This window comes from Pedobacter frigoris (assembly GCF_005116445.1).
GTDB lineage: Bacteria > Bacteroidota > Bacteroidia > Sphingobacteriales > Sphingobacteriaceae > Pedobacter > Pedobacter frigoris.
In genome coordinates this window covers 1-115,343 of sequence record NZ_SWBQ01000006.1, presented here as the reverse complement: position 1 = coordinate 115,343, position 115,343 = coordinate 1, and the positions used below count along the sequence as shown (strand labels likewise).

Annotated in this window: 90 protein-coding genes, 1 tRNA gene, 1 rRNA gene and 1 pseudogene (1 of these 93 running past the window's edge); 61 read left to right on the top strand and 32 right to left on the bottom strand. The window is 40.8% G+C overall.

The features are described 5' to 3' along the window. Positions 1–320 carry the 5' portion of an SRPBCC family protein gene (locus tag FA047_RS18385; protein ID WP_136837560.1) on the bottom strand. The gene continues 133 nt to the left of window position 1, outside the view, so the window shows 320 of its 453 coding nt (coding positions 1–320); its start codon is at positions 318–320; its stop codon lies off the left edge, out of view. A gap of 253 nt (positions 321–573) precedes the next feature. Here FA047_RS18385 and FA047_RS18380 point away from each other — a divergent pair, with 253 nt between their 5' ends. Further along, positions 574–2,889 carry a patatin-like phospholipase family protein gene (locus FA047_RS18380; protein WP_136837559.1) on the top strand — a complete coding sequence of 772 codons (2,316 nt, stop codon included), beginning with the start codon at positions 574–576 and terminating at the stop codon, positions 2,887–2,889. Then, positions 2,886–3,422: a hypothetical protein gene (locus tag FA047_RS18375; protein ID WP_136837558.1), complete on the top strand. Its 537-nt coding sequence runs from the start codon at positions 2,886–2,888 to the stop codon at positions 3,420–3,422. The genes FA047_RS18380 and FA047_RS18375 overlap by 4 nt, the downstream gene beginning before the upstream one ends. Here the strand turns inward: FA047_RS18375 and tamL are convergent. After that, on the bottom strand, positions 3,419–5,809 hold the full coding sequence (gene tamL / locus FA047_RS18370; protein ID WP_136837557.1) for a translocation and assembly module lipoprotein TamL: 2,391 nt from the start codon (positions 5,807–5,809) through the stop codon (positions 3,419–3,421). The genes FA047_RS18375 and tamL overlap by 4 nt on opposite strands. Here tamL and FA047_RS18365 point away from each other — a divergent pair. From FA047_RS18365 to FA047_RS18355, 3 genes are all read left to right on the top strand, one after another. After that, the gene (locus tag FA047_RS18365) at positions 5,800–6,549 is read left to right on the top strand and encodes a TrmH family RNA methyltransferase (protein ID WP_136837556.1); all 750 of its coding nucleotides are present in this window, start codon (positions 5,800–5,802) and stop codon (positions 6,547–6,549) included. The two genes, tamL and FA047_RS18365, sit on opposite strands and share 10 nt — an antisense overlap. Positions 6,550–6,598: 49 nt before the next feature. Then, positions 6,599–6,672 (top strand) — tRNA-Cys (locus tag FA047_RS18360). Positions 6,673–6,698: 26 nt separating this feature from the next. Further along, entirely contained in the window at positions 6,699–6,875 is a 177-nt protein-coding gene (locus FA047_RS18355; RefSeq protein ID WP_136837555.1) for a spore protein, read from the top strand. A gap of 292 nt (positions 6,876–7,167) precedes the next feature. Here FA047_RS18355 and FA047_RS18350 read toward each other — a convergent pair whose 3' ends face one another. Beyond that, positions 7,168–8,205 (bottom strand): quinone-dependent dihydroorotate dehydrogenase, encoded by a 1,038-nt coding sequence (locus FA047_RS18350; RefSeq protein ID WP_136837554.1) that lies wholly within the window; start codon positions 8,203–8,205, stop codon positions 7,168–7,170. An 89-nt stretch (positions 8,206–8,294) separates the two neighbouring features. Between FA047_RS18350 and FA047_RS18345 the strand changes: the two genes are divergently transcribed. The 4 genes from FA047_RS18345 to FA047_RS18330 are packed head-to-tail and all read left to right on the top strand — an operon-like array spanning position 8,295 to position 13,463. Continuing rightward, a complete protein-coding gene (locus FA047_RS18345; RefSeq protein WP_136837553.1) occupies positions 8,295–10,214 on the top strand; it encodes an ABC-F family ATP-binding cassette domain-containing protein in 1,920 nt (639 codons plus the stop codon). After that, complete coding sequence (locus FA047_RS18340; protein ID WP_136837552.1) at positions 10,211–11,485, top strand: type IX secretion system plug protein; 1,275 nt, start codon at positions 10,211–10,213, stop codon at positions 11,483–11,485. Before FA047_RS18345 ends, FA047_RS18340 begins: the two co-directional genes overlap by 4 nt. 21 nt (positions 11,486–11,506) lie before the next feature. Further along, complete coding sequence (locus tag FA047_RS18335; RefSeq protein ID WP_136837551.1) at positions 11,507–12,898, top strand: phosphatase PAP2 family protein; 1,392 nt, start codon at positions 11,507–11,509, stop codon at positions 12,896–12,898. Positions 12,899–12,941: 43 nt separating this feature from the next. After that, a complete protein-coding gene (locus FA047_RS18330; protein ID WP_136837550.1) occupies positions 12,942–13,463 on the top strand; it encodes an acyl-CoA thioesterase in 522 nt (173 codons plus the stop codon). Here FA047_RS18330 and FA047_RS18325 read toward each other — a convergent pair. Both FA047_RS18325 and FA047_RS18320 read right to left on the bottom strand, forming a co-directional pair. Then, positions 13,460–13,927: a hypothetical protein gene (locus tag FA047_RS18325; protein ID WP_136837549.1), complete on the bottom strand. Its 468-nt coding sequence runs from the start codon at positions 13,925–13,927 to the stop codon at positions 13,460–13,462. The genes FA047_RS18330 and FA047_RS18325 overlap by 4 nt on opposite strands. A 27-nt stretch (positions 13,928–13,954) precedes the next feature. After that, a complete protein-coding gene (locus FA047_RS18320; RefSeq protein WP_136837548.1) occupies positions 13,955–14,359 on the bottom strand; it encodes an EVE domain-containing protein in 405 nt (134 codons plus the stop codon). Between the two features lie 162 nt (positions 14,360–14,521). Here FA047_RS18320 and FA047_RS18315 point away from each other — a divergent pair, with 162 nt between their 5' ends. From FA047_RS18315 to FA047_RS18290, 6 genes are all read left to right on the top strand, one after another. Continuing rightward, a complete protein-coding gene (locus tag FA047_RS18315; protein ID WP_136837547.1) occupies positions 14,522–15,109 on the top strand; it encodes an RNA polymerase sigma factor in 588 nt (195 codons plus the stop codon). A gap of 61 nt (positions 15,110–15,170) precedes the next feature. After that, positions 15,171–16,376 carry a FecR family protein gene (locus FA047_RS18310; protein WP_136837546.1) on the top strand — a complete coding sequence of 402 codons (1,206 nt, stop codon included), beginning with the start codon at positions 15,171–15,173 and terminating at the stop codon, positions 16,374–16,376. A 173-nt stretch (positions 16,377–16,549) separates the two neighbouring features. After that, positions 16,550–19,972 carry a TonB-dependent receptor gene (locus FA047_RS18305; RefSeq protein ID WP_169304456.1) on the top strand — a complete coding sequence of 1,141 codons (3,423 nt, stop codon included), beginning with the start codon at positions 16,550–16,552 and terminating at the stop codon, positions 19,970–19,972. 22 nt (positions 19,973–19,994) lie between these two features. Then, complete coding sequence (locus tag FA047_RS18300; RefSeq protein ID WP_136837545.1) at positions 19,995–21,863, top strand: RagB/SusD family nutrient uptake outer membrane protein; 1,869 nt, start codon at positions 19,995–19,997, stop codon at positions 21,861–21,863. A 35-nt stretch (positions 21,864–21,898) separates the two neighbouring features. Further along, complete coding sequence (locus FA047_RS18295) at positions 21,899–23,200, top strand: IPT/TIG domain-containing protein (RefSeq protein ID WP_136837544.1); 1,302 nt, start codon at positions 21,899–21,901, stop codon at positions 23,198–23,200. Positions 23,201–23,278: 78 nt separating this feature from the next. Continuing rightward, entirely contained in the window at positions 23,279–24,847 is a 1,569-nt protein-coding gene (locus FA047_RS18290) for a right-handed parallel beta-helix repeat-containing protein (RefSeq protein WP_169304455.1), read from the top strand. A 54-nt stretch (positions 24,848–24,901) separates the two neighbouring features. On the opposite strand, the gene FA047_RS18285 is transcribed toward FA047_RS18290, so the two are convergent. Continuing rightward, positions 24,902–27,445 (bottom strand): zinc-dependent metalloprotease, encoded by a 2,544-nt coding sequence (locus FA047_RS18285; RefSeq protein WP_136837542.1) that lies wholly within the window; start codon positions 27,443–27,445, stop codon positions 24,902–24,904. 80 nt (positions 27,446–27,525) lie between these two features. Next, complete coding sequence (gene holA / locus FA047_RS18280; RefSeq protein WP_136837541.1) at positions 27,526–28,551, bottom strand: DNA polymerase III subunit delta; 1,026 nt, start codon at positions 28,549–28,551, stop codon at positions 27,526–27,528. A gap of 46 nt (positions 28,552–28,597) precedes the next feature. Here holA and FA047_RS18275 point away from each other — a divergent pair, with 46 nt between their 5' ends. Both FA047_RS18275 and FA047_RS18270 read left to right on the top strand, forming a co-directional pair. After that, a complete protein-coding gene (locus FA047_RS18275; protein ID WP_136837540.1) occupies positions 28,598–29,059 on the top strand; it encodes a type I restriction enzyme HsdR N-terminal domain-containing protein in 462 nt (153 codons plus the stop codon). A gap of 46 nt (positions 29,060–29,105) precedes the next feature. Further along, a complete protein-coding gene (locus FA047_RS18270; RefSeq protein WP_136837539.1) occupies positions 29,106–29,567 on the top strand; it encodes a DUF4268 domain-containing protein in 462 nt (153 codons plus the stop codon). A gap of 41 nt (positions 29,568–29,608) precedes the next feature. On the opposite strand, the gene FA047_RS18265 is transcribed toward FA047_RS18270, so the two are convergent. After that, positions 29,609–32,305, bottom strand: coding sequence for a valine--tRNA ligase (locus tag FA047_RS18265; RefSeq protein ID WP_136837538.1), 2,697 nt, complete (start codon positions 32,303–32,305; stop codon positions 29,609–29,611). A 349-nt stretch (positions 32,306–32,654) separates the two neighbouring features. Beyond that, positions 32,655–34,820, bottom strand: coding sequence for a S9 family peptidase (locus FA047_RS18260; protein ID WP_136837537.1), 2,166 nt, complete (start codon positions 34,818–34,820; stop codon positions 32,655–32,657). Positions 34,821–34,925: 105 nt separating this feature from the next. Between FA047_RS18260 and FA047_RS18255 the strand changes: the two genes are divergently transcribed. Then, the gene (locus tag FA047_RS18255; protein ID WP_136837536.1) at positions 34,926–35,807 is read left to right on the top strand and encodes a DMT family transporter; all 882 of its coding nucleotides are present in this window, start codon (positions 34,926–34,928) and stop codon (positions 35,805–35,807) included. 365 nt (positions 35,808–36,172) lie between these two features. Here FA047_RS18255 and FA047_RS18250 read toward each other — a convergent pair whose 3' ends face one another. Further along, positions 36,173–36,871 (bottom strand): TetR/AcrR family transcriptional regulator, encoded by a 699-nt coding sequence (locus tag FA047_RS18250; RefSeq protein ID WP_136837535.1) that lies wholly within the window; start codon positions 36,869–36,871, stop codon positions 36,173–36,175. 101 nt (positions 36,872–36,972) lie between these two features. Here FA047_RS18250 and FA047_RS18245 point away from each other — a divergent pair, with 101 nt between their 5' ends. From FA047_RS18245 to mazG, 7 genes are all read left to right on the top strand, one after another. Continuing rightward, positions 36,973–37,179, top strand: coding sequence for a hypothetical protein (locus FA047_RS18245; protein ID WP_136837534.1), 207 nt, complete (start codon positions 36,973–36,975; stop codon positions 37,177–37,179). Positions 37,180–37,263: 84 nt separating this feature from the next. After that, positions 37,264–39,294, top strand: coding sequence for a M13 family metallopeptidase (locus tag FA047_RS18240; RefSeq protein WP_394347599.1), 2,031 nt, complete (start codon positions 37,264–37,266; stop codon positions 39,292–39,294). 63 nt (positions 39,295–39,357) lie between these two features. Beyond that, positions 39,358–40,032: a tRNA (5-methylaminomethyl-2-thiouridine)(34)-methyltransferase MnmD gene (gene mnmD / locus FA047_RS18235; RefSeq protein WP_136837533.1), complete on the top strand. Its 675-nt coding sequence runs from the start codon at positions 39,358–39,360 to the stop codon at positions 40,030–40,032. 34 nt (positions 40,033–40,066) lie between these two features. Continuing rightward, positions 40,067–41,020, top strand: coding sequence for an aldo/keto reductase (locus tag FA047_RS18230; RefSeq protein ID WP_136837532.1), 954 nt, complete (start codon positions 40,067–40,069; stop codon positions 41,018–41,020). Between the two features lie 75 nt (positions 41,021–41,095). Continuing rightward, positions 41,096–42,208: an AI-2E family transporter gene (locus FA047_RS18225; protein WP_136837531.1), complete on the top strand. Its 1,113-nt coding sequence runs from the start codon at positions 41,096–41,098 to the stop codon at positions 42,206–42,208. 6 nt (positions 42,209–42,214) lie between these two features. Further along, complete coding sequence (locus tag FA047_RS18220; protein WP_136837530.1) at positions 42,215–42,514, top strand: hypothetical protein; 300 nt, start codon at positions 42,215–42,217, stop codon at positions 42,512–42,514. Between the two features lie 4 nt (positions 42,515–42,518). Further along, complete coding sequence (gene mazG / locus FA047_RS18215; RefSeq protein WP_136837529.1) at positions 42,519–43,325, top strand: nucleoside triphosphate pyrophosphohydrolase; 807 nt, start codon at positions 42,519–42,521, stop codon at positions 43,323–43,325. Positions 43,326–43,337: 12 nt separating this feature from the next. Here the strand turns inward: mazG and FA047_RS18210 are convergent, their stop codons facing one another. Continuing rightward, a complete protein-coding gene (locus FA047_RS18210) occupies positions 43,338–44,630 on the bottom strand; it encodes a DEAD/DEAH box helicase (protein ID WP_136837528.1) in 1,293 nt (430 codons plus the stop codon). 292 nt (positions 44,631–44,922) lie between these two features. Between FA047_RS18210 and FA047_RS18205 the strand changes: the two genes are divergently transcribed. Next, a complete protein-coding gene (locus FA047_RS18205; protein ID WP_225872784.1) occupies positions 44,923–45,675 on the top strand; it encodes a murein L,D-transpeptidase catalytic domain family protein in 753 nt (250 codons plus the stop codon). 20 nt (positions 45,676–45,695) lie between these two features. Here the strand turns inward: FA047_RS18205 and FA047_RS18200 are convergent, their stop codons facing one another. Then, positions 45,696–47,246 (bottom strand): L,D-transpeptidase family protein, encoded by a 1,551-nt coding sequence (locus FA047_RS18200; RefSeq protein ID WP_225872783.1) that lies wholly within the window; start codon positions 47,244–47,246, stop codon positions 45,696–45,698. A 55-nt stretch (positions 47,247–47,301) separates the two neighbouring features. Further along, positions 47,302–47,967: a DUF6266 family protein gene (locus tag FA047_RS18195; protein WP_136837527.1), complete on the bottom strand. Its 666-nt coding sequence runs from the start codon at positions 47,965–47,967 to the stop codon at positions 47,302–47,304. Positions 47,968–48,303: 336 nt separating this feature from the next. Between FA047_RS18195 and FA047_RS18190 the strand changes: the two genes are divergently transcribed. The 3 genes from FA047_RS18190 (at position 48,304) to FA047_RS18180 (ending at position 54,045) form a co-directional block, all read left to right on the top strand. Beyond that, entirely contained in the window at positions 48,304–49,254 is a 951-nt protein-coding gene (locus FA047_RS18190) for a hypothetical protein (RefSeq protein WP_136837526.1), read from the top strand. Positions 49,255–49,351: 97 nt separating this feature from the next. Continuing rightward, positions 49,352–51,514: a GH92 family glycosyl hydrolase gene (locus tag FA047_RS18185; protein WP_136837525.1), complete on the top strand. Its 2,163-nt coding sequence runs from the start codon at positions 49,352–49,354 to the stop codon at positions 51,512–51,514. A gap of 122 nt (positions 51,515–51,636) precedes the next feature. Then, positions 51,637–54,045 (top strand): alpha/beta hydrolase family protein, encoded by a 2,409-nt coding sequence (locus FA047_RS18180; RefSeq protein ID WP_136837524.1) that lies wholly within the window; start codon positions 51,637–51,639, stop codon positions 54,043–54,045. Here the strand turns inward: FA047_RS18180 and FA047_RS18175 are convergent, their stop codons facing one another. Beyond that, on the bottom strand, positions 54,046–55,266 hold the full coding sequence (locus FA047_RS18175) for an ABC transporter permease (RefSeq protein ID WP_136837523.1): 1,221 nt from the start codon (positions 55,264–55,266) through the stop codon (positions 54,046–54,048). It lies immediately after the preceding gene. An 81-nt stretch (positions 55,267–55,347) separates the two neighbouring features. Here FA047_RS18175 and FA047_RS18170 point away from each other — a divergent pair, with 81 nt between their 5' ends. Further along, the gene (locus tag FA047_RS18170) at positions 55,348–56,622 is read left to right on the top strand and encodes an exo-beta-N-acetylmuramidase NamZ family protein (protein ID WP_136837522.1); all 1,275 of its coding nucleotides are present in this window, start codon (positions 55,348–55,350) and stop codon (positions 56,620–56,622) included. Between the two features lie 77 nt (positions 56,623–56,699). Further along, entirely contained in the window at positions 56,700–56,912 is a 213-nt protein-coding gene (locus tag FA047_RS18165) for a hypothetical protein (RefSeq protein ID WP_136837521.1), read from the top strand. A 30-nt stretch (positions 56,913–56,942) separates the two neighbouring features. On the opposite strand, the gene FA047_RS18160 is transcribed toward FA047_RS18165, so the two are convergent. Continuing rightward, positions 56,943–57,989: a DNA topoisomerase IB gene (locus tag FA047_RS18160; RefSeq protein WP_136837520.1), complete on the bottom strand. Its 1,047-nt coding sequence runs from the start codon at positions 57,987–57,989 to the stop codon at positions 56,943–56,945. 78 nt (positions 57,990–58,067) lie between these two features. Between FA047_RS18160 and fmt the strand changes: the two genes are divergently transcribed. Further along, entirely contained in the window at positions 58,068–58,976 is a 909-nt protein-coding gene (gene fmt / locus FA047_RS18155) for a methionyl-tRNA formyltransferase (protein ID WP_136837519.1), read from the top strand. Positions 58,977–58,993: 17 nt separating this feature from the next. Here fmt and FA047_RS18150 read toward each other — a convergent pair. The 3 genes and pseudogenes from FA047_RS18150 to FA047_RS18140 all read right to left on the bottom strand — a co-directional run bounded on the left by FA047_RS18150 (position 58,994) and on the right by FA047_RS18140 (position 61,889). Continuing rightward, positions 58,994–59,976, bottom strand: a pseudogene (locus FA047_RS18150) (2-hydroxyacid dehydrogenase). A gap of 41 nt (positions 59,977–60,017) precedes the next feature. Continuing rightward, entirely contained in the window at positions 60,018–60,857 is an 840-nt protein-coding gene (locus FA047_RS18145; protein WP_136837518.1) for an aminotransferase class IV, read from the bottom strand. Continuing rightward, positions 60,858–61,889 carry an RluA family pseudouridine synthase gene (locus FA047_RS18140; protein ID WP_136837517.1) on the bottom strand — a complete coding sequence of 344 codons (1,032 nt, stop codon included), beginning with the start codon at positions 61,887–61,889 and terminating at the stop codon, positions 60,858–60,860. It abuts the gene before it with no gap. Between the two features lie 319 nt (positions 61,890–62,208). On the opposite strand from FA047_RS18140, the gene FA047_RS18135 reads away from it, so the two are divergent. Together FA047_RS18135 and lat are read left to right on the top strand one after the other, a co-directional pair. Next, positions 62,209–63,078 carry a 1-aminocyclopropane-1-carboxylate deaminase/D-cysteine desulfhydrase gene (locus FA047_RS18135; protein WP_136837516.1) on the top strand — a complete coding sequence of 290 codons (870 nt, stop codon included), beginning with the start codon at positions 62,209–62,211 and terminating at the stop codon, positions 63,076–63,078. 31 nt (positions 63,079–63,109) lie between these two features. Then, the gene (lat, locus tag FA047_RS18130; protein ID WP_136837515.1) at positions 63,110–64,441 is read left to right on the top strand and encodes an L-lysine 6-transaminase; all 1,332 of its coding nucleotides are present in this window, start codon (positions 63,110–63,112) and stop codon (positions 64,439–64,441) included. A 4-nt stretch (positions 64,442–64,445) separates the two neighbouring features. Here lat and FA047_RS18125 read toward each other — a convergent pair whose 3' ends face one another. From FA047_RS18125 to FA047_RS18110, 4 genes are all read right to left on the bottom strand, one after another. Further along, positions 64,446–65,807: an acyl-CoA dehydrogenase family protein gene (locus FA047_RS18125; protein WP_136837514.1), complete on the bottom strand. Its 1,362-nt coding sequence runs from the start codon at positions 65,805–65,807 to the stop codon at positions 64,446–64,448. A gap of 66 nt (positions 65,808–65,873) precedes the next feature. Beyond that, positions 65,874–66,590 (bottom strand): bacillithiol biosynthesis deacetylase BshB1, encoded by a 717-nt coding sequence (bshB1, locus tag FA047_RS18120; protein ID WP_136837513.1) that lies wholly within the window; start codon positions 66,588–66,590, stop codon positions 65,874–65,876. 30 nt (positions 66,591–66,620) lie between these two features. Continuing rightward, positions 66,621–67,094 (bottom strand): glutathione peroxidase, encoded by a 474-nt coding sequence (locus FA047_RS18115; RefSeq protein WP_136837512.1) that lies wholly within the window; start codon positions 67,092–67,094, stop codon positions 66,621–66,623. Positions 67,095–67,098: 4 nt separating this feature from the next. Then, positions 67,099–67,731 (bottom strand): DUF4294 domain-containing protein, encoded by a 633-nt coding sequence (locus tag FA047_RS18110; protein WP_136837511.1) that lies wholly within the window; start codon positions 67,729–67,731, stop codon positions 67,099–67,101. Between the two features lie 228 nt (positions 67,732–67,959). Here FA047_RS18110 and FA047_RS18105 point away from each other — a divergent pair, with 228 nt between their 5' ends. The 4 genes from FA047_RS18105 to FA047_RS18090 all read left to right on the top strand — a co-directional run bounded on the left by FA047_RS18105 (position 67,960) and on the right by FA047_RS18090 (position 73,395). Continuing rightward, complete coding sequence (locus FA047_RS18105) at positions 67,960–70,167, top strand: RelA/SpoT family protein (protein ID WP_136837510.1); 2,208 nt, start codon at positions 67,960–67,962, stop codon at positions 70,165–70,167. A 64-nt stretch (positions 70,168–70,231) separates the two neighbouring features. Next, entirely contained in the window at positions 70,232–70,723 is a 492-nt protein-coding gene (locus FA047_RS18100) for a Fur family transcriptional regulator (RefSeq protein WP_136837509.1), read from the top strand. Positions 70,724–70,763: 40 nt separating this feature from the next. Then, a complete protein-coding gene (locus FA047_RS18095) occupies positions 70,764–72,041 on the top strand; it encodes an adenylosuccinate synthase (RefSeq protein ID WP_136837508.1) in 1,278 nt (425 codons plus the stop codon). Positions 72,042–72,138: 97 nt separating this feature from the next. Beyond that, a complete protein-coding gene (locus tag FA047_RS18090; RefSeq protein ID WP_136837507.1) occupies positions 72,139–73,395 on the top strand; it encodes an anthranilate synthase component I family protein in 1,257 nt (418 codons plus the stop codon). A 46-nt stretch (positions 73,396–73,441) separates the two neighbouring features. On the opposite strand, the gene FA047_RS18085 is transcribed toward FA047_RS18090, so the two are convergent. Genes FA047_RS18085 through FA047_RS18070 form a run of 4 tightly spaced genes read right to left on the bottom strand, consistent with a single transcriptional unit; the run spans position 73,442 to position 76,206 of the window. Then, positions 73,442–74,248: a M48 family metallopeptidase gene (locus FA047_RS18085; protein WP_136837506.1), complete on the bottom strand. Its 807-nt coding sequence runs from the start codon at positions 74,246–74,248 to the stop codon at positions 73,442–73,444. Positions 74,249–74,284: 36 nt separating this feature from the next. Then, positions 74,285–74,929, bottom strand: a complete 645-nt coding sequence (gene plsY / locus FA047_RS18080; RefSeq protein ID WP_136837505.1) for a glycerol-3-phosphate 1-O-acyltransferase PlsY — start codon at positions 74,927–74,929, stop codon at positions 74,285–74,287. 3 nt (positions 74,930–74,932) lie between these two features. Then, entirely contained in the window at positions 74,933–75,775 is an 843-nt protein-coding gene (gene nadC / locus FA047_RS18075) for a carboxylating nicotinate-nucleotide diphosphorylase (RefSeq protein ID WP_136837504.1), read from the bottom strand. A 35-nt stretch (positions 75,776–75,810) separates the two neighbouring features. After that, on the bottom strand, positions 75,811–76,206 hold the full coding sequence (locus FA047_RS18070) for a DUF4783 domain-containing protein (RefSeq protein WP_136837503.1): 396 nt from the start codon (positions 76,204–76,206) through the stop codon (positions 75,811–75,813). Positions 76,207–76,349: 143 nt separating this feature from the next. Here FA047_RS18070 and gpmI point away from each other — a divergent pair, with 143 nt between their 5' ends. Both gpmI and FA047_RS18060 read left to right on the top strand, forming a co-directional pair. Then, a complete protein-coding gene (gene gpmI / locus FA047_RS18065) occupies positions 76,350–77,870 on the top strand; it encodes a 2,3-bisphosphoglycerate-independent phosphoglycerate mutase (protein WP_136837502.1) in 1,521 nt (506 codons plus the stop codon). Then, the gene (locus FA047_RS18060) at positions 77,871–78,404 is read left to right on the top strand and encodes a hypothetical protein (RefSeq protein ID WP_136837501.1); all 534 of its coding nucleotides are present in this window, start codon (positions 77,871–77,873) and stop codon (positions 78,402–78,404) included. It abuts the gene before it with no gap. Positions 78,405–78,407: 3 nt separating this feature from the next. Here FA047_RS18060 and FA047_RS18055 read toward each other — a convergent pair whose 3' ends face one another. Then, a complete protein-coding gene (locus FA047_RS18055) occupies positions 78,408–79,028 on the bottom strand; it encodes a tetratricopeptide repeat protein (protein WP_136837500.1) in 621 nt (206 codons plus the stop codon). A gap of 315 nt (positions 79,029–79,343) precedes the next feature. Here FA047_RS18055 and lon point away from each other — a divergent pair, with 315 nt between their 5' ends. From lon to FA047_RS18040, 3 genes are read left to right on the top strand one after another with little or no spacing between them, the layout of a single operon-like run. Further along, a complete protein-coding gene (gene lon / locus FA047_RS18050) occupies positions 79,344–81,815 on the top strand; it encodes an endopeptidase La (protein ID WP_136837499.1) in 2,472 nt (823 codons plus the stop codon). 46 nt (positions 81,816–81,861) lie between these two features. Next, the gene (locus tag FA047_RS18045) at positions 81,862–82,362 is read left to right on the top strand and encodes a hypothetical protein (protein WP_136837498.1); all 501 of its coding nucleotides are present in this window, start codon (positions 81,862–81,864) and stop codon (positions 82,360–82,362) included. 49 nt (positions 82,363–82,411) lie between these two features. Continuing rightward, positions 82,412–83,365: a lipid A deacylase LpxR family protein gene (locus FA047_RS18040; protein ID WP_136837497.1), complete on the top strand. Its 954-nt coding sequence runs from the start codon at positions 82,412–82,414 to the stop codon at positions 83,363–83,365. Here FA047_RS18040 and arfB read toward each other — a convergent pair. Then, on the bottom strand, positions 83,362–83,772 hold the full coding sequence (arfB, locus tag FA047_RS18035; RefSeq protein WP_136837496.1) for an alternative ribosome rescue aminoacyl-tRNA hydrolase ArfB: 411 nt from the start codon (positions 83,770–83,772) through the stop codon (positions 83,362–83,364). The genes FA047_RS18040 and arfB overlap by 4 nt on opposite strands. Before the next feature lie 81 nt (positions 83,773–83,853). Between arfB and cmk the strand changes: the two genes are divergently transcribed. The 5 genes from cmk (at position 83,854) to FA047_RS18010 (ending at position 91,118) form a co-directional block, all read left to right on the top strand. Then, positions 83,854–84,534, top strand: a complete 681-nt coding sequence (cmk, locus tag FA047_RS18030) for a (d)CMP kinase (RefSeq protein ID WP_136837495.1) — start codon at positions 83,854–83,856, stop codon at positions 84,532–84,534. Between the two features lie 157 nt (positions 84,535–84,691). Next, a complete protein-coding gene (locus FA047_RS18025; protein ID WP_136837494.1) occupies positions 84,692–85,282 on the top strand; it encodes a TetR/AcrR family transcriptional regulator in 591 nt (196 codons plus the stop codon). Between the two features lie 20 nt (positions 85,283–85,302). Then, the gene (locus tag FA047_RS18020) at positions 85,303–86,475 is read left to right on the top strand and encodes an efflux RND transporter periplasmic adaptor subunit (protein WP_136837493.1); all 1,173 of its coding nucleotides are present in this window, start codon (positions 85,303–85,305) and stop codon (positions 86,473–86,475) included. Positions 86,476–86,519: 44 nt separating this feature from the next. After that, a complete protein-coding gene (locus tag FA047_RS18015) occupies positions 86,520–89,696 on the top strand; it encodes an efflux RND transporter permease subunit (RefSeq protein ID WP_136837492.1) in 3,177 nt (1,058 codons plus the stop codon). Positions 89,697–89,708: 12 nt separating this feature from the next. After that, on the top strand, positions 89,709–91,118 hold the full coding sequence (locus FA047_RS18010; protein WP_136837491.1) for an efflux transporter outer membrane subunit: 1,410 nt from the start codon (positions 89,709–89,711) through the stop codon (positions 91,116–91,118). Positions 91,119–91,301: 183 nt separating this feature from the next. Here the strand turns inward: FA047_RS18010 and FA047_RS18005 are convergent, their stop codons facing one another. Beyond that, positions 91,302–92,147 carry a sigma-70 family RNA polymerase sigma factor gene (locus FA047_RS18005; protein ID WP_136837490.1) on the bottom strand — a complete coding sequence of 282 codons (846 nt, stop codon included), beginning with the start codon at positions 92,145–92,147 and terminating at the stop codon, positions 91,302–91,304. A gap of 293 nt (positions 92,148–92,440) precedes the next feature. Beyond that, positions 92,441–93,472: a LacI family DNA-binding transcriptional regulator gene (locus FA047_RS18000; RefSeq protein ID WP_136837489.1), complete on the bottom strand. Its 1,032-nt coding sequence runs from the start codon at positions 93,470–93,472 to the stop codon at positions 92,441–92,443. A gap of 315 nt (positions 93,473–93,787) precedes the next feature. On the opposite strand from FA047_RS18000, the gene rpsA reads away from it, so the two are divergent. The 13 genes from rpsA (at position 93,788) to FA047_RS17935 (ending at position 113,802) form a co-directional block, all read left to right on the top strand. Next, positions 93,788–95,719, top strand: a complete 1,932-nt coding sequence (gene rpsA, locus FA047_RS17995) for a 30S ribosomal protein S1 (RefSeq protein WP_136837488.1) — start codon at positions 93,788–93,790, stop codon at positions 95,717–95,719. A 125-nt stretch (positions 95,720–95,844) separates the two neighbouring features. Continuing rightward, positions 95,845–97,443: a beta-N-acetylhexosaminidase gene (locus FA047_RS17990; protein ID WP_136837487.1), complete on the top strand. Its 1,599-nt coding sequence runs from the start codon at positions 95,845–95,847 to the stop codon at positions 97,441–97,443. 113 nt (positions 97,444–97,556) lie between these two features. Next, a complete protein-coding gene (gene pyrR, locus FA047_RS17985) occupies positions 97,557–98,105 on the top strand; it encodes a bifunctional pyr operon transcriptional regulator/uracil phosphoribosyltransferase PyrR (RefSeq protein WP_136837486.1) in 549 nt (182 codons plus the stop codon). Position 98,106: 1 nt separating this feature from the next. After that, a complete protein-coding gene (locus tag FA047_RS17980) occupies positions 98,107–99,039 on the top strand; it encodes an aspartate carbamoyltransferase catalytic subunit (protein WP_136837485.1) in 933 nt (310 codons plus the stop codon). Positions 99,040–99,170: 131 nt separating this feature from the next. Next, positions 99,171–102,188, top strand: coding sequence for a tetratricopeptide repeat protein (locus FA047_RS17975; RefSeq protein ID WP_136837484.1), 3,018 nt, complete (start codon positions 99,171–99,173; stop codon positions 102,186–102,188). An 11-nt stretch (positions 102,189–102,199) separates the two neighbouring features. Further along, on the top strand, positions 102,200–103,903 hold the full coding sequence (locus FA047_RS17970; RefSeq protein WP_136837483.1) for a TonB-dependent receptor: 1,704 nt from the start codon (positions 102,200–102,202) through the stop codon (positions 103,901–103,903). 54 nt (positions 103,904–103,957) lie between these two features. After that, the gene (locus FA047_RS17965; protein WP_136837482.1) at positions 103,958–105,250 is read left to right on the top strand and encodes an HU domain-containing protein; all 1,293 of its coding nucleotides are present in this window, start codon (positions 103,958–103,960) and stop codon (positions 105,248–105,250) included. 6 nt (positions 105,251–105,256) lie between these two features. Then, on the top strand, positions 105,257–105,967 hold the full coding sequence (locus FA047_RS17960) for a MotA/TolQ/ExbB proton channel family protein (RefSeq protein ID WP_136837481.1): 711 nt from the start codon (positions 105,257–105,259) through the stop codon (positions 105,965–105,967). Continuing rightward, positions 105,967–106,368 carry an ExbD/TolR family protein gene (locus tag FA047_RS17955; protein WP_136837480.1) on the top strand — a complete coding sequence of 134 codons (402 nt, stop codon included), beginning with the start codon at positions 105,967–105,969 and terminating at the stop codon, positions 106,366–106,368. Before FA047_RS17960 ends, FA047_RS17955 begins: the two co-directional genes overlap by 1 nt. Continuing rightward, positions 106,368–107,183 carry an energy transducer TonB gene (locus tag FA047_RS17950; RefSeq protein ID WP_136837479.1) on the top strand — a complete coding sequence of 272 codons (816 nt, stop codon included), beginning with the start codon at positions 106,368–106,370 and terminating at the stop codon, positions 107,181–107,183. Before FA047_RS17955 ends, FA047_RS17950 begins: the two co-directional genes overlap by 1 nt. A gap of 40 nt (positions 107,184–107,223) precedes the next feature. Then, positions 107,224–108,510: a bifunctional folylpolyglutamate synthase/dihydrofolate synthase gene (locus FA047_RS17945; protein WP_136837478.1), complete on the top strand. Its 1,287-nt coding sequence runs from the start codon at positions 107,224–107,226 to the stop codon at positions 108,508–108,510. Positions 108,511–108,583: 73 nt separating this feature from the next. Continuing rightward, positions 108,584–110,254, top strand: coding sequence for an alkaline phosphatase PafA (pafA, locus tag FA047_RS17940; RefSeq protein WP_136837477.1), 1,671 nt, complete (start codon positions 108,584–108,586; stop codon positions 110,252–110,254). Between the two features lie 155 nt (positions 110,255–110,409). After that, on the top strand, positions 110,410–113,802 hold the full coding sequence (locus tag FA047_RS17935) for a methylmalonyl-CoA mutase family protein (protein WP_136837476.1): 3,393 nt from the start codon (positions 110,410–110,412) through the stop codon (positions 113,800–113,802). Positions 113,803–113,880: 78 nt separating this feature from the next. On the opposite strand, the gene FA047_RS17930 is transcribed toward FA047_RS17935, so the two are convergent. Then, complete coding sequence (locus FA047_RS17930; protein ID WP_136837475.1) at positions 113,881–114,861, bottom strand: acyl-ACP desaturase; 981 nt, start codon at positions 114,859–114,861, stop codon at positions 113,881–113,883. A gap of 250 nt (positions 114,862–115,111) precedes the next feature. Continuing rightward, positions 115,112–115,223: ribosomal RNA gene (gene rrf, locus FA047_RS17925) — 5S ribosomal RNA — on the bottom strand. Between the last annotated feature and the right edge of the window lie 120 nt (positions 115,224–115,343).

Below are 115,343 nucleotides of genomic sequence, written 5' to 3'. Positions count from 1 at the left end.
ACAACTGTTGTACCATTTTCTCTTACTTCCAGCTGCCAGGTGACTACCGACTCCAGGTTGATCTTTCCTTCACCCGGGCCACAGTTCCAGGAGTAAACTAATTTTTTTAATGGTTCAATCTCCAACACTTTGCAATGAAAGATACCGTCTAAATTCAGATTCGCTTTTGCGCCGGTTCGGAACTGGAACTCATGACCTACTATAGGTAGAAAATCATTTTTCATGAGCCATTGCGCCATCAATTCAGAATTGGTCAGGTATTCCCAAACCATATCAATGGGGTGCGCGAAGAAATACTGGTGTTTAATAATTTTTGCCATAATGAGTAACTTTTGGGTTACTCAAATATATAGGTAACCCATGAGTTACGCAAATTTATTTGAAAATATATTTAAAGTCGATCAGTGCGCCCTATGTCTGGCCTTGCAAAACTTCATTGGTGCTTGATTTTCTATTCCTGCGGCATCAACAAGATGAGGATAAATGTGAGCGGAAAAGCGGGTGAAATTGCAAGCAGAGTTTCTGTGCGGGACAGGATGACGTAGCTACAGAAAAAAACCTTAATTTTAAGTTATGAAACTCCTTAAAATACTGACCCTGTTTTTACTTGCATGCCCTGCCATTGAGGGCTATGCGCAAAAAGTAGGACTGGTATTGAGCGGAGGAGGGGCTAAAGGACTTGCCCATATCGGAATTCTAAAGGCTCTGGAAGAAAATCACATTCCGATAGACTATATAACGGGGACCTCCATGGGTGGTATAGTAGGCGCCATGTATGCCTCAGGATATTCACCGGCCCAAATTGAAAAGATTGCACTAAGCATAGATTTTCAGGATTGGGTAAGCGGCAGGTACAAGAGCGACTATAGTTTCTTCTTCCAGAAGAAAAGTATCAACTCATCAATCCTAACCGCCAAACTGTCCATAGACACAAACCTGCGGCTCAATTTTCGCTCAAATCTTGTCAATGACATACCTCTAAATTTTGCTTTGCTGGAACTTTTTTCGCAAGCCTCCGCCATTTCTAAAGATAATTTCGACAACCTTTTTGTCCCCTATCGCTGTATGGTTTCCGATGTTTTATCTCAAACCAGCATCACAGTGAGTAAAGGCAGTCTTGCCGAAGCAGTTAGAGCAACCATGACTGTCCCCCTTATTTACCGACCCATTAAGCTGGACGAAAAGTATGTATTTGACGGAGGTCTATACAATAATTTTCCTGCAGATGTCATGAAAAAAGATTTCAATCCAGATGTCATCATCGGTTCAAACGTTTCTTCCAAAAACTATAATGAATACCCTAAAAATGATGAAAGGCTAATGAACCGTCTTATGGTTTTCATGTTCCTTTCAAAATCAGATTCTACACTTATAGGCGAAAACGGGATCTACATACAGCCCGATCTTCGTGGCTATTCTGTTGCTAATTTTAATCCGGTAGCTGCGCTCATTAAACAGGGATATGATGCTACGATTGCGGAAATGTCTCAGATCAAGCAAAAAATCCATAAACGCGTCAGCATCCCTGAAGTCATGCTGCGAAGGAATAGCTTCAACAATAAAAAGCGAGACCTCGTATTTAGCAGCGTAACTGTTACCGGAGTAAATACACAGCAAAAAAGATACATTGAACGTCTTTTTAAAAGTGATCAGGCTACCTTCAACCTCAACGACATCAAGCAAGGCTATTATAAACTCGTAGCCGATGAAACGTTCGAAACCGTTTACCCTAAAATCGCTTATAATCCTTTAAGTGACAGCTATAACTTTGAAATTATAGCTAAACCACAGAAAAGCTTTAAGGTAGATTTCGGAGGAAATATTGCAACAAGGCCAATCAGCAATGTATTTCTGGGCGTCCAATACAATTACCTCAACAGAAAATCATATACCTTCGGCACCAACTTATACTCCGGACGTTTTTATGAGTCCCTGCAGCTTAGCGGCCGCATAGACTACCCTTCTCGCTTACCCTTATTCCTGGCAGCCGAAATGACTTACAACCACTTCGATTATTATAAAACAAGCTCCATATTTATAGAAAACCCACACCCTACTTATATTGAGCAAGCTGATAGGAAAATAGATTTAAAAGTAGGATTCCCGTTGAACCGCAATACCAGAGTGACGCTCAATACCTCATTTATTAACAACAATGACAGATATAGTCCAAATGATCAGTTTACCATAGGCGACATACTGGATAAGACAGTCTTTAATGGTTCCAGATCTACTTTTGCTTTCGAGCAATACACCTTTAACCGAAAACAATACGCCAATAGAGGCAGAGACTTTCTGTTGAGCTTCAATTACTTTGCAGGCCGGGAAAATTATACAGCAGGCAATATCACCGGAAATCAACTGACATTGAATAAAGCCCAAACCACCAGAACATACCGGCAATGGATCAACCTTAAAATAAGCGACGAAAATTATTTCTTTACTACCCCAAAATACGCATTAGGATACCTTGCAGAAGGTGTATATTCCAACCAGCCCTTGTTTTCAAATTATCACTCAACCTTGCTTGTCGCCCCGGCATTTTATCCTTTGCAAGACAGCAGATCCGTATTTCTTGAAAATTTCAGAGCAACCAGCTACCTGGCCGGAGGTATCAAAAATGTATATACCGTCAAAAGGAACCTTGACCTGAGAGCAGAGGGATATGTGTTTTTACCTTATCAAAAATTTGAGAGGCAGGGCTTTCAGGGCATAGGCACGATGAAGCCGCTTACCCGATGGCAATACGCTGCAACAGCAGGCATAGTATACCATAGCCCGGTTGGTCCTGTAAGCCTCAGTTATAATATATACGATGATCCGATAAAAAGAAACGGCATTTTGTTACATTTGGGGTATCTGATTTACAACAAACGATCTATAGAATGAAACGAATATATCTGCTGATCTTGCTTTCCATATGCTGCACTTCCTCATATGCGCAAAATTCTAAGACCAATATCAATAATTTTCTTGTTAAAGAAAGCCTGCTTAAGAACAGTAAACTGGCGATCATAGCAGCAGATTCGACGGAGAACCCGCTAGAACAGATCAATGGAATCTATACCTTTACAGTAAGTGGATTCTCTCAAACACTCACCTTTAACGACGGGGTAGCCATACTCCCAATGAAACTGGAGAAATCAGCATTTGTATACATCAAACATGAAAATGATCAGGGGACACACAGTAAACTGCTCTACGTATATAAAAAGGATGGCACTTTAAGTCCCTATGCCATCAGCAGCGTATGGCTGGTATTATTTCCTGCAGCAATTATATTGCTGGCATTTACATTCCGAAAGTTTATCATAGCAGCTGTAGTAATTATGCTGGTATTCATCTACTTCAATCATAGTAACGGATTAAACCTGTCTACCTTTTTTGAAAGTATATTCGACGGTTTAAAAAATCTGTTTTAGAAAGGCATTCCTATACCAAAATTATATTGAACAAACCTGTACCTGTCAGGGCTATTTTTAAGGTAATATTCATCCTTAAATGTTTTCCCGCCACCCAGGAATTTGCTGATCACCCATTGCTCTGAGCCCCGGAACTGAGGATCTTTAAGCTTCAATCCGATGTCAAACCTGAACACAAAATACTGAACATCATACCTGAATCCCATACCAGTTCCTAAGGCGATCTGACTACCAAGCTTATCCAGCTTAAAATAGGTCTCCTCAAATCCGTCACTACTGGCTATATTCCAAACGTTACCGGCATCCAAAAAAAACGCACCTTTCAATTTTGCACCAAAGAATTTATTGAGCAGTTTATACCGGTACTCCAAATTACTTTCAATATGTATATCCGCCAATTGATCAAGACCATATAATGCTTTACGCACTGCCTCATCGGGGAGCCTTTCTCCTCTATTGTAATTTCCCGGCCCCAGTGTCCTTGCCTGCCATGCCCTTACACCACTTGATCCGCCCGCAGCAAATAGTTTCTCGAACTGCATATAACTTGAATTCCCATATGCATAGCCAACGCCTGCATTTATCCTGGCCACAAATTGCTTTTCACCACCTAAATTTTTATACCACCTTAAGTCAACTTCCGGTCTTACATATTGATTAAATGGTAATCCAAGTATTTTGGCATCCTTACCATTTTCTGCTCCTTTACTTCCCCCCAGTTTCGAAACAAGCTGTAAAAGATTCCCAGCCATATCCAAACTTCCTCTAAAGTAGATGAAATCACTGTTTCCCACGAGCTTGTCAGCATTAAGAGAATACGAATATTTAATACCGAGCGTAAGGTCTTTTCTAATCAATTGAGACAGCGTATATACATCGAGCAGGCCACTCGGAACATTCGTTGAATTACTATCAATAAGTAATCCGCCAAAACGATATTCGAAATTCAAAGGCGTAACGGTATGAAATTTTGATTTGGACTCCACAAATTCATAAGTGAGCGAGGTCTGCAATAGGCGTCGTTCAAAAATATCTTTTTGCAGAGCGTACGTATAGCTGCTGGAGAAAATCGTATGCGGCATCCCCCCTTTTCTGCTGGGTCTTGCTGTGATTAAAGGCAGCATCAGCCTGGGAACGGTAAGGTTCGCACTAATTGAGAAGTCGCGCTGATAAATGTCATTAAAAAAACCTCTGCCCTGGCCTATCCTCGATTGCAAGCCGCCCTTCACCTGAAAATCAAATCGTTCCGCTCCTCTGAAAAGATTGTTATTTGTATACGTATTACTCAAGGTAAAACCAACAGTTCCCGCATTAAACGGAACTTCTCCTTCTACCCTGTTACTCATGATCTTTTGAGGGATCAGCTGGATCACAGGCAATACTTTATTGGAGCTATCCTGTGCTTTATTGTATTCTATCTTAACATTTTTAAACACATTGAGTTCATACATCCGATCGTAGGTAAGGTTCTCATTCCTGATGTCATACATTTCAGATTCACGAAGGAAGTTATACCTCACAATTGGATTGCGTCTAAACTTTTTTGAAAGATCCGTATATCTCAAACCCCGAAATACTTTATCATTCATATTCAGGCTGTCCGGGAAGCCATCGGCATCAGGTGCAATGATCAGATTGGTCTCTCCAAGTGTAAACTGCTGGTGGGCCGACTTATTCAATGGATTATCAATAAATAAGGTAACATTCGCTTTGCTGGCATTCAGGTTAGAATCCACATCATATTTTACATACGGACGCGCGAACTCAAAATAACCATTTTCTTTCATCACCTGATAGATCTGATCCCTTTCATAGCCCAGCGAATCATCGTCATACCTCATACCTTCTTTCAAATGCGTGAAAGCTGCCTTTTTGGACAAATACAAATCCCTGACACTAGGATCAGCTATTTCATATTTGATTTTATTGACAGTAAAAACCGGCCCCGGGTCTACTTTAAAATGAAGATCAGCCCTTTGGTTCTTCACCTTGATATCTGATTTTACTTTCGCCTTAAAATACCCTTTACTGTTTAGGAATTTTTCAATCTGAGTTCTTGAAATCTCTACGAGTGCACTATCCAGGATTGGAGGAGGTGTCCCCAGGGGCTTAATGTCACTGGTTTTATATTTACCATTCTTAGTATTAAACACGTTATATATCAATACATTAATACCTATTGTAGAAGTAGGCCTGATGTCTTTCTGGATGTAGTTGTATGCTTCCTCTTCAAAAGCTTTATCAATACTGTCTATGTCTACATGTTTAACGATCGACTGGTAGTCTTCAATATATTTTGTTGATGAACATCCTGTGACAAAAACAATAATAAATAGTAATATTGCACCAAACTGGACACTGCTTTTATAATTATAGTATGCTTTCAAAATCTCAGATAAGTTTTATAAAATCGTTACATCAAAAAAAGTACCGTAAAGAAAATGGGATATTTATCATCGAAGGTATAAAATCTATTGTAGAATTTATCCAGTCATCTTATCAAATCCACAGCATTTATTATCTGGCTCAATACCAGTCTTTACTACCAAGTCTGCCTGCAAATATAAAGTTATTTGAAGTAAACAACGCTGAACTGGATAAGATTAGTACATTACAAACACCGCAGGGAATTATTGCGCTGGTACATATCCCTAAAAGCGCTGTCCTGGATTTAAACGCTTTAAAAGGTTCATTTTCATTGGTACTGGATGGCATCCAGGATCCGGGAAATCTGGGCACTATCATTCGTACTGCTGACTGGTTTGGATTTAAAAATGTAATTTGCTCAAATAACACGGTTGAGGTTTATAACCCAAAAACAGTGCAGGCAACGATGGGTTCACTAAGCAGGGTAAATACTTTTTACCTGGATCTGCAGGAACTTTTAAGCCAGACAAAACTACCCATATTTGGTGCGGTACTTAATGGAAACAGCATGTATAAAACCAATTGGGGCAATGAAGGGTTGGTGATATTAGGCAACGAAGGTCAGGGAATCAGTAATGAAGTCATGAATTTAATTACCAATCCGGTAACCATTCCGAGGGTTGGAGGCGCTGAGTCATTGAATGTTGCCATCTCAGCAGCGATATTATGTGCAGATATTAATAGAAATTTGCAGAAATAAATTGGATCATAATATATAATTGTTATTTTTGCAGCCTGAATTTTAACAGGGTCGAGTGGCCGAGTGGCTAGGCAGAGGTCTGCAAAACCTCCTACAGCGGTTCGAATCCGCTCTCGACCTCCAGATTTTTATAAATTAAAGAAATAGACATGGCAGTTACCAGATTAAAAAGAAAAGACAGAAGAAATAAAACATTCGCAAAGTTAGATGTGAAAAACTTGAAACTTGCTACTAACATTGAACTAGGTAGCCGTTCAAGACAGTCTACCAAAGATCAATTGGCTAAAAACAATGCAATTTTAGCTCAACTTACTGCAAAAGCATAAGTTAAGATCTCTTAAAAAAATTAAACACCTCTGCAAGCAGAGGTGTTTTTTTATGCCTTAAATTTGCCTGTATTGAATCGTGCCAGATTCACTCCTGACTGCAGATAACATCGAACCTCCTTTATACTGAGTGCACCATGAGTGCACTATGAGTGCACGGTGAGTGCACCTTTTACCTAGAAAAAGGTGCACTCATAGCGTATTCATAATGTCAGGACTGTGCTGTCAATACAAACGCATGCAGAAGCAGACCATACCCGATAGCAAGCTCTTACTGGTCAGAAAATTAAAATTAAACTGTTTTAACCAGTTCTTTGCAGATCCTCTTAATGATGCCCGGCCCTTCATAGATAAAGCCTGTATACAACTGAACTAGTGAAGCACCGGCTTCCAGTTTATCGATCGCATCCTGAGGAGAATGAATGCCCCCCACTCCTATGATAGGAAATGCTTTGCCTGATTTCTCTGAAAGGTAACGGATCACTTCGGTAGAACGCACGGTCAACGGCTTACCACTTAAACCACCTGCCTCGTTTTTTACAACCTCCGCGGTATAAAGGCTGCTTCTGTCAATAGTGGTATTGGTAGCAATAACTCCTGCAATACCAGTTTTAAGTACGATTTCAACAATATCATCCAATTGCTCATTGGTCAGGTCAGGTGCGATCTTTAGAAGAATCGGTCTTGAAATGTTATTTTTAGAATTGCGTTGCTGTAAAGTATTTAAAAGTTCCATCAGAGGTCCTTTTTCCTGCAAAGCCCTTAAACCCGGTGTATTCGGAGAACTCACATTGACCACAAAATAATCCACCACATCAAAAAGCCTGTCAAAACATTTGATGTAATCACTTACCGCATCTTCATTTGGCGTATTCTTGTTCTTACCGATATTACCACCAATTACAATATCAGAATTTTTAGATTTCAATAAACGCAGTCGCTCTGCAAGGGTATCCACACCTTTATTGTTAAAACCCATCCTGTTGATGATGGCACTGTCTTCTTCCAGACGGAACATTCTGGGCTTATCATTTCCCGGCTGAGGCAGAGGCGTAACTGTACCCACTTCTATAAAACCAAAGCCCAGATCACTCAGAGCTTCTATGTATTCTCCGTTCTTATCGAATCCCGCGGCAAGACCTACCGGGTTTTTAAATTTAATCCCAAATACTTCACGTTCCAGTCCTTTGATATTGATATCAAAACTTCCGCGCAGGATGGTTTGTCCCAATGGAAAGTGATCATGAAACCATTTCAACCTTTTCACTACAAAATAGTGCACTTTTTCCGGGTCGAATTTGAAAAATATTGGCTTAATTAGACGGTACATGGTGCAAATATATATATAACAAAATAATTTCAAGATGCTCAAATGGTTAATAATAAAAATAGCCCTTAAAGTTGTATTTTTGCAGCCAAATGATTTCAATAAACGACTTAACTTTCTTAATAGGTGCCAGAGCGCTGTATGATGAAGCAAACTGGCATATAAAACCAGGCGACAGGGTGGGATTGATTGGTGCCAATGGAACCGGAAAATCCACTTTACTAAAAATAATTGTTGGGGAATACGCCCCTTCGTCAGGAACTATTTCTATGTCCAAGGACTTAAAAATCGGTTACCTGAACCAGGATTTATTATCTTATGATTCTCATCATAGTATTTTACATGTGGCAATGGAGGCTTTCGAGCGCCAAAACCAGTTACACGATGAGATTGAAGACTTGTTAAGGAAAATCGAAACTGACTATTCTGAAGAGGTTTTAAATAAGCTGAGCGACAAGCAACAGGAATTTGAAGCTTTGGATGGCTATAATATTGAATACAGAGCGAACGAGATTCTGGCAGGTCTGGGTTTCAGTACAGAAGACCAGTTAAGGCCACTGAATACTTTCTCCGGGGGATGGCGTATGCGTGTCATGCTGGCCAAGATCCTACTGCAAACACCTGATATCCTTTTACTGGATGAGCCCACCAACCACATGGATTTACCTTCCATCAAATGGCTGGAATCTTACCTTGTAGGCTTTGAAGGTGCTATCGTAATCGTTTCTCACGACAGGTATTTCCTGGACAAAGTAGTCAACAAAACAGTAGAATCGCGTAAAGGAAAGCTGACTTCTTATGCAGGTAATTACTCTTTTTACCTGGAAGAAAAGGCCTTGAGGGGAGAGATACAAAAAGGCGAATTTAAAAACCAGCAAGCCAAGATTAAACAGGAAGAACGCCTTATCGAGCGTTTTAAAGCCAAAGCATCAAAAGCTAAAATGGCTCAGTCGAGGATGAAAGCACTGGATAAAATGGAACGTGTAGAAGATGTAGATGATGAAAACCCTACAGTAAACTTCCAGTTTAAATTCTCTAAGCCATCTGGTCGTCACGTAGTAAGAATTGAAGGAGCTTCAAAAAGCTATCCGAATATAGACATACTTCACAATGCCGAAGGGGTAATTGAAAAAGGTGATAAAATCGCTTTAATCGGTGCCAATGGTAAAGGTAAATCTACTTTATTGAGAATTATCGCAGGTACTGAAGGCTTTCAGGGCAAATGCGAGACAGGACATAATGTAACTACTACATTCTTTGCTCAGCATCAGCTGGAGTCTCTGCATCTGGACAATAACATTCTGGGCGAATTACAGGCTTTTGCACCTAAACACACTGATACAGAACTACGTGGTATATTGGGCTGTTTCCTGTTTACCGGAGACGATGTATTCAAAAAGATCCGTGTACTTTCAGGAGGTGAAAAATCAAGGGTAGCATTGGCAAAATCCCTGACTACAGACTCAAACTTCCTGATTCTGGATGAACCTACGAATCACCTGGACATCCAGTCGGTGAACATCCTGATCCAGGCGTTGCAGCAATATGAGGGAACTTTCATTTCTGTATCCCACGACAGGTATTTCCTGGATAATGTGGCGAATAAGATCTGGTTTATTGAAGATCAAGACATTAAGGAATATCCGGGAACTTATGCGGAATACGAAGAATGGAACAGCAAAAGACCACCTGCAAAGCCATCCAGCATTCCCGTAAGGCCAGATAAAGAAGTGAAGCCAAAGGTTGAAGAAAAAGAAAAACCTGCACCTAATACTCAGCAGCAACTTAAAAAGTTGAATGACCAATTAAAGAAGATTGAAGCGGATATTACTGCTTTGGAAACTAATGTCAAGAACATAGAAGCAGAAATTGCAGATGAATCCGTATATTCAGATGCCGGTAAGTTGGCAGATGCCAATAAAAAGTACCTGACAGCGAAACATGAACTTGATGCTGCTCAGAATACATGGGAGGAATTGGCATCGGATATCATGGAATTAGAAGGTAAATGACAAAAATAAAAGGCTTATTCTTTTTACTGTTTATAAGCATACAAATTGCTGCTGCCCAAACACAGCGGCAATTTGTGTATGACAATCTGGTGTATCAGTCCCAGATAAAAACAGTGCAGTGCTACAACTCCCAAAAAGAACAGTCCATTCCCGTCATTACATTAAAATCAGCTGAACAGCTTATATTTTCCTTTGATGACCTCAATGGCGGAAGTAAAGTCTACTGGTATACCATAGAGCATTGTACCTCCGACTGGAAGTCTTCGCGTTTATCTCAGCTGGATTATTTGGAAAGCCTGCCCGAAGACAGGATCACGGATTATAAGTATTCGTTCGGAACCATCCAGAAATATACACACTACGGACTTTCGATACCTAATAACCAGATCAGACCAAAGATATCGGGCAATTACCTGTTGAAAGTTTATGAGGACGGCAATCAGCAAAAACCAGTGATCTCCCAGCGCTTTTACGTAGTAGAGAACATCGTTAATATCGGCATTGAAGTGGTGGCGAGTAGCCAGGTCACATCCAGGTTCAGCAATCAGAAGATCAACTTCAGCATCAATCATAAGATCAACATCCAGAATCCTTACAATGACCTAAAAGCGGTGGTGATGCAAAACGGCAACCCACAGACTGCGATAACGAATACAAAGCCTACTTTCATCCGCCCAAATTCATTGGTTTACAATGAACTGAACACTAACGATTTTCCGGGAGGAAATGAGTTTAGAAAGTTCGACATCCGCAGTTTACGTTATAAAGGTGAAAATGTACAGGAAATTTTGAAGCAGGACACCTCTACAAACGTAATTCTTTTCCAGGATGTGAATACCAGCAAAGCAAAATATAGCAACCTGGTAGATGAGAATGGAAGTTTTTACATCCGCAATCAGGAAGGGCGTGATGACCGTACAGAAAGCGATTATGCCAATATCACATTTACACTAAACGCGGTCCCTCTCATCCCCAGCGGTGATGTTTATGTAACAGGTCGGTTTAATAACTACACTTTAAATCCATCAAGCAAACTCACTTTTGATTCTTCAAAAAAGCGTTTCTACGGAAATATAAAGCTAAAACAGGGCCTGTATGACTATAAGTATATATGGCTGAATAAGGAAACCGGAAAGATTGATCAAACCATCTTCGAAGGGTCTTTCTTTGAAACTGCCAATACTTACCAGGTTTTTGCTTATTACAAAAAACCTGGGTCGAGATGGGAGGAACTGATTGGCTACAGCCAGATAAATACACTAAAAAGATAATCTTTTAACATTCTGCTATTGATGCACTCACCCCGAAATTCAGGAAAAGTACTTCGTCGCCTCTTAACTCTCATTCTGGCACTAGTCAGTCCCGGTCTGCACGCACAGATTGCAGATTCTATTCAGCCATTACCTGCGAAAGGATTCTGGAAAAGCGAACTTGTTAAAAAATCTACCGTCCCGGCTATTCTTCTTGGTTCTACAGCACTTGTATGGTCAAAACGGGAGGACATCAGAGAAGTTAGGAACCGGTATATCCCAACTTTCCGTTATCATTATGATGACTATCTCCAATACGCACCCGCAGCTACTGTGATTGCCCTCAATTCATTAGGTATAAAAGGCAAACATAGTCCTGCCCGTACATTTGTTTCTTATGCTTTTTCAATAGGTATTATGGGTGCTATGGTGAATGGAATAAAATACACATCCAAGGTACAGAGACCGGATGCGGCGTCAAAGAATTCTTTTCCATCAGGACATACGGCCTCCGCTTTCATGAATGCAACAGTACTGCATAAGGAGTATGGCCAGTACAGACATGAGCTTTACAGCGTGGCCGGTTACGGTATGGCTACGGCAACTGCGCTCGGGCGTGGATTAAATAACAGGCATTGGGTGACAGACGTACTTGCGGGGGCTGCGGTCGGCATCGTCTCAACTGAGTTGGGGTATCTGCTGGCCGAACAGATTTTCAGGGGTCATGAAATCAATGCTCCTCTGAGAAACAATCCCATTCCGATAGGAAACAACCCTAGTTTTGTAGAAATTCACCTCGGATATGCCATGACTACCAGCAAAGATCCGGCTTCTGAAGCCAAAGGATTATTTACCACCAGGGGGTTTAACTTCGGACTTGAAGGAGCCTGGTTTATGAATAAGAATTTTGGTATTGGCGGCGAGTTCGCATTTAGTGGCTTCCCTGTAAATTCAGACAACATTGTACTCGATCCTGAAATTTCGGAGATCAGTACTGGAAATTACACACAGGCTTTTGGCGTAAGATACCTGCACGGAGGGCCCTATTTCAGTTTACCCCTGCCGCATAATTGGTTTGTGACCGGAAAGATAACCGGAGGTGTCTCTACCGGGAGTACCGGAAATGTAGTTTTACTTTTAGATGAGCAGCATGAAGCTGAGTTTGGCGTATCTGAATTGCCTTACATCAAGTATCAACCACAGCCGACCCCAAGTTTTTCTATTGGTGGAGGAATACAAAAGAGGATCGGCAGGAATACAGCCATTAAGGCCTATTCTACTTATTTTCTCTCTTCTCATAATTTTGAGATCAGTAAACTTCAGGATATTGACAACGATGGTCACTTTACCTACGAAGCCATGCCGGACGATTACTTCAAACTTAAACTCAGTCACATTACCTTTGGCTTAGGCCTAACCGCGTTCATCTGGTAAGATCTGTGCTTTTCTGTCCGATTTTACTTACTTTTGCAGCAAGATGAGCACAAAAGTAAAAAGCCCTAAAGAGTCCTTTACCATTATGAATGAATTGGTATTGCCAAATGATACCAACACATTGAACAACCTGATGGGAGGCCGATTGTTGCACTGGATGGATATTGCAGCAGCAATATCAGCTCAGAAACACTGCAATAGGATTGTGGTTACGGCTTCCGTAGACAATGTATCATTTAAACAGCCTATAAAACTCGGCGATGTAATTACTATTGAGGCTAAAGTAACACGTGCTTTTAACACTTCTGTTGAAGTAAGGCTGGATGTCTGGGCTGAAAATATTCCTTCAGGAAGCAGGGTTAAATCAAATGAGGCTTATTATACTTTTGTAGCGGTTGACCAAAGTGGAAGAACCATTCCTGTTCCTGAATTAAAAGCAGAGACTGCTGACGAAATAGAATTGTATGAAGGTGCATTACGCAGGAGGCAATTGCGCCTGATATTAGGTGGAAAAATGGAACCCAATGATGCCCTTGAGCTCAAGGCTTTATTCTTTAAGGATTAAAAGTGCTCCACTTTTATTGTCCTGATGTACTTTTCAAGAAGCAGATATTTCTTTTCAAATTTTTCGGTATTCTGATTGATGTAGAAATTGTGTTTTGTATTGACAATTTCAGATACAAAACCAATTAAAGCACCACTTGCTGTGGTGCATGCTGTTATGACTGCGGCAATTTTAAAAGTTTCAGTCGAGGCCTCGTCTTCGGGTTCAAGAGATAAAAGTGCAGCCCCTATTACTACCCCGGTCAGCGCTCCTGTACCAGCGCCTTTTAACGTCGTCAGGCCCCTCTTTTTCACTTTTACCCTAACAATGTCATTTGCTTTAAAGATCAGATAATTCCCTTTGTAATCCTGGATTGCCAATCCGTCTTTACTTACTTTCTGAAGAATGCCTTTGACAGTTTGCATATGAGCAGACACTACTTTTACTTCGTAGTCCCTGTCCTGAGCTTTTAGTGCAAAAAACAACGAAGAGCGCTAATATTATCTTTTTCATTAGCTTCCCATTTCCAGGATTTTATCGAACTCCTCTGCTCTAAGAGGCATAACAGACAAACGGCCTTGTCTGACCAGAGAAATGTCTTTTAAGCTTTCTTCAGCCTTGATCTGCTCCAGACTTACCGGATTCTTCAGCGATTCTACCGGAGCCAGATCAACCACGACCCAGTTGGCATCATCCGTAGTTGGGTCCTGATAAAACTCTTTCACAACTTTGGCAATTCCCACAACATTCTTCCCTTCATTACTATGGTAAAAAAGAACGAGGTCACCCTCCTTCATTTCCTTTAGGTTATTTCGCGCCTGGTAATTGCGCACACCATCCCAGAATGTTCTGCCATCTTTATTGAATTTTTCCCAGCTGTATTTAAAAGGTTCTGATTTGACTAGCCAATGGTTCATTTAGTAACTAATTAATTTTGTTAAGGGTGGTTTTAAGTTCAATCTTTGGAACCTTCTTATTATACCTGCACCAAAGCTAAGAAATCAGGGAGAATTAGAAAGTATATAATTGTATATTGGTGCAGCCAAATAGATCTAAAAGTTTACGGTCAGCCAAACAAGATGAACATTTACAATAATTACAGTGAAAAACAGTTGCTGGGTCTCCTGATTGAGGGTGATGCAAATGCGCTAAGCGATCTGTATTATTTGCATGTTAAACAGTTGAAATATTTTGTACAAAGAACGGCTAAATCTGCTACCCTTACTGAAGATGTTGTACATGACACCTTTATTAAGGTTTGGGAAAACAGAGATAAAATAGACTGTGAACAACCTTTTAAACCTTATTTATACACAATTGCCAGGAGGCATCTGCTTAATCTTTTAAAAAGGGCCAGGCATGAGGTCAACATACTGGAAGAGATTAAGAAAAGTGTGGTTACCGAAGAAAATTCTACCGAACTTTTGATCGACTACACCGAAAGTAGTTCCATATTTATCGAAGCCATCAGCCAGCTTCCTGAACAGAGGAAAGAGGTTTTTATCCGTTGCCGCATACAGGGACTAACCTACAAGCAGGCTGCAGCAGAACTTGGTATTTCGGAAAGCACCGTCAATAACCAGATGGTTAAAGCATTTAAAAGTATCCGGAGCTTTATCACCATTCGAACGGCTGTTTTGATACTATTAGCCACGGTAGTAAAATAATTTTATTTCAGGATAGATGTATTGTCGCTGCCATTTGTATTAGTTACAAAAGGAGGAAAAATTGGACAACGAAATCATATCACTGATTATAAAATATCTAAATAATCAATGCAGTAAAGATGAACTTGAAAAAGTACTCGGAATCATTGAAAACGGAAGTCATCAGGATGAATGGGAGTTTGTACTCACTGAAGAAGCCTCTGCTCTGGTAAATAGCTCCCGGCAATCAGAAATGTCTGCTCATGAAACTGTGGCATGGTATAAAAAAATACAAGATTCTATTACAGAAACGAACAGTAACACCCTTGTATTGCCCCGAAGAGGTTCTTACTGGAAAAGAATCGCTGCTGCCGCAATTATATTAATCACTTTAAGTGCAGGAGCATTTTATTACTTATCCAGACAGCCTGTCTCCACCACTTTAGCAAATGACATCGCCCCAGGAGGAAACAGGGCAATACTTACGCTGGCTGATGGAAAGAAAGTGATCCTTAACGATGCTAAAAACGGAGAACTGGCAAACCAGTCAGACGTCATCATTACCAAGCAGGCTGATGGAAAAATTGTATATACGGTGAAATCTGGCAAAGCGACCGGTCAAAAGCCTAACACTGTAGAAACGCCAAAAGGTGGACAGTATGAGGTGATTTTACCTGACGGCACAAGCGTATTGCTGAATGCTGCCTCCGAGTTGACCTTTCCGACTTCTTTTGCTCATGCTAAAGAAAGGCGGGTAAAGCTGAAAGGAGAAGCCTATTTTATGGTTTCTAAAGTAACGGTCAAGGGAAATACGGCAAAAAGCAAGGAAACCAGGATGCCTTTTATCGTCGTGACAGACAAGGCTGAAATCGAAGTTCTGGGAACACATTTTAACATCAACAGCTATACAGACGAGCCCCTCAGCAAAACCACCCTTATAGAAGGTTCTGTAGCTGTTAACGGCCCGGGGTTCTCCAAATTCCTTAAACCCGGAAATCAGGCTACAATTGGAACTGAGGGGCTAACCGTTACCGAAGCAAATATTGAAGAGGTTCTGGCCTGGAAAAACGGATACTTTATTTTTGATAGTGAAGATATAAAATCAGTAATGCGAAGAATTTCAAGGTGGTACGATGTAGATATTGTATATGAAGGAGAAGTCCCCGACGACCGGTTCGGAGGTACTGTTAGCCGTTTCAGCAATGTCTCAAAAGTTCTGAGCAAACTGGAATTAACCAATAAAGTTCACTTTAGAATAGAAGAAAGGAGGATTATAGTTACGAGATAGTTACTTATTACGTGAAGTAATCCTGAAAAACAAAAAGCCAGAAGTGCTTGCAACACAACTGGCTAATGCCATGATTACTCAGTCAACAAAACTTGCGATTCAATCAACTTTAACTCGCGGGCGACCACAGATCCCTAAGGATCAGGATTACCTGCAAATAACCAGACTAACAAATGTATAAAAATTATGCTAATGAACTTGGTGTGCCCAAACGGTACGTCGATAAACTACTGCTGATTATGCGATTAACCACCGTAATATTAATAGCAACCATAATGCAGGTCAGTGCAGCGGGTTTCGCACAAAAGATTACCCTTTCTAAAAAGAAGGCGACCCTGAAAAGTATTTTTAAAGAAATACGAAAACAAAGTAATTATGACTTTATCTACACTGATGAGTTGTTACAAAATGCCAAAACGGTAGACATCGACGTTAACCAGGCGCTGCTTGACGAAGTTCTGAACAAGATATTTACAGGACAGCCCCTGTCTTATACCATCGAAGACCGTACTGTCGTATTAAAGGAAAAACCGGATGTTCCGCTGAAAGTAAGGATGGTAGAACGTGTAGCAGACATACGCGGTCGCGTAGTTGATGCTCAGGGAAAAGGAATACCCGGTGTGACCATAAGAATAAAAGGAGAAACAGGCGGAGGGACAACCAATAACAATGGTGATTTCAGCATCGCGGTTACGTCTTCCAATGCGGTTTTAGTTTTTTCTTATACAGGTTTCATCACACGTGAAATACCGGTAAACGGGCAGACCGTTTTAAATGTAACACTTCAGGAGGCTGTAGATGAACTATCCGAGGTGCTCGTAGTCGGCTATGGAACCCAAAAGAAAATTACGGTAACCGGCTCCATCAGCTCTGTAAATATGGCCGATATGAGAACACCCGTTGCCAGTCTCTCTAATGCATTAGCCGGAAAAGTGGCGGGTATCATTTCTATGCAGTCGAGCGGCGAACCGGGATACGACAACTCTCAGTTCACGATCCGAGGATTGGGAACCTTTACCGGCAACAGCTCTCCTCTGATTATTGTCGACGGTGTACAGCGTGATGATGTAAACAGTGCTTTCGGCGGCTCCTTCAACAATATAGATCCAGAAGACGTATCCAGCATTTCACTGCTCAAAGATGCATCATCAACAGCCATGTACGGGGCAAAAGGGGCTAATGGTGTACTCATCATCACGACAAAAAGAGGAGTAGCTGGCAAACCGAAAATCTCTCTAAAAGCAGAGACCGGATCAACAGGCTTTACAGAAAAACCTGATATGCTGACCGGAATTCAATACATGCAACTGCTAAATGAAGCCAGAACCAATATGGGACTGCTACCTAATTTTTCTGAGGAACTGATACAAAAAACAGCCAGTGGTCTGGATCCTTACATGTATCCGAATGTAAACTGGATCGATGAGATCTACAAAGACCAGTCGACCATAACTAATGCCAACTTAAATATCAATGGTGGTACCGAAACCGTCCGCTATTATATTTCCAGTTCGTTTTACAACCAGACTGGACCCTACAAAGTGGAGAAACTGAACGGGTATAACCCCAATCTTAACTTTAAGCGTTACGATTTTAGAAGTAACATTGACGTCAATGTCACGAGCAGTACCCTTTTACAGCTGAACATAGGCGCAATGCTTGTCAATGCGCGTTATCCTGGCATCGGAGCGGGTAGCCTGTGGTACCAGGCCTATGCGACAACACCTGTTGCTTTTCCAACAAAATATCCTGGCGGTAAATGGGCGGGTCCTATTTCCAGCGGAGGCACCAACCCCTTAAATGCAGTTCAAAACAATGGTTATTCTGATGAATTCAGACCTGCCGTACAATCCGTTTTTACTGTAACTCAAAGATTGGATGCATTGACGCCCGGGCTATCATCATATGCGAGGTTCTCTTTTGACAGCTATGGAGATTTTAACAACAGGAGAACAGGCCTCAACGACAACTGGCAAGCTATAGGGCGTGACGGCAATGGTGAACTTTTGTTTACGCAAACACGTATTGGACAACAGTTTTTAGGTTATCAGCAAGGTTCAGATGGTGAAAGGATCATGTATCTGGAGGGGAATGTTAATTATGACCGTACTTTCAGCAATCACCGCATAGGCGCTATGTTTCTATACAATATGCGAAACAGGCTCAAAAGTACCGCTGGTGATGTAATCACCGCCATCCCATTCCGCAATCAGAGTCTGGCAGGAAGACTCACTTATGGTTATATGGATAAATATCTCCTGGAGTTGAATGGTGGCTACACAGGATCTGAAAACTTTCAAAAGGGAAGTAAATTTGGTCTCTTTCCTTCAATATCAGCAGGTTGGGTAATTTCTAATGAATCCTTCTTTAAACCCTTCGCGAATACATTCAGCTTATTAAAGTTGAGGGGCTCCTATGGGGTTGTAGGAAATGACAATGTGGGCAGAGGCGACAGGTTCCCTTATTTAACCCAAATAGGAAACGGCTCAAATACCGGCTTCGGATTAAATGGCACCTGGTACCAGGGTTTGACCGAGAATTTAATTGGTATTGAAAACCTGACCTGGGAAAAATCATATAAAGGTGGCATCGGACTTGAAATAGGGTTGTTCAATAAACTGAACCTTATTTTCGATGTATTTGATGAGAGACGCAAAAACATTCTGATCATGCGTGAATCCATCTCCTCTATAGTCGGACTTGGGTCTACTTCAGTATTTGCAAATCTTGGCGAAATGAGCAACCGCGGTATGGACGCCAGTATAGAATACAATGATCAGATTGGTAAAGTAGGTCTCAGGGTATTTGGAAATGTAACCTATAGCAAAAATAAAATCATCTTTGCGGATGAGCCGGTAAGAAAGTACGCCTATCAAAATCAGGCTGGCTTTGGCTCCAATGAGTTTTTTGGTTATATAGCCGATGGCTATTACACAGATCAGAACGACATAGATACCCATCCAGAACAAAAATTTGGTGTAGTCAGGCCGGGCGACATCCGTTATTTGGATCAGAATGGCGACAACGTAATTGATGCTTATGATGCGAGAAGACTTGGCAAATCCCCTTTTCCTTCCTGGTTATATGGTGCAGGATTTTCCCTAGCCTTTAAAAAATTCGATTTGTCACTTTTCTTTCAGGGAGTTGCTGATATCGGCATTATGGCGAATGGCTCACTCATTTACGGAAATGGAGCAGGGGTAGATGGAGTCGGCGTCGTGCCGTTTTCCGGACTGGGGCAATACCAGAACAATACCATGGCTCAGGTACTGGACAGGTGGACGATAGAAAATCCTCGGCCGGACGCCTATTATCCCCGTCTGTCGGTGGCAGGCCTGGCTGACAACAACTACCTGAACAGCACACACTGGCTTAAGGATGGCTCGTATGTGCGCTTAAAACAGGCTTCTATGGGCTATACACTCAGCTCAGAGAAGTTGAAAAAGGCGCGCATCCCTGTTTTGTATTTCTATGCATCAGGACAAAACCTTTTGACCTTCAGCAAATTTAAAATATGGGATCCTGAGCTGGGATCAAATGGTGCAAAATATCCCATCACCAGGATGATGACTTTTGGGATGAGGGCACAGTTTTAATTACCATTTAACAATGATTAAGATGAATAACATATTTAAAAATATTCTCACAGGCAGCATAGCATTGTGCTTATTAATGTCTGTCCCAGGTTGTAAATATTTAGATGTAGCACCTGATAACCTGTTGACCTCCGACATGCTTTGGGAGACCAGAGCTAACGCTGAAGGATACCTGAACCAGGTGTACGCGCGTGTCAGCATTCCTGCCGACGACCATACAATGCTTGGTGGCAGCGATGAAACTTCCTGCAGCATTCAGGGTGTCTCGGTCAGACAAATGACTTCCGGCAACTGGAATGCACAAAGCAACCATTGGTACTATTGGGCTCAGAATTATGCGGCCATCAGACAAAGTATCGTATTTGAACAGAACATAGACAAGATGTCTGACGCCATAATTGGCCCGGATCTTAAAAAGCAATATAAGGCCGAAGCAATGTTTTTAAGGGGCTGGTTTTATTGGAAGCTGCTCAGACAATACGGTCCGTTTGTGAAGGTTACATCGCTGCTTAGCCTCAATGAAGATTACAACAAATATCCACGAGTATCTTTTGATGAATGTGTGGATCACATCAATGAACTTCTGGACGCTGCTGCAGCTGACTTACCTCCAAGCTGGGCTTCTTCTTCCAACTATGGAAGAGCGAATAAGGCGTCCTCTCTGGCCGTAAAATCCCAGTTGGCTTTATGGGCCGCCAGTCCATTATGGAATGGAAATCCAAAATTTGCAGCGTTCAAAAATAATGATGGAAAAGCACTGGCCCCGTTACAATATGATGTGAACAAATGGAGGACTGCTGCAAATGCCGCCAAGGCTGTCATAGACCTTCAGGGCTACAGACTGTTTACAAACCTGGACGAGGGTGACAGCCAGTTTGATCCATACCTCTCCTTTCGCAATTTATTCCTGACAAACTGGAATACCGAAATTCTGTTTTCTACCAATATGGCCGGTTCGTGGCAATGGGGACATGAGGTCCGCTGTGCGCCAAAACCAGCGGGATATGACATGCAGAATGCGACACAAAATGTAGTGGATGCATTTTACATGCGCAATGGAAGAACTATAGATGACCCTCAGGCACAGTATGTCGAATCAGGATTCGTACAAACCGATGATCCTGCTAACTGGGGTAAATCGAAAGATGGGGTAAACAGGGGTTATGTAAAAGGAAATGCCAATATGTATGCCAATCGCGAAGCCAGGTTTTATGTAAGTATCCAGTACAATGGCAAGCCTGTTTTACCGGCGCCAACACAGGATGACAGGAATTACTTCTCTTCTGATGCGAATAAAGATGGAACAGGAAGAGCTGAATTCTACTATTCCGGAAAATCCGGGGTTGGCGTAAATAACAACAGCGACATTACCGGATATGATGTACTGAAAAATGTGAGTCCTGCTTCAAATATAAGGACAAGCACTGTGGTTTACCGTCCTTTCATCCATCTTCGTCTGGCTGAAATGTATTTAAACTATGCAGAAGCCTTAAATGAAATTGAGCCAAACCATCCGGATATTCTTAAATATGTAAACCTGGTAAGACAGCGTGCAGGTGTTCCCGATTTACAAACCGTTTATCCGTCTGCTATAGGAGATCAGACTGAAATGAGAAAACGTATTCTTCATGAAAGACAGGTAGAACTGGCATTTGAGGGCGACAGGTATTTTACCTTGATCCGGAGACTGATGATGAATGATCCTAAAATACAGACCATTTACCGGATGAATACCATCACCAATGACGGCAATCAGGGATTTGCTTTTGCCGATTTCAACAAACGGACCCTACTGCAAAACAGAGTTTGGGCTGATAAAATGTACCTGTTCCCTATCGCACAAAGTGATAGAGATAAAAATACCTCGTTGGTACAAAATCCGGGCTGGTAAATTAAAATGCGTCATTTATTAATACGAAGAATATTATGAAAAGATATATACATGCCTGCATATTCATCATCATGGTGTTTATTGCGGGTTGCAAAAAGAATGAAGAAGGATTTAAGCATGATACCTCCTCCCCGATCACCATTGACCAGTTCATTCCTGAAAAAGGTAGCGGTGGCACTGAAATTCTGATCAACGGAAGTAACTTCACTACGGACACTTCCCAGATTAAGGTTACACTTAATGGGAAACGTCTGAAAATAATTGGGGTTAAAGGCAATCAGCTGATGGCTGTAGTGCCTAAAAAGGCCGGATCTGGCACCATTACCATCACGATCGGCGACAAAAGCGTGACCAGCAAGACGACCTTCTTCTACGAATTCATGAGAACCGTAACTACTCTGGCTGGCTCAGGGGTTGCAGGGTTTGCAAACGGACAAGGTACCGACGCTAGTTTTAATTTTAGTGGCGAGTCCTGGTACCGCTGCAGCGGAATTGCGGTTGATGACAACCTGAATGTATACGTCACTGATGTCGGCAACCATTGCATCCGGAAAATTGACAAGGATGGAAATGTAAGCACTTTTGCCGGCAATCCAAGTAGCGGAGGCTACGCCGATGGTAAGGGAACTGCAGCTAAATTCAATATTCCCTATGGCCTCACCATTGATCACCTTGGCAACCTGTATACTGCGGATCCGGGCAATTGGGACATCAGAAAAATAACACCGGATGGAACGGCTTCGATATATGCCTGGGCCAATGCAGAGCCATGGAATCTCGCATTTGACAAGAAAACAGGCAACATATTCTATTTCTCATGTACCTCTCCTGCTATTGTTTACCAGGTTACACCAGAGGGGACAACTACCCAGACCGTTACCGGGCTCAATTATCCTTCCGCAATCGCCTTCGACAATGCAGGCAACATGTTTGTAAACGTACATGGCGATCAGGTAGTTAAAAAGTTCCTCGCAGGCAGTTGGACTGGTGGTACCATTGCAGGCTCGGGCGTTCAGGGTTACCTGGATGGTCCGGCATCTACTGCTAAATTCTCATTGCCATGGGGCATGTCTATTGATGCAGCCAATAATTTATATATAGCAGGGAATGGTGCAGGTGGCGGCGGTTATGGAAATGCTGATCAAAGTGTCCGTTACATAGATGGCGCCAGTTACGAAGTGAGCACTTTTGCAGGATCTGCCAATTCCGGCTATGTAAACGGGATTGGAAAAGCTGCTGCGTTTAACGCGCCAGCAGGTGTTGCTGTCGACAAGAACGGAACTGTTTATGTACTCGACAGGAACAACAACACTGTCCGCAAAATAGTATCTGAGTAACTATCTAATTCATACACACAAATGTTGCAGCAGGTAAAGGGCTCTCTATCCCTTACCTGCTGTTTTAATAATGCAAATATGAATACATCAAAACTAGGCCACTTTAAACTCATTTTCCTGTTGGGGATCTTTCTTTTCTCTTTTAGTGTTTTGCATGCATGCAGTAAAAAGAACAGTTTAGCAGGTTCAGATGGCGAAAAAACGGCCACTGGAAAGGATATTTACGTAGCTATCGACGGCTCCGATGCCAATAATGGGACAATTGAAAATCCGGTAAATACCATTCAAAAAGCACTGGAAATGGTTACTCCGGGATTTACTGTTTATGTCCGGGCGGGCACTTATAAAGAGAAAGTAGTATTTCCCAAATCAGGAAGAAAAGACAAAGTTATCACCTTAAAATCCTACCAGGGGGAGCAGGCTATCATCAGCGGAGAAGGACTTTCTGTATCCAGAAGTGAAGCCCTGGTTACACTAAACGGAGTAAGCTTTGTCATTGTTGAGGGACTTGATGTTTGCAATTTCAAAACAACTGCCGGACAGGTAAATGTAGACGGCATAGTTGTCAAAGGCGGCTCCACCAATATCACATTGCGGAAAAATCGTGTCTATAATATTGAGAATAATTCTTCTGCTGAACAAGGCAGAAGCGGACACGGCATACATGTCATTGGAAATACGACGGTCGTCATGACTAAAATTCTGGTAGAAGAAAATGAAATCTTTGATTGCAATACCGGTTATAGTGAGAACTTAACAATTAACGGATATGTAGACGGTTTTGAGGTGAGGAAAAACAAGGTTTATAACGGCGAGAACATAGGCATTGTAGCTGCAGGCGGGTATGCTGCAAATGCAGATCCTGCCTTAAATTATGTGCGCAATGGTATCATCGCTGACAATGAAGTATTTAATCTGGATGGCAGAACCGGACCAATACCGGCTTTTAAAGATCATAACGGAGCCATAGGGATTTATGTTGACGGAGCCAGAAATATCATCGTTGAAAGAAATCTGGTAAGGGACTGTGGCCGCGGTATTGGTATTGTCAGCGAAACCAACAATTTTCCTACACAGGAATGCTTAGTAAGGAATAACCTGGTATACAATTCTTCACTTGCCGGCATCTACCTTGGCGGCTACATCGGCTATACAGGTGGTGGCACCAATAATTGCTATGTCGTGAACAATACCATTTTCCACAACAATAAGGATCTTGGCTATTCAAATGAAGTAGAGGGAGAAATCAGACTGACAGAAAACTGCAATAATAATGTGATCAACAACAACATCATATATCCAAGAGCAGAACGTGGTGTATTCATCAATAAACAAGTCACTGGAGGAACAAATAATGCCATTACAAATAACCTGTACCATTCTGACGGGCTAAACATATGGCGATGGAACAATATCCCTTATACCGATTTCAACTTATGGAAAAATGCTTGTGGCGGCGATGCCGGTTCTACAGCGGGGATAGACCCGATGTTTATAAATCCCGGCATTTATGACCTGCATTTAAAACCTGCATCTGCTGCAAAGCAGACAGGCAAAGTTATTTCCGCAACAGTAAATGGTACAACAGACAAAGATGGTCAGACACGTATTGTAGCCAATTTGATTAGCAAGGGAGCGTATCAATAAAAAAAGAGGCCATCCTTTCGAATGGCCTCTCTTCTTTAAAAAGAATTAACCTGATTAATCTTTAGATTTCAAAGCATTGTCAATACGCTCTGATAAATCTTCAAGATGGTATTTGCTCAAACCAGATGCCGAAGGTGCTGCTGATTTTACAGATGCCAAAATTTCACGTAATTGTCCTTTAACAACTGATACTACATCACTTTGTGATGATCCACCACCAGATTGTCCCATCATACCGCCCATACCAGTTGGTGCAGCTGCTGCAGGAGGTTTAACAATATTGATCAGTTTATCTACATAGTTCTTTTGCAGATTACGACGGTACACATCAATTGCTGCATTTGACTTTAGCTCTGTAAAGATTGAATTATTAAGATCGCTGAAAAGATCTGTGATCTTGTAAGCTGCTGCTCCGTCAGCTGCTTCAGCTGAGATCAGTTTATTCAACGTGAATGTACTGGTTAGTCGGGCAATTGCTGGCCCCTGAACTTTACCTATAACATTTACCGGATCTTCACCAATAACGTCCATCAATGGTTGATCTAACAACCATGTCGGCGTAGTAAATAAGTTTCTGCTTAAAAAGTCCATCGCTTCTTTCTGCGTTGCAGCTGCCGTGCGTACGTAAACAGGTCCTTTTTCTTCAATCGTTTTTGGCGACGTGTAGATACCACCTACATTCTTACCAACATGCCCCATATAGCGACCAAATTGTCCGACTACTTCATTATATAAAGTTTTTGCATTTGCATAATCCTCATTCTCCTCTTTCGTATATACAAGCACATTAGGAATCAATCGTTTTAAGTTTTTGATACCGTATTCTGAAGCAAGCATGGCATTATCACCCAAATCTTCATTCTGGTTACGCGGATCACTTGAATCTGACTCAGTACCAAACGTCAGTCTTTTGTTCTCAGCTATCCTTTTGATGATTGTCTTATTGGAATAAGCTTCTTCTTCTGTAGCTGTTTTATACTGAGGAAGCCATTTATATGCCCATTCAATAGCCCACATATCATAATCGCCTATTCTTGGGAATATGCCTTTTTCAGTAATTTTATCTTCTGGTTGTGCTACATAATTGAAACGTGCATAGTCCATGATAGATGGTGTATGACCATTTTTTTCCACCCATTGTTTGTCTCTCAGTTTTTCAACCGGAACCGTAGCAGACGAACCAAAGTTGTGACGCAGGCCTAAAGTATGACCTACTTCATGTGAAGACACGAATCTGATCAGTTCTCCCATTAGCTTGTCATCAAATTTCAGTTTCCTTGCTTTAGGATCTATTGCCGCAGCCTGAACCATATACCAGTTTCTAACCAGCTGCATGATATTATGGTACCAGTTTACGTGTGTCTCCAAGATCTCGCCGGTTCTCGGGTCGTGTACGTGCGGTCCACTTGCATTAGGAATATCAGAAGGTTTATATACGATCACATTGTGCCTTGCATCATCAATGCTCCAATTTGGATCATTTGGCGCCAACTTAGCAACTATCGCGTTTTTAAAACCAGCTTTTTCAAAAGCTACCTGCCAGTCATTAACACCAGCGATCAGATATGGTATCCATTTCTTGGGTGTTGCAGGATCGATATAATAAACGATTTGTTTTTGAGGTTCTACCAATTCACCTCTTTTGTATTTTTCTACATCTTCCGGCTTAGGCTCTAATCTCCATTTAGTGATCACGGCCTGGTTTTTTATACCTTGTGGATTTGCATCAAAGTCAACATAACCTGTTGCAAAGTATCCAACTCTTGAATCATAAAACCTTGGCTTCATCGGCTTTGCAGGAAGCAAAATCATCGAACTGTTCAACTCATAAGTTACCGGTGTAGAAGCCGGAGGAGCACCCCCTCCCATTGCACTAGCACCCTGGCTTGGAGCCTTCATATAGGTTTTTAAAGTTCTGATTTCGATATTCAAAGGATAAGCCTTAATCTCTTTGACATATGAGCGATCAGCCATTATGCCTCCGATAGATAGCGCTCTTTTAGCACCTGCTTCAAAAAAGAAAATATCGTTATCACCGTTCATATAATCTGTTACATCGATAACAGAGCATTTTACCTTTGATGCTGAATCCTGGTAAGCTTTAACTTCAAATGAAGCAACCAGTGGCTGAATATTTGAATTTTTCAGTGATTTATACATTCCCTGATCGGTACTGTCTACTGAACGCTCACTGAAAGAAATTGCTTTCAGGAAAATTTTGTTGGCAGGTCCTTTCTCAAAACTAATCACGTTATCTCCGATATGGTCTCCACCGTATCCCATCATAGACGCACGGTTGCCTGCAGCAGCTTTACTGATCCTGTTTACGGTTAAGATCTCTCTGCCTAGGAGAGAATCAGGAATTTCGAAGAAATAACGGTCTTCTACATTGTGAACCTTAAACAATCCATTATCTGTCTTGGCTTTATTTGTGATTACCTGCTTATACGGCTTTGGCCCGGTTGCCGGGGCACCCGGACGATTCATCGCATTCGGATTAGCGGGAACATTACCTGCGGGATTTGCTGGTTTTACCTGAGCATCTGCATAAGATGCGGCAGCTACCCCAAGCATAGCTAAAAGTATAGTTTTCTTCATTATTGAATAATAGTTTAGGCACCAAAGATAAGTTACTAGGATTCAAATAAAAACGGTGGAATTATAACTTTACAGTTACACTAATGGAGCATTTTAAACAGCAATTCTTTGAGCAGTTCTCCATCTGTTATATTACCCGTGCTGTCTACCCCCTTACTTTTGAGGTCGTATTCACGAAGTAAACTAATGATATCGAATGTTTTATTTAAGCCATAACTCCGTGCAGCTGTTTCATAATCCTTAACAAAATATGGATTGACGCCCAGCTCTTTTGCGGCATCTCCCTTATTGGGTAAATAATGGTATTTTAAAATCTTTGAAAAATAAGCATTCAGGTTGGCCATCACCATCACCATTGGGTTGGCCTTTGGATTATCCGCAAAGTAATTCACGATCTGATTGCACTTCAAAACATTCTTCACCGCAAGTGCCTTTTGCAGCTCAAATACATTGTATTCTTTACTAATGCCTATATTTTTCTGTACAAGATCCGTATCAATGGTGATGTCTTTTGTGATGTTGAGCATCAGCTTTTCAACCTCATTGGCAATCTTAGAGAGATCAGTCCCCAGGTATTCGGCCATCAATGCGGAAGCCTGTGGTGCGATCTTATATCCTTTTTCTTTGACCAGTTCATCTATCCATGCCGCAAGCTTATAATCTCTGACAAGGTCCGACTGAAAAACCACTCCCCCTTTGTCTATCGCCTTATAGATCTTTTTACGTTTATCAAAGTTTGCATACTTATAGGCAAGCACAAGTATCGTCGTAGGCATCGGCTTCTCAAAATAATTGAGCACAAATTCAGCCTGCTTGCTGCTACCTTCCGTCTCCTTAGCCCATTTGAGGTCCTGAGCTTCCTTCACGACGATCAATTGATAATCAGACATCATAGGGTAACGTTTGGCGGCATTCATGACCGTCGACATGTCAGTATCCTTACCATACAAAACGGTCTGATTAAACCCCTTTTCCATATCGTTTAATATATGTTCCTCCATATAATGAACAATCTGATCAATATAATAGGGTTCCTCGCCATGTAATAAATAAACAGGCTTAAACTTTCTGGCTTTTATGTCTTTGATGATATCGGAGGCACTCATATGAATGTTCAAACTTAGATAAAAATTTTTGTCTATTTTTACAGAAATGTCATTTACTCCAACACCCTTAAACCTTCCGCAATATCCTTTTAAGATCACATTAAAGGATCAGCATCATTACATTTTTGATGAAATTAGAAAAAAACACCTGGTGCTCACACCTGAAGAATGGGTAAGACAGCATTTCATCCAATACCTGATTCTGGAAAAGAAATTCCCTAAATCACTGATTCAAATTGAGGGTGGACTGAACCTGAACAGGCTACAGAAAAGAACCGACATCGTCATCTTTAATACAGCTGGCGAACGGATCATGGTCATTGAATGTAAAGCCCCTTCGGTCAAAATTATTCAGGCTACTTTTGATCAGGCTGCGCGCTACAACTCTGTACACAAAACCAGGTGGCTCGTGGTAACAAATGGCTTAAAGCATTGCTATGCGCAGATAGACCATATTGCAGAAAAGTTTTTATTTATTGAAACTTTACCGGAGTATCAATTGCTTTAAAGCTGATTCCAATTCATATTATTTCATACCCTCAATATCTATCACATTGTATTCAAAAGATCAGGCTTCACAACTCAAACAGACTTTCTGGACCACATTCGGGCATTACATAGCGCCACAGCTTTCTACTGAGGGATTAAAGGTCAATTGGATCAATTATAAAACCGGGTTAAAACATGTGTTTTTTAAAATGCAGGCCGATAGTAAAGCTGCATTTATTGCCATAGAAATCACCCATGCAGACCCAGGTATCCAGGAATTGGTATTTGAACAGTTCAGGGAATTTAAAAAATTGCTTGAAGGTCAATTGGGAGAAGAATGGGACTGGAACCTCCACATACACGATGAATACGGAAAGGTCATCACCAGGATCAGCAAAACATTGCCGGGCGTGAGTATTTTCAAAAAAGAAGACTGGCCGGCGCTCATCTCCTTTTTTAAACCAAGGATTATTGCATTAGATGAATTTTGGACTGATGCACAGTATAGTTTTGAAGTATTTAAATAAAAAAGCCAGCTCTCTCAAACTGGCCATTTCACTGCATCTTATTAGACACCCAATGCCTCTAAGCTTTCCTCAATGATCTTAATCTTCGATTCTGCATCAGCTTTCTTATTTCGTTCATTCTGAATAATTTCGGGCTTTGCATTTTGTACAAATCTTTCGTTGCTCAATTTTGCATCCACAGATTTTAAGAAGCCCTGCAAATAAATGAGATCCGCATTCAGACGCTCACGTTCGGCATCTACATCGATAGTCTCGTTCAATTGTATGAAGAACTCATCATTCCCCACCATAAAGCTTGTCGCACCAGCTATTTTGTCATTCACAAACTCCACTTCATTGATGTTTGCCAGCTTGAAAACAATATTCAGCCACTTCTCATAGTCCAGAGCAGAGTTAACTTTAATGGCAAGTGGCAGTGCTTCTTTTGGCGAAATCTGCTTCGTATTTCTCACATTTCTGATTTCTGCAACCAGTCCTTTGATCACCTCTACCTCTTTAAGCAAAGCTGAATCAGCCAGACCAACCACAGGATAGGCAGCCACGATACAGCAATCCAGTTCTCCTTTTTCTCCGAACAACTCGTCATGCCACAACTCCTCTGTCAGGAATGGCATAAACGGATGCAGCAAAGTCAATATCTTCTCAAAGAAACCAATAGTTACCTTCAACGTGTCTGCATCTATGGGATGCTGATAAGCCGGTTTAACCATTTCCAGGTACCATGCACAGAAATCATCCCATACGAGCTTATAACAAGCCATTAATGCTTCCGACAAACGATATTGTTTAAAGTTATCTTCGATCTCCGCAAGCGCTTCATTGAACCTGTTTTCAAACCACAGGATGGCTTGACTATTAGGGTTCTCCAGGTTTTCATCTACTTCCCAGCCCTTAACCAATCTGAATGCATTCCAGATTTTATTGGCGAAATTCCTTCCCTGTTCACAGTAGCTTTCATCAAACATCAGGTCATTACCTGCCGGAGAACACAATAGCATGCCTACCCTTACCCCATCGGCACCGTATTTTTCAATAAGGCCTATCGGATCAGGAGAATTGCCAAGTGATTTAGACATTTTACGGCCCAGTTTATCCCTTACAATACCTGTTAAATAAACATTGGTGAATGGTTTCTGACCTCTAAATTCATGGCCCGCCATGATCATACGTGCCACCCAGAAGAATAGAATTTCCGGAGCAGTAACCAGATCATTTGTTGGGTAGTAATAATTAATGTCTTTATTGTCTGGATTTTTAAACCCGTCAAAAACAGATATAGGCCACAACCATGAGGAGAACCAGGTATCCATTACATCCGGATCCTGCGAAACAAATGGCGCAAGCTGGTGCTTAAATCCATTGGCTTCATCAGCCGTAAATACCCCGTCTATATCTTTAAGCTTTAAAAATTCATTCAAAGCTTCTTCTTTTGTTTTAGCTACTACCCAGTTTCCCTTGTCGTCATACCAGGCAGGAATTTGTTGTCCCCACCAAAGCTGGCGACTGATATTCCAGTCGCGCACATTTTCCATCCAGTGACGGTAGGTGTTTACAAACTTTTCAGGAATCAGTTTAATGTCTCCATTAAGTACATCTTCCAAAGCGGGTTTCGCCATTTCATCCATTTTGCAAAACCATTGCATGGACAATTTAGGTTCTATCGCTGCATTGGTACGTTCAGAAAAACCTACCTGCGATTTATAATCCTCAACTTTTTCCAGGTGTCCGGCTTCTTCCAGGAGAACAGCAATTTTCTTCCTCGCTGTAAAACGGTCTTCGCCGACCAATACTACCGCCAGTTCGTTCAACGTACCGTCATCATTTAAGATGTCGATAATTGGCAGTTTGTGTTTTATTCCCAGCTCATAATCGTTCAGATCGTGTGCAGGTGTTACCTTCAAACAGCCGGTTCCAAAATCCATGGTTACATACTCATCTTCTATAACAGGGATTTCACGATTGATCAGCGGTACAAAAACTTTCTTTCCTTTCAGATGTGTATATCTTTCATCATTAGGGTTTATGCAGATTGCGGCATCTGCCATGATGGTCTCAGGACGGGTAGTTGCAATGGTAAGGGAATTGCTTGCATCCAGTTCTGCACCATCTACCAAAGCTTTTTCACAGATAGAATACTTAATGTAATAAAGCTTCTGGTTTACCTCCTTGCGGATTACTTCTTCATCAGACACAGCAGTTTTACCAGCCGGATCCCAGTTTACCATCCTTACCCCACGGTAAATACGGCCTTTTTTATACAGGTGAATAAAACTGTCGATCACCGCTTCTGACAGATCGTCCTCCATTGTAAAACGGGTACGCTCCCAATCACAGCTGGCACCAAGCTTTTTCAGCTGTTCTAAAATGATCCCGCCGTACTTTTCTTTCCATTCCCAGGCATACTTCAAAAACTCTTCCCTACTCAGGTCCTTTTTATCGATACCCATATCTTTAAGCATGGCGACCACCTTAGCTTCTGTAGCAATAGACGCATGATCAGTACCAGGTACCCAGCAGGCATTTTTGCCTTGCATACGCGCCCTGCGGATCAATACATCCTGGATGGTATTATTAAGCATATGCCCCATGTGCAGCACTCCCGTCACATTAGGCGGAGGGATTACAATGGTATATGGCTCACGCTCATCAGGCTCAGAATGAAAAAAGTTTTTCGACATCCAGTAGCTGTACCATTTATCTTCGGTTGCTGCCGGATCGTATTTTGTAGAAATGCTCATTATTTTGAAAAGTATCAGATTTTGAGGCGTAAAAATAAGGAAAAAAAAACAGATGCTGCTCGCCTCGCCAAATCTTTTGCTGAAGGGCAAAACATTTGCATGTCGGCTCCCAACACTGATTTTTTTTGGGAAAAGCAAAAAAAAAGGCAGTACCTACAAGTACTACCCTTTCATTCTTTCGCTCCTTGCTTTCCCAAAAATAACCTGCTCTGACAACAGCACTTCCAGTCTAGCACCCTCGCTTTCCTCAAAAATCACCTTCTCTGAAACGGCATAGCGTCTTTGCGCTTCTTCAGCGCAATTATGCAGCCGTAGAAGAGAACGGTTATTTTTCCTGTTATTTTACTTATTATTTTGCCATTTTCAAATACAGCTCAAAATAATCCGTTACCTTCTGGTACAAATGTGCTCTATCCTTTCCAATCACATTGTGCTCATGACCCGGATAAATCATATAATCTAGCTGCACACCCTTTTCCACCGCCTTTTTCACAAAATCTACAGAATGCTGCTGTACAACAACCGGATCCTGCTGACCATGGATCAATAACAATTTGCCTTTCAACTGATCTACTTTTGAAGACAAGTAAGTTGCCGCATAACCTTCAGGATTCTCTTGAGGCGTATCCATATAACGCTCAGTATACATCACTTCATAGAAAGCCCAGTTGATCACCGGACCACCCGCTACCGCAGCTTTGAACACACCAGGGTGTGTAACCATGAAATCCGTAGTAGCGAAACCACCGAAACTCCAACCAAATAATCCCATGTTAGTCGCATCAACATAAGGCAGGCTTTTCAGGTAATCCACCGCAGTCATCATATCCTCCATTTGCACCTCTCCCGCTCTGCGGAACATGGATTGCTCAAAAGCACGACCTCTGTTGTCACTTCCCCTTACATCTACCGTAAGTACCACATAACCACGTTCAGCCATATACCTGAACCAATAATCACCAGCGCCGGCATTCCAGCCATTGGTGATCAGTTGAGCGTGAGGGCCTCCATACCAATATACCACAACAGGATATTTTTTTGAAGCATCATAGCCAACAGGCTTATACAAGCTCGCATAAAGATCATCCCCTGATTTCCCTTTGATGGTAAATACAGTGGAGCTCTCCGTAGCATAAGCCGACAAAGGATTTGCAGCTGTCAACAGTACCTTAGGTTTCGCAGGCGTTGCTGCTTCAAATATCTGGATCACTCTTGGCACCTGTGGGCTGCTATAATTGTCTACGACAGTATTTCCTGAGGTACTGATCTGTACATTATGAACCGCATAACCCTGCGTAATTCTCCTGGACTTCCCGGTCTTAACATTCAAAGCATAGAGATTCCTAGTTACCGGAGATTCTTCAGTAGAAATGTAGAACAATTGATCGCCCTTCGCGTCAAAACCTTTCACCTCTAGTACCTCCCAGGGACCTTTAGTCAGTTGCTTAACAAGTTTTCCATTGATATTATACAAATAAAGATGGTTCCAGCCATCCCTGTTGCTTTGCCAGATAAATTTAGAAGGATCATTTTTAAGAAACAATATAGGCACCAATGGCTCTACATATTTATCATCTTTTTCTTCAAATAGTGTCTTAATGAACTCTCCTGTAACTGCATCGAACTGGTTCAGGCGCATGTGATTTTGTTCCCTGTTAAGCACTGCGATGTACACATACTTATCATCAGGACTCCAGGCAATATTGGTCAGGTATTGCTCTACGGGAGTGCCCGTTTTCAGATATACCGTTTTTTTAGTTTCAGGATTGTAAACGCCAACAGTTACCTGGTGACTTTTATCACCTGCCATAGGATATTTGATGTTTACGTTTTTTGCAGGCCTGCTGGCCCAGTCAATGATCGGATAATCCGTAACCATACCTTGGTCCATCCTGTAAAACGCAAGCAATTTACCTGCATTGCTCCAGAATATCCCTTTTGAAATTCCAAATTCATCTCTGTGTACAGAAGATGCATAAACAATGTCTTTACTGCCATCATTGGTCACCTGCTGTTTATCCGTACCTTTCGATACAAAAAGATTAAAATCATCCAGATAAGCTACATAACCTGCATTACCGCCTTCCGCATTTTCTTTAGCTGCCAGCGTCTGATCCATCAAAACTTCATAGGTATTCTTAGCAGGGTTTAGGGCAATTTTACTTCCGTTTAAATAAACGATCCATTCCGCCTGTTGGTTAAACTGAATCATCGGCATCATCTTCACTGAATCAAGCTTTGCTGCACTCAGCTTTTGGTTCAATTGGGTTAAAGAAAGAAAACTCTTTTCCTCTTTATCTTTGAAATTGCCACTGATCCAAACCGGACTGCCATTTACACGCTTGGCGTATACATAATTTTCAGTACCGTAAATAAATTGAATCTGCGAAAGATTTTCAGGAGCGAGAGTAGTGCGGGCATTTAACATCGCATCCTGCATGGTCAATTGTTTGTTCTGAGCATTGCCAAAAAAAGCAAGAGCTATCAATTGAACTAATAAAATAAGTCTTTTCATTATTTTTCTATTTGCCAGTCGAAGCTGGCTCAAAATTTATATGAATAATTTAGTTATGCGGCAAACTTAGATAAAATGTAGCAAATAACATCCTACCTTTGATGTGTGAAAAACATCTTTATAGGTTTACTTTTTGCAATGTTATGGGCTTCGGCATCAGTAGCTACCAAATTCGGGATATTGTCAGCACCCCCATTGATATTGGGCAACATGCGTTTTTTCATTGCCGGTTTTGTGCTGCTCTCCTATGGATATATGTTCAATAAGGACAAATCCTACCGCTGGCCCAAAGCTGAGGAATGGAAGCACCTTGCTATTTTCGGATTTCTAAACACAACGGTATACCTGGGTATGTACGTATATGCGATGAAATATACCGCAGCCGGCATTGGCAGTCTTGCGACATCTACCAATCCCCTGCTCATCGTTTTGCTTTCTTCGTGGATGATCAGCAGAAAACCATCAAAAGAAGAGGTATTCAGTATCATTATTGGCATGATCGGAATCGCAATTGCCACTTACCCACTTTTACAAAACGCCAGCACCACCTTGTCCGGACTCACCATCTTAATGTTGAGTATGGTATCTGTTTCATTCGCCAGTGTGTATTATGCAAGGGTAAAATGGAAGCTTCCCAATATTTTAATCAATGGCTGGCAAGTCACCATTGGAGGACTGTTATTAATTCCCTTCACGCTTTCCATGAGCGATTTTTCAACCATAACATTAGACAACAGGCTGATATTTTCAGTACTATGGCTCAGTCTCGCTGTCTCTGTAATAGGATTGATCTGCTGGTTCTATCTTTTAAAAATTGACACCGTCAAAGCCTCTCTATGGCTCTTTTTATGTCCTTTATTTGGTTTTTTCTACGCTTGGTGGTTGTTGGATGAGCCTATAACGCTTTATACTGTCGCAGGAACATTGCTTGTCGTATTCGGCTTGTATCTTGGTCAAAAAAACAACTTCAAAAAGAAAGTTCAGTAAACATAATTTATTGCTTCTACACAATAAATTATGTTAAAATATGTTAAATACATATAAAAAGACTGACTTATGAGAACTATAAGAATATTTTTCATTACAGGTAGTATATTAAGAAAATTCAGCCTGACCAGAATTTACTATTGGTTCAATAAGTAAATATTTGTTTCATCAAACATATTTTGTTAAAAAAACAATATGTCACCACTTGGTAAAATACTATGTTTTACTTTTATGCAATCATAAGTGTTAACTTACTCCTAATGCGGTGATGACCGGCTGGTATTAAGCCAGTTGTAGTTTTTTTTTGATCAATACGCTCAAACATAAGAAAGAGGGCGCTATAAACAGATTCAGCGCCCTCAATCTTAATATGCTGCTTTATCTAAAGCTGCATTTGCCTTATTTTTCAAATTGTCTTCTGCATCCTTATAGACGAGGTCAGTAATTTTATCTAAAGCTTTTAATACCCTTTCCATTCCATTTGGTTCATTGATGTCTACTCCACAAAAAGTATTTCCATTTGCTTTTGCCTGCAGCACCATATAATAGACACCAGCTACCTGCAAGGCCAGCAAAGACCGTATATCAGTATCTGCATTTTCGAAATAGGGACCTATCAGCTTAAATATTTCCTCACCAAACTCTTCTCTTTTAAAAGAAACATCTTTGATCATCTTATTTTTTTCGCTGATTTCCCAAATGATGATCTTCTGCATCTCTTCCGCAGTATAAAAAAAAGTAAGCTGCCTGTTCAAAATAGACTTCAAAAGCTCTTTCCCATGATCCACATCGGCCTGCATTAATATATCTTCCATATTTTCAGAGAGACCAATCCAATAGTCTTTTGCTTTTACATAGGTTTCAATCAGATTATTTACATTATTATCAAAATAGCGGTAGATCAGTTTTTTATTTACTTCTGCCTTCTTGGCAATTTTATTAACTCCCAGCGCAGTATATCCCTCTGTTTTAATGATCTCACCAACGGCATTGATCAATTTGAGCATGGTCTTTTCTTTATCCCTTATTTCACCGGAAACTATTTTTCTTGGTTTAGTGTTCATTTGTTTAAATTAGTAAATTTATTGCATATGTCACCAGTTTTTAAACTTTGTCGAATTATCTTTAGCAAATGTTTTTGTAAAAAATCATCTTCCTAATTCTTATGACCTCAACTATAGAACCATCAGAGCAACTTACTACCCTACCTATTTCCGAACTAAGAGTTGGTGATCAACTGATCAATCTTGGCCCTGTTCTGGAAATCAATGAGCTTGCAGATTCCTTTTCTCTCGTCATTGACAGAATGCAGGAAAGACAGGTGTGGCGCTTCAATAAAGACGAGGAATTACTGATCAGTTCTGATAAGTAATAATTTCATAATATCATTGCTTTACGGAGTACATTTGATAATTTTATACCGGTGATGTTCCTTTACATCGGTAAACTATTTCTTATGATGAATACAATATGCAAAGCCTGCTTTGCCGTTTTGGGCATTATGGCAGTAAGCTATTCAGCAAGTGCACAACAGAAATTTATTGACCCTGCAAACATGGACCTATCGGTCAGGCCAGGTGATGATTTTTATAAATATGCCAGTGGAAAATGGGTAAAAAACAATCCTGTCCCTGCTAAAGAAACCCGCTGGGGAAGCTTTAACCAGTTGAGAGACTTCAACATCAACGCTGTAAAAGGCTTGGTTGAAAACGCTGCCGCAGACAAATCTGCACCCGCCGGATCTGTAAAAAGACGTGTCGGTGATTTTTACAGGGCAGCGATGGACAGTATAGCCATCGAAAAATTAGGTTATACACCTATTAAAGCCGAACTCGAAAAAATTAAGCAACTTAAAAGTACAGTTGATATACTGAACCATGCTGCTTACCTCAGAACCAATGGCCTTGCCTCTCCAATGTTTAGCTTTGGTGTATCGCAGGACAAGAAAAATGTCAACAAATACCTTCCTCAACTCGGACAAGGAGGAACGACACTCCCCGATCGCGATTATTACCTCAAAGACGATAGCCGCAGTGTAAAAATACGCGAAGCTTATACTACATATATGACCGCCCTGTTCAAGTTAACAGGCAGTACAGAAACTCAGGCATCAAAAAAGGCATCTGTGGTAATGGCAATAGAAAAGCAACTCGCCGATGCGCAAATGAGCCGCCTGGAAATGCGTGATCCTTATAAAACCTATAACAAATTTACCTTAACGGATTTTAACAAAAGTACTCCTGCGATCAGTTGGTCATCTCTGTTCAATCAATTGCTAGTCGGCCAGCAGGATACTGTTCTAGTTTCCTCACCTAAATTTTTCGTTAGTCTAAACGGTTTGTTAGAAAGTGTTTCGCTGCCCGACTGGCAGACCTATCTGGAATGGAACATCTTAAAGAGTGCGGCGCCAAACCTAAGCAGTCCTTTCGTAAACGCCACTTTTGCTTTCAACCAGGCGCAGACCGGGCAGAAGGTTCAAACCCCGCGCTGGCAGCGCATGTCGCAGCTAACCGACGGTACCATAGGCGATTTACTGGGCCAGCTTTACGTAGCCAAATATTTCAAGTCTGATGCAAAAGTGCGCATGGACGAATTGATTGAAAACTTGAGGAAGGCTTTCGCAATCAGGATCAAAAACCTGGACTGGATGAGTGACGTAACCAAGCAACAGGCACTCGACAAACTGCATGCTTTTGTACCCAAAATAGGCTATCCATCAAAATGGCGCAATTACGACGGACTGGCCATCCGTCCTGATACTTATCTGCAAAACCTGCGCAATGCAGGCACCTGGGCTTACCAGGAAATGGTAGCTCAACTGGGCAAACCGGTAGACCGCACCCGTTTTGGCATGACTCCTCCCACGGTTAATGCCTATTACAGTGCGACCATGAACGAAATCGTATTCCCGGCCGGGATATTGCAATTCCCTTTCTTCGATCCCAATGCCGATGATGCCGTAAATTATGGCGGAATCGGTGCCGTAATCGGCCACGAAATGTCGCACGGATTCGACGACTCCGGCAGTCAGTACGATAAAGACGGCAACCTGCGTAACTGGTGGACTTCAGAAGACCGCGAGAAATTTGATGCAAAAACAAAATTACTTGGTGAGCAGTTCGACAGCTACAAAGTACTGGATACCATCTCTGTGAACGGCAAGTTTACGATGGGAGAAAACATAGGAGATCTCGGTGGCCTGAACGCCGCTTATGAAGCCTTCAAAATGACCAAACAAGGTCAGTCTGATGAAAAAATTGACGGCTTCATCCCGGATCAGCGCTTCTTCTTATCCTGGGCACAGGTCTGGAGAGGCAACGTGCTGCCTGAAAGTGCAGCACAACTGGTCAAGACAGACCCACATTCACCCGGTCAGTTCAGAACCATCGGTGCTCCTGTAAATATGGACGCCTGGTATAAAGCCTTTGACGTGAAACCCGGAGATAAGCTATACAAGAAGCCGGAAGACAGGATCAGGCTTTGGTAAAGAGCGAACAAAGAGAGCGAGCAAAGAGATTAATGTTAATGAGTTTTAGCTAATTTTACAGCGATGAATAAAATCACATTAACTGCCGATGGATCGAATACACTGTACAACGAAAGCATTGGTGAGCATTACCATTCTAAGCACGGTGCACTGCAAGAGAGCAAACATGTATTTATAGATGCGGGATTAAAGCATACCATTGCCCTATTTCCAGATCAGGATATAAACATTCTGGAAGTAGGATTCGGTACAGGGCTGAATTTCCTGCTCAGTGCTGCTCACTGTTCAGCCCACAACATCCCGCTTAAATACACCTCCCTGGAAGCTTTTCCGCTAAGAAGCGAAGAACTTGAATCAACAGGCTACGATCAATATGTACCGCAGGAAATCTGGGAAGGGCTGGTCGGTAATTATGGCAAAGCCATGCAGCAGGCAGTACATATTGTTCCCGAGCAGCAATTAAGGATACTGCATACCTACCTTCATCGATATGAAAGCACCCAACAATTCGAATTGGTTTATTATGATGCTTTTTCTGTACAGCACCAGCCAGAAATGTGGACTGACGAAATCATTGCCCATACCTGTAAATTTTTAAAACCCGGCGGCATATTCGTAACCTACGCCATCACAGGAAAATTAAAACGTGCATTAAAAAGTGTAGGTTTTACCATAGAAAAACTACCGGGTGCCCCGGGTAAAAGAGAGATGCTGAGGGCCAGAAAAGATCAGGTCTAGGCAAACTCCGATAGCTTAAATTTGTTAAACAATAATGAAAAAGAGAAAATTAGGCAATACAGATTTACTCGTATACCCCATCACATTTGGAGGCAACGTATTTGGCTGGACCATAGACGAACAAACATCATTCAAAATATTAGACGGCTTCACCAGTGCGGGATTTAATTTTATAGATACTGCGGACTCTTATTCACATTGGGCACCCGGCAATAAAGGTGGTGAATCTGAAACGATCATCGGCAACTGGATGCAGGAAAGAAAGAACAGGGACCAGGTCATCATTGCAACCAAAGTAGGTTCTATTCCCGGCTCTGATAAAAAATCTTTAGCGCCTGAATACATCAAGCAATGTGTAGAAAACTCTTTAAAGCGGTTAAAAACAGATTATATCGACCTGTACCAGTCGCACTATGATGACCCTGAAACGCCAATAGAACACACCCTTGAAGTTTATGACCAGCTCATTAAAGAAGGAAAGGTGCGGTGGATAGGGGCTTCTAATTTCTCAGCTGCCAGACTAAAAGCATCTCTTGAAATCGCAGAAACCTCAAATCTGCCCAGATACCAAACCTTTCAACCTGAATATAACCTTTACAAAAGGGAAAAGTACGAAACAGAATCTGAACAGCTTGTAATCGATAATAACCTAGGTGTCATCAACTATTATGCACTCGCCAGTGGCTTTTTAACCGGAAAATACCGTTCAGAGGCCGACCTCAATAAAAGCAAACGCGGCGCTGGCATCAAGACCTATTTAAATGACCGGGGTTTTAAAATATTAAAAGCGCTTGACGATGTTTCAGAGCAATACAATACCAATCCCGCAAGTGTATCCCTTGCCTGGCTGATCGCAAGACCTTCCATTACCGCACCCATCGCCAGTGTAACCAGCTTAGCACAATTGGACGACCTGATCAGGGCCGCAGCTTTAAAACTAGACAACGAAGAAATCGCAATGCTGGATGATGCAAGTGCCTGGAAATAATTATTTCATCTAAGTTTGGCAGGGCATTTGTTTTTAAGGTAACTTACCCTTATAAATTAACTTACAGGCTACCTGATGAAAAACATTTCCCTTCCTTTTTACACCAAACTTGCAATGGTGCTGTTTGCAATCATCTGCCTCGGATACCTTGCCATTTTAGGGCAAACCATCTTAGCTCCCTTGCTTACTTCCTTTTTACTGGCCCTGCTGCTCCTGCCTCTGGCCAATTTTCTGGAGCGCAAATGGCGTTTCAAACGAAGTATGGCATCGATTGTTTCAGTCGTATTGATGATCGCTTTCATCAGCGGTGTCATGTACTTTCTGGCCAATCAGCTCAGCGACCTGTGGGAAGACTGGCCTTTGCTGAAAAAGCAGGCGGAAACTTCCTTCCATGATGTGCAAAACTGGATTTCAAACACCTTCAATGTAAACGCACATAAACAAATAGACTATTTAAAAGAGAGTGCCGCAAGTGCACTGGCCACAAGTGCAACAGTACTGGGTGTGACTTTGATGACCGTCTCCTCTACCCTGCTGTTTCTGTCCTTCCTCTTGCTGTTCACTTTCTTCATATTAAACTACAGAAGGGTATTATTTACCTTTCTAACCTCAGTTTTCGAAGAAAAACATACCCAGAAGGTAAGCGAAATCGTACAGCGCATTCAGTATATCATCAAAAAATACATCACCGGCCTATTTATACAGATGTTGATCGTTACGCTGCTGATGGTCTTTGTACTATGGGCATTAAATGTAAAATATGCCATGTTGCTGGGCCTCATCGCCGGAATGTTCAACATCATTCCCTATATCGGCATCTTTACAGCATTGCTGATCAGTGTATTGATCACATTTGCGACAGCAGGAGCAGCCAAAATGTTACTGGTAATCGTTGCCTTCGTTGCCGTACATGCCGTCGATGGAAATGTTTTAATGCCCCTGGTAGTTGGCTCCAAAGTAAAGATCAATGCTTTATTCGCATTCATAGGCATCGTTGTAGGCGAAATGATCTGGGGCATCTCAGGAATGTTTTTGTGCATCCCTTATCTGGCAATGCTAAAAATCATTTTTGACCGCGTGGATCAGTTAAAACCATGGGGAATTTTGCTCGGAGGCGAGGAAAAACCAAATAAGAAGCGCAGGGTATACCGCATCACAAAAAACATCAAATTAGAGGAACAGGAATAACTCAACATGACAAACGACAAGTCTCCACACATCCTGAACACTTCAGCTAACCTATTGGGATTGTGCTTTGTTGTGCTCACTTCCATTAAGGTATCTAAAATGGCAGACAGCACATTAATAGATGAAACCACTGCACTGGCTATCCTTCTTTTTATGACGAGCTGTATCCTGTCATTTGTATCCATGAGAAAAACATCAGGCTCCAACGAGAAGCTTGAAAAAGTGGCCGACTTTATCTTTCTTTCAGGATTGATTGTTCTTTTTTTAACCACAATGATGATTACCTTTAACTTCGTAAAACAATAACTCGATGCCCCACAATATACCCCCCTTTACCGCCGCAGATCCCTTTTCAGCCTTTCTAAGATTACTCACTGTTTTAGATACCTTACGTACCGAATGTCCATGGGACAAAAAACAAACCATGGAGAGCCTGCGTCACCTGACCATAGAAGAAACCTACGAACTGTCAGATGCCATACTGGAAGGAGACCTGGAAGAGGTTAAAAAAGAACTGGGTGATGTGATGATGCACCTTGTCTTTTACGCACGGATTGCATCTGAGACCAACGATTTCACGATAGTCGACGTACTAAACAGCGTATGCGATAAGCTCATCAGCAGACATCCGCATATTTACGGCGATGTAGAGGTACAGGACGAAAATGATGTAAAGCGCAACTGGGAAAAGCTCAAGCTGAAAGAAGGTAACAAATCTGTGCTTGCGGGAGTTCCTGCAGGCTTACCTTCGCTTGTAAAGGCTAGCCGCATACAGGAAAAGGCACGTGGAGTTGGGTTCGACTGGGAGGATAAAACCCAGGTGTGGGAAAAAGTTGAGGAAGAACTTCAGGAGTTCAAAGACGAATTCAACGTAACAGATACCGCCAACATAGACATTGAGAAAGCCGAAGGCGAATTTGGAGACCTGCTCTTCTCTCTGATCAACTATGCCCGTTTCATCAACATCAATCCAGAGAATGCTTTAGAGAAAACCAATAAGAAATTCATCAAGCGCTTTCAGTATCTCGAAGGGAAAGCCAGGGAAAACGGCAAAGCCCTTCAGGACATGACCCTGGCCGAAATGGATGTGTACTGGAATGAAGCCAAACAATTGTAAAGCACAGGAGAGTTACCCGTGCTTTTTCTTCATGGTCATTTTGGCTTTCTGCCCAATGCCATAATTATGAGTTTTCGCGTTGCTCTCTTTTTTATCGTGGAATGCACCGCCGCCTTTTGGTGCAGTAACATCTTCTTTAACTGTTTTAATTTTTGGGGCCTTAGCAGGCTTATCAACCACCACATCTTCAGGCAGGTCCATTACAGGAATCTTAAATCCTAATGACTGCTCAATTTTACGGAGATCAACCAGCTCCATATCTGTCGCGAAAGTGATCGCCACCACTTCTTCATCTCCGGATTTTACCACGCGGCTCAGGAATACTTCTTTCTTTTCAGGTATTTCGAAGTGAAAAATAAACGGCACACCAGAGATATCCAATGGTGAAGTCAATCCTTCATTTGCCACAATCAGCACTCTTGCTTCAGGAGTATCTTTAAAATCTTCTATATGGTCAAACCCCTCTTCATCAAAAAACAAGGGATTCAATACGGACACTTCACCAGGTTTATAGGAAACGAGGCTCTTTCCAAGCTTTTGTGCAGTCAGGCGACTGTTTACAAATACCACAACCTTTTCGAACACTTCATCATCACGCAGCAAAGAATTCAGCAGGCTGATCTTACTTTTGAAATTAGGAACCTGGTATAACAACAATTCATGGGTTATGGCCTGACTTTCGCCCAGCTCTTCTACCTCAATGGTTACAGGAAAGTTCATAAACTGATCGATCATATGGCTCAGCTTATCGTGTACTACTGTAGTAAAAATCAGGTGTTGTACTTTACCGGCACTTCTTGCAAGTTCACATACCGGGAGTTGCATTCCCTGCTTCACGATCACTTCTGCGTCATCAACGATCAGGATCTGCAACCTGTTCAGGTTCAGTCCGAGTTTCAGATAGACAGCACGCGCTCTCGTTGGCGTTGCTACCACAATATCTATCCCGTCCAGCAGGTCCTGAATCACTTCATCCATCCCTCCTGTTCCATAAAGCCCTATGATCCGAAGACTTCTATTACCACTCAGCATTTTAAACTGGTCAATAACAGCCTCTACGCGTTCTGCATCAGGCACCAGGATCAGCACCTTAGGCGCCTCATCTGTGCTGTATTTTAACTTCATCAAAACTCCGAGCACATAATTGGTGGTCTTACCGCTACCCTCCGGACCTACTGCAATGATATCCTGACCACCAATGATCCTTGACATGGTTTTAGCCTGAATTTCCTTTGCTGAAATATATCCGGCATCATTCATAGCGGATACCAGTGGCTTGCTGAGTTTTAATTTATCTAACGACACTTTTCTTCTGTTAAAATATAATTTACAAACTTAATTAAAACTGAGTTAGCATTCATGATCTGCCATAAATAAACATCAAAAATTGAGGCAGGTAAAACCTCTTGTTACGCGTAACAAACTCATTACAGAAAAGTCATCTGAACGTAATACCTTAAAATAGAGGTATTTTACGGAAATAGCTTACGTATATTTGTATAAGGGAAACCACAAACACTTAAACAATATTAAAATTTGGATAGACTGTACTAGTATAGCTTAAATAGAAAAGAAGCGTAAATTTAATCATCCCACTATGAGAAAATACATTTTAGGTATTACATTCGCCGCCACAATGAGCCTGGTAGTTACCATCCTCAGCTGGACTGCTTCTACAGAGAAACAGCATCCTCAGTTACTTCAAGTCTCTACAGACTCCATCTTCAGTAATTACCTGAAAGACATCTACGACAGCGCACATCTGGCTGCCAGCGGACTCCGTTTAAACGTATTTGAAAAAGCGGTTACCGGCTTTTATAACCTGAAAAATTTGGGTAAAGTATCTTCCGAGAAGTCGATCATCACCATTGCGGACTTTGATCTAGGCAGTAGCCAAAAAAGAATGTGGATCGTAGACCTCGACAAAAAGAACCTGCTTCTCAATACGTGGGTAGCTCACGGAGAGCGTACTGGTGCGGATAAAGCAGTAAAATTCTCTAACACCAACGATTCCCATCAAAGCAGTCTGGGCTTCTATGTAACTGCTGAAATTTACAGAGGACAACATGGCAAGTCTTTGCGTCTGGACGGCATGGACGAGGGCTACAACAACAATGCCCGCATGCGTGACATCGTCGTGCATGGCGCTCCTTATGTAAGTCAGGGCACAATAAATGCACTGGGCAGACTCGGCCGCAGTCACGGATGCCCGGCAGTTGCCCCGGAACTGACAGATAAAGTCATCAATACTATAGCAGGAAAAACTGTGCTGTTCATCAATTCAAGCGGAGAACATTATACCTCTAAATACCTTAATGAAGAGGTCGCAGCAAGCGCATTAGACATATAACCACACGACCATGGGGGCTTTTAAGCCCCCATTTTTTGCAGGTAAGAATACAGCACCACATCCTGACCATAAATATCCTTTCTGAATTGCAGGGTACCATTGGCATCTGTCCAGCAGGTGTAATACGTCAGGTACACCGGAACTTTCTTAGGTAAAGCCAGATCCTTGGCTTCAGGATTGTCTTTATTCTCCATTTGTTTCTTGATGAACTCAAACTTACTGCCTTCTCCAAACAGTGCGCGCGCCAGCTCAAGGGGCTTTTCTACCCTTACGCAGCCATGGCTCACAGCCCGCATAGACTGATTAAACGCTGCTTTGGCCGGCGTATCGTGGAGGTATACCGAACTTTGGTTGTCAAAAAGGAACTTGATCTTTCCGAGCGAATTATCGTCTCCCGGCCTTTGCTTAAACTTATAGACCTTACCTGCGTCGGCTGCAGTCCAGTCGATCAATTCAGTATCCTGCACCAGTTCCCCGTCTTTATACACATCAATATTATTGTTTGCGAGGTAATAACGATCTGCCGCCGCGTATTTAGAGATTTCATTGGTGGCAATACTTTGCGGAATGTTCCATATTGGATTTACCTGAACACTATGGATCACGCTGCCCAACTGCGGGGTTTCTCTAGAAAACGGGCGGTCCTTTTTCAGGTCGCTCTCATCATATTCCCGCAACTCATTCACATTGGCTTCCCTTGCCTCTCCAACGCAGACCTTCATACCGAGCACAGATTTACCCCCTTCTATTACATCCAGATGAAAGTCCGGGATGTTTACCACGACCATTTTACCGGCTTCCTTCCTGTTTTTCCAGCGCAGACGTTCCAGATTCACCTGCAGCACACGCTGCGTCTGTTCCTTACTCATACCCGGAGTGGTTATCCCTTCTTTTAGTGCCTTTTGCAGTGCAACATAAGAGGCACCTTTGGGCTGTATACTGTCCAGATACACTTTCAAGCCTTTTGTTGCCAAAACGCCATTCATAGAAGTGCTATCGGGACGTGCAGTTTCCGTATAATACTGGGCGTAGATGCGCCTCGGGCTGATCAGTCCATACTGCAATGCATTGCTGTAATTGATCAGGGAATTGGCCGTACGCAATTCCAATAAAGCTACATACCTGCTGGCCTCTTCAACCGTTTTGATCGCTTTCTTGTCATATATTTTTTTGAGCAGGCTATCCACCTCCGCGGCCTGGAAAAGTTTAGAATCCAGGCCATGTTCAGCCGATTGGTTCAGGTATTCAGAAAATACCTTCATCTGATCTTCAGGAAGATATTTTAGCAGCAAAGCAGGCTCATATTCATTCTTTTCATAGAAAGCACTGATCAGTTTAGGATTTTTCAGCGAAGAACGCTGCTCCTGGAGTACCTGTTTGAATACCTCGGCAAAGGCATCATTCTCAATTTTTTTGAACACGCTGTTGCGGGTTTCCTTAAAAAGTTCCTTTCCGATTTCAGAGCGGCTTTTCCGGCAGGCCTGCAGACCAATTACCAGTAAAACCATTCCCAGGCACAGCAATTTCGCTGTAGTATAACCCTTTATTGTAGCTGACGTGTTCAAATTCATACACACCTAATAAAAATCAGGTGTATTTTGTTTGACCCTTCAGCGGAAAATCTGATTAAAACACTACACGGCCGGTGTAAACTGTGTTGGAAATAGCCTCTCCGTCATTAGAAATAAACGCAAGATAAGTCTCCGCACAGGTTTCCTTGACCATGGCGTAAGGCTTCGTACCATCAGCAGGTACAAACGGAAGAAAATCTTCTCCTGCAAGCTTTCTGGCTCCCATAATGCAGCAATACTCTGTCTTTGTATCCGGCAAATAAGCTACCATCATCACATGCAGGCGATAGTTATTATACGTATCATCCGCATCCTTGTCCCAGGTAAACGTCAGTTTTCCATCCGCATAGGTCACAGTGGTATCCGCCGGAGGATTTAGTTTTCCCTCTGCGAGCCGCACTTTGGAATAATCAACACTTAGATCAGGATATACTCCCTGTAGGGCATTGTTAAGCTGGTAAGATACCGCCTTGTTTTGTGCCGTTTTGTTGGTGCCCCTTGCAGCCAGCTTGAATCCGACATTGGTGAAAGAGTTCAGAGGACTAATGAGTTCCATCACCACCCGCATCCTGTCGCTGGCAGCTATCTGAGCCGGTGTCCGGGGTTTATTAGATTTATGCGGAGCCATTTTAATAATAGGCTCCCCTAGTCGTATATAAGCTATTTTATTGCCAATCTTGCCTATTATAGGCCCGAAGGGTCCGTTCTTCATTCTTGCCATGTTATATTTGGTTAAAAAGCTGTATAACAGCATACATACAAAGATAGTGATCTGTTTGGACTCCGACAATGTTTCAGGCTGATTTTTAACGGATTTGGTACGGGTGCTAAACGGGTTTGATACGGGTTTTAGCCGTACCAAACCCGCTCCAAACCCGTAACAAATCCGCTGCAAACCCGTAACAAACCAAAGTCAGGCATAAGCGGGCCCTTAGCGCTGCTTTATCTCGCGCGCGCGGAAAAATCTAACTCCGAAGTGGAGTAATTTTAATGAGACTTTAAAAAAATAAATGTGTTAAAAACTATTAAATTTGAAGACCCCATCTAATGACCAACTATGAAAAAAACAATCATTCCCGCGCTGTTACTTTTGTTTGCCATGGCAACTGCATCCTATGCGCAATTTGGCAAACTAAAAGACGCCCTTAACAATGGTGCTTCTTCGTTGTTAAATAGCAAACAGTTAAAATTACTGCAAAATCAACCGATTACGACCAACTTTGACGACTGCAACAAAACAGAGCTCATGCCTCCTTCGTTTGGCGCCGATTCTGTAAAAAAGAAATTATGTGACCTTAAGTCCAGCTATTCAGCAACAGAAGGTTTCAATTTAAAACCCGGCTTCTATACCGGAACTTTTAAAAGTTTTTGCTTACAGGCGGGTACACACGGACCGGATAAAGGAAACGGATATTTGTTTGCTCCGCTTACCGGACCAAAAGAAAAGATCGCCAGAACCCTTATCGCCAATTGGGAGCAGCATCCTGAAATTGAGCAGCGAAAAGTACAGCTGCTGCTGTGGGCCATTGTTGCAAAAACCAACTTCAGCAAATTGTCGGCCGATCTGCAACTCACTGCAGGTGTGCTTTTAAATAAGAATGACATTTCAGCATTGGGTAGCACCATTGTAGATTACCTTTCTGCTGAAGCGATGACCAAACTGACCAGCAACCTGCCTGAACCGGCAAAAACCATAATCGAAATAGAAAACAAAATCAGGGGACTGATGTACCAGGCCAATGCATCTTATGATCAGATAGAAAGTCTGGCTATGCTTGGTGGTATAGCACCTGCCGATCCTGATTTTCCAAGCGGAGTATGGGGACTGCATCCAGATGGTTATTACATCAAATACCTGCCTCACTCTTATTCCAAAACCGAAGTTGTCATTTATGTACCCAAATCTGCAGGCACAATTAAGTTCCTTCCGGTTGGAGATGTAGCTGTACCAGTCAGCAGGGGCTGTCAGCGACTGGGACAATCCAACCTGCTGGTTTGCTCGGAATAATCCGACGACAAAAAGTAACAAATGTGTATATCCAAAAGAGATTGGCGCTTACTTGGCCGAATTTTATATATTTGGGTACACACAATTTAATTAACCAATGACAAACCAATTTAAGACTATTTTAAGCTCTGCCCTTCTTCTTACCCTTACCACGGTAAGCCAGCAGGGTCAGGCGCAGCAAGTAAAAGGCAATGCCCGCTATGTCAACACATTTGTCGGCACTTCAGGGCTTACCGACCCTAAGATCCTGGGCTATGAACTACCTAAAGGCTGGCGTGCCTGGTCGGGACTTACCTTTCCTGGCAGCTCACTGCCCAATGCTATGGTACAGCTGAGTCCAATGACTAAATATCAGCCTGCCGGCGCTGGATATGAATATGAAGATGACAGGATTGTGAGTTTTACCCATACCAATAAGGGGCACTGGAACCTAGGCAATGTTCCGATTCTGCCGATGTCCAATCCCGGCGCTAAGTTCGGCTCTCATTTTTCTCATAAAAACGAAAGTTCAGCCCCTGGATTTTACCAGGTATATCTTGATGATTACCAGATTAACGTGAGCCTGACATCTACCTTAAGGGCGGGGTATCACAGGTATGAATATAAAAACAACAAGAACAGACAGATTCTGTTCGACCTGTCCAAAGCCCTGAGTGGGGTATCAAGATGGAATATTGAGCAGATCGACAAAAATACATTGAAGGGTTTTCAGGGAGGAGAGAACATACATTTCTATGTGATCCTGAACACGGAGATCGACAGTATTGAGCAAAAAAATCCAGGACAAAAAGATGGTTACGCCATCCTGCATCTTGCCAATGGAAGCACCAGCCCTGTTGAATTGAAGATAGGTCTGTCTTTTGTAAGTGCTGATAATGCCAAGGAGAATCTTACTAAGGAAATCGGTGCTAAATCGTTTAAAGAGATTAGAAATAAGGCAAATCACACATGGGAGGACATCCTTTCAACCGTACAGCTAAAAGGAGGAAATGAAAAGCAAAAAACCATGCTTTACTCCTCTCTTTACCGTTCGCTGCTTTGGCCTGCACTGCGCAGTGACGTAAACGGGCAGTACAGGGATGCAAAAAGAAATACTTCAAAAGCTGATTTTAATTATTATACAGAGCCCTCTTTGTGGGATACTTATCGAAATAAGGATGTATTGTTGGGGTTGATGAGTCCTAAAGTTGCTCTTGATGTGATTAAATCCATGAAAGATGTGGGGGATAAAACAGGGGCTATTCCTACGTTCTTCCACGGAGACCATGGAGCATCGTCTATCACAGGGGCATACCTCAGGGGAATTGATGGATTTGATGTTCAGGCTACTTACCAGTTGCTCCTGAAAAACGCTAATGTACCCGGACGGGCACGCCCTTTTCTTGAGGAGTACCTGGCCAAGGGTTATATTTCGGACCCTGATGTGGAGAGGCCTCATGTGGAAACGAAAGCGAGGGCTGGTGTTTCTAAAACGCTGGAATATGCTTACGATGATTATTCGGTAGCGCAGCTTGCGAAGAAACTGGGTGATACTGCCAATTACCGGATCCTGATGGCGAGGTCCAAGAACTATAAAAATATGTTCGATCCTTCAACCAGGTTCATGAGAGGACGGCTGGAAAATGGCAGCTGGGTTAAAAATTTCAATCCTCAATACCCTTACTATGAGTACATGTACAGGGAAGCCAATGCGTGGCAGGTGTCTTTCTTTGCGCCGCATGACATGCCCGGACTGATTGAGCTCTATGGCGGAGCGGATAAATTTGAAGCAAAGCTGGATTCCCTGTTTACCATCCCATGGAACCCTAAATACATTGCACGGAACGTGGAAACGTTTATTGGTCAGTATTGCCATGGCAACCAGCCGGATCATGAGGCCCCTTTTGCTTATACCCTGATTGGAAAGCCGGAAAAAACGCAGAAGATATTGGATCATATACTGAACAACCTGTATGGGATGAAGGATGGGCTCACACTTGCCGGAATGGATGACGCAGGTGAAATGTCGGCCTGGTATGTATTGAGCGCACTTGGCCTATATACTTTTTCTGCTACTGATCCGGAATACCTTGTAACGGCACCTTTATTTGATGAGATCAAATGGACGACCAGTACTGGTAAGCTGCTTACGATTAAAAAACCCAGCAAAGGCCGAAGGATTACAGGCATTAAAATGAACGGCAAGGTGGTTAAAGGCTATTTTGTGCCTCATGATTTGTTTAGGGATGGGGGCTTGCTGGAGATCGCTACGGCGCAGTAAAGGTTTGATAATGCTCCTTTCGTCGAGATGACGCGCATAGCATGCAACGTAACTTTTCAGACACCATGCCTCTATCTAAACCTAACTATCCTTAATATTGTATCATCAAAATATGGACTGATATGAAAAAACTGATACTTAATCTATTCCTGTTTACAGGATCTATAGGGGTTTATGCCCAGGATGCTGTCGATTACCAGATACCGCCGCAGGCGATGGCAGATCTGTTGCTGGCCAAACCTACTCCTGGTGTGAGCATTGACGGAAAAGCAGAATGGATGTTGCTCAGCAACCGCAATTCCTACGCTTCTGTAGAAGAACTGGCGATGCCGGAATACCGTATAGCCGGATTGCGCATCAACCCTAATAATTATTCTCCGAGCAGACAGGTGTTCGTCAACAGTTTCAGTATAAAGAACATCAAATCGGGAAAAACTACTGTGGTAACCGGCGTGCCTTCTCCGCTGTATGCGGGCAACATCAGCTGGAGTCCGGATGAGAAAAAGATCTCTTTTACAAACACCACGCAAAAAGGTGTGGATCTGTATACCATCGATGTGGCTACACAAAAAGCTGTAAAGATTAATAAAGGCGCTTTAAATGTGGTCTTAGGCGGCGGAATCAGTTGGCTGAACAATGCCACTTTATTGTATAGGATCGCAACAAAACCGGCAAGCTTGGCACCTCCCAAGCCTTTGATGCCAAAAGGTCCAACCGTTCAGCAGAACCTGGGTAAGGCAGCGCCTAGTGTGACTTACCAGGATCTGATTAAATCACCTTACGACGAGCAGCTGTTTGAGTTTTACGCGACTTCACAACTGGTAAAAAATACCGGCGGGGTGGAAATACCGATAGGAAAACCAGCCATTTATGCAGGGGTAAGTACTTCTCCGGATAAAAATTACTTGATGCTCAGAACCATCAGAAAACCTTTCTCCTACCTGGTAGCAGCGGGAGGCTTCCCTTCTACCATTTCGATTACCGATCTGAATGGAAAACTGGTTAAGGAAATCATCAAATTGCCTTCTTCAGAAGGTACTCCTTCGGGATATGATAATACGCAAAATGTAGCGCGCGGATACGACTGGCGTGATGATGAACCTGCAACCATTACCTGGGCAGAGCCTTTGGACAGCGGACTCATCAAAAAACAGGTGGATTACCATGATGCCGTTTACGCGCTAAGTGCTCCTTTTACCGGTCAGCCGAAAGAATTGTTTAAAACGCAAACACGTTTCAGGGGCATTTCCTGGGGCGATGCAACACTTGCCCTGGTTCAGGAAGGCCTGCGCAGCAAACAAACGGTAAGAATTAACCGCTATAACCCTTCGACCGGTGCGTTGGAGACATTGATCGAGCGGAACCAGACGGATGCTTACAACGACCCGGGATCGCCTGTGACGACAAAAAACAAATACGGCAGACAGGTGATCCAGGTACTGGAAAATGGAACTAAACTATTGATGAACAATACTGCCGGTTCTTCTGCGAAAGGCGACTTGCCTTTCCTGGCGAAGTTTGACCTGAATACCAAAAAGAATGATATCCTCTGGCGCAGTGCCGAAGGTACTTATGAAGTAGTATCTGATGTATTGGATGCCAATAAACTGGTATTGCTAACCAGGAAAGAATCACAAAAAGATGTGCCTAATTATTACATCAAGAACCTCATGCTGAGGATTGCAGATCAACCGATCACCAGTTTTACCAACCCTTATCCATTGCTGACGGGCGTATCTAAAGAAAAAATATCTTATAAACGTGCGGACGGCGTAGACCTGACGGGCGATCTTTACCTGCCAAAGGGATATGATAAAGCTAAAGACGGGCCACTACCTGTTTTACTATGGGCTTACCCACGTGAGTTTAACTCGGCTTCAGATGCGGCACAGATCAGGGGTTCTAAAGACCGCTTCACGACCATCAGCTGGGCTTCGCCGATTTATTGGGTAACTCAGGGCTATGCCGTGCTGGACAATGCGGAGATGCCGATTGTGGCGGCTGCAGACAAAAAACCAAATGACACTTTTGTAGACCAGCTGAAACTCAATGCAGAGGCCGCTATCAATAAACTTTCTGAAATGGGTGTAGGCGACAAGAACCGCATGGCTGTGGGCGGACACAGCTATGGAGCTTTCATGACTGCCAACTTACTGGCCCATACCGGGCTATTTAAAGCCGGAATTGCCCGCAGTGGTGCATACAACAGAACCCTGACTCCTTTCGGTTTCCAGAATGAAGAACGTACGTACTGGGATGCGCCCCAGTTGTATTATGAAATGAGTCCATTCAGCTATGCCAACAAAATAAAAACCCCACTGCTTTTGATACACGGTGATTCGGACAACAATCCTGGCACTTATCCGATCAACAGCGAGCGATTATTTGCCGCCATTAAGGGATTTGGAGGAACAACTCGCTTTGTGTTCCTGCCCTATGAATCACATAGCTATGCCGGCAAGGAAAACATACTGCACATGCTATGGGAAATGAATACCTGGCTGGATAAATACGTGAAAAACGCGAAATAGTTATTTGAACCTGATTGCTTTTAACGGGCTGATCTTGCTGACCAACAGAGAAGGCAGGATCAGCACGATTAAGCAGATGACCACTGTCGCTATGTTGAGCAGCAGCACATCAATAAAATGGACTTCCAGGGGCACGTAAGACAGATAATAAGAAGTCTGATCGAGCTTAAAGATATGAGTGGTCTGTTGCAGAAAGGCTAAGCCTAGTCCAAGTATGTTGCCGAGTATGAGTCCGATGCCGACAAGGTAAAGCGCATTGTAAAGGAAGATCTTCATGACACCGTAGTCCGTCATCCCGAAGGCTTTCAGCATCCCGATCATATTGGTGCGTTCCAGTATCATGATCAGCAAGGCGGTAATCATATTGATGACACCTACTACCATCATCAGGATCAGCAATACTTTGGTGTTGACATCAAGCAAAGAAAGCCAGGTGAAAATTGCCGGAAAATACTCCTGTACAGATTCTGATTTGAGCTTCATTTCCAGTCCTTCATAGATGGTTCTGGATACCTGCTGCAGTTTAGAAAAGTCTTTAACCCTGATCTCGAGTCCGCCAATTTCATTTGGCTTCCAGTTGTTTAGCCTCCGGATCACATTGATATCGCCAATGACGAATCCTTTGTCTATTTCCTCCACACCGATGCTGTAAATACCTGCTATGGTAAATTTACGCGGCCGCGGGGGGTCCTGTACAAAGTGCATGATGAAACTATCTCCGGTTTTCAGTTTGAGGCGGTCGGCGGTAAACTGAGAGATCATGATCTGCTTCATCGCCGCTGCGCTATCGGTAAAGTTGATCACATTGCCGCTGACAAGGTGCTTGCGGATGTAATCCCAGTTGAAGGTCTTGTCAATTCCTTTATAAACGATCCCCTCCACCTCATCATTGACAGATATGATGGCGGGCTTGGTGGCATAAGGCTGAAAGTATTCGACATCCGGATTCTTCTTGAGGTCGTTGATGGTTTCGGCAGCGGGGGTAAACGGAGAGAGTTCAAAGGAATTGTTCAGGTCGAATTTAAAGATCCTCACATCTCCGATATATCCCCTTACCTTTTCCTGGATCTCGCTTTTAAAACCCTTGATAATTGCCACAGAAAGCATCATCACAGCCAGGCTGAGCATAACGCCCGCGATTGCTATGCGAACGATCAGCTTTGAAAATGTACGTTCAGATTTAACGGCTATCCGTCCTGCTATGAAATATTCTGTATTCAACCTCTTGCAATAAATTGTAACTTAGCAAAAATGCTCAATTGATTTTGATTTAAACGTATATTAATAAAAAAAGGTTCACCAATGACTTCATCACTTATACATATTTTAAATGCAGCACTGCTCTCCTTTTCATTACAGGCCTGTGGTTCAACCGGCAAAGTAGTTTTTAATCCGGGCGTACCTAAACCAGATCAGGTAAAAGCGGAGAACTTCGACAAACCTGTCAACGAAAAGTTGCGTACCGGTGCAGAGCAAACAGAATTGTACGTTCCTTATCTGAAAGGGAAACGTGTGGGAATGGTGGTAAACCCGACCTCAATCATTGGAAAAGAAACTACGGTAGACAGCTTACTGACCCTGGGTGTTAAAATTGTAAAGATCTTTGGTCCTGAACATGGTTTTAGGGGCAATGCCAGCAACGGTGTGCATGTAAACGATGAAATTGATGTGAAAACCGGAATTAAGGCGGTTTCGTTATACGGAAAACATTCCAAGCCGACTGCAGCAGACCTGGCGGATGTTGATGTTGTTGTTTTTGACATACAAGATGTGGGCGTACGTTTCTATACCTATATCAATACATTGCAACATGTGATGGAAGCCTGTGCCGAGCACAAAAAGGAAGTCCTGATACTGGACAGGCCAAATCCGAATGGTTTTTACATAGACGGCCCGATATTGGACCCGCAGTTCAAATCGGGCATAGGTCTGAAACCGATTCCTGCAGTGCACGGACTTACAGTTGGCGAGTATGCCCAAATGCTGAATGGTGAGAACTGGCTGGACAATAAGCTACAATGTAAGATTAAGATCATCAAAGTGGCGAATTACACCCATGATACACCATATGAACTTCCGGTGAACCCCTCACCAAACCTGAATACTCCACAGTCGATTTTATTGTACCCAAGCATGTGCCTTTTTGAGGGGACTTACCTGAACTATGGCCGGGGCACACAGTTTCCGTTTACGATAGTAGGTGCACCGGCACTGAAGGGCAAATACAGTTTTTCTTTTACCCCGGTAAGTATAAAGGGCATGTCTGAAACCCCTATTTTTATGAATAAGGTGTGTCATGGACTGGACCTGCGCAATTATGACACGTCGATATTCCGGAGAACAAAGCAGCTTAATTTGAGCTGGATGATTGAGCTTTATAAAAATTCGCCGAATAAGGCAGACTTTTTTAATTCTAACCTGAGCAACCAGATGGGGGTAATAGAAAGGCTGATTGGTGTAGCTGATTTCAGAAAACAGATCATTGCAGGTAAATCGGAGAAAGAAATCAGGGCGAGCTGGGAACCGGGATTGAGCAAGTATAAAACAATGCGTAAGAAGTATTTGTTGTATCCTTAAATGAGGCAAGGATCGTCATCTCGACGACAGGAGAGATCTTTCGACCGTGTACGAACATTGAGGTAAACACCATACTTATGAACAGCGAACCAAAAAAGAAAAACGAAAAGCCGAGCAGTAACTATAGGGAAGAAATCCCGAAAGATAAGGTTCCTGCCGGAGATAAAGCCGTAAAAAAGGCAGAAGATGAAGATTATAAAGGAGAAGAGGCACACTTCAAAAACCCGGCAAAGCAAAGGGAGCAAAGTGAACAGCCAGTACATCCAATAAAAAAAGCGCCTAAAGATTAGGCGCTTTTTTTATTTAAAACTATCGAACAATTACTTCTTCTGTGCGGCTCTCAGAAATTGCATTAACACTTTCTCATCATTCTCCACAGCTTTGATGCTCTCACTATGGTCTTTATTGACCTTTTTAAGGTATTTTGCCAACTGATCATTTTCAAAAGCTTCCAGCAACAGCGGATATACATATGAGCTTTTACAAACCGCACGTGTATTGCCCAACTTCCCTGCCACACAGTCCAGCACTTCTACAATGACCTTCTTTTTGGGTTTCTCCTGATCATCATTACTGCAGCAAATGGCCAGTTGTCTCAAAGCCTCAAGCGTACCTCCCCAGGTGCGAAAATCCTTTGCAGTAAAATCGCTACCGGTAATCTCCCTGATGTAATTATTGATCCGCCCCGAGTCTATTGGTCGGTGTTCGTTACCTTCAGTATAATATTGAAAGAGATCCTGTCCCGGTATTTCTTTACATTGTCTAATCAGCTTAGCCAGCGTCTTGTCGTTGAGCTGCACATTCTGCTGCACACCCTTTTTACCCTTAAAAGTGAGCTTAAGTTTATTGCCCTCAATCTTAACGTGCTTATTTGTCAAGGTGGTCAGTCCATAGCTGCCATATAATTCTTTATAGGCATCATTGCCTACACGGATCAGCGTTTTGAGCATGACCTGCATGGAAATGGCGAGTACTTTCTGCTCGTCGAATTCTTTTCTTCTCAGGTCTTTTGCGATGCGCTTCCTGGCTTTCGGAAGCACCTTTCCAAATTCCAAGAGTCTGAAATACTTACTGTCCGACCGCCGGGAAGTCCACTCCGGATGATAACGATACTGCTTTCTTCCCGCGGCATCAATGCCTGTAGCCTGCAGGTATGCGTTTTTCTTTGGTGCGATCCAGACTTTTTGCCAGGCCGGCGGCAGGACAAGCGACTTGATGCGGCTAAGCTGGGCCTCATCATCGGTGCGCTTTCCATCTTTATCTGTGTAATAAAACTTTCCAGGCTTTCCGTTCCTGTATATCCCTGGCTGGCTATCTGTTACATAGGACAAGCCACTGGATTTGATCTCTTCTAAGGTTTGTACCATAAGGATATGCTGAAAAATGCGTTTAATTTTTAGTTATTTTGCAATAGCGTCATAACCGTTAATCACAAACAAGAAATTATGAAAATAGTTTTCATGGGCACCCCGGACTTTGCAGTTGCTTCCCTGAATGCATTGGTAGCAGGAGGATTTGACATTGCAGCTGTAGTAACCGCAGCAGATAAACCTGCCGGCCGCGGACAAAAACTTCAGGAAAGTGCAGTAAAGCAATATGCTATATCAAAAGGCATCAAGGTATTGCAGCCCCTGAAACTGAAGGACCCTTTGTTTATTGAAGAACTACGGGCATTGCAGGCAGATCTGCATGTAGTAGTGGCGTTTAGAATGCTTCCTGAAGTGGTTTGGAACATGCCTCGCATGGGCACCATCAATCTTCACGGCTCCCTTCTGCCGCAGTACAGGGGTGCCGCACCAATTAACCATGCGATCATCAATGGGGAAAAAGAAAGCGGGGTTACGACGTTTTTCCTGAAACATGAAATTGATACCGGAGATATTATTTTCTCTGAAGGTGTAGCTATTGCTGAGGATGAAACTGCGGGTGAATTGCATGATAAACTGATGAATGTAGGTGCCGGTCTGCTGACCCGCACTGTTCAGGCTATTGCCACAGGTGAATATACAGAGCAGCCACAACCTCAGAGTGATGAACTTAAACATGCACCTAAAATCTTTAAAGAGCATTGTCAGATCGACTGGAACCAACCGGCCGCAAAGATATACAATCTGATACGCGGATTGAGTCCGTACCCAACCGCTTTTACAAAACTGAACGATAAGACGCTGAAAGTTTTTAAAGCAGAGCTGGAAGATAAGGAACCGGGAATTTCACCGGGAGCGTTCTTATCCGACGGTAAGACTTACCTGAAATTTGCAGCCAGAGATGGGTTTATCAAGCTGACAGATCTTCAATATGAGGGTAAAAAGCGAATGCTGGTTGATGAATTCTTAAGGGGAATGCGCTTATAGAGAGCGCCTGAGAGCATTTACTTTACGCGGTTGACCAGCTCTTCTCCTTTGACAAAGGCATCAAGGTTTCCGAAAGTAGTTTTGGCGATTTCCTCCATGGCCTCTTTGGTGAAAAACCCCTGGTGTGAGGTAATCAGCACATTGGGAAAGGAAATGAGCCTGGTGATGAGGTCATCCTGTATCACATCTTCCGATCGATCGTGAAAAAAGAGCGCCGATTCCTGCTCATAGACATCAAAACCCAGTGACCCCAGTTGCCCTGTTTTCAAAGCCTCAATAACTGCTTTGGTATCGACGAGTCCGCCCCTGCTGGTGTTGATCAGCATAGCCCCTTGTTTAAAAGCTTAAGGCTTTCGGCATTGATCAGGTGATTGGTCTGTTCCGTTAAAGGGCAATGCAGGGCTACCACATCAGCATCTGCAAGTGTGTCTTCCAGGTTGCCGTAAACTACTCCATTCCTTTTTAGTGTTTCTGAGGGATAGGGATCATAGGCATTGATCCGGCAGCCAAATCCGGCTAAAATCCGGCAAAAGGCAGCTCCGATATTTCCTGTACCTACTACGGCAACCTTACGTCCGTGAAGATTAAATCCCATCAGCCGCTCCAGAGAAAAATTACCTTCCCTTACGCGATTATAAGCCTTATGCGTTTTCCTATTGAGTGTAAGGATCAATGCCATTGCATGCTCAGCCACTGCCTCTGGAGAATAAGCGGGTACGCGAAGTACCGGAATACCGAATTGCGTTGCAGTGGAAATGTCTACATTGTTAAAGCCTGCACAGCGCAGAACAATTAATTTTAAGCCATTTTTATGCAGTTGGTTCAACACAGCAGTATTGATGCTGTCATTTACAAAAACGCAGATCGCATCAAATCCATCAGCCAGTTTAGCGGTATCTTCGTTTAAGGCAACGCTAAAAAAAGACAGTTCGTGACCGGTATTGAAGCGGCTTAAAAATTCTTCATCATACTGGCAGGTACTGAATACGGCGATTTTCATAAAAGTAAATATAGCACAAATAGTATAAAGCCGGGCGGAAATTACAGTACATTGAGTTTTGCACTCAGCAGCTTGGTCACCTCATTGAAGTAACGCTTTCTGCCGTATCCCATCACCCAGCGGATTCCCCCGATAGCGTTGGTGATGAATACCTCCTCGGCTTCCTTTAAAACCTCCGGATTGATCTGTGCTTCTACGATTTGAATGTTGTTGGTTTTGGCGATATTCATCACTACTCCGCGCATGACCCCCGAAATACAGCCTTCAGATAATGCCGGGGTATAGATCTGTTTGTTGTACACCACAAATACATTTGAGCTGATGCTTTCGCATAAAAAGCCATTGTGATTCAGGATAAATACTTCATCCAGGCTGTGTTGCTTTTTATAAAGACCGGCCATAACATAGACCAAAGAATTGCAGGTCTTGTAGTTAGCAAGCTTATCAACAGATTTTGTGAGTTCATCGTATACATCTACGATCAATCCCTTTTTATTGAGCTCGTAAGTACTTTCCGTAAGGGGACTTGCCTCCAGTACATAACCGGATTTATTGGTCGCGGGTGTATAGAGACCTTCTCCATCCCGATAAACTGACAAACGGAAACGTACATTGTCTTTCAGTTTATTTTTCTTACAAAGTTCTGCTGTTTTCTGCTTCAGGAAATACTCATCGAGCAGATTTGCCCCTTCCATTTTCAATGCTTTCATCCCGGCTTTCAGTCTGTCGGCATGCTGCTCGGCAAATTTAAGCTTCCCATTAACCATGCGCATAGACTCAAACAGTCCATCGCCATACCTGAATCCCCGGTTATGGGCAGTAAGAATGGGTTGATTTACAGGTATAAACTCGTCGTTATGTATGATGTATTCCTGTTGCATTTATTGGGGCTGTACAATGTAATTTCTCCATTTGTTTAGAGCGGAGTCGAAATCAGAAGGCAAAGGCGCTTCAAATTCCATGTATTTTTTAGTAGTAGGATGAATAAATCCTAAAGTTTGTGCGTGAAGTGCCTGACGCGGTAAAAGCCCAAAAGTATTTTGAACAAATTGCTTGTACTTATTGAAGGTAGTACCTTTTACAATTTTATCGCCCCCGTAATTGGCATCATTAAATAAAGGATGTCCGATATGCTGCATATGTGCCCTGATCTGATGTGTACGGCCAGTTTCTAACTGGCAGCTGATTAAAGTTACATATCCTAAACGCTCAAGAACGGTATAATGTGTTACGGACCACTTACCTTTTTCTTCATCGTCATATACATCCATCACAATGCGGTTCTTTAAGCTACGCCCGATATAACCTGTAACTGTACCATTGTCAGCGATATCTCCCCAGGCAAGGGCAACATACTTACGGGTGATGCTGTGGTCAAAGAACTGTTTGGCCAGTTTGGTCATCGTGATTTCGTTTTTGCTGATGAGCAATAAGCCTGATGTATCTTTATCAATTCGGTGTACGAGGCCTGGTCTGCCTTCATTACCAGGTAGCTGAGGAAGTTGCTCAAAATGGAAGGCCAGCGCATTTACCAGTGTACCCGTATAATTGTTGTAGCCCGGATGCACGACCATACCAGCAGGTTTATTTACCACAAGCAAATCATTGTCTTCATATACGATATCTAATGGTATGTCTTCAGGATAAACTTCGGTATCCCTAGGCGGATGCGGGAAGACAACAGAAATTTCATCGGCAGGCTTAACTTTATAACTTGGCTTAATCGTCTTTTTGTTGACCAGGACATTCCCAGCATCTATGGCGTTCTGTATCCTGTTGCGCGAAGCATTTTCTACCCTATACATCAAAAATTTGTCAATTCGTAGCAAAGACTGTCCTTTATCTACAACAATGTTCAGATGTTCGTACAGATCCTGATCTTCTAACTCCTGCCCGCTGGTGATATTTTCCATTAAAACTATATTTTCTTTATGTTAAGAAACACACTGATTCCTGCATTGTTATACGTTTAGATAACATTAAAGTTCATTATGTATTTCAACTGCAAAACTAATCTTTTACCGGGAACATCCAGAAAAAGAAATTGGCCTATTCTTTGAGGACTGCTTGTTCTCATATAAAAAACTGCTTATGAAAAATTTTACTCAAAATGTTAAGATCATCCTTAACTTTTTCCCCTACCTGATCAGAAAAATATACTTCAGACCTTAATACTGTTGCCTCGCGAATAAATAGCGAGGTTTATCAGCAAAGGCATTTATATTTGTATTCATGTTTACAGATATTTATAGCCCATTACAACAATTAAAACATCAGTCAAGACACCAGGTCCAGGTTAAAAGAGATGATTTAATTGACCCTTACATCTCAGGGAATAAATGGCGTAAACTCAAATACATACTTCAGGAAGTTCAGGAAAAATCTAAAAGTCACATCGTGACCTTTGGAGGTGCCTATTCCAATCATTTAGTAGCAACCGCCGCTGCATGCTGCAGGGCCGGACTGAAAAGTACTGCCTTTGTACGTGGCGAACAGGTAGAAAATGAAATGCTTGCATTATGTAAGTTGTTCGGAATGAACCTGATTTTTACCGACAGAACAAGCTATAAAGATAAGAACTCACTGTTCAGCATTCACTACGGCGACGATCAGGACGCATTTTTTGTGGACGAGGGCGGCGCCTGTACTGAAGCGGTGGAAGGCTGTGCTGAAATCATCGGGGAACTCCCTAACAATATAGATCATATATTTTGTGCAGCCGGCACGGGTACTACCGCAGCGGGCCTTCTAAAAGGCATTCATCAGCAGGGACTCAAAACGCAGCTGCATGTGATCCCAGTTTTAAAAGGTGGTGATTTTATAGCCGATGAAATCGTAAGCTATACCGGAAAATCTGACCAGCTGACCCTCCATACCGATTATCACTTTGGAGGCTATGCGAAAACACAACCAGAACTCATTCATTTTATGAAAAGCTTTATTGCTGAAGAAGGCATGCTCATAGATCCGGTTTATACCTCGAAGATGTTTTTTGCTATCGATGATCTGCTGAAAAAAGATTACTTCAAAGCAAATGAAAAGATCCTCGCTATCCATACCGGAGGACTGCTTGGGATAATGGGCATGAAGGATAAATTTTAGTTACCTTTGATACATATCAAAAATAGAAGTTATGTATCAGCTAACTGTTGCTCCGGACAAAGTAAACGAAACGCTAAGTAAGCATATCTTAGCCGATGGGCTTGACCTCACCTACGACATGGAAAAAAGTCAGGGAGCTTATATTTATGATTCTAAATACAACCGTGCTCTCCTGGATTTCTTTACTTGCTTTGCTTCCGTTCCCTTAGGTTACAATCATCCTAAAATGGTCAATGATGAAGCCTTCAAAAAAAATCTCCTTCAGGCGGCATTAGCCAACCCATCAAATTCGGATGTGTATACGCAGCAGTATGCCCAGTTTGTAGATACTTTTTCTAAACACGGCATTCCCTCCTACCTGCCTCATGCATTTTTTATAGCTGGCGGCGGACTGGCAGTTGAAAATGCCATTAAGGTAGCCATGGACTGGAAGGTTCAGAAGAATTTTGCGAAAGGCTATAAAGAAGAAAAAGGATTTAAAGTATTACACTTTGAAAAGGCCTTTCACGGACGCACAGGATATACACTGAGCCTGACTAATACCCTTCCTGATAAGACAAAATGGTTTGCAAAATTTGACTGGCCGAGAGTGGCTGTTCCTGTAGTGAAATTTCCTTTAGAGGATGAAAACTTAAGGGTGGCTATAGAAACGGAGCAAACATCCATTGCCCAGATTAAACAGGCTTTTGCTGATCACAAAGATGACATTTGTGCCATTATTGTAGAGCCAATCCAATCCGAAGGTGGCGACAACCATTTAAGAGAAGAGTTTTTGATCCAGCTGAAAACACTTGCTGATGAAAATGATGCCTTCCTGATCTATGATGAAGTACAGACGGGTGTAGGACTGACTGGTAAATTCTGGTGTCATCAGCATTATAGTGAACACGCAAGACCTGATATCATTGCCTTTGGCAAAAAGATGCAGGTATGTGGTATTCTGGTAGGCAACAAGGTAGATCAGGTAGAAAAAAATGTTTTCAAAGTTCCTTCACGCATCAACTCAACATGGGGAGGGAATCTTGTAGACATGGTGAGGTCCTCTCAGATCCTGCAAATTGTAGCTGAAGACAATTTATGCGATAATGCAGCTGTCGTTGGGCAGTATCTGAAAGAAAACTTAGAACGGCTTGCCGGGACATTTGACAAAATCAGTAATGTAAGAGGTAAAGGATTACTTTGTGCATTTGATTTTCCTGAAAAAGCCATGCGTGATGCATTCATCAGCAAAGGGATGGAAAACAATGTGATGTTTCTGGGCTGCGGCAGTCAGACCATACGTTTCAGACCTGCGCTTTGCATAGAGAAGAAACACATTGACGAAGGAATGGCTGTAATGGAACGCATTTTACCGGGCTTATAATTGCTTATACAAAGGCGGAAAAACCGGTGATGGCGCGTCCGACGATGAGGGTATTGATTTCTTTGGTGCCCTCATAAGAGTAAATGGCTTCGGCATCAGCAACAAAGCGGGCTACATCATATTCCAAAAGTATACCGTTGCCGCCCATCACTTCCCTCGCACGGCTGACAACATCCCTGGTACGCATAGAGCAGAATACCTTGGCGAGAGAAGCATGCTCATCCGTAAGCAGATTTTGATCCTGTAATTGTGACAAACGGAAACAGAGTGTTTGCATCGCAGTCAAATTGGAAAGCATTTCTACCAAATGATTTTGGATGAGCTGATAAGCCGCAATGGGTTTGCCAAATTGCTTACGCGTGCGGGTATAGGCGAGTGCGCTTTCATAAGCCCCTCTGGCACAACCGACAGCCTGCCATGCCACCCCTGCCCTCGTCATTTTGAGTACTTTTGCAGTATCCTTAAATGAATTGGCGTTTTGAAGCCTGTCTTCCTCATCCACCTCGCAGTTCGTCAGCGTAATCAAACCGTTTTGCACAATCCGGAGCGCCATCTTATCCTGCATTTTCTCTACTTTGAATCCTCTATTGCCTTTCCTTACCAGGAATCCTTTGACTTCGTTATCATCCAAATCACGGGCCCAGATGATGGTTATGTCTGAAAAGGTAGCATTGCCGATCCATTTCTTTTGTCCATTAAGGATCCACTTATTACCATTTCTTTTGGCAGTAGTGGTGAGTCCGCCTGCGGCCCCTGAACCCACTTCCGGCTCAGTAAGTCCAAATGCACCTATGGCCTTGAATTGCTGCATAGACGGAAGCCATTCCTGTTTTTGCTGCTCCGAACCCAGCAGATAGATAGAACCCATCGCCAGTCCGCTTTGTACACCGAAAAAAGTAGAAATAGAAGTATCGACCCTGGCCATCTCCATTGCGAGCATTCCTTCCATCAGATTTGATTTATTGGGACATCCATAGCCATTATAGGTAAGTCCGCATATATTGAGTTCTGCTATTTTAGGAATAAGCTCATGGGGGAATTCGGCTTTAAGCCAATATTGATTTACAATTGGTTTTACTTCCTTTTCCAGAAAGGCTCTGACGGTTAACTGAAGTGCCCTATCTTCATCCTTAAGCGCCTCTTCACCCAGATGGTAGAAATCCCCTTCGATAGGTGGCAGTTCTCTCTTTTTGTGTGGGGTTTCCATCATTTTCATGAGGCCCTTTATCTGGGTTTCATCAAGATTAGAAACAGTATCAACAATTTTAGTAAGGTCTACCTTTTTGGAAAGTGCTTCGAGTTTTGCAAAATCAACACTCTTGAAGAGTGTATATGCATTTTTGAGGGAAGAAAAGATATTGGCCATATGCTGTAGTTTGTATAACAAAACAAAATATGGCCATTTTTGTTGGATTTACGAAATTTGACCCGGTTATCTGAGGTTAAAAAGATCATCTACTCCCAAAAGTTTGCGTGAGGTAAACCCTTCTCCATAAGTAGCACCTATCGATTTGCCGAATTCGCGGGCCCTGCCGATTACGCTTTCAAAAAAGTCGGGAGACGAAATGTAAGTATCCGGCCCATCCAGTTCAGGATTGAAGAATTGAGTCTTAAAGGCTTTTATAGAGGCTATTTTGGCATCCATATGATCGGTGATATCAACAATGATATCCGGCTTGATGTACCTGTCCTGAATGTATTGAAGCACCATTGCAGGTCTCCATGGCTTTTGTTCCGCACCATCCACTTCAGTGCTGATTTTGGCAAGGCCAGATAAGAAACAGGCATCATTGGAAAGATCTCCCGCTCTTCCATGATCAGGATGCCTGTCGTGCAAAGCATTGGTTAAAATAATCTCTGGCTGATACTTACGGATCATCCGGATGATTTCTAACTGATGGTATTCATCATTCTGGAAAAATCCATCCCTGAACCTTAAGTTTTCACGGGCATGCAGGCCGAGTATTTTAGCAGATTCAGCAGCTTCTAAATCGCGGGTTTCTGCGGTACCCCGGGTGCCCAGTTCACCTCTGGTAAAATCTATGATTCCTACTTTTCTACCCTGTGCAATGTGCTTCACTATTGTTCCTGAACAGCCCAGCTCTGCATCATCAGGATGAACGGCCAGTACAAGTATGTCTAACTTCATGATATTCAATTTGTGTATTTATAGGGCGTATTAAATCAACTTTTGTATTTTCTTTTTTATTTTGGAAGATAAAGGCTTTGTAAAGGGAAAGAAATAGTCGACCACTTCACCTTCCTTATTGACAAGATATTTGTGAAAGTTCCATCTCGGGGTGGAAGTCTGTGTGAGCATTTTGAATAATGGATGAGCATGTTCGCCGCGAACGAATATCTTTTCAAAAACAGGGAATTGAACACCATATGTTGCTTCGCAGTATTGATTAATGGCCTGGCCTTCAAGAGGCTCCTGACGGCCGAAATCATTTGAGGGAAATCCGAGTACTTCAAATCCCTGTGCAGCAAACTCGTCCCTTAACTGTTGCAGTTCCTTAAGCTGAGGAGCGAAACCGCAGCCGGATGCGATATTTACCAGCAGTAACATTTTATTCCTGTAATCGGATAAACTTTTATCAGCACCATTCAATTTTAATTTGAACTGGTGTATGCTTTTTGTGCTTTCAGACATGATGTTATTGGTAATATCCTGAGGAAACGATGATGGATTCGATGTCTCTATCTTCCTGAGGATTATATGTACTCTTAAGATTATGGCCAACAACCCTTGCAACGGACTGGTATACAAAAGCAGTAATCCCACCTTTGGTTTCCTTTATAATGTCATAGGTTGTTCTCCCTACTTCACGATCGATTAACTTTGTTAGAATCTGGCCCTGAGTTATTGTCAATTCCTTTATTTCGCGGTTAAACATGTCCTTTATTTCCTTATCGCATTGCTTGACCAGTTTTTTCTGTTCCTTTTTTACGGTAGTCTGTGCCAAGTCCCTTTCCAGTTGTTCGTATCTCCTTTTTGCGAATAAAGCATAAGGCATTACCTTTAATACGTTATACCTCAGCCTGTCAAATGCAACACGGTCTGCCTGGGTCTTAAATATCCTGATTCCGTAGATGGCAACTTCACGTAGCGGGATCCATGCAATCATTTCTCCGTTATCATTAGTAGCGGCAACACGTATGGTATCATTTTTACTGAGCTGAGGCATTTTTACATCCATTTGCTTAGTTGGTATTGCACCAGTTTGTCCTTTAACTGACACGCAGCTAATAATGACACTCAGCAGAAGAAATAACCTGTAAAATTTCATAAATTTATGCCTCTGTAAAGGTAAAGCTAATTTAGCTTGCTGATTCCTATTTTAAACTCTAATATAATATTTTAACCTTTAAAGGCCATATTTTTTACGTAAATAATACAATACGTTAAATCCTAATGACAAACTTAATTTTGGAGGAATTATTGTTTATAATTGGCATCTTCTTTATAAAAAAAGATTAGATTTAGGGATACTACCACCACAAATATGCATATACCGATGAAGAACGCGCTAGTAATTGATTTAGAAGCAGAAAAGCAGGAGATATTAAAACGATACCGGGCACTTCTACGTGCCTGTAAACCAACACTTCAGAGAGGGGATAAAAAGGAAATCAGAAAAGCATTTGATATGGCTCTGGAAAGTCATAAAAATATGCGCCGGAAATCAGGGGAGCCATATATTTATCATCCGATTGCTGTGGCACAGATTGCTGCTGAAGAAATTGGACTGGGTACGACATCAATTGTGTGTGCGCTACTTCATGATGTGGTAGAGGATACCGACATCACACTTGAAGACATTGAGCGTGAATTTGGGAAAAAGACTGCTAAGATCATTGACGGACTGACCAAAATATCAGGCGTATTTGACTACAATAGCTCCCTGCAGGCAGAAAATTTCAGGAAGATGCTGCTTACTCTGGCCGATGATGTTAGGGTGATCTTAATCAAACTTGCCGACAGGCTCCATAACATGCGGACGATGGATTTTATGCCCAGACAGAAGCAATTGAAAATAGCGTCGGAAACCATTTACCTATATGCCCCGCTGGCACACAGGCTGGGTTTGTATGCGATTAAATCTGAGCTTGAAGACTTGTCGATGAAATATCTTGAGCCCGATACTTACAAGTACATTGCGACGCAACTCAACGAAAAAAAGGCAGAAAGAACGTTATTTATTAAACGGTTTGTAGAACCTATAAATGAAATCCTGGCTGAACAGGGCCTCCATGCAAATATTTACGGCCGCCCGAAATCTATCCATTCCATCTGGAACAAGATGAAAAGCAAAAACATTCCTTTCGAGGAAGTTTACGACCTATTTGCCATCAGAATTATATTGGACAGCCTGCCGGAGCATGAGAAAGCAGACTGCTGGAAAGCATACTCGATAGTGACGGATTTGTACAGGCCAAACCCTGACAGATTAAGAGACTGGGTCTCATCACCAAAAGGAAACGGCTATGAGTCGCTGCATACCACGGTAATGGGTCCAAAAGGCCAGTGGGTGGAAGTTCAGATCCGTACACAGCGAATGAATGAAATTGCGGAAAAGGGTTTTGCGGCACATTGGAAATATAAAGAGTCCAGCAATGACAATGGCCTGGATCAATGGATCATGAAGGTCAGAGAGATGCTGAATAATCCAGAGGCCAATGCACTGGACTTCCTGGATGATTTCAAGATGAACCTCTTTTCGGATGAGATTTTCATTTTTACACCTAAGGGAGCGCTGATACAATTGCCAACGGGTGCAACGGCGCTGGATTTTGCTTTTGAGATCCATACGGACGTAGGCGCTAAATGTATCGGAGCCAAGGTAAACCATAAGCTGGTACCTTTGTCTCATAAGCTTCAGAATGGAGATCAAGTTGAGATCATTACTTCAGGAAAACAGGCTCCGAAAGAAGACTGGCTGAATATAGTGGTGACTGCGAAAGCAAAATCCAAGATCAAATCGTCATTAAAAGAAGAAAAAAGAAAAATTGCTGAAACTGGGAAGGAAACCCTTGAGCGTAAAATGAAATCGCTGAAGATTACTTACAATACCGACAATCTGAATAAATTAAGTTATTTCTTTAAACTGCCCTCTACCCAGGAACTATTTATCTCTGTGGCCAATGGCAAGATAGAGCTCAAGGATCTGAAAGATTATCTGGCGAGTGAAAAAGAAATAGAGAATCGGGGGATGGAGCGTAATGACCATCATCAGATTGAAACTTTACTCAATAAAGTAAAAGGTCCCGAATCCGACACCCTTTTGATAGGCGAGGATCTTCAGAAGATTGATTATACATTAGCAGCATGCTGTAATCCTATTCCAGGCGACGATGTATTTGGATTTGTAACTGTAAATGAAGGGATTAAAATCCATCGTACGAGTTGTCCGAATGCAGCACAGTTGATGGCGAATTATGGATACCGGGTGGTAAAAGCAAAATGGAACAAACAACAGGAATTGACATTCCTGACCGGACTGCACATTATCGGAATTGATGATGTCGGATTAATCAACAACATCACCAAGGTAATATCCAATGATTTCAAAGTAAATATGCGCTCTATTACGGTAGATACGGACAATGGAATTTTCGACGGGTCAATTATGATCTTCGTAAACGACAAAGACCACCTGGATAACCTGATTAAAAATCTGTTGCAGGTAAAAGGTGTGACGGGTGTTACGAGGTTTGATGCCTAAAAATACTTTTAAATGATTAGCGTTTTATCTAAAAATTGGTAACTTTGAAAGGAGTTTAAAAACTATGTCTACAAACCACAACAGCGAGCTGGTAAGAAAAATATTCGAAGCCTACCTCGAAAATAAAAGTCTGAGAAAAACGCCTGAGCGTTTTGCCATCTTAGAAGAGATTTATTCAAGAGATGATCATTTTGATGTAGAGACACTTTACATCCATATGAAAAACCAGAAATACCGTGTGAGCAGGGCAACTGTATACAACACACTGGAATTATTAGTTTCATGTGACCTGGTTACAAAACATCAGTTTGGTAAAAACATGGCACAATTTGAGAAATCTTACGGCTATCATCAGCACGACCACGTAATCTGTATCGATTGCGGAAAAGTGGTAGAATTCTGCGATCCCCGTATTCATCAGATTCAAAGTATGATTGGTGATTTGCTTAAATTTGAGATTAAACACCATTCGCTTAATTTATACGGCAGTTGCTTTGATTGCTCTGCAAAAGCAGCGATGAATACCCAAAGTGCTAACATTAAAAACGCTAGTTAATATATCCAATTATAAATATTTCTATTTTTAAATTTAAAGAATGACGCAAGTAGACGTGCTTCTGGGCCTGCAATGGGGCGATGAAGGCAAAGGTAAAATTGTTGATGTACTAAGTCCACAATATGATTTGATAGCTCGTTTTCAAGGCGGTCCGAATGCCGGACATACTTTAGAGTTTGATGGCAAAAAATTTGTTTTAAATACCATTCCATCAGGTATTTTCAATGAAAAAACAATGAACTTAATCGGAAATGGTGTGGTAATTGATCCCATCATTTTAAAAAGAGAATTAGACAACCTTAAAACAGCAGGTCATGATCCTGTTGCTAAAGGAAAACTTGTTATCGCACGTAAAGCACATTTGATCTTACCTACGCATCAGTTACTTGATGCTGCTAATGAGCAGAAAATGGGCAAGGATAAAATTGGCTCTACTTTAAAAGGTATAGGTCCGACTTACATGGACAAAACCGGCCGTAATGGACTAAGAGTAGGCGACACCACTTTACCTGATTTCAAAGAACGTTATAACAGGCTTGTTGAGAAGCACAAAGAAATTCTTTCTCATTATGAGTTTGAATACGACCTTACAGAGAAAGAAGCTGCTTTCTTTGAAGCCATAGAATTCATTAAAAACATTCCTCATGTTGACAGTGAGCATTATGTAAACGGATTTTTGAAAGAAGGAAAAACTGTATTGGCAGAAGGTGCCCAAGGCACTTTGCTTGATGTAGATTTTGGTTCTTATCCGTTCGTTACTTCTTCCAATACTACAACTGCCGGTGCATGTACAGGATTGGGCATAGCGCCCAATAAAGTAGGTCATGTATACGGTATTTTCAAAGCATATTGCACACGTGTTGGTGGCGGACCTTTCCCTACTGAACTTGACGATGAAGTTGGCGAAACTTTGCGTAAAGTTGGTCATGAATTCGGAGCAACAACAGGACGTGCACGCCGTTGCGGATGGATCGATCTTCCTGCACTAAAATACGCGATTATGCTAAATGGTGTAACAGAGCTGATCATGATGAAAGCTGATGTTTTGGATGGTTTTGATACGATCTATGCATGTACGCATTATGAGCATAACGGCGAAACGATAGATTACATGCCATATGATATCATCACTGTAAAACCTACCCCTGTTCTTAAAGAAATTCAGGGCTGGAAAACAGATGTAACCAAAATTACTAAAACTGACGAAATTCCGGCTAAACTGGCGGAATACATTGCATTTTTGGAACAAGAGCTTGAGGTGCCTGTGAAATATCTTTCTGTGGGGCCTGACAGAACTCAAACATTGATATTAGATTAATACTTACTATTATATTGTAAAGGCGGCCAATGGTCGCCTTTTTCATTGGCTTTCATTTGCGAAATCCGCTGCTTATTATATACATTTGCGCAACTAAATGAAGGTTCAGGATTTACATCTTTTTAAGCAGAGGGCACTGCAATGGGCCGGTAGTTTTGATACCTGTTGCTGTCTGGACTCTAATGATTACCCAGATGCTTATGGTGCATTTGATTTTTTGATTGCAGCAGGGATCGATAAAAGCATTACGCATCATTCTGGCAATGCATTTGAAGGGCTCAAATCCTTTTACGATGAACATCAGGACTGGATGTTTGGGCTATTGAGTTATGATCTGAAAAATGAGATTGAAGCTTTAAATTCTGCAAATACCGATGAACTTGGTTTTCCTGATTTGTTCTTTTTTATACCTCAATATCTTTTTGTAATAGCGAATGGGGAGATTAAAGTACTGATTGGAAATAAAGAAGATATCTTAGATCAGATAAACATGCTAGTCCTTAACGATGAAACAGTAAGGATAAGACCAGAGATAACGAGTAGAATATCCAAAGATGCCTATATAAAAACGGTTAAGCAATTACAGCAGCATATCCTTAAAGGAGATCTTTATGAAGTCAATTTTTGTCAGGAATTCTTTGCACATCATGCCAGTATTGATCCGCTTGGAATTTACAGGGAACTAAACAAGATCTCCCCTACCCCTTTTTCGGGTTTCTTTAAAATAAAGGATTGCTATATTCTATCTGCCAGTCCAGAGCGATTTATCTGCAAAAGACAAAAGCGGCTGATTTCACAGCCTATAAAAGGTACAGCCAAACGAAGTATAGATCCGATTGAAGATGAATCCATCAAAGTTAGCCTGCAACAAGATGAGAAGGAACGGGCTGAAAACGTAATGATTGTAGACCTGGTAAGAAATGACCTTACAAAAAGTGCCGTAAAGGGCAGTGTAAGAGTTGAAGAGTTATTTGGAATTTATGGTTTCAGACAAGTTTATCAGATGATATCTACAGTAAGTGCAGAACTTGCTGCGGAAGTCCACATCGTTGATGTATTGAAAAACGCCTTCCCGATGGGTTCTATGACTGGAGCACCAAAGGTAAAAGCGATGGAATTGATAGAGCAGTATGAATCCAGCAAACGAGGGGCTTATTCAGGTTCATTTGGATACATTACGCCTGAGGGTGATTTCGACTTCAATGTAGTGATCAGGAGTATTCTTTATAATGCGGAATCGCGGTATTTATCTTTCCAGGTAGGCGGTGCAATTACTTATGCTGCAGTTGCTGAACTGGAATATCAGGAGTGTCTATTGAAGGCTGAAGCCATCATGCAAACTTTGGGGCATTAAAAAGGCCGCCAAATAGCTGGCAGCCTGTCTAATAAATCGTTAGAATTTATGGTTTATAATATTTTTGCGCTTCAGGCAAGGCATTTTGTATTCTTGCAATACGCGTGTTATCACTAGGGTGTGTACTCAAGAATTCAGGTGGTTTTTGACTTCCTGAAGATGCCGACGACATCCTCTGCCAAAAAGCAGTTGCATTTTGAGGGTTATAACCCGCCATAGCCATAAAAATAAGTCCTAACCTATCCGCTTCGAGCTCCTGGTTACGACCATAGCTCAACATTGCAAGAGGTGTTCCTACGCCGTATAATGTATTAAAAATAGATTGTGTTTTTGTATTGTTAGCAGTTGCCACGTTTCCCAGTGCACCTACGCCTTGAGCCACCATCTGCTGCGACATGCGTTCGGCCGAGTGACCTGCAATTGCGTGAGCAATCTCATGCCCCATTACTGTAGCGAGACCTGCATCATCTTTGGTTACGGGCAGGATACCTGTATAAACCACAATCTTGCCTCCCGGCATACACCAAGCATTGAGTTCCTTGCTCTGTACAACATTGACCTCCCAATTATAGTTCTTGATGAGTTCGGCGTGCCCATTGGCATTCATATAACTTTTAACAGCCGCGATTAGCTTGTTTCCGACCATTTTGACCTTGGAAGCCTGGGCGTTGGATGCTGATAATACAGCGCTTTTATTCTCTGTCAGGAACTCGCTATATGCCTGAAATGCCATTGGCAGAACCTGGTCATCACTAACTAGATTTAACCTGCTTCTTCCGGTTAGGGGAACAGTGGAGCAAGATGAGAAGGCTAACGTTACTACGGTTATGCCTGCGAATAATATACGTTTCATAAGTTTATTTGTTTAATGAATTTTTAGCTAAAAAAGCTAATTTCTTTTCTTAAACAGATATACTTTGGATTCTTTTCCCTTGAGTAGTCTTTCAAGATTTTTCTGATGGGTAACCAAAATAAGTATACATACACACATCCCATATAAAACCTCTGATTTCACTGAGGAATGTAAAATGAATACAATACTCAAAGGAAATGTAAAGCCTGCACAAATGGAACTTAATGACACGTACTTAGTCGCCAACAGTACTACCACAAAGACAAGAACACAAAGCATCGCTGCCTGAAAGTTAACTGCCAAAATCATTCCAAAAAGAGTAGCAACTCCTTTCCCCCCGCGAAAACCTGCGAATATAGGGAACAAATGGCCCATTACAGCGGTAACGCCCAATGCGAGCTGGTAGTTGATGAATTGAGAAGAATTGTGCGGTCCTGTAACAGATAGACCTATATAGTATGCAAGTTGTGTGGCTGTAAATCCTTTGGCTATATCTATAGTCATCACCGCAATTCCCGCTTTCTTGCCCAATACCCTGAAAGTATTTGTAGCCCCTGCGTTACCACTTCCGTATTCACGTACATCTACCCCGTAAAAAGCCTGCCCCAACCAAACTGCAGTAGGTATAGAACCAAAGAGATAGGCTAAAATAACTGCAGATATAGAATAGATTGATATCATATTCTAGAAAGCTTTTAAACTTATATCTAAACTCTTAACCGAATGTGTCAATGCTCCCATAGAGATAAAATCCACACCGCATTCAGCATACGCTGTTACATTTTCCTCTACAATACCTCCTGAAGCCTCAGTGATGTACTTGCCATCAATCATTTTAACAGCTGCTTTGAGATCTTCAAAACTAAAATTATCGAGCATAATACGATCAATACCTTTAGTTTCTAAAACCTGATCGAGTTCCTTCAGATCTCTAACTTCAATCTCTATCTGCAATGCTTTACTGTGATTTTTCAAATATTGATTAGCGGCATTAATAGCATTTGCAATACCTCCTGCATAATCTACATGATTGTCTTTGATCAAAATCATATCGTAGAGCCCTATGCGATGATTAACTCCCCCACCGATACGAACAGCCCATTTTTCAAGGTACCGTAATCCAGGTGTTGTTTTCCGGGTATCCAATAATTTGGTATGATAAGGCTCCAGTAATTTAACGATATGATTGGTTTTAGTAGCGATTCCGCTCATGCGTTGCATGCAATTTAGCACAAGTCTTTCGGCTAAAAGAATTGAATGTGTACTTCCTGATACTGTTAACGCAATATCGCCGTATTTTACAGTTGCGCCGTCATTAATAAAAACTTCAACTTGTAATTTGGGATCTATATGATTGAAAATTTGTAAAGCTAACGCTACGCCTGCAAGTATTCCAGCTTCTTTAATGAGCAATTTTGCCTGACCCTGTGCATTTGAAGGGATTGTTGAGAGGGAAGTATGATCGCCATCACCCTGGTCTTCAGCAATTGCGTTCTTTATAAAATTATCTATGATTTGCTTATCCAAAACTTAAATTTAAACCCAAAAATAGCATTTTACTACTATTTATCCGCTTCAATTCTCAATTCAGTTATAAAAAAAGCATTCCCAGTCTTTTTCATTGTAATGGATACTCTGAAAACTCCATTTTTTGTACCTAGAGAAAGCGCCCCATACCTATAGTTTGGATTGTTGTTTAGCCTGTGAATTACAGTTGATTTGGTGGGTGGATATTTAGAAAAAAAACTTCTAAGTATTTGTTCTGCCTGTGCTTTAGAGTACACATCTTCTTCATCAATTATTATTAAATCTACAGATGAAGAGAAATTTACAGCAATTTCTTTTGAATTTCCACTCTTAAAATGAGTTGACAAAGTATCTATAATATCACCTTGAAGCACAGATAAGGAGGGGAATTGAACAAAAAGTATAAGTAAAGAAAGTAAAGGCTTAATCATCTCTATAATAGCTAATGCTTTATTCGCACATAAATTATGCCATTAATAGATCATAAAAAACAAATTGGTTCAAAAAAAAGAGCTAATAGGCTTATATTTGCTATGTGCGGTTGTCACATAAAAACAATAAGATTATACCACGAATGAACAATAAGAAATTAGTACTGCTTATCCTTGATGGATGGGGATATGGGAAAAAGGACAGCTCTGATGCTGCATATATGGCTAATACGCCTTTTTTTGATTCGATGTTAGAAAGATATCCAAATTCAAGGCTAGAGGCATCAGGCGAAGCTGTTGGTTTACCGGAGGGTCAAATGGGAAATTCAGAGGTTGGACATATGAATCTTGGTGCTGGGCGAGTAGTTTACCAGGAACTTGGGAGGATTAACAAAGCCATAAGTGACGGTACATTTCATAAAAATGAGGTCTTACTAAAAGCTTTCGATTATGCAAAAGCCAACAATAAACGAGTACACTTTATAGGCTTGGTTTCAGATGGAGGTGTTCATGCACATATCAATCACCTGAAAGCGTTATGTGACGCGGCAGGTCAGCAAGGTTTGACTGATGTATTTATACATGCTTTTTTGGATGGAAGAGACACTGATCCCTATTCAGGTTTAAATTTCATTAAAGATCTGGATCATCATCTTCAAAGTTCGACAGGAAAAATAGCCAGTTTAATCGGAAGATATTATGCTATGGATAGGGATAGAAGATGGGAAAGGGTAAAATTAGCTTATGATCTCTTGACAAAAGGAACTGGACATAGGGTAAGTGATCCGGTTATGGCTATAGAACAGTCTTACCGAGACGGGATTACAGATGAGTTTATAAAACCTATTGTAGTTACACAAACAGATGGAGAACCGGTTGCGACCATAGGTCCTGATGACGTAGTCATCTGCTTTAACTACAGAACAGACCGCGGCAGAGAAATTACCTCGGTATTATGCCAGCAGGATTATCCTGATTGTGACATGCACAAGCTACCTTTGTATTACGTAACAATGACGACTTATGACGAAAGTTTTAGCGGCGTTAATGTTGTATTTACTAAAGACGATCTTTCTCAAACTTTAGGTGAAGTACTTGAAAAAAATCATAAAAACCAGATCAGAATCGCAGAAACAGAGAAATACCCACATGTGACATTTTTCTTTTCAGGCGGCAGAGAGCTGGAATTTGAGAATGAAAAAAGAATCTTAATTCCATCGCCTAAGGTAGCCACTTATGATCTTCAGCCAGAAATGAGTGCGGCAGGAATTACAGAAGCGATATGTAAAGAACTGGAATCCGGCTGGCCTGATTTTGTTTGTTTGAATTTTGCAAATCCGGATATGGTGGGTCACACCGGCGTTTTTGAGGCAGTAATCAAAGCCGTTGAAACAGCTGACAGCTGTGCAGAAATTGTTGTCAACAAAGGCCTCGAAAATGGGTACTCTTTCATCATTCTTGCTGATCACGGGAATTCAGAATACATGGTAAATGCTGACGGCTCTGTAAACACAGCGCATACGACTAATCTGGTTCCATGTATACTAATTGACAATGATTTTAAAAACATTGCCGACGGAAGGTTGGGAGATGTTGCACCAACTATTTTAAAAATCATGGGTATCGCCAAGCCAGATATTATGACCGGGAACGAGTTGGTATAGATGAAAAAGATAATACTATTTTATGCAGTTATTTTGTTTTTGTTCGGGTGCGGTTATACATCTGAACAAAAACAAAAGATTAACTTGAGCTATTTTGATGTAAAAGGCTATTTTGAAAATGAAGTAAACAGATTACAAAAGTCAAGTCCTGCCATCTATAAAATGGTTGAGGTGAATGGCTCTACCGAAACAAAAACCGTAAAGATTACGGATTGGAAAAAAGAACTGGCTATATTTTCCGAGGCAGATATCAATAAGGATTCCTGGAAAGGATTATTTAAGATAATAAAACAAGCAGACAAAGAGACTTATGTTTCAGATAATGAGAAGGTCCCGATCAAAGAAATAGAAATAACCTATACTTCTTCAAAGGAGGTGAGTAAATTATTAATCATTGTAAAAAATAATAACTCACTTTATACTTCCGCAGATAGTCTGTTTTACTACCCTGACAGTGTCTATAAGATTGTTAAATCTCAGAAGATAAAATTACTGTCTGATAGAAATTACAAGGTGACCGGCAGGTTCAGGTAATGATTATTTTAAGCTTACTACCTGCGCCTTTACATAGTCGATCAGACCGATAATATCTTTACGTTGAGGCTGCACCAACAATATCTTTTTAAAATCGGCTGTTGAATTATTAAACAACAAAATACACGCAGCTTTTTCCGCAGACTTTTTTACTTTATAAGATTTGTAAATCGCATAATCTTTGTAAGCAAGTCCCCTATTTTGTAGCAACTGAGGATCTTCTTCCCCATTTATTTCTATCGCTTTAGTAAAGTCTTTAATGGCAGAAAGGTAGAAACCTTCTCTCATTTGGTTCAACGATTCCTTGGGATCATTAGCAACATTTAACCTTGCTTTTCCTCTGTAATAATATGCTGAATAGTCAGAGGGTTTCAAAGTAATGAACCTGCTGTATGTTGAAATTGCATTTTCAAAATCACCGCATTGAAAGTAAGAATATCCAAGCATTTTTAATACAGATGCATTATTTGGATCTTTATTATCAGCCTTTTCCAGTTGCGCTACAGCTCCCTTATAATCTCCTTTCATCCAGGCTTGCATACCCAACTTATCGTAGTTTTGTGCGATACCCTTGTTAGCAGAAACAACAAGTAATATTAAAATCGTTTGCTTGAAATAGTTCATCAATTATTATTTAATAAAATAAATGTATTTAGTTTTATCTAATCCCTAAACAAATGTATAATTATTTTTCAGGTATCACATAAACTGTTAAGCAGGCAACTACCGTACCATTAATAAATATCTTATAGATAAACGTGTATAAATTGAAAATATGATATTACTTATAATTATTGTTACGTGTCTGACTTTTTAACATGCAAAAGCTGCATTTGTGCTTTTGGCACAGGAGTTGAAAATACCATTTACAGAATATAATTAATTATTTCGCAGGCGACATGCTGTCAGATTGTCGTTTTAATTTTTAAGAGGAATTTAATGAGTAAACAAGATCAGTTTGATTTTAGCAATGCACTACCTATCATAAATGAAGATACAGAGTTCTTTCCATTGATGTCTCAGCAGGACGAAGATGAAATGAACAATGAAGAAACTCCAGAGATTTTACCAATATTACCTTTAAGAAATACCGTATTATTTCCCGGTGTCGTGATACCAATTACCGTAGGGAGAGATAAGTCTATAAAACTAATAAAGGAGGCTTATAAAGGCAATCGAATCATTGGCGTTGTTTCTCAACGTGATGTTTCAATTGAAGACCCTACTTTTGAACAGCTGAATGACGTTGGTACTGTAGCTCACATTATTAAAATGCTGCAGATGCCTGACGGGAATACTACTGTGATCATACAAGGCAAACAGCGTTTCCGTTTGATCGAAGAAGTACAGTCTGAGCCTTACATCAAGGTAACTATCAGCAAATTTACCGAAGATAAGCACAAGACTGACAAAGAATTTAAAGCTTTGGTAGCTTCAATAAAGGAAATGTCTTCTCAGATTATCCAACTGTCTCCCAACATACCGAGTGAGGCTGGGATTGCTTTGAAAAATATTGAAAGCACATCATTTTTGATCAATTTCATTTCTTCTAACATGAACGCTGATGTATCTGACAAGCAGAAAATGCTTGAGATGACAAATCTTCGTGAAAGGGCAACTATGGTTATGGAGTTACTGACGTTGGAACTACAGATGCTGGAACTTAAAAACCAGATCCAGTCTAAGGTCCGTACTGATCTTGATAAACAACAGAGAGACTATTTCCTAAACCAGCAGCTGAAGACTATCCAGGAAGAATTGGGAGGTAACTCATCTGACATGGAATATGAGGCACTGCAAGTCCGTGCCAAAAAGAAAAAATGGGGTAAACAGGTTCAGGACCATTTCAATAAGGAATTGGAAAAATTAGGCAGGATGAATCCTGCTGCTCCTGACTATTCTGTACAAATTAACTACCTTGAGCTTCTCCTTGACCTTCCGTGGAATGATTTCACGAAGGACAATTTTGACCTGAAACGTGCGCAGCGAATACTGGATAAAGACCATTTTGGTCTCGAGAAAGTTAAACGACGCATTATTGAATATTTGGCCGTCTTGAAGTTAAAACGAGACATGAAGGCTCCTATTATTTGCCTGGTAGGCCCTCCGGGTGTCGGAAAAACTTCTCTCGGTAAGTCTATAGCAAAAGCATTGAACCGCAAGTATGTTCGTATGGCACTGGGTGGCATCAGAGATGAGGCAGAAATTCGCGGACATAGAAAGACCTATATAGGCGCAATGCCCGGCCGCATCATACAATCAATTAAAAAAGCGGGAGCAGCAAATCCGGTATTTGTATTGGATGAAATCGATAAAGTAGGGACTGATTTCAGAGGAGATCCTTCATCTGCCCTCTTGGAGGTTTTAGATCCGGAGCAAAACAGCGCATTTAACGACCATTATGTTGAAGCGGATTACGACCTGTCTAATGTCCTATTCATTGCTACAGCCAATTCATTAAGCTCTATACAGCCTGCGTTATTAGACCGTATGGAAATTATTGAGGTAAATGGTTATACCATAGAAGAGAAAATCGAAATTGCTAAAAAGTACCTTTTACCGAAGCAAAAAGAGCAACACGGTATCAATTCAAAGGATATTACTTTAAAAACCTCATTAATAGAAAAGGTAATCGAGGATTACACCAGGGAATCCGGAGTTCGCGGACTGGAAAAGAAAATTGGTTCGCTGGTTCGTGGCGTAGCTACAAAAATAGCCATGGAAGAAACTTATGAACCTAATCTGAGCGCTGATGATGTAGAACAAATTCTGGGTCCCCCTATTTTCGATAAAGATCTTTATGAGGGCAATGAGGTAGCTGGAGTAGTAACCGGTCTGGCCTGGACGTCTGTAGGTGGCGATATCCTATTTATTGAAGCTAGCTTGAGCCCAGGCAAAGGCAAACTTACCTTAACCGGTAATCTTGGTGAGGTGATGAAAGAATCAGCAATCATTGCTTTGGCTTATCTGAGAGCTCATGCTGATCTATTCGGAATCGACAATGTTCTTTTTGATTACTGGGATGTGCATGTTCACGTACCTGCAGGTGCTACACCGAAAGATGGTCCATCTGCCGGAATTACCATGCTTACTGCGCTGACTTCGGCATTCACACAGCGTAAGGTAAAATCCAACCTGGCAATGACCGGCGAGATTACGTTACGTGGTAAAGTGTTGCCTGTTGGTGGAATTAAGGAAAAGATACTTGCTGCAAAAAGAGCAAATATAAAAGACATCATTTTGTGCAAATCTAACCGTAAGGATATATTGGAAATCAAAGAAAGCTATATCAAGGATCTTAATTTTCATTATGTGACAGAAATGAAAGAGGTAATTGAACTGGCGCTCACTAAGGATAAGGTAAAAAAACCGCAAGACCTAAGCACGAAACCAAAAACAATTGCAAACTAATTAGTTTTTAGCTATCATTGAATTCACAAATTAACAATTTAGATAAATGAACAAACTTACATTGATACTTGGAATCCTGTTCACCACGCTAGGATTTCAGTACACGCAGGCACAGGAAAACAATACTGAAGTCAAACGTGGTCAGAATATTTTCATTGAACTGGGTGGACAAGGCCTGACTTTTACAGCAAACTATGATTCACGTTTTACCAATAAAAGAGATGGCTTGGGTGGTCGTGCAGGAATTGGATATTTTTCAGTTGACGGCGATAAAGTAACCACCGTTCCACTTTCACTTAATTATTTATTGGGAAAAGGCAACAAATTCTTCGAAATAGGATTGGGTGCTACTTATATCAGTACCAGTGGCAGCAGTGAAGTTCTCTTCAATGAAAACGAGAGCAATGTCATCGGAACTATGAGTTTCTTTTATAGAGTGCAGCCGGCTGACGGTGGATTTTCTTTTAGAGCGGGATTGAGCCCTGTATTTAGTAAAGATTTTTTTATACCATATTATGGTGGACTTAGCTTAGGTTATACCTTCTAATTTAAAAAACTAAACTCCGGCAGACCTCCGGAGTTTTTTTATATCGTTTATGAACTGCAAACATACTTATATATTCATTGGTTTTCTGTTGTTTTCATCTGTTGCTTTCTCCCAGAGCTATAAAAATGAATTTGGCTTTAAGAGTGACAACGATTCTTATCTGGCCCAGGGCTCTGACCGTTATTATACAAATGGCTTATTCATTTCTTTCAGGAGGGCAACGGATCAGGAAAAGCTAAACCCAGGTTTAGAAAAAAAAATATATGAGCTCTCTGCAGGGCAGAAAATGTATAATCCATATTCAGGCTATGCTCCTGATCCGGAAAAACAAGACCGTCCGTTCTCAGGATATCTTTATGCGGGAGGCAGCTTAAGCTGGTTTAAGAAAAATGAAAGCATTTTAAGGTTAAGTGCAGAACTTGGGACCACAGGCCCTAACTCTCTTGCAGAAGATGGCCAGGAATTACTACACAATACAGTTGGATTTTATGAACTGGATGGCTGGCAATATCAGATAAAAAACGAAATAGCTATTAATTTATCAGCTCAGTACACCAAATTACTTCATCGCTCATCAAATAATGCAACGGACTTTTCTTTTGAGGGTTATGCAAATGCAGGCACAACATTTAGTGCAGCAGGTGCTGGGATTCTTTTCCGGGCTGGTGGACTTAACCAACTGTTCAATTCTGCATATACTAATTCAGTAATAGGAAATAATGCGAAGGCAAAATCACTGGTTAAAAGAGAGGTTTTCTTCTATGCTAAGCCACAGTTGAACTTTATAGCTTATGACGCCACTGTTCAAGGGAGTCTTTTCAACAACAATAGTCCGGTTACTTTTGGTGTAAAACCAATTGTATTTGCACAGCAAATTGGATTTAACTACAGTTCGCAACGTTTTACTTTTGACTTTGGAATGCTCTTTAAAACAACAGAAATTAAGAGTAGCGCAAAAGCTCATCAGTATGGAACCATAAGTATGTTTTACAGGTTCAATTAATCCAGTGCGGGACGTTTTCGGTTTTCTTTCTTAGCTGAAACAGATTGTTTATCTGCTAGTCTTTTGCGAATTACAGATTTAGGTGTCTTGGTCGGTTTTCTTTTCTTTTGAACATGGAGACCTGACTTGAGCAAAGCAATAAGTTTAATTATTGTTCTCTCCTTATTCATCAGCTGGCTCCTGTCTTCCTGAGACACAATATGCAGGTTACCCTCCTGATCTAACCGACCGGCTAATTTCTCATTCAGAATTATGCGTTCTTCCTGAGTAAAAAATGGCGCATTTGCGATGTGAAATATCAGCTCTACTTTACTAGACACTTTATTTACGTTCTGCCCGCCTTTTCCACCACTCCTAGATGTTTTGAAAACTGCAACCTTTAATATATCTTCCTTATTGGGTAACATTCGGCAAATGTAGTATATGGATCTTTATGTTAATAAAAATTTCATTTAAAACGATCTCTTAAAATATTACCTTTGCTTTATATGAGAAAGAACCTGGTTGTTGCTATTGACGGCTATTCATCTTGCGGAAAGAGTACTCTTGCTAAAGCATTGGCAAAAAAACTAGGTTTTATCTATATAGACAGCGGAGCAATGTATAGGGCAGTAACGCTTTATTTCATTCGAAATCATACTGAAATCAATAATATAGCAGCAGTAAAGGACGCCCTTGAACATATAGAATTAAATTTCCATTCAAGAGATTATCAATCACATATTACACTTAATGGAGAAGAGGTTTCTGAAGAAATCAGGCAAATGCCCGTTTCAGAGAATGTAAGTGAAGTATCTGCCAATAAACTTGTGCGAAAAGAAATGGTAAAACAGCAACAGCGCATGGGTAAGTCTAAAAACATTGTGATGGATGGCAGAGATATCGGAACCACAGTATTCCCTGATGCCCAGGTTAAGTTTTTCATGACTGCAGATCCGAAAATAAGGGCGGAACGTCGTTTTAATGAGCTACAAAGTAAAGGTGATACATCTACTTCTCTTGAAGATGTGTTTGAAAACCTGGCTCATAGAGATTATGCAGACACTACACGCGTAGAAAGTCCACTGACCAGGGCTGAAGATGCAATTATTCTGGACAACACTGAACTTAGTGAAACAGAGCAACTTGACTTTGCACTTTCACAGGTTCACGAGCATATGCCTATTTAACCAGAAACTCTTTCTAAAAAAGCAAGACTCTCGTATTTTCTTTTCTGCAAATCTTTAGTTACAAATCTATTTTACAGATAAACATTACAATTCGATGTTTTAACTAAAATCCTTGTTCTATACTTTTGTTTAACATTTTTGTCAAACTTAAAAGATCATGACTGCGAGAGATACCGGAACAGAACAATTAATTAAAAATACGGCCAAGAATTTATTTTTTGCAGAAGGCAAGCTTCATGCAACCACGCAAGAGATCGCGGATACAGCCGGAGTAAACCGCACTCTTGTAAACTATTATTTCCGCTCAAGAGATGCCTTGTTTGACCAGGTATTTCACGATGCCCAAAAGGAACTGCTGGATCTTTTAGACGAGGTGATCGATTCAGACATGGCCTTCAAAGAGAAAATGAAGAATTTGATAGATGTTTTTATGAATCAGGCGATGCAATTTCCTTATCGTGAGCTTTTTATCATTACAGAGATGAACAGACATGATATAATCGAGTCAAAAATAGCCCGTGTAGAAAAAGTAAATGGCATGCTACAGGAGATCGGGGCCGAGATGGAAAAAGGAACTATAAGAAAAATGAACCCAAGACATTTCTTAATTAACCTTTTTTCGATGATGGCCTATCCGCTGGTTACTGCCCCCTTAAATAAAATAATATTTAACATGAATGATCAGGACTATACATCACTCATGGAAGAACGAAAAAAACTAATCTTTGAAACTATATTTCCCCAATAACGCACAATACCCCTTAACATATGAAAACTAACATCCAATCTCTCTACCTATTATTACCTGTACTACTGATGATCAGTGCCTGCGGAAATAATGATCCGAAAAAAGCTCCTGCCGGCGGACCAGCTCAAGTTCAGGCGTACCCAGTAGTAGCAGTTATCGCTCAATCTACGAGTCTTGAAACTGACTACCCTGCTACTCTTGAGGGGATACAAAATGTGGATATCCGTCCGAAAGTCGATGGCTTTATCGAGAAAATATATGTTGATGAAGGTGCGACTGTCAAAAAGGGACAATTGCTTTTTACGATTAATGCCCCTCAATACGAACAGCTGGTGAGAACTGCCAGTGCCGCAATCAGCAGTGCTGAAGCCAATGTAAATGCAGCTCAGCTGCAGGTGAATAAAACTAAGCCACTTGTAGATAAAGACATCATTAGCAAATATGACCTTGATGCTGCTCAATTAACCCTGCAAAGCAGACAGGCCGCACTTGCACAAGCGAAAGCTGAATTGGTAAATGCCCGCGTAAACTTAGGATATACAAAAATAACCAGCCCCGTTGACGGTGTAATTGGAAGTATTCCTTTTAAAACCGGAAGCCTTGTTAGCGGGTCAAGTGCACAGCCTTTGACTACCGTTTCAAATATCTCTAAAATCTATGCTTATTTTTCTATGAATGAGAAGCAATTGCTTGATTTTTCAAGAAATTACAAAGGGAACACGCTTAGTGCCAAAATGAAAAATATCCCGGCAGTTTCTCTGGTACTTTCAGATGGGACGGCTTATGCAGAAAACGGTAAAATCGAATCTATTAATGGATTGATAAACACAAATACAGGTTCTGCAAGTTTAAGAGCCACGTTTAGTAATCCATTAATGCTGCTAAGAAGTGGTGCAAGTGCATCAGTACGTATCCCCCAGCATCTGGACAATGCATTGTTAATTCCTCAAAAATCAACTATTGATCTGCAGGGCAAAAAATTTGTTTACGTAGTGGACAATAAAGGCATGGTTAAAAATACTGAGGTGGAAATTATGGAGCTGACGAAAGGAAACTTTTATGTAGTTACAAAAGGTCTCAAAGCTGGTGATAAGATAGTTCTTGAGGGTTTCCAATCTTTAAAAGATGGAGCTGAGATTAAACCTGAAGAAAAGAGCGCAGATTCAGTTTATGGCGAGCTTCAAAGTAAATAACTGTTTATCACATTTAGGTTTTCAAACCTGTTGAAATAGAATATATGTTAAAAAAATTTATAGAGAGACCGGTATTATCAACGGTAATATCGATTATCATAGTTATCCTGGGTGTATTGGGTCTGGTAACATTACCTGTATCCCAATACCCTGAAATAGCACCTCCTACCGTTCAGGTTTCGGCTTCTTATCAGGGAGCCAATGCGGATGTAGTCATGAGTAGCGTTGTAATTCCATTGGAAGAACAAATCAACGGTGTAGAAGACATGACTTACATGACTTCTTCTGCGAGCAACGACGGTACTGCGACCATCACCATCAATTTTAAACTGGGGACCAATGCAGATCTGGCAGCAGTTAACGTACAAAATCGTGTAGCGAGAGCATCCAGCCTATTACCAGCTGAGGTAACCAGATCAGGAGTAATTACAGCAAAAAGGCAGGCAAGTAATGTGTTGATCTTTGGGATATATAGTGACAGCGCTTCTTATGATCAAAGCTTCTTGCAAAACTATGCAAATATCAATTTGATTCCCCAGATTAAAAGGATCAATGGTGTGGGTGATGCAAGTGCATTTGGCTTGATGGATTACACCATGCGTATCTGGTTAAAACCCGATGTCATGGCAACTTACGGCTTGGTTCCAAATGATGTAAGTATTGCTCTTGCAGAACAAAATATTGAAGCTGCACCAGGACAGTTTGGAGAACGTGGAGAACAATCATTTCAATATACACTGAAGTATTCCGGCAGGTTAAAAAATGAGACTGAGTTTAGCAACATCATTATCAGGACTGCCGCCAACGGTCAGGTTTTGAGATTAAAAGACATCGCCAGAATAGAACTTGGTGCACAAAGCTATGCAAGCTCCGTACGATTTAATGGTAAACCAGCTTTAGGTATCGCAATTAATCAAACAGCCGGATCAAATGCAAAAGACGTAATTGAAGGATCATTGAAGGTGCTGGAAGATGCGTCTGTAAACTTCCCGAAAGGGGTTCATTACACTGCACTGGTGAACGTGAATGATTTCCTGGATGCTTCTATTGAGAAAGTAATACATACATTAATTGAAGCGTTTATATTGGTATTTATTGTAGTATTTGTTTTCCTTCAGGATTTCAGGTCTACTTTAATTCCGGCAATTAGTGTCCCCGTTGCTATTATAGGTACATTCTTTTTTCTTAGTTTATTTGGTTTTACCATCAACCTACTCACATTATTTGCATTGGTACTTGCTATCGGTATTGTGGTAGATGACGCGATTGTAGTTGTAGAAGCTGTACACGCAAAATTAGACCATGGCTATAAATCGGCCAAAAAGGCAACAATAGATGCGATGGAAGATATTACGGGAGCCATTATTTCGATTACGCTGGTAATGGCAGCAGTATTTATTCCGGTTAGTTTTATTCAAGGCTCATCTGGAGTATTCTACAAACAGTTTGGTCTGACTTTAGCGATTGCGATTATCCTTTCAGCAATCAACGCTTTAACATTAAGCCCTGCATTATGTGCCATGCTTTTAAAGCCTCATGAAGATGATCATGGACACAAGAAAAATTTCATGCAGAGATTTTATACTGCATTTAATACTTCTTTTGACCTAATGACAAATCGTTATAAAAGATCAGTAAGCTTTTTGGCAAGAAAACAATGGCTGGCCGGATTGGGCATTGCAGTTTTTGCGGTGGCGTTGGTATGGGCAATGAATACGACACCGAAAGGATTCGTACCGAACGAAGATTTGGGAACAATCATGTCTGACATTTCATTGCCTCCCTCAACTTCACTGGAGCGAACCAACGAAGTGATTAAGGAGATAGACAGTATTGTACACACGATTGACGAGGTGAAATATTCCTTAACTGTTGTAGGGCGAAGTATGATCAGTGGTTCTGGAAGTTCATACGGAATGGTGATTTCCAAGTTAAAACCATGGGACGAACGTCAACGTGATGTAAAAGCTATTATCGGGGAGTTGTTCGCAAAAACGGCGAATGTTAAGGGCGCTAAGATCATCTTCTTCGCACCTCCTACTATTCAGGGTTTTGGTACCAGTGGAGGTTTTGAATTCCAGCTACAGGACAAAACTGGCGGCGATATTAACAAATTCAATACTGTTGGCAATGAATTTCTGGCTGCATTGAGTAAAAGACCTGAGATCCAGTATGCTTCGACTTCATTTAACCCTAATTTCCCGCAATTTCAAATTGATGTAAATGTTGCACGTGTAAAACAGGCCGGATTAAGTGTAAGTGATGTACTTGGAGTATTACAAGGATATTACGGAGGGGTTTACGCTTCAAACTTTAATAAATTTGGAAAACAATATCGGGTGATGTATCAGGCCGATGCACAATACCGCGCAAATCAGCAGAGCCTGAATAGCATTTATGTTCGTAATTCCAGCGGTACTATGGCGCCGATAAGTGAGTTTATTACCCTGAAAAAGGTATATGGACCACAGGCAATTTCACGTTTCAATCTATATACTTCTATAGCGGTGACTGGCAGCCCTAACCTGGGATATAGTTCTGGAGATGCTTTAAAAGCAGTCCAGGAAGAAGCCGCTATACACTTGCCTGTAGGTTATGGCTATGAGTTTTCAGGATTATCACGCGAGGAAATGTCCAGCGGAAGTCAGACTATATTTATATTCCTTCTCTGCGTAATTTTCGTATACTTCCTGTTATGTGCGCAATATGAAAGCTATATTTTACCTTTGGCTGTATTGATTTCTCTGCCGATTGGTTTGGCTGGCGTATTCATTTTCGATAAGATTTTTGGGGTAGACAATAACATCTATACTCAAATTACCTTAATCATGCTCGTCGGTCTACTTGCCAAGAACGCCATTTTAATTGTAGAATATGCTGTTGATAGAAGAAGAAAAGGCATGAGCATCGTAAGTGCGGCTATAAGTGGTGCGACTGCACGTTTACGCCCCATTCTAATGACATCTTTTGCATTTATTCTTGGTTTACTGCCTTTAATGCTCTCAACAGGCGTTGGTGCTGCTGGTAATAAATCAATTGGAACTGGTGCTGTTGGAGGTATGCTTATCGGTACAGTATTTGGAATATTTGTTATTCCGGCATTATTTATCGTCTTCCAGAGTTTACAAGAAAAAGTAAGCAGTAAATCTCCATTTGATGAAAGTGTTGACATTACGCAGAAAGCGATTGAATTCCCTGAGGCTGACACACGTGAACATTAATTTTAAAAGAACATGAACTCCAAATATTATAAATCATATTTAATTATAAGCTTTACTGTTTTAAGTCTGGCTTCCTGTGTCACTAAAAAATATGAGCGCCCGGCTGTAAACAGCGGTGATCTTTATCGCGAAAATTCGGGTTCAGATACCACTACAATTGCAGATTTACCCTGGAAAACCTTATTTGCTGACACAAAGCTTCAGGCATTGATCCAGCAGGGATTGATTGAGAATCTGGATCTTAAACAAGCAATAGAACGTATCAAAATTGCAGAGGCTACCTTACAGCAAAACCGGGCAGCACTGCTACCGAGTTTGTCAGGGGATTTGTCTGTAACAGATGCAAAGCAATCGCGCGCAGCCTTAAACTTCCCTGCTGGCATCAACATCAATACAGAGACTCAAACCTATAAAGCCCAGCTTAGCACGAGTTGGGAAGCAGATATATGGGGCAGGATCAGTAGTGCAAAAAGATCGGCATATGCTTCGCTACTACAAACTGACGCAGCTAAAAGAGCCGTACAGACCCAGCTTATTGCTAATATTGCTAATAATTACTATAGTTTACTTACTCTGGATAAACAACTTGCGATTACAGAACAAACCATAAAGATCAGACAAAGCGATGTGGAGACGATGAAATCTTTAAAAGAAGGTGCTGTCGTAAATGGAGCTGCTGTAGTTCAGAGCGAAGCCAATTTATATGCGGCTCAGGTAACGATACCAGATTTGAGGAGAACAATTCGTGAAACAGAAAATGCGCTAAGTATTTTATTGGGGAAAGGCCCCGGTAGTATCGACCGCTCTTCTTTGGACCAACAGATAGCTTACAGTAATCTGCAAACCGGCGTGTCAGCCCAGCTGTTACAAAATCGTCCTGATGTGCAAGTTGCTGAGTTTGCTTTCAGAGCCGCATTTGAAAATAAAAACGTGGCAAAAGCTTCTTTTTATCCTGCACTTACATTAACAGCTAACGGTGGTCTGTCCAGTTTGACATTGAAAAACTTTTTTGACAATTCTATTTTTTATAATTTGATTGGCGGACTTACTCAACCTATTTTTAATAAGGGACAGAATAAAGCCAGGTTAAAAACAGCTGAAGCACAACAACAACAAGCATTTTACAGTTTCCAGCAAAGTTTACTAGTTGGTGGCCAAGAAGTGTCTAACGCCCTGTTTGCTTATCAAACTGCGGCGGAAAAGGAGACTACCAGAGCCAAACAAATCTTATCCCTTACAAAAGCAGTTGACTTCACTAAAGAATTGTTACGTTATAGTTCTGCAACAAATTATACGGATGTATTGACTTCTGAACAAAGTCTTCTTAATGCACAATTAAGCAGTACTAACGATAGGTTACAAAAATTACAGGCTATAGTAAATCTTTATAAAGCCTTAGGTGGAGGCTGGAAGAATAACTAAAACTTATGAATATTCTGGTCATAGAAGATAAAAAACAATAGCGCTTGAAATGGTTACCTTTCTTGGAAAAGATTGTTATACTATTGATCAGGCATGGAAAAAATCTCTTACTAGATTTTGGTTATCTAAGCCGCCTGTATGTCAGCAGGCGGCTTTTTATTTAACAAGCATTCGGTTTTACATTTATAGCTTAACATTACAGTACCTGCGCAATTTTCTAATTCCATCGTCTTTAATCTGACGGACTCTTTCCTTACTGAGGTGTAAGATATGGGCAATTTCTATCAACGTAGTTTGCTGATTTCCATTAATACCGTAATAAAGATTTATAATTTGCTGCGTTCTGACAGGTAAAATCTTTAAACGCATGATTACTTCAGACGCGAAAGTGTTGTCACAAACCAAACAATCGGTGCTATCGCAGTTCTCGTCGGCTAAAATATCCAATAAAGTAATAACATCTTTTTCACCAATTGGCACATCCAGAGAGTATGTAAAGAAAGAGTTATTAATGTATTCATTAATTTTTTCTACTGTCAAATAAAGAGTATCAGCGATCTCATTATTTGTAGGTAACCGTTCAAATAGACTTTCGAAAATATCCCTGACTTTGTTGATTTGTGTAATCCAATGAATCTGGTTATTAGGCAGCCTGATTACTCTTCCGTTTTCCTGGATCAGACGTATTATAAATTGCCTGATCCACCAAACAGAATAACATATGAATTTAAATCCTCTGGTTTCATCGAAACGTTTTGCCGCTTCAATTAATCCCATATTTCCTGCATTAATCAGGTCATTCAATGTCATTCTATAATTCTGATAACTCTTTGCGATGGAAACCACAAAGCGAAGATTTGATTTGACAAGTTTTTCCAAAGCGGCCTGATCACCCTCCCTTATTTTTCGAACAAGAATTACCTCTTCTTCAGTGCTGATTAATGGAAATTTGCTGATCTCTGCTAAATATATATTTAACGAATTGGAGTCTCTATTGGTTATTGTCTTGTTGATTTTAATTTGTCTCATGCATTTTATGGTTTATAAATTAGAAATTTAAGTGGTTTTGCATCGAGATGCATGTCCGACTTAGACTTTGATATCTAATTTGTTGACCGCAAAATTCTATAAGAAAAAAGCTATTAACACATTTAAATTAAAATCGACAAGAATTATTGTTTTGAATGAGAATTGCCTAGTAGTAAGATAAAATTTCCCGTTTTTTGTCCGAAAAAGGAAATAAAGCGGCTGGTACTTCTGCTAGTGCAAAAGCATCGATAATATAAATAAAGCTTACAAATAAATTTAAAATAGGCCGGGACCTAAAGATGTAAATTCATATTAGGAAGGGAAGAATTTCTAACATTTAGAGTTGTCGGCAGAATAATCTGCTTGTGTCCTTGTTCTGATCGAGGGCTACTCAACCTACTAAGTAAGATTTGCATAATATGTTCTGCTATTTCTTCCAAAGGCTGAGCTATAGCAGTTATAGTTGGTGAAGAAAACTCTAACAATTCAAAATCATCAAAAGATACAACAGCCAAGTCTTCTGTAACTTTTAGTCCTAAGCGTTGAATAGCCCTTAATCCATCCATACACAAATAGTTAGTTGCAAATATAACTGCATCTAACTGCTTTTCCTTTTGCAGATAAACAGATATCTGTTCTATAGCATCTGCCGATTTTGAATAAGGTATTTTGATAACATTTGCATTTAATCCTCTCGCTGCAACTGCTTCTTCGTATCCCTCTAACCTGTCAAGCATTTGCTGTTCTATTGTATCGATAGTTACAAATCCTATATTTCTATACCCATTGCCTGCGAGATGTGCCGTTGCGTTGAATGTACTTTCCTGGTTATTGATAATTACATAATCCGTTTTTAATCCTGGAAAATACCGATCAAATAACACTACTGGCTTGCTACTTTTCGTTAAAGTTTGCACCTCATTTTCAAGCCCTTCCGGAAGCGCTATGATATAACCATCAACATGTCTGTCTTGAAAAATCTGCAACAATTCAATGGCTTTTTTCTTACTATTTCTCGTACTGCTGTATATTATTTTATATCCTTTTTGAGAGGCTTTTTCATCGATAAATCTAGCTATACCTGAAAAAAAGGGTTCAGAAATGTCGTCAACCAAGAAACCGATGATATTGGTTTTACCGGTACGAAAACTTTTAGCTAATGCATCAGGCTTATAGTCTAGCTCTTCTACAAGCTGCAATACTTTTTTGGTCAGTTCCTCACTAATTCTTTTCTCTTTAGCCTTTCCATTTACTACAAAAGAAACTGTACTGATAGAAATGCCAAGACGTTTAGCTATATCTTTTATTGAAACCTTTTTTTCCATTAAAATTTTTCCCTTTTGCAGTGCAATATAGCAAATCGAACTAAAATCATTGCTATTCGAGCAAATTCATTAAGAAAGCTGATGATTATTCTGATAATAGTATCAATTAACATTCAACTGGAAAAATTTTATTGAAGAAACCTCATATCAATTTGTAGCCTGTATGTTGGCAAGAATTAAGAGATTTCAACTAAAAACATTCGATCTCTTTACAACCGCTTCAAAATCAACAACATTTATAAAAAAAATCTTTTCTTTAAAAATATTAATTTCTATCTTTGCCGTCCCTAACGGGAAAAAGGAGATTTAATTTTAATGGCTAAAAAACAAGTAGCAGAAAAAGAACTAGAGGCTAAAACAGCCGAATTGCAAGGCGCAGATGCTCGCCTGGCAGAAAAAGAGACGATTGAGTCAGAAGCTGATTCAGTGTCTATCGAACAGATCAAGTCATCATTGGCTACACCAGATCAAGATTTTGACTGGGATGCAGATGACAAAGCTTTCGGTAATTACAGTGACGCAGACCGTAAAAAGTTTGAAGATATGTATACCGATACTTTCAATCAAATCACTCAAGGTGAAATCATCAGCGGTACTGTTGTTTCAATTAACAACAAAGACGTAGTATTGAACGTAGGATTTAAATCTGACGGTTTGGTATCTACTTCTGAATTCCGTGATACACCTGATTTGAAAGTTGGCGATAAAGTTGACGTTTTCGTGGAAGCTCCGGAAGACGCAAACGGCCAATTAATCTTATCTCGTAAAAGAGCTAAAACTCAAAGATCATGGGAAACCATCAATGAGGCCCTTGACAATGACAGAATCATCAACGGATTTGTTAAAAGCCGTACTAAAGGTGGTCTTATCGTTGACATCATGGGTGTTGAAGCTTTCTTACCTGGTTCTCAAATTGACATCAAACCTATCCGCGATTACGATGTATACGTGGGTAAAACAATGGAATTCAAAGTTGTTAAGATTAACCACGAATTTAAAAACGTAGTTGTATCTCATAAAATCTTGATCGAAGACGACTTGGAAAGCCAAAAAGTTGAAATCGTATCTAAACTTGAAAAAGGTCAGGTATTGGAAGGAACTGTTAAAAATATCACTGACTTCGGTGTATTCATCGATTTGGGTGGCGTTGACGGATTACTTCACATCACTGATATTTCTTGGGGCCGCATAGAGCATCCAAAAGAAGTACTGAGCTTAGATGAGAAAATCAATGTGGTTGTTCTTGACTTCGATGACGAGAAAAAACGTATTGCTTTAGGCTTAAAACAATTGACCCCACATCCTTGGGAATCTTTGGATACTAACTTAGCTGTTGGATCTAAAGTAAAAGGTAAAATTGTTACTGTAGCTGACTACGGTGCTTTCTTAGAAATCATCCCTGGTGTTGAAGGTTTGATCCACGTTTCAGAAATGTCATGGTCACAAAACTTACGCAGCCCACAAGAATTCTTGAAAGTTAGCGACGAAATCGAAGCTGAAGTTTTAACTTTAGATAGAGACGAGCGCAAAATGAGCTTAGGTATTAAACAATTGACTCAAGATCCTTGGCAAAATGTTGCTGAAAGATATCCAATTGGAAGTAAACATACTGCTGTAGTTAAAAACATGACTAACTTCGGTGTATTTGTTGAAATTGAAGAAGGCATCGACGGATTGATTCACATTTCTGATCTTTCATGGTCTAAGAAAGTTAACCACCCTAACGAATTCACTAAAGTTGGTGATACATTAGACGTAGTTGTTCTTGAATTAGATGTTGAAAGCCGCAAATTGAGCTTAGGTCACAAACAACTAGAAGAAAACCCTTGGGATACTTTTGAGACTATCTTTACAGTAGATTCAATTCACCAGGGAACAGTTGTTAAAGTAACTGATAAAGGTGCTGTTATTGCTTTACCTTATGGTGTAGAAGGTTTCGTACCGACTAAACATATGGCTAAAGAAGATGGCGGAACTATTAAAGCTGAAGAAACTAATGATTTCAAAATCATTGAGTTTAACAAAGATGCTAAACGTATCGTTGTTTCTCATGCCCGTATCTGGGAAGAGGCTAAAGCTGAAGCTGTTGCTGAAGAAAGAGCTACTAAGAAAAAAGAAGCTAAAGCATCTAGCAATGCAGTGAAAAAAGTTAAAGATTCAGTTGAAAAATCTACATTAGGTGATTTAGGTGTGCTTGCGCAGTTGAAACAACAAATGGAAGGTGAAGAAAACAAGGCTAAGAAATAGTCTGTAATCTTTAAAACTTACATATTAAAAGCCCCTCAAAATTGAGGGGTTTTTTTGTTTCACTCCCTTTATACTTATATACTTACGTTTATTACTTTTGAAAAGCTAACCCACCTTGATCTGCGATGAAGAAAACAATCTTTTTACTTTTATTTTTAATGGTCTCTATAAGAATTTCTGCTCAGGATATTCACATTATCCCTCAACCGGCTTATGTCGAAAAGAAATCAAAATCTTTTGTCATCAATAAAGACACTAAAATTGTATTAAAAGACAGCACTTTGCTAAAATCAGCCAACAACTTAAATGAATATTTAAGTAAATACTTTCAAATAAAACTTTCTATAACAAATAAAGAAATTTCAAAGAACTGTATCAACTTAGCGCTGAACACAAGAAGCAGCGAGTTTGACGATGCCTATCTGTTAGCATCATCAGAAGATAATATCTCAATTGTTGGAACATCTGGGCCTGGCGTTTTTTATGGAATACAGAGCTTAATCCAACTATTGCCTAATAACAACACCAATTTTCCGATCCAAATACCTGGTGTATCTATCATAGACCATCCGCGTTTTGCCTACCGTGGGATGCATTTAGATGTAAGCCGGCATTTTTTTGACATCACTTTTATTAAGAAATACATTGATTATTTGGCGCTACATAAGTTAAATTACTTCCACTGGCACCTCACCGATGATCATGGCTGGCGTATTGAGATTAAAAAGCACCCTAAGTTGACAAGTATTGGTGCCTGGCGTAACGGAACGATTATCGGTCTTTATCCGGGCACGGGAAATGATGGCTTGCGATATGGCGGCTATTATACGCAAGATGACGTAAAGGAAGTGATAAGATATGCGGCTCAACATTACATTACCGTGATTCCGGAGATTGAGATGCCTGGACATAGCATGAGCGTTTTAGCGGCATATCCTGAATTGGGGACTACTCCAGGTAAGAACTATCAGGTTGCACAAACCTGGGGCATTTTCAACAAGTTCAACAATGTGTTACAACCTACCGAAAAGACCTTTAAGTTTCTTGAGGAAGTACTTACTGAAGTGATGGACTTATTTCCCTCTCCTTATATTCACATAGGTGGTGACGAATGTTCAAAAATCTGGTGGAAGCAATCGGCTGTTTCCCAGCAGCTCATTAAACAAAAGGCATTGAAAGATGAAAGTGGTTTGCAGAGTTACCTGATCCACAGGATAGAGCAGTTCGTAAACCTTAAAGGTAAAACTATAATCGGTTGGGATGAAATATTAGACGGAGGGCTGGCACCCAACGCAATTGTTATGAGCTGGCGCGGAGAGAAAGGGGGCATCGCTGCAGCTAAGCAAAAGCATAAGGTGATCATGACACCTGAAAACTTCATGTACTTCAACCATTCGCAATTTCTTAAGGACGATTCACTTACTGCGGCCAGATATCTACCATTAAAAAATGTATACGATTACGAACCAGTTCCTGCAATATTAACCGTTCAGGAAAGCACATACATTTGGGGAGCCCAGGGTAATTTGTGGTCCGAATACATTACCAATCCAGCTAAAGCAGAATATATGTTATTTCCAAGGCTGTCCGCCTTAAGTGAAGTGCTTTGGACTCCCAAAAACAAAAAAGATTATCTGGATTTTCAGAAACGGCTAAAGGTTAAATTTCAATGGTACGACCTTATGAGAATCAATTACAGCAAAAAATATCTTCAAATTAATTAATCCTTATCAACAAAACACTATAAACAAAGCAGATATCAACTAAACTGATAAAATCCCACTTACTGAGTTTGGGGTTACAACTTTTTGGCTATATTTGTGCAATTATTAAGTCAATGCAAAAGAGAACCCTGCTAGACGGTCAAAAATTCCAGATCACAATTAAGAGACTTTGTCATCAATTAATTGAGAACCACATCGATTTTTCGAATACTGTTTTAATCGGCATCCAACCAAGAGGAAGCTATTTCGCTGACCGGGTACAACAAGAACTTTCGTCTATCCTTAAAAAAGCTAACATCAAAAAAGGAAATTTGGACATTACCTTTTTTAGGGATGACTTCAGGAGAAAAGACGGAATTGTTTCTGCAAACAGCAACACTATAGACTTCATCATAGAAGGCAAAAACGTGATCCTTATAGATGATGTCTTATGGACGGGAAGGACGATCAGAGCAGCCATGGATGCTTTATTAGCATATGGGAGACCCGCCAAAGTAGAACTTATGGTTCTGATTGACAGGCGTTTTTCAAGACAACTACCTATAGAACCAGACTATATTGGTCAGCAGGTAGACAGCTTAAACTCTCAACAAGTGAGAGTAAGCTGGAAAGAAACAGAAGGAGAAGACAAAGTTATCTTAATATCAGAAAGCAATAAATAATATGGCAGTAGAAAAATTATCAACCCGACATCTTTTAGGTATCAAAGATATTAACCGAAATGATATTGAATTGATTTTTGAAACTGCTGATAATTTTAAAGATGTAATCAACCGTCCGATAAAAAAGGTACCATCTTTACGAGATATCACCATTGCAAATATTTTCTTCGAAAATTCTACACGCACAAAACTGTCATTTGAACTGGCAGAAAAAAGGCTGTCTGCTGATGTTGTCAATTTTGCGGCTTCATCATCTTCTGTAAGTAAAGGTGAAACTTTAATAGATACCGTTAATAATATACTTGCGATGAAAGTAGATATGGTGGTAATGAGACATCCATATGCTGGAGCAGGTCAGTTTTTGAGCAAGCACATCAAAGCACAGATCGTAAATGCCGGCGACGGTGCACATGAACACCCTACTCAAGCCCTGTTAGATGCTTTTTCAATTCGTCAGAAACTTGGAGATGTGGCTGGTAAAAAGGTGGTTATTGTTGGTGATATCTTGCATTCAAGAGTAGCAATATCAAACATTCTTTGTTTACAAAAACTTGGTGCAGAAGTGATGGTATGTGGCCCTACCACCCTGATCCCTAAATACATTGAAGGATTAGGCGTAAAGATAGAGCATGACCTGATCAAGGCATTAAACTGGTGTGATGTTGCCAATATGCTGCGTATACAGCTGGAAAGACAAGACATTAAGTACTTTCCCTCTTTAAGAGAATATGCAATGATGTACGGCCTAAATAAGCAAATCCTCGACAACCTGAATAAAGAGATTATCGTCATGCATCCAGGCCCCATTAACCGTGGTGTGGAGATCACAAGTGACGTTGCGGACAGCAAACAGTCGATCATTTTGGAACAGGTAGAAAACGGTGTAGCAATAAGAATGGCTGTATTATATCTGCTTGCTTCACAAAGAGATTAACTTCTTAGCCGCAGTTACATACCAATTCCTTTTTCTTTTCGTTAAACCTGTGTTATCAACACATGTTAATTTCTTGTGTTAATAAGACGTAATACTATTTTTATATTAGTAGCAACCATATTTGAAATCAGATGCAAAAAAAATACTTTTTTATACCGCTGTTATTGGCAGGTGGCTTCACCACTAGTTATGCGCAGTCAAGTACATTAGTTAATTTAAATAAAAATTACCAAACGGGTTTAGAACTGTTAGACAATGAAAAATTTGTAGCAGCAGCACAACAGTTTAAATTGGTTGAACAAATTAGGCAAAAGCCTGGCACACAACAGGAAAGTAATGCTGAACTATCATTAATTAAAGAGAATGCAAAATTCTATGCTGCTGTCTGCGCCCTTGAACTGGGCAATAGCGATGCCGAAAGCTTGTTTCAGGACTTCATCAGAGATTATCCCCTAAATCCGAATACAAAGCTGGCTTATTTTCACGTTGGAAAATCATATTTTGCACAAAAGAACTATACAAAAGCATTAGAATGGTTTGAAAAAACAGATCCATCTACCCTGTCAGGAAAACAACGCTTAGAGTATCAGTTTAAACAGGGTTATGCTTATTTCACAAAGAATGACAATGAAAAAGCTGAACCATTGTTTGAAGCTGTAAAGAAAGAGAAATCTCCATTTCAGGAAAGTGCAACCTACTATTTTGCCTATATTAATTATCTAAACAAGGAGTATAAAACCGCACTAAGTAATTTTGAAAAACTAAAAGGCTCTCCTACCTATGAAGCCAGCTACCCTTATTACATCACTTCCATGTATTATCTGGATGAGCGCTATGATGATGTGATAAATTATGCCACTCCTATACTGAAAAACTCAAAGCAACAATATGAAGCAGAAATGCTAAGCCTTATCGCTGCTTCATATTTTGCAAAATCCGATTACATCAATGCGGAAAAATATTTTAAAGAGTTTTATGCTGCAGATAAATCGGCAAACAAGAATAATCTGTTTATTTACCAATATGGGTATTCTTTATTTGAATTAAAAAAATACACTGAATCTGTTAGTGTACTGGAAAAGCTAAATTCTGATGATATCTATTTGCAAAGTGGTATGTACACGCTTGGCCGGTCATTCATTCAACTAAAGAATAAAGAAAAAGCGAGAAGTGCATTCTTCAGGGCATCAAGACTAGACTTCGATAAGGTCATTCAGGAGGAATCATGGATAAATTACGCACGCTTGAGCTATGAACTGGAGTTTAATCAGCAAGCGCTTGAAGCCACTCAAAACTTCTTAAAGCAGTTTCCTAGTTCACGAAAAGCAAATGATGCAAAAACCTTATTGGGAGAAATCCTGCTAACAAGTAAAAACTATCAGGCTGCCATTGATATCCTTGAACCAATACCGAACAAATCACCTGAGGCGAAGGAGGCTTACCAAAAGGTAACCTATTTCAGGGGGCTAGAGTTTTATAATGAACGGGCATTTCCCAATGCACTTTCTATGTTCCTTCGCTCGGAGAAATTCCCTCAGGACGAGGAAATCCTTGCACTAAGCACTTATTGGAAAGCTGAAGCTTCATATGAACTCAGAAAATTCGGTGAAGCAGTTAAGAACTTTGAGCTTTTCCTTGATATGCCCGGTGCTGATAAAACAGGAGTATACAACTTTGCAAATTACGCATTGGCATATGCTGCTTTTGAAGACGAACGCTATGGAAAAGCAGCGACTTATTTTGAGCGCTTTTTAAGAGGGGATGATAAAGATCAGAAAACAGTTAATGATGCCATCATCAGACTTGCTGACTCGTACTTTGTAAATAAGAGTTATGGTAATGCTCTTGTAAATTACAACAAAATCATCAGCAGCAAAGCTACCGGTGAAGACTATGCATTATTCCAACGTGGAATGATTCAGGGACTGGAGAATCAGAATGATGCGAAAATTGCTACCATGCAAAATTTATTGAAGCAGTTTCCAGGTTCTAATTATGCAGATGATGCAGGATTCGAGACAGCCTATACCTATTTTAACAAAGGTGATAATGATAAATCTAAATCTGATTTGATCTCATTGGTCAGCCAATATCCAAATAGCAGCTACGTGCCTCGTGCATTAGTTACCATCGGATTGGTTCAATATAATCAGGATATGGATGATGACGCTCTTGAATCATTTAAAAAAGTAATCAGAGATTATCCAAGTAGCGAAGAAGCTAAACAAGCTTTGGAGTCTATTAAAAATATATACCTTGACAGAGGCGACTCAGAAGGTTTCATGGCTTATGCAGGAACAACTCCACTTGGCAACTACTCAACTGCCGAGCAAGACAATATCGTGTTTCAAGCTGCGAACAATCGATATTTAAAGGGTGACGCAAAAGGAGCGTTTGAGGCTATAAATGCGTATTTTGATAAATTCCCTAAAGCAATCCATGATAAAGAAGCGAAATTTATAAGAGCGGAGTCTCTGGTCAAGTTAGGTCGCCCTATCGAAGCCGTACCTGATTACGAATATATTCTTAACGACTGGACAAGCGATTATACAGAGCGTTCATTGGTAAGTATCTCTAAACTTTTCTTAGACCAGAAAAAGTATAATGAAGCTATTGTATATCTAAAAAGGTTAGAGACCACAGCAGATTATAAAGTACATTATACTTATGCGCTTAACAACCTGTTAAAGGCTTATGACGCGTTAAATATGCCTGATGACATCCTTAAGTATGTTCAACTGATTAAGGAATCAGAAAAATCTTCTGAGGAGGAAAAAAACAGTTCGGATCTGTATGCAGGTAAAGCTTACTTATTAAAAGCAGATACTACTCTTGCGGTAAAAGCATTCAATACAGTAGTGACTAAGACCAAGACTTTGGCAGCGGCCGAAGCTAAATACAATGTAGCTGCTGTACAGTATGCCAAAGGAGATTATAAGACCTCAACAAAAACTTGTTTTGATCTGATCAACAATATGCCTTCTTATGATTATTGGGTAGCTAAATCATTCATATTATTAGCCGACAACTATGTGGCCCTAAAAGACAATTTACAAGCAAAAAGTACACTTCTAAGTTTGATAGACAACTATGAAGGCAATGATGATATTGTTGCAACTGCCAAGGCCAAACTAGAAAAAATTAAATAAGACTAAGAGACATGAGATTTAATAAACTAATATATAGTACCCTCTTCTTTATTACGGCAGGAACTTTAAGCGTAAAAGCCCAGGATCCGAAAACAGGTGAAAAGAAAGTAGAAGAAAAGGCAGTTACAGAAGAGATTGAAGTAGTGAGACCTTATAAACCAGTTCTTGCAGAAGCAGTAAAATTGCGTAGAAGTCCCGACTTAAATGATGTAAAGACCTACAAAGCAAAGTTTGGTTATAATCTTACAGATAGAAAGCTGGAATTAAACTCTGACATCAATAAATTACAGGCACAAGAAGTTGCGGCTGAAAGAGAAGCGGAATTGATCAACAACTATGTTAAAGGTGCTTTTGGCTCTGCCAGGACTATATTGGGCGAGGCGTATGTAAACATAGGAAACGATCCGGCCCTTCAGGCAGGCGCATATTTTCAGCATTTCGGACAATCAGGAAAATTGAATAAACAACAATCTGATCAGCAAAAGATAAGTGTATTTGGAAGAAGCATCGGTGAAGTGAACACCATGAGTGGTAGAGTTAACTTCCAGAGAAACGGATTGTTCTTCTATGGAATTGATAAAGCCAGTCCTTCCTTGAACCCTAACCCTCAAAAGCAGGTATTGAACTTTTTTGAAGCAGAAGGTGAAATTGTAAATAAGTATACTGAAGATCCAGACGCTTTAAGTTACGCGGCTAAGTTAAACGGGTACGTTTGGAGTGATAAATATAGCGCAAAGGAAAATTCTATCGTGTTAAACGGCTATTTAAACAAACGTATCAGTAAATTTAATCTAGGTCTCGCTGCTTCAGCCGAATTCGGGAGCAGTAAAGATTCAATCGCCAAAGTTGGCAATAACCTGTTAAAACTAAATCCTTACATCAGATTACAGGCCAGTGGTGTAAAAATTACAGCAGGAATCAATTTCGTTCAGGAATTTGGAGATGTCTCTTCAAGCAGAATATTCCCGGCGGTAACTGCAGATTTCACATTAATACCTGATTATTTACAAATATTTGGAGAAGTAAAAGGCGACGTCACAAGAAATTCCTTAAAATTATTTACCGATGAAAATCCTTTCCTGAACAGTAATATAGGTATAAGGAACACCATCGAAAAATTGAGTATAAGCGGAGGTATCAAAGGCACAGGAGGGCCTGGATTTGGATATAAAGCAAGGGTCTATCATAAAAGAATTGAAGACATGCCTTTATTTGTAAATAACTTTGGCAGCTTTAATAAATTCGATGTTATTTATGACTTTGGCACCATGAAGCTCGTAGGGTTAGAAGGTGAGTTATCGGTACAGGTAAGCGACGAATTAAAATGGACGGGGAAGTTGAATTTTGAAGATTACAAACCTGCTGCTGAAACACAAAGCTGGTTTAAACCTCAGATGCGTATAAGTTCTAATTTAAGTTATATAATAAATAAAAAAGTAACTTTAGAGGCATCGGTGGCAATCCAAGACGACAGTAAAGCCAAAATTTATACTGCAGCTCCTGCCAATCCATACCTTATTCCAGATCCTGCGAATGAAAAAGTAGTTACAGTTAGAGGTTTTGTTGACCTTGGTGCTGGCGTAAGTTATAAGATCAACAATAAGTTTTCTGCATTTGCCAGAGCCAATAATTTATTGAATACTTCATATAGCAGATACCTGCATTATGAAACAATTGGAATGAATATATTTGGAGGAATCAGTTATTCATTCTAACGGCTTTTTAATTAATAATTGGTTGATACGGAATTAAAATTTATTTTTACCAGAATGGAGATCTTATCATACCTTACTGAGCTTGTAAAAACCCGTAAAGAAGTAGGGATTCCCGGTATAGGGACTTTTTATAAAAAAAAATCTCCCGGAAGATATGATGCTGATACGCATTCGTTTCTTCCTCCGAGTTATGCTCTTGATTTTACTCTTGAGTTAAGGGAACATGAATCTCTGGCCAATTATGTTTCAATGCAAGAGAACATTTCTTTTGAATCGGCTAGCTACTACATAGACCAGTTTTCAGAGGCCATACAAAAGCAATTGTCGGAACAGAAAAATGCTGATTTTGGTAACATAGGCAAGCTATCTATCATTGACAATCATTTGGTTTTTGATGCTAAAGGCGAATCAAATATCGGATTTGAATCCTATGGCCTACCAAGTATTAAAGAGGAGGCGAATGAATCTTTGACTGATCATCAAACTACTGATGAAATACCACAGGTTACTGAAGAGCAGCTAATCCTTGAAGACCACAACGCTGATCTTAGTGATGGCTCCGGAAACTTTGATGAATCACATCATGAAGAGAAGGATATTGACGAGCAGGAAACATATGAAGAGATTTCAGAGATTAAACCTGAGGTCCAACCTGTACCAACACCGTCGGCCTTAATTGAAACACCTGAAGGATTAGAAGACACTGAAGAGGAAAGTAAAAAGCCTTTCTATACAACCTCTGCTGATCCTGGCAGTGTCTGGACGTTTAATCAAAACCCGATATTAAATCCTAAAAAGGAAACTGTTACCGAAGAACCTGCTGAAAATAATGATGCTAAGCCAACGTCTTATTTAAAAATAATTCTTGCTATTGCAGGACTTATTTTGCTGGCATTGATTGCGGTCTATTTCATTAAACCGGATGTCTTCAAAGGAATGACAGAAAACAAACTGGATCACTCAATTGATTCCATACCAAATAAAAAGATAGAAGAATTAGAAAAAGATTCGTTGGCATCTGCTGACAGTCTCAAAAAAATAATTTCCCCTACCGATACATTAAAAGATTCTGTAAAAGTAATTTCAGCTCCAATAGATACAGCAATATCTTATGAGATTATAGCTGCTTCTCTTCTGAACAAAAAAGAGGCAGATAGGTTTTTACAGGATATGAAAAGAAAAGGAATTCCAGCTAAAGTTGCTAATATGCCAGGAAAGAGAGTTAAGATCAGCATAGGTACTTTTACAGATGAAGTGGCTGCTAAAAATGAACTTGAGAGACTAAAAGAAACAACAAAAATTCCTGGAATTTATATTTATCCAATTAAACACACACACAAACCATAATTAAATATGATCGCATTATTACAAGGTGCCACTGATACCGCAAACCAACTTGTTGACACTGCTAACAACTTAACACAAGCCGTTACTACCGCACCTCCCGAACTTCACTTTATTGACCTGTTATTTAAAGGTGGATGGGTTATGCTTCCACTTGCTTTCTTAGCCTTCCTAGGTCTGGTAATTTTTGTTGAAAGATACCTGACCATAAGAAAAGCATCGAAAACTGAATCTAATCTGATGCTTCAAATCAAGCAATACATACATGACGGCCGTCTGGAAAATGCAATTGCTTTATGCCGAAATAACAATTCTCCTTTAGCAAGAATGCTTGAAAAAGGCCTAAAACGTATTGGTAGACCAATAAAAGATATAGAAGCTGCTATTGAAAATAATGGTAAGCTTGAAGTCTCTAAACTTGAGAAGAATATTGGAGTCCTTGGTATTATTGCAGGTATTGCACCGATGCTTGGTTTCGTAGGTACAATTATAGGAGTTATTACCATCTTTCATGATGTATCCATAAAAGGTGCTATAGAAATTGGAACAATTTCAGGTGGTCTTTATACAAAAATGATTACTTCCGCTACCGGTCTAATCATTGGTATTATAGCCTATGTATTGTACCACATTTTAAATATGATGGTTGAAAGAATCATCTTAAGAATGGAAACTGATGCCATTGAGTTTATTGATCTATTAGAGGAGCCAGGAAAATAATGAATCTACGCAAAAGAAATAAAGGAACGGTAGAGGTACATACTTCAGCATTGAATGACATTATGTTCTTCCTGCTTTTGTTTTTCTTACTGGCATCCGCAGTAGTTAATCCGAAGGTAGTTAAATTATTATTGCCCCGTTCAGAATCAGGTCAACAATCTAATGCTCAAAAAACCGTTACAGTATCTATAGACGATAAGTTAAATTATTTTGTAGACAAACAACCCACTACTCTTGAAAATCTTCAGACTGCAATTGAGACTTATCAAAAGGCCGCTCCGGATCTGACAATTGTGCTTTATGTAGCCAGAGGTGTTTCAATTGAAAATACAATGCTTGTATTTGATGTGGCCAACAAATTGAAATTAAAAGTTGTTTTAGCTGTAGAACCGAAGAAATAATGACCTACCCTAAAGAAGAAAACAATTATCCGAAGGCACTGGCAATCTCTACCGGTATCATGGCTCTGTTGCTTGCTTTGAGTTTTTTCATTGTTATCGGAAGCTTTGAGCCCGTAGAAGAAGCAGGTATGGGTGGGATTGTAGTCAACTACGGTACTTCCGTTGAAGGAATGGGCACAGATTATACTAGTATTGAAGAACCTTCTGCAGATCCTAATGCAAACAACAGACCTCCGGATAAGGTAGTTCCTACTGAACCTACCAAACAAACTCCGTCCGTACAAACGAGTGATAAAGAAATTGTAACTCAAAACTCTGAGGATGCCGTAAGTGTCAATACAAAAAACACCAATAAAAACTCGACACCGGCAGCAAATACAGAAAACAAGCCCGCAAAACCTGTTATCAACCAGAATGCTTTGTATAAGGGCAAAGCGAACAAAGGAACAGGTGGTGGTGATGGTACCGGAACAACTCCAGGTAACCAAGGAGATAAAGATGGTGATCCTTTATCGAATAACTATGGTGAAGGTGGCTCAGGTTTCGGTGAAACCCCGATTGCTTTGCGAAAGTTCACCAACCTGGTAACTCCTCAGGATGACGGACAAAAAACAGGTAAAATTGCTGTGCGAATAAAGATTAACAAAAGCGGAATTGTAATAGATGCTACCCCTGGTGTAAAAGGAACAACATTAAACGACAGGGAGCTTTGGCAAAAATGTAAAGACGCTGTGATGGGCGCACGCCTCACTCAATCCGAATCAGCACCTGATGTGCAAATTGGTGTGGTTGTTTTCAATTTTAAAGTTAAATAATCCATAAGCTTTGATAATTTTGCCTTGCTAAGTCACGGTAATGAACTATACACAAACTCTTGATTATTTATACAGTAAGCTACCCATGTTTACTCGTGTTGGTGTTTCGGCCTTTAAAAAGGATCTGCATAACACCATCGCTATGTGCGAGAAACTGGGTAATCCTCAAAATCAATTCAAAAGCCTGCATGTGGGAGGCACCAATGGTAAAGGCTCTACTTCCCACATGCTCGCAGCTGTTCTCCAAAAAGCAGGTTATAAAACAGGCTTATATACCTCACCCCATTTAAAAGATTTTAGAGAACGGATCAGGATCAACGGTGAAATGGTTTCAGAGGATTTCGTCACCAGCTTTGTTGATCAACAACAGGAAATCATTGAAGAAATAAGCCCTTCTTTCTTTGAGGTGACAGTAGCGATGGCTTTCTCTCATTTTGCAAAAGAAAAAGTAGATATTGCGATAATTGAAGTAGGGTTAGGTGGACGCTTAGACTCCACAAATATCATTACTCCCGAACTGTCTGTCATCACAAACATCAGCCTGGACCATACCAATATATTGGGAAATACTTATGCTGAAATAGCGACTGAGAAAGCCGGCATCATAAAGCCTGGGGTTCCGGTAGTGATCGGAGAAAGAGATCGAAAAACAGATCAGATATTCATTGATAAAGCTGCGCAAACCCACAGTGAAATTACATTTGCTGACCAGGAGTTATCTCTCACCAAATCAGTTAAAGAAACCGAGTTTTTAAATGTATCTATTGCCGACAACAAAAAGCCTATTATTGAAGAGCTAAAATTGGATCTGAACGGAACCTATCAGCTAAAGAATATTTTAACCGTTATAAAATCCATACAAATATTAAGATCCAGAGGTTATAAGATAGATGACGAGGCAATTTATAGTGCTTTAAAAGATGTAAAACAGCTGACAGGATTACAAGGCAGGTGGCAAACATTGGGAACATCGCCTTTGATCATTTGTGATACAGGACACAACATCGCCGGAATTACAGAAGTAATTCAGAATATTAATAATACCCCGTTTCAAAACCTTCATATCGTAATTGGAATGGTAAAAGATAAGGATATCAGTGGTGTACTTAAGCTGCTCCCAAAGCGTGCCAGTTATTACTTTTGCCAGCCTCAACTGGAGAGAGCATTATCAGCTGCTGAACTAGCCGATGAAGCCCTTAAATACGACCTAAGAGGAGAAATATTCAGCACAGTAGCCCAAGCTTTAACTCAGGCGCAAACAAATGCAAATAATGACGACCTTATTTTTATTGGTGGAAGTACTTTTGTTGTAGCCGAAGTGCTATAAAATCTTTACACTTTAGTAATTTGTACTTAGTATTGAATTACTACCTTTAAAATCTTAACACATAATAGAATAGATGAAAAAATTTTACTTGTTGCTTACTGCCCTTGCCTTTATCAGCAGTATTTCAATCGCTCAAAAGAAAACGACCAAAGCTATTGAGTCAAAACAACCTTCAACTGATGTAAAAAGACCAAAAATCGTAATTGGAATGGTCATTGATCAAATGAGATGGGATTATTTATACCGTTTTAGTAATAGATATTCCAATGGAGGCTTTAAACGACTGGTGAAAGAAGGTTTTTCTGCGGAAAATACATTTATACCTTACACTCCTACCTACACAGCCTGCGGACACGCGAGTATATATACCGGATCTGTACCTGCTATTAACGGGATTATTGGAAACGACTGGTATGATTCCCAACTAAAACGCAGTGTTTATTGTGCCGAAGATACATCTGTAAGGACAGTAGGAAGTAATACAAGAGCTGGTTTGATGTCACCAAAAAACATGCTATCCTCTACCATCACAGACGAGCTGAGATTGGCTACAAACTTCAAAAGCAAGGTAATAGGCATTTCACTTAAAGACCGGGGTTCCATTTTGCCTGCTGGACATACAGCAAATGCGGCATATTGGTTCGACGGACAAAGCGGGAACTGGATTACAAGTACCTATTATACAGAAAAACTCCCGGCATGGGTGGAGAACTATAACAATCTTAAAATGGTTGATAAATTTCTTGAGAAAAACTGGAACACTTTATATCCTATTGAGACTTATAGCTTAAGTACAGCTGACGACAGATCTTATGAAGGAAAATCCAGAGGTGAGCAAGCGCCTGTATTTCCTCATCCGTTTAAATTATATGCAGGTAAGAACTACGAGATGATCAAAAGTATGCCTTATGGAAATACCATGACTCTGGACCTGGCCAAGCTTGCCATTACTTCTGAGAAACTAGGGGAAAGTGGTACTACTGATTTCCTTGCTGTAAGCTGCTCATCTACCGACTACGTAGGTCACCAATACGGCCCTAATTCTATAGAGATCGAAGATACCTATCTTAGATTAGATAAGGACCTTGAAGACTTCTTTAATTTCCTCGACAATAAATACGGGAAAGGCAACTATCTCTTCTTTATCTCGGCAGATCATGGTGCGGCTCATGCTCCGGGATTCCTGGAAGAGAACAAACTCCCTGGCGGTACATTTGGTGATTCACAAATAATTAAAAAACTAAACACGCTGTTTGAGTCCAAATACAATATTAAAAAAACCATTGTGACCTCCACCAATAGCCAGATCGTATTCAATCATGAAGCCATTGAAGAAGCTAAGGCAGATTATGACGCCATTAAAAGAACAACTATTGCTGAATTTAGAAAATTACCTCATGTTGCGGATGCATTCGACCTGAGTAAACTCTCTGAAGCTACCCTAGTAGAATCTTTGAAAAAATCAATCACCAATGGCTACAACGCACGCAGAAGTGGTGATATATATATTCTTCTCAGGCCAGCTGTTATTGAAGGATCTAAAACCGGAACAACACACGGTAGCGGCTATCCATATGATTCTCATATCCCATGTGTTTTTATGGGTTGGAATGTAAAGCCAGGCAAAACAAATAAAACACATTATATGACTGACATTGCTGCAACGATAGCTGCGATGCTCCATATCCAAATGCCGAGCGGATGTATAGGAGAACCTATTACAGAGCTAACACACCAGTTTTAATAAACAGATCTGTGAAAAAGGCCACTCAATCAACTCTGAGTGGCCTTTTTATTTGCAGGGAGGAGTTTATATGCCTTAGTGTATTTTGCTTCTGTCAAAATAACCTCTCAAGGTTACTTTTTACTTAACTTTACCTACCGAATATAAAGCCTTCTATGGAAAACATTGAAATCTATAAACCCAAGCATAAAATACGTTTTGTAACTGCTGCAGCACTCTTTGATGGTCATGACGCAACTATTAATATCATGCGTCGTATTCTTCAATCTTCCGGCGCTGAGGTCATACACTTAGGTCATAATCGCTCTGTAGATGAGGTCGTCAACTGTGCCATTCAGGAGGATGTACAGGGTATTGCAATGACTTCCTACCAGGGCGGACATATCGAATACTTCAAATACATGTACGATCTCTTACAGGAGCGCGGTGCAACTCACATCAAAATATTTGGAGGAGGCGGAGGAGTAATCCTACCCTCTGAAATTGCCGAATTGCAGGATTATGGGATAACAAGAATTTATTCTCCTGATGACGGTAGAAAAATGGGGCTCCAGGGGATGATTAACAATATGCTTGAGCAAACTGATTTTATCACAACAAAATCCTTGAAAGGCGAACTCAAAACCATACCTCAGAAAAATATAAAAAGTATTGCATCAGCAATAACAGTTGCAGAAAATGATCCCGAAGCCGCTCAGTCTTTTGTAGATGAGCTCAAAGCACTTTCTGTCAACAATAATGCTCCGGTTCTCGGCATCACAGGCACAGGAGGTTCCGGAAAATCTTCTTTAGTTGATGAACTGGTTAGACGTTTCTTGATCGAAGTTAAGGACAAAACACTGGCAATCATATCAGTAGACCCCTCCAAACGTAAGACAGGTGGAGCACTGCTTGGCGACAGAATCCGAATGAATGCCATCAACAATCCCCGGATCTATATGCGTTCACTTGCTACCAGGCAGGCCAACCTTGCACTTTCGAAGAATGTACAGGAAAGTATCGACATCTGCAAAGCTGCCGGTTACGACCTAATCATTGTGGAGACATCAGGAATAGGTCAGTCAGACACTGAAATTACTGAACATTGCGACGTTTCTTTATATGTGATGACACCTGAGTTTGGTGCTGCCACCCAACTGGAAAAAATAGACATGCTCGACTTTGCAGATCTCGTAGCCATCAATAAGTTCGATAAGCGAGGCGCATTAGACGCTTTACGTGATGTTCGTAAGCAATACAAGCGAAATCACAACCTCTTTGATGCCAAAGATGAAGCCATACCGGTTTATGGAACCATGGCTTCTCAATTTAATGATCCCGGCATGAACGGTTTGTTTACCTCTCTAATGCATACCATCAAAGAGAAAACAGGGGTCGACTTCAAGCCTCAAATGGAGCTAATCGCAGGAACATCAGAGAAAATTTATATCATTCCACCTGACCGTACGCGTTATCTTGCTGAAATTGCAGAAGCCAGCCAGACTTATGACGAATGGGTAAATAAACAAAGTAGCATTGCACGCAAACTATACCAGCTTCAAGGTGTAATAAGCTTATCTAAGGATGAAAAAATCATCAGTGACATCGATAGTGGACAACATCTTTCTGATACTCTTCAAGATGTCTATACACATCTGGAAGAACAATTGGATGGTGAATGTAAACGCTTACTCCGACAGTGGCCTGACACCAAATTAAAGTACAAGCAAGAGTTTTTTGTATATAAAGTACGCGATAAGGAAATCAAACAGCCCTTATTTTACGAATCCTTGTCCAAACTACAAATACCTAAAGTATCCTTGCCTCGTTATGAAGATTGGGGAGATATTCTCAGATGGTTACTTACTGAAAACGTACCAGGTGAATTTCCTTATGCAGCAGGTGTGTTTCCATTAAAGCGTGACGGGGAGGATCCTACACGTATGTTTGCTGGTGAAGGTGGCCCGGAAAGAACAAATAAAAGATTCCATTACGTGTCACTTGGCCAACCTGCACACCGCTTATCTACAGCGTTTGATTCCGTAACTTTATATGGTGAAGATCCGCATATCAGACCTGATATCTATGGTAAAATAGGTAATTCGGGAGTAAGTATCGCTACACTTGATGACGCTAAAAAGCTATATTCTGGTTTTGACCTATGTGCCGCATCTACTTCGGTATCGATGACAATAAATGGCCCCGCTCCTATGCTGCTTGGCTTTTTTATGAATGCAGCTATTGATCAGCAGTGTGAAAAATACATCATAGAAAACAAATTAGAGAAAGAGGTAACCGCGAAAATCGATGCAATATATAAAGCAAAAGGAATCATCAAACCGAGCTATAATGGCACTTTGCCTGAAGGAAATAATGGCTTAGGGTTGATGCTATTGGGTGTAACAGGAGATGAAGTATTACCTGCTGACATTTATAGCAAAATCAAAGCCTACGCAATCAGTACAGTGAGAGGTACGGTTCAGGCCGATATCCTGAAAGAAGACCAGGCACAAAATACCTGCATTTTCTCAACCGAATTCGCACTAAGAATGATGGGCGACATTCAAAATTACTTCATCACCGAAAAAGTACATAATTTCTACTCTGTTTCCATTTCCGGATATCATATTGCAGAGGCCGGTGCCAATCCAATTTCACAACTTGCATTTACTTTAAGCAACGGCTTTACCTTTGTAGAATATTATCTGAGCAGGGGGATGAATATAGATGATTTTGCACCAAATCTATCCTTCTTCTTCTCCAACGGAATCGATCCTGAGTATTCTGTAATTGGTCGTGTAGCCCGGAGAATTTGGGCAAAAGCGATTAAAAACAAATACAAAGGTAACGACAGGTCACAAAAACTGAAATATCATATTCAAACTTCCGGACGTTCATTACACGCCCAGGAGATAGATTTCAATGATATCCGTACTACACTACAAGCGCTTTACGCCATGTACGACAATTGCAACTCCCTTCATACCAATGCATATGATGAGGCGATTACAACGCCTACTGAAGAATCTGTGCGTCGGGCAATGGCTATACAACTAATTATAAACCGTGAGCTGGGACTTGCTAAAAATGAAAACCCCTTGCAGGGCGCATTTATCATAGAAGACCTTACAGATTTGGTAGAAGAAGCTGTCCTCTCAGAATTTAAGCGTATCAATGACCGTGGTGGTGTACTTGGCGCAATGGAAACCATGTATCAAAGAGGAAAAATACAAGAAGAAAGTCTCTATTATGAAACCCTGAAACATACCGGAGAATATCCTATTGTTGGTGTTAACACTTTCCTAAATAAAAATGGATCACCCACCATAGTACCCGGCGAAGTGATCAGAGCAACTGAAGATGAAAAGCAATATCAAATAAGCGCGTTAAAAGCATTTCAGGAACGCAATGCAGACCATACTGCTGAAGTACTCAGAACCCTGCAAAAAACAGCGGTAGCTGGAGGAAACATATTCTCAGAGTTGATGGAGGTATGTAAGATTTGTTCACTAGGTCAAATTTCCAATGCGTTATACGAGGTAGGCGGACAGTATAGACGAAACATGTAAAGGACGACTATTCGTTCATAAACAAAGAAGCCTGAATAATAATTATTCAGGCTTCTTTGTTTTATTTAGTTCTAAGTACTAAGCATGAATCCAGCTAAACTTATATTCCATAGTTGGATTTTTCATACGCTCAGCAACGCGCAATAACCTTGCAGGCAAAGCCATGATATAATCACGGGCCTTTTCACCAGCATCATTAAGGTCGCGCATACCTTCCAGTTTCCACTCTTCGATCAACTGTTGCATGATCTCTACATAATCAATAGCTGTATACACACCGAGGCGTTGAGCTGCATCTGTAAAGTGACCGAAAGTCTGACCTATTTTCATTCCCATTTCACGAAGGAAGTGAGCAGGCATTACGATTTTCTGACGCATCATATCCTCAAAAGCAATCATCGCTTCATTAGGATCAACCTCAAAAATTTTACTCATAAAGTCCTTATAAGCCTTAGCATGTCTTGCCTCATCTGAAGCGATCACACCACACATTTTAGACAATAAAGTATCGCCGTCTTTCTTTGCCAGAGAGGCTACCCTTCTGTGAGAAATATTTGTAGCTAACTCTTGAAAACTTGTATAAATAAAGTTCCTGTAAGGATCGTGACCTGTACCAATATCGAATCCATCAGCAATTAAATACTGAGTTGAAATTTCCATCTGGCGCATGTCTACCCTGCCTGAAAGATATAAGTACTTATTTAACAAATCGCCATGTCTATTCTCTTCTGCAGTCCAATGACGATTCCATCTCATCCAACCACCATCTTCATTACGGCTTACACCATCTACCATGGCCAACCATGATTCATAAGTTGGCAAAGCTTCTTCTGTAATGGTGTCACCAATTAATACTGCTACCAAATCATAAGAAAGATCATTGGCATTCTCACGTAATATTTTTATATCCTGAAAAAAAGTTTCGCTTGTTGAATCAGGCAAAAAATCAGATGGCTGCCAATTTGTATCAATTGGTTTTAGGTATGTATGCATCATTTCAAGCATATACTTCTCTATGTGCACCATTACTTCCCCTCTTTTCTCTGCGAAAAAACTCATTCGTTTTATATTTAATAATCCAGTTCAAATATAACCAAAAAATATGGCATAGTATTGATGTGAGGAGTAATTTATTTAGAGTAGCCAAACTTCTATACCATGAAAAGGCAAAACCCAGGGCATGTGTATACCGGAGAAAAATAAAGATGGGGTTATTCAATCAAAGTTCTCTGCCTAGCAGCGGATTTACAAATGAGAAAAGATTATAAACAAGAAAAGCCTGTAGTTTTAGCTACAGGCTTTCTTTAAGATTTGGCACCGACCTACTCTCCCACGTGTTACCGCAGTACCATCGGCTCTGGTGGGCTTAACTTCTCTGTTCGGAATGGGAAGAGGTGGACACCACCGATATAGGCACCTAAATATTTTTAATGTTATTTAGTTGTATATCTCTGTATCGCTTTGCAGCAGTACAGGCTTTATATTTCAACATATAACAATGACATATTATTGAAAGAAGTTAAGTTAGGAAGAACAAACAA

Excerpts from the sequence above, each read along its gene's own strand:
- FA047_RS18380 (WP_136837559.1), top strand. The coding sequence starts at position 574 with ATGAAACTCCTTAAAATACTGACCCTGTTTTTACTTGCATGCCCTGCC.
- FA047_RS18375 (WP_136837558.1), top strand. The coding sequence starts at position 2,886 with ATGAAACGAATATATCTGCTGATCTTGCTTTCCATATGCTGCACTTCC.
- FA047_RS18365 (WP_136837556.1), top strand. The coding sequence starts at position 5,800 with ATGCTTTCAAAATCTCAGATAAGTTTTATAAAATCGTTACATCAAAAA.
- FA047_RS18355 (WP_136837555.1), top strand. The coding sequence starts at position 6,699 with ATGGCAGTTACCAGATTAAAAAGAAAAGACAGAAGAAATAAAACATTC.
- FA047_RS18350 (WP_136837554.1), bottom strand. The coding sequence starts at position 8,205 with ATGTACCGTCTAATTAAGCCAATATTTTTCAAATTCGACCCGGAAAAA.
- FA047_RS18345 (WP_136837553.1), top strand. The coding sequence starts at position 8,295 with ATGATTTCAATAAACGACTTAACTTTCTTAATAGGTGCCAGAGCGCTG.
- FA047_RS18340 (WP_136837552.1), top strand. The coding sequence starts at position 10,211 with ATGACAAAAATAAAAGGCTTATTCTTTTTACTGTTTATAAGCATACAA.
- FA047_RS18335 (WP_136837551.1), top strand. The coding sequence starts at position 11,507 with ATGCACTCACCCCGAAATTCAGGAAAAGTACTTCGTCGCCTCTTAACT.
- FA047_RS18330 (WP_136837550.1), top strand. The coding sequence starts at position 12,942 with ATGAGCACAAAAGTAAAAAGCCCTAAAGAGTCCTTTACCATTATGAAT.
- FA047_RS18320 (WP_136837548.1), bottom strand. The coding sequence starts at position 14,359 with ATGAACCATTGGCTAGTCAAATCAGAACCTTTTAAATACAGCTGGGAA.
- FA047_RS18315 (WP_136837547.1), top strand. The coding sequence starts at position 14,522 with ATGAACATTTACAATAATTACAGTGAAAAACAGTTGCTGGGTCTCCTG.
- FA047_RS18305 (WP_169304456.1), top strand. The coding sequence starts at position 16,550 with ATGTATAAAAATTATGCTAATGAACTTGGTGTGCCCAAACGGTACGTC.
- FA047_RS18300 (WP_136837545.1), top strand. The coding sequence starts at position 19,995 with ATGAATAACATATTTAAAAATATTCTCACAGGCAGCATAGCATTGTGC.
- FA047_RS18295 (WP_136837544.1), top strand. The coding sequence starts at position 21,899 with ATGAAAAGATATATACATGCCTGCATATTCATCATCATGGTGTTTATT.
- FA047_RS18290 (WP_169304455.1), top strand. The coding sequence starts at position 23,279 with ATGAATACATCAAAACTAGGCCACTTTAAACTCATTTTCCTGTTGGGG.
- FA047_RS18285 (WP_136837542.1), bottom strand. The coding sequence starts at position 27,445 with ATGAAGAAAACTATACTTTTAGCTATGCTTGGGGTAGCTGCCGCATCT.
- holA (WP_136837541.1), bottom strand. The coding sequence starts at position 28,551 with ATGAGTGCCTCCGATATCATCAAAGACATAAAAGCCAGAAAGTTTAAG.
- FA047_RS18275 (WP_136837540.1), top strand. The coding sequence starts at position 28,598 with ATGTCATTTACTCCAACACCCTTAAACCTTCCGCAATATCCTTTTAAG.
- FA047_RS18265 (WP_136837538.1), bottom strand. The coding sequence starts at position 32,305 with ATGAGCATTTCTACAAAATACGATCCGGCAGCAACCGAAGATAAATGG.
- FA047_RS18260 (WP_136837537.1), bottom strand. The coding sequence starts at position 34,820 with ATGAAAAGACTTATTTTATTAGTTCAATTGATAGCTCTTGCTTTTTTT.
- FA047_RS18250 (WP_136837535.1), bottom strand. The coding sequence starts at position 36,871 with ATGAACACTAAACCAAGAAAAATAGTTTCCGGTGAAATAAGGGATAAA.
- FA047_RS18245 (WP_136837534.1), top strand. The coding sequence starts at position 36,973 with ATGACCTCAACTATAGAACCATCAGAGCAACTTACTACCCTACCTATT.
- FA047_RS18240 (WP_394347599.1), top strand. The coding sequence starts at position 37,264 with ATGATGAATACAATATGCAAAGCCTGCTTTGCCGTTTTGGGCATTATG.
- mnmD (WP_136837533.1), top strand. The coding sequence starts at position 39,358 with ATGAATAAAATCACATTAACTGCCGATGGATCGAATACACTGTACAAC.
- FA047_RS18230 (WP_136837532.1), top strand. The coding sequence starts at position 40,067 with ATGAAAAAGAGAAAATTAGGCAATACAGATTTACTCGTATACCCCATC.
- FA047_RS18225 (WP_136837531.1), top strand. The coding sequence starts at position 41,096 with ATGAAAAACATTTCCCTTCCTTTTTACACCAAACTTGCAATGGTGCTG.
- FA047_RS18220 (WP_136837530.1), top strand. The coding sequence starts at position 42,215 with ATGACAAACGACAAGTCTCCACACATCCTGAACACTTCAGCTAACCTA.
- mazG (WP_136837529.1), top strand. The coding sequence starts at position 42,519 with ATGCCCCACAATATACCCCCCTTTACCGCCGCAGATCCCTTTTCAGCC.
- FA047_RS18205 (WP_225872784.1), top strand. The coding sequence starts at position 44,923 with ATGAGAAAATACATTTTAGGTATTACATTCGCCGCCACAATGAGCCTG.
- FA047_RS18200 (WP_225872783.1), bottom strand. The coding sequence starts at position 47,246 with ATGAATTTGAACACGTCAGCTACAATAAAGGGTTATACTACAGCGAAA.
- FA047_RS18195 (WP_136837527.1), bottom strand. The coding sequence starts at position 47,967 with ATGGCAAGAATGAAGAACGGACCCTTCGGGCCTATAATAGGCAAGATT.
- FA047_RS18190 (WP_136837526.1), top strand. The coding sequence starts at position 48,304 with ATGAAAAAAACAATCATTCCCGCGCTGTTACTTTTGTTTGCCATGGCA.
- FA047_RS18185 (WP_136837525.1), top strand. The coding sequence starts at position 49,352 with ATGACAAACCAATTTAAGACTATTTTAAGCTCTGCCCTTCTTCTTACC.
- FA047_RS18180 (WP_136837524.1), top strand. The coding sequence starts at position 51,637 with ATGAAAAAACTGATACTTAATCTATTCCTGTTTACAGGATCTATAGGG.
- FA047_RS18170 (WP_136837522.1), top strand. The coding sequence starts at position 55,348 with ATGACTTCATCACTTATACATATTTTAAATGCAGCACTGCTCTCCTTT.
- FA047_RS18165 (WP_136837521.1), top strand. The coding sequence starts at position 56,700 with ATGAACAGCGAACCAAAAAAGAAAAACGAAAAGCCGAGCAGTAACTAT.
- FA047_RS18160 (WP_136837520.1), bottom strand. The coding sequence starts at position 57,989 with ATGGTACAAACCTTAGAAGAGATCAAATCCAGTGGCTTGTCCTATGTA.
- fmt (WP_136837519.1), top strand. The coding sequence starts at position 58,068 with ATGAAAATAGTTTTCATGGGCACCCCGGACTTTGCAGTTGCTTCCCTG.
- FA047_RS18145 (WP_136837518.1), bottom strand. The coding sequence starts at position 60,857 with ATGCAACAGGAATACATCATACATAACGACGAGTTTATACCTGTAAAT.
- FA047_RS18140 (WP_136837517.1), bottom strand. The coding sequence starts at position 61,889 with ATGGAAAATATCACCAGCGGGCAGGAGTTAGAAGATCAGGATCTGTAC.
- FA047_RS18135 (WP_136837516.1), top strand. The coding sequence starts at position 62,209 with ATGTTTACAGATATTTATAGCCCATTACAACAATTAAAACATCAGTCA.
- lat (WP_136837515.1), top strand. The coding sequence starts at position 63,110 with ATGTATCAGCTAACTGTTGCTCCGGACAAAGTAAACGAAACGCTAAGT.
- FA047_RS18125 (WP_136837514.1), bottom strand. The coding sequence starts at position 65,807 with ATGGCCAATATCTTTTCTTCCCTCAAAAATGCATATACACTCTTCAAG.
- bshB1 (WP_136837513.1), bottom strand. The coding sequence starts at position 66,590 with ATGAAGTTAGACATACTTGTACTGGCCGTTCATCCTGATGATGCAGAG.
- FA047_RS18115 (WP_136837512.1), bottom strand. The coding sequence starts at position 67,094 with ATGTCTGAAAGCACAAAAAGCATACACCAGTTCAAATTAAAATTGAAT.
- FA047_RS18110 (WP_136837511.1), bottom strand. The coding sequence starts at position 67,731 with ATGAAATTTTACAGGTTATTTCTTCTGCTGAGTGTCATTATTAGCTGC.
- FA047_RS18105 (WP_136837510.1), top strand. The coding sequence starts at position 67,960 with ATGAAGAACGCGCTAGTAATTGATTTAGAAGCAGAAAAGCAGGAGATA.
- FA047_RS18100 (WP_136837509.1), top strand. The coding sequence starts at position 70,232 with ATGTCTACAAACCACAACAGCGAGCTGGTAAGAAAAATATTCGAAGCC.
- FA047_RS18095 (WP_136837508.1), top strand. The coding sequence starts at position 70,764 with ATGACGCAAGTAGACGTGCTTCTGGGCCTGCAATGGGGCGATGAAGGC.
- FA047_RS18090 (WP_136837507.1), top strand. The coding sequence starts at position 72,139 with ATGAAGGTTCAGGATTTACATCTTTTTAAGCAGAGGGCACTGCAATGG.
- FA047_RS18085 (WP_136837506.1), bottom strand. The coding sequence starts at position 74,248 with ATGAAACGTATATTATTCGCAGGCATAACCGTAGTAACGTTAGCCTTC.
- plsY (WP_136837505.1), bottom strand. The coding sequence starts at position 74,929 with ATGATATCAATCTATTCTATATCTGCAGTTATTTTAGCCTATCTCTTT.
- FA047_RS18070 (WP_136837503.1), bottom strand. The coding sequence starts at position 76,206 with ATGATTAAGCCTTTACTTTCTTTACTTATACTTTTTGTTCAATTCCCC.
- gpmI (WP_136837502.1), top strand. The coding sequence starts at position 76,350 with ATGAACAATAAGAAATTAGTACTGCTTATCCTTGATGGATGGGGATAT.
- FA047_RS18060 (WP_136837501.1), top strand. The coding sequence starts at position 77,871 with ATGAAAAAGATAATACTATTTTATGCAGTTATTTTGTTTTTGTTCGGG.
- FA047_RS18055 (WP_136837500.1), bottom strand. The coding sequence starts at position 79,028 with ATGAACTATTTCAAGCAAACGATTTTAATATTACTTGTTGTTTCTGCT.
- lon (WP_136837499.1), top strand. The coding sequence starts at position 79,344 with ATGAGTAAACAAGATCAGTTTGATTTTAGCAATGCACTACCTATCATA.
- FA047_RS18045 (WP_136837498.1), top strand. The coding sequence starts at position 81,862 with ATGAACAAACTTACATTGATACTTGGAATCCTGTTCACCACGCTAGGA.
- FA047_RS18040 (WP_136837497.1), top strand. The coding sequence starts at position 82,412 with ATGAACTGCAAACATACTTATATATTCATTGGTTTTCTGTTGTTTTCA.
- arfB (WP_136837496.1), bottom strand. The coding sequence starts at position 83,772 with ATGTTACCCAATAAGGAAGATATATTAAAGGTTGCAGTTTTCAAAACA.
- cmk (WP_136837495.1), top strand. The coding sequence starts at position 83,854 with ATGAGAAAGAACCTGGTTGTTGCTATTGACGGCTATTCATCTTGCGGA.
- FA047_RS18025 (WP_136837494.1), top strand. The coding sequence starts at position 84,692 with ATGACTGCGAGAGATACCGGAACAGAACAATTAATTAAAAATACGGCC.
- FA047_RS18020 (WP_136837493.1), top strand. The coding sequence starts at position 85,303 with ATGAAAACTAACATCCAATCTCTCTACCTATTATTACCTGTACTACTG.
- FA047_RS18015 (WP_136837492.1), top strand. The coding sequence starts at position 86,520 with ATGTTAAAAAAATTTATAGAGAGACCGGTATTATCAACGGTAATATCG.
- FA047_RS18010 (WP_136837491.1), top strand. The coding sequence starts at position 89,709 with ATGAACTCCAAATATTATAAATCATATTTAATTATAAGCTTTACTGTT.
- FA047_RS18005 (WP_136837490.1), bottom strand. The coding sequence starts at position 92,147 with ATGAGACAAATTAAAATCAACAAGACAATAACCAATAGAGACTCCAAT.
- FA047_RS18000 (WP_136837489.1), bottom strand. The coding sequence starts at position 93,472 with ATGGAAAAAAAGGTTTCAATAAAAGATATAGCTAAACGTCTTGGCATT.
- rpsA (WP_136837488.1), top strand. The coding sequence starts at position 93,788 with ATGGCTAAAAAACAAGTAGCAGAAAAAGAACTAGAGGCTAAAACAGCC.
- FA047_RS17990 (WP_136837487.1), top strand. The coding sequence starts at position 95,845 with ATGAAGAAAACAATCTTTTTACTTTTATTTTTAATGGTCTCTATAAGA.
- pyrR (WP_136837486.1), top strand. The coding sequence starts at position 97,557 with ATGCAAAAGAGAACCCTGCTAGACGGTCAAAAATTCCAGATCACAATT.
- FA047_RS17980 (WP_136837485.1), top strand. The coding sequence starts at position 98,107 with ATGGCAGTAGAAAAATTATCAACCCGACATCTTTTAGGTATCAAAGAT.
- FA047_RS17975 (WP_136837484.1), top strand. The coding sequence starts at position 99,171 with ATGCAAAAAAAATACTTTTTTATACCGCTGTTATTGGCAGGTGGCTTC.
- FA047_RS17970 (WP_136837483.1), top strand. The coding sequence starts at position 102,200 with ATGAGATTTAATAAACTAATATATAGTACCCTCTTCTTTATTACGGCA.
- FA047_RS17965 (WP_136837482.1), top strand. The coding sequence starts at position 103,958 with ATGGAGATCTTATCATACCTTACTGAGCTTGTAAAAACCCGTAAAGAA.
- FA047_RS17960 (WP_136837481.1), top strand. The coding sequence starts at position 105,257 with ATGATCGCATTATTACAAGGTGCCACTGATACCGCAAACCAACTTGTT.
- FA047_RS17955 (WP_136837480.1), top strand. The coding sequence starts at position 105,967 with ATGAATCTACGCAAAAGAAATAAAGGAACGGTAGAGGTACATACTTCA.
- FA047_RS17950 (WP_136837479.1), top strand. The coding sequence starts at position 106,368 with ATGACCTACCCTAAAGAAGAAAACAATTATCCGAAGGCACTGGCAATC.
- FA047_RS17945 (WP_136837478.1), top strand. The coding sequence starts at position 107,224 with ATGAACTATACACAAACTCTTGATTATTTATACAGTAAGCTACCCATG.
- pafA (WP_136837477.1), top strand. The coding sequence starts at position 108,584 with ATGAAAAAATTTTACTTGTTGCTTACTGCCCTTGCCTTTATCAGCAGT.
- FA047_RS17935 (WP_136837476.1), top strand. The coding sequence starts at position 110,410 with ATGGAAAACATTGAAATCTATAAACCCAAGCATAAAATACGTTTTGTA.
- FA047_RS17930 (WP_136837475.1), bottom strand. The coding sequence starts at position 114,861 with ATGAGTTTTTTCGCAGAGAAAAGAGGGGAAGTAATGGTGCACATAGAG.